The organism is Sphingomonas sp. 2SG (assembly GCF_005503285.1).
In the GTDB taxonomy this organism is placed as follows: Bacteria; Pseudomonadota; Alphaproteobacteria; order Sphingomonadales; family Sphingomonadaceae; genus Sphingomonas; species Sphingomonas taxi.
Genome location: NZ_SCMZ01000013.1, coordinates 1 through 89,974 on the forward strand (window position 1 = coordinate 1; position 89,974 = coordinate 89,974).

At 66.5% G+C, this 89,974-nt stretch carries 73 protein-coding genes, 2 tRNA genes and 3 pseudogenes; 33 read left to right on the top strand and 45 right to left on the bottom strand.

Features of this window, described 5'->3' with window-relative positions:
• The 3 genes and pseudogenes from FFS23_RS07440 to FFS23_RS20395 form a co-directional block, all read left to right on the top strand.
• A partial coding sequence (locus FFS23_RS07440; RefSeq protein ID WP_171009410.1) for a molybdopterin-dependent oxidoreductase occupies positions 1–562 on the top strand: 562 nt, incomplete at its 5' end.
• 12 nt (positions 563–574) lie between these two features.
• Positions 575–1,114: a c-type cytochrome gene (locus FFS23_RS07445; protein ID WP_249340578.1), complete on the top strand. Its 540-nt coding sequence runs from the start codon at positions 575–577 to the stop codon at positions 1,112–1,114.
• 269 nt (positions 1,115–1,383) lie between these two features.
• Positions 1,384–1,685, top strand: a pseudogene (locus FFS23_RS20395) (NADPH-dependent FMN reductase family protein); the annotation flags it as partial.
• On the opposite strand, the gene FFS23_RS07455 reads toward FFS23_RS20395, so the two are convergent.
• From FFS23_RS07455 to FFS23_RS07465, 3 genes are all read right to left on the bottom strand, one after another.
• Positions 1,682–4,339 carry an AAA family ATPase gene (locus FFS23_RS07455; protein WP_137898096.1) on the bottom strand — a complete coding sequence of 886 codons (2,658 nt, stop codon included), beginning with the start codon at positions 4,337–4,339 and terminating at the stop codon, positions 1,682–1,684. The pseudogene FFS23_RS20395 and the gene FFS23_RS07455 overlap by 4 nt on opposite strands.
• 30 nt (positions 4,340–4,369) lie before the next feature.
• Positions 4,370–7,255, bottom strand: coding sequence for a class I SAM-dependent DNA methyltransferase (locus FFS23_RS07460; RefSeq protein WP_137898145.1), 2,886 nt, complete (start codon positions 7,253–7,255; stop codon positions 4,370–4,372).
• Between the two features lie 1,036 nt (positions 7,256–8,291).
• Positions 8,292–8,897 carry a histidine phosphatase family protein gene (locus FFS23_RS07465; RefSeq protein WP_137898097.1) on the bottom strand — a complete coding sequence of 202 codons (606 nt, stop codon included), beginning with the start codon at positions 8,895–8,897 and terminating at the stop codon, positions 8,292–8,294.
• 276 nt (positions 8,898–9,173) lie between these two features.
• Between FFS23_RS07465 and FFS23_RS07470 the strand changes: the two genes are divergently transcribed.
• Positions 9,174–9,434, top strand: a complete 261-nt coding sequence (locus FFS23_RS07470; protein WP_137898098.1) for a hypothetical protein — start codon at positions 9,174–9,176, stop codon at positions 9,432–9,434.
• A 6-nt stretch (positions 9,435–9,440) separates the two neighbouring features.
• Here the strand turns inward: FFS23_RS07470 and FFS23_RS07475 are convergent, their stop codons facing one another.
• From FFS23_RS07475 to FFS23_RS07485, 3 genes are read right to left on the bottom strand one after another with little or no spacing between them, the layout of a single operon-like run.
• Positions 9,441–10,424, bottom strand: a complete 984-nt coding sequence (locus tag FFS23_RS07475; protein ID WP_137898099.1) for a TniQ family protein — start codon at positions 10,422–10,424, stop codon at positions 9,441–9,443.
• Positions 10,421–11,332, bottom strand: coding sequence for a TniB family NTP-binding protein (locus tag FFS23_RS07480; protein WP_137898100.1), 912 nt, complete (start codon positions 11,330–11,332; stop codon positions 10,421–10,423). The genes FFS23_RS07475 and FFS23_RS07480 overlap by 4 nt, the downstream gene beginning before the upstream one ends.
• Positions 11,329–13,077, bottom strand: a complete 1,749-nt coding sequence (locus tag FFS23_RS07485; protein WP_171009411.1) for a TnsB C-terminal domain-containing protein — start codon at positions 13,075–13,077, stop codon at positions 11,329–11,331. Before FFS23_RS07485 ends, FFS23_RS07480 begins: the two co-directional genes overlap by 4 nt.
• Before the next feature lie 106 nt (positions 13,078–13,183).
• On the opposite strand from FFS23_RS07485, the pseudogene FFS23_RS07490 reads away from it, so the two are divergent.
• Positions 13,184–13,885 (top strand): annotated as a pseudogene (locus FFS23_RS07490) (ATP-binding protein); the annotation flags it as partial.
• Here the strand turns inward: FFS23_RS07490 and FFS23_RS20045 are convergent.
• Positions 13,878–14,036 (bottom strand): hypothetical protein, encoded by a 159-nt coding sequence (locus FFS23_RS20045; RefSeq protein WP_171009412.1) that lies wholly within the window; start codon positions 14,034–14,036, stop codon positions 13,878–13,880. The pseudogene FFS23_RS07490 and the gene FFS23_RS20045 overlap by 8 nt on opposite strands.
• 264 nt (positions 14,037–14,300) lie before the next feature.
• On the opposite strand from FFS23_RS20045, the gene FFS23_RS07495 reads away from it, so the two are divergent.
• Positions 14,301–14,385 (top strand) — tRNA-Leu (locus tag FFS23_RS07495).
• Between the two features lie 105 nt (positions 14,386–14,490).
• Here the strand turns inward: FFS23_RS07495 and FFS23_RS07500 are convergent.
• Together FFS23_RS07500 and FFS23_RS07505 are read right to left on the bottom strand one after the other, a co-directional pair.
• The gene (locus FFS23_RS07500; protein ID WP_137898102.1) at positions 14,491–16,803 is read right to left on the bottom strand and encodes a TonB-dependent receptor; all 2,313 of its coding nucleotides are present in this window, start codon (positions 16,801–16,803) and stop codon (positions 14,491–14,493) included.
• 84 nt (positions 16,804–16,887) lie between these two features.
• Positions 16,888–18,144, bottom strand: coding sequence for an MFS transporter (locus tag FFS23_RS07505; protein WP_137898103.1), 1,257 nt, complete (start codon positions 18,142–18,144; stop codon positions 16,888–16,890).
• Between the two features lie 298 nt (positions 18,145–18,442).
• Between FFS23_RS07505 and FFS23_RS07510 the strand changes: the two genes are divergently transcribed.
• The 7 genes from FFS23_RS07510 (at position 18,443) to FFS23_RS07535 (ending at position 24,045) form a co-directional block, all read left to right on the top strand.
• Positions 18,443–20,236, top strand: a complete 1,794-nt coding sequence (locus tag FFS23_RS07510; RefSeq protein WP_171009413.1) for a methyl-accepting chemotaxis protein — start codon at positions 18,443–18,445, stop codon at positions 20,234–20,236.
• Between the two features lie 122 nt (positions 20,237–20,358).
• Positions 20,359–20,751, top strand: a complete 393-nt coding sequence (locus tag FFS23_RS07515; protein ID WP_137898105.1) for a MerC domain-containing protein — start codon at positions 20,359–20,361, stop codon at positions 20,749–20,751.
• 41 nt (positions 20,752–20,792) lie between these two features.
• Positions 20,793–21,260, top strand: a complete 468-nt coding sequence (locus FFS23_RS07520) for a Fur family transcriptional regulator (protein ID WP_038658829.1) — start codon at positions 20,793–20,795, stop codon at positions 21,258–21,260.
• A gap of 53 nt (positions 21,261–21,313) precedes the next feature.
• Positions 21,314–23,239 carry a 1-deoxy-D-xylulose-5-phosphate synthase gene (gene dxs / locus FFS23_RS07525; protein ID WP_137898106.1) on the top strand — a complete coding sequence of 642 codons (1,926 nt, stop codon included), beginning with the start codon at positions 21,314–21,316 and terminating at the stop codon, positions 23,237–23,239.
• Positions 23,236–23,370, top strand: a complete 135-nt coding sequence (locus FFS23_RS20580; protein ID WP_283214447.1) for a hypothetical protein — start codon at positions 23,236–23,238, stop codon at positions 23,368–23,370. The genes dxs and FFS23_RS20580 overlap by 4 nt, the downstream gene beginning before the upstream one ends.
• Before the next feature lie 46 nt (positions 23,371–23,416).
• On the top strand, positions 23,417–23,647 hold the full coding sequence (locus FFS23_RS07530; protein ID WP_137898107.1) for a hypothetical protein: 231 nt from the start codon (positions 23,417–23,419) through the stop codon (positions 23,645–23,647).
• Positions 23,644–24,045 (top strand): PIN domain-containing protein, encoded by a 402-nt coding sequence (locus FFS23_RS07535; RefSeq protein ID WP_137898108.1) that lies wholly within the window; start codon positions 23,644–23,646, stop codon positions 24,043–24,045. The genes FFS23_RS07530 and FFS23_RS07535 overlap by 4 nt, the downstream gene beginning before the upstream one ends.
• 9 nt (positions 24,046–24,054) lie before the next feature.
• Here FFS23_RS07535 and FFS23_RS07540 read toward each other — a convergent pair whose 3' ends face one another.
• Positions 24,055–24,726, bottom strand: coding sequence for an RBBP9/YdeN family alpha/beta hydrolase (locus tag FFS23_RS07540; protein ID WP_038658841.1), 672 nt, complete (start codon positions 24,724–24,726; stop codon positions 24,055–24,057).
• A gap of 203 nt (positions 24,727–24,929) precedes the next feature.
• On the opposite strand from FFS23_RS07540, the gene FFS23_RS07545 reads away from it, so the two are divergent.
• From FFS23_RS07545 to FFS23_RS07565, 5 genes are all read left to right on the top strand, one after another.
• The gene (locus FFS23_RS07545; protein WP_137898109.1) at positions 24,930–25,664 is read left to right on the top strand and encodes a TlyA family RNA methyltransferase; all 735 of its coding nucleotides are present in this window, start codon (positions 24,930–24,932) and stop codon (positions 25,662–25,664) included.
• Positions 25,665–25,753: 89 nt separating this feature from the next.
• Positions 25,754–26,305, top strand: a complete 552-nt coding sequence (locus FFS23_RS07550; protein ID WP_171009414.1) for a TspO/MBR family protein — start codon at positions 25,754–25,756, stop codon at positions 26,303–26,305.
• Between the two features lie 32 nt (positions 26,306–26,337).
• Entirely contained in the window at positions 26,338–26,622 is a 285-nt protein-coding gene (locus FFS23_RS07555; protein ID WP_038658846.1) for an accessory factor UbiK family protein, read from the top strand.
• 96 nt (positions 26,623–26,718) lie between these two features.
• Entirely contained in the window at positions 26,719–27,222 is a 504-nt protein-coding gene (locus FFS23_RS07560; RefSeq protein ID WP_038658848.1) for a type III secretion system chaperone family protein, read from the top strand.
• On the top strand, positions 27,222–28,016 hold the full coding sequence (locus FFS23_RS07565; RefSeq protein ID WP_137898110.1) for a pyrroline-5-carboxylate reductase family protein: 795 nt from the start codon (positions 27,222–27,224) through the stop codon (positions 28,014–28,016). Before FFS23_RS07560 ends, FFS23_RS07565 begins: the two co-directional genes overlap by 1 nt.
• Positions 28,017–28,057: 41 nt before the next feature.
• Here the strand turns inward: FFS23_RS07565 and FFS23_RS07570 are convergent.
• Both FFS23_RS07570 and FFS23_RS07575 read right to left on the bottom strand, forming a co-directional pair.
• Positions 28,058–28,132, bottom strand: a tRNA-Gln gene (locus FFS23_RS07570).
• 79 nt (positions 28,133–28,211) lie between these two features.
• A complete protein-coding gene (locus FFS23_RS07575; RefSeq protein WP_137898111.1) occupies positions 28,212–29,318 on the bottom strand; it encodes a branched-chain amino acid aminotransferase in 1,107 nt (368 codons plus the stop codon).
• A 60-nt stretch (positions 29,319–29,378) separates the two neighbouring features.
• On the opposite strand from FFS23_RS07575, the gene FFS23_RS07580 reads away from it, so the two are divergent.
• Positions 29,379–29,867: a MarR family transcriptional regulator gene (locus FFS23_RS07580; protein ID WP_038658858.1), complete on the top strand. Its 489-nt coding sequence runs from the start codon at positions 29,379–29,381 to the stop codon at positions 29,865–29,867.
• 49 nt (positions 29,868–29,916) lie between these two features.
• On the opposite strand, the gene FFS23_RS20585 is transcribed toward FFS23_RS07580, so the two are convergent.
• Together FFS23_RS20585 and FFS23_RS07585 are read right to left on the bottom strand one after the other, a co-directional pair.
• On the bottom strand, positions 29,917–30,048 hold the full coding sequence (locus FFS23_RS20585) for a hypothetical protein (RefSeq protein ID WP_283214448.1): 132 nt from the start codon (positions 30,046–30,048) through the stop codon (positions 29,917–29,919).
• A gap of 30 nt (positions 30,049–30,078) precedes the next feature.
• Positions 30,079–30,489 carry a GntR family transcriptional regulator gene (locus tag FFS23_RS07585; RefSeq protein WP_137898112.1) on the bottom strand — a complete coding sequence of 137 codons (411 nt, stop codon included), beginning with the start codon at positions 30,487–30,489 and terminating at the stop codon, positions 30,079–30,081.
• A gap of 128 nt (positions 30,490–30,617) precedes the next feature.
• Between FFS23_RS07585 and FFS23_RS07590 the strand changes: the two genes are divergently transcribed.
• The 3 genes from FFS23_RS07590 (at position 30,618) to FFS23_RS07600 (ending at position 35,942) form a co-directional block, all read left to right on the top strand.
• Positions 30,618–31,289, top strand: a complete 672-nt coding sequence (locus FFS23_RS07590) for a DUF6445 family protein (RefSeq protein WP_137898113.1) — start codon at positions 30,618–30,620, stop codon at positions 31,287–31,289.
• A 166-nt stretch (positions 31,290–31,455) separates the two neighbouring features.
• Complete coding sequence (locus FFS23_RS07595; protein ID WP_137898114.1) at positions 31,456–34,368, top strand: TonB-dependent receptor; 2,913 nt, start codon at positions 31,456–31,458, stop codon at positions 34,366–34,368.
• Between the two features lie 77 nt (positions 34,369–34,445).
• Entirely contained in the window at positions 34,446–35,942 is a 1,497-nt protein-coding gene (locus FFS23_RS07600; RefSeq protein WP_137898115.1) for a tryptophan halogenase family protein, read from the top strand.
• 288 nt (positions 35,943–36,230) lie between these two features.
• Here FFS23_RS07600 and FFS23_RS07605 read toward each other — a convergent pair whose 3' ends face one another.
• Complete coding sequence (locus FFS23_RS07605) at positions 36,231–37,283, bottom strand: LacI family DNA-binding transcriptional regulator (RefSeq protein ID WP_137898116.1); 1,053 nt, start codon at positions 37,281–37,283, stop codon at positions 36,231–36,233.
• Positions 37,284–37,427: 144 nt separating this feature from the next.
• Between FFS23_RS07605 and FFS23_RS07610 the strand changes: the two genes are divergently transcribed.
• From FFS23_RS07610 to FFS23_RS07625, 4 genes are all read left to right on the top strand, one after another.
• Positions 37,428–39,251, top strand: a complete 1,824-nt coding sequence (locus FFS23_RS07610; RefSeq protein WP_137898117.1) for an alpha-amylase family glycosyl hydrolase — start codon at positions 37,428–37,430, stop codon at positions 39,249–39,251.
• Positions 39,248–40,855, top strand: coding sequence for an alpha-glucosidase (locus FFS23_RS07615; protein ID WP_137898118.1), 1,608 nt, complete (start codon positions 39,248–39,250; stop codon positions 40,853–40,855). Before FFS23_RS07610 ends, FFS23_RS07615 begins: the two co-directional genes overlap by 4 nt.
• Before the next feature lie 11 nt (positions 40,856–40,866).
• The gene (locus FFS23_RS07620; RefSeq protein WP_249340579.1) at positions 40,867–42,945 is read left to right on the top strand and encodes a glycoside hydrolase family 97 protein; all 2,079 of its coding nucleotides are present in this window, start codon (positions 40,867–40,869) and stop codon (positions 42,943–42,945) included.
• Between the two features lie 355 nt (positions 42,946–43,300).
• Positions 43,301–44,806 (top strand): MFS transporter, encoded by a 1,506-nt coding sequence (locus FFS23_RS07625; RefSeq protein ID WP_137898120.1) that lies wholly within the window; start codon positions 43,301–43,303, stop codon positions 44,804–44,806.
• Positions 44,807–44,842: 36 nt separating this feature from the next.
• On the opposite strand, the gene FFS23_RS07630 is transcribed toward FFS23_RS07625, so the two are convergent.
• The 7 genes from FFS23_RS07630 to FFS23_RS07655 form a co-directional block, all read right to left on the bottom strand.
• Positions 44,843–47,662: a TonB-dependent receptor gene (locus FFS23_RS07630; protein ID WP_249340580.1), complete on the bottom strand. Its 2,820-nt coding sequence runs from the start codon at positions 47,660–47,662 to the stop codon at positions 44,843–44,845.
• 389 nt (positions 47,663–48,051) lie between these two features.
• Positions 48,052–48,834 carry an energy transducer TonB gene (locus FFS23_RS07635; RefSeq protein WP_137898121.1) on the bottom strand — a complete coding sequence of 261 codons (783 nt, stop codon included), beginning with the start codon at positions 48,832–48,834 and terminating at the stop codon, positions 48,052–48,054.
• Positions 48,824–50,317, bottom strand: coding sequence for a surface lipoprotein assembly modifier (locus FFS23_RS07640; RefSeq protein ID WP_137898122.1), 1,494 nt, complete (start codon positions 50,315–50,317; stop codon positions 48,824–48,826). Before FFS23_RS07640 ends, FFS23_RS07635 begins: the two co-directional genes overlap by 11 nt.
• A 28-nt stretch (positions 50,318–50,345) precedes the next feature.
• Positions 50,346–51,125 carry a Slam-dependent surface lipoprotein gene (locus FFS23_RS07645; protein WP_137898123.1) on the bottom strand — a complete coding sequence of 260 codons (780 nt, stop codon included), beginning with the start codon at positions 51,123–51,125 and terminating at the stop codon, positions 50,346–50,348.
• Positions 51,126–51,239: 114 nt separating this feature from the next.
• Positions 51,240–52,586 (bottom strand): TonB-dependent receptor domain-containing protein, encoded by a 1,347-nt coding sequence (locus FFS23_RS20410; protein ID WP_249340581.1) that lies wholly within the window; start codon positions 52,584–52,586, stop codon positions 51,240–51,242.
• The gene (locus tag FFS23_RS20415) at positions 52,583–54,343 is read right to left on the bottom strand and encodes a TonB-dependent receptor plug domain-containing protein (protein WP_249340582.1); all 1,761 of its coding nucleotides are present in this window, start codon (positions 54,341–54,343) and stop codon (positions 52,583–52,585) included. Before FFS23_RS20415 ends, FFS23_RS20410 begins: the two co-directional genes overlap by 4 nt.
• Positions 54,344–54,518: 175 nt before the next feature.
• Positions 54,519–55,061 (bottom strand): sigma-70 family RNA polymerase sigma factor, encoded by a 543-nt coding sequence (locus FFS23_RS07655; RefSeq protein WP_137898124.1) that lies wholly within the window; start codon positions 55,059–55,061, stop codon positions 54,519–54,521.
• Between the two features lie 72 nt (positions 55,062–55,133).
• On the opposite strand from FFS23_RS07655, the gene FFS23_RS07660 reads away from it, so the two are divergent.
• The 3 genes from FFS23_RS07660 (at position 55,134) to FFS23_RS07670 (ending at position 60,586) form a co-directional block, all read left to right on the top strand.
• Complete coding sequence (locus tag FFS23_RS07660) at positions 55,134–58,292, top strand: TonB-dependent receptor domain-containing protein (RefSeq protein WP_349303953.1); 3,159 nt, start codon at positions 55,134–55,136, stop codon at positions 58,290–58,292.
• 218 nt (positions 58,293–58,510) lie between these two features.
• Positions 58,511–60,265 (top strand): tryptophan-rich sensory protein, encoded by a 1,755-nt coding sequence (locus tag FFS23_RS07665; protein ID WP_249340583.1) that lies wholly within the window; start codon positions 58,511–58,513, stop codon positions 60,263–60,265.
• A 54-nt stretch (positions 60,266–60,319) separates the two neighbouring features.
• Positions 60,320–60,586 (top strand): hypothetical protein, encoded by a 267-nt coding sequence (locus tag FFS23_RS07670; RefSeq protein ID WP_137898125.1) that lies wholly within the window; start codon positions 60,320–60,322, stop codon positions 60,584–60,586.
• Positions 60,587–60,599: 13 nt separating this feature from the next.
• Here the strand turns inward: FFS23_RS07670 and FFS23_RS20050 are convergent, their stop codons facing one another.
• Genes FFS23_RS20050 through FFS23_RS07685 form a run of 4 tightly spaced genes read right to left on the bottom strand, consistent with a single transcriptional unit; the run spans position 60,600 to position 61,920 of the window.
• Complete coding sequence (locus FFS23_RS20050; protein ID WP_171009415.1) at positions 60,600–60,758, bottom strand: hypothetical protein; 159 nt, start codon at positions 60,756–60,758, stop codon at positions 60,600–60,602.
• Positions 60,755–60,937: a hypothetical protein gene (locus FFS23_RS07675; RefSeq protein WP_137898126.1), complete on the bottom strand. Its 183-nt coding sequence runs from the start codon at positions 60,935–60,937 to the stop codon at positions 60,755–60,757. The genes FFS23_RS20050 and FFS23_RS07675 overlap by 4 nt, the downstream gene beginning before the upstream one ends.
• A 26-nt stretch (positions 60,938–60,963) precedes the next feature.
• Positions 60,964–61,467 (bottom strand): metallophosphoesterase family protein, encoded by a 504-nt coding sequence (locus FFS23_RS07680; RefSeq protein WP_137898127.1) that lies wholly within the window; start codon positions 61,465–61,467, stop codon positions 60,964–60,966.
• A gap of 6 nt (positions 61,468–61,473) precedes the next feature.
• Positions 61,474–61,920, bottom strand: a complete 447-nt coding sequence (locus FFS23_RS07685; protein ID WP_137898128.1) for a winged helix-turn-helix transcriptional regulator — start codon at positions 61,918–61,920, stop codon at positions 61,474–61,476.
• Between the two features lie 51 nt (positions 61,921–61,971).
• Here FFS23_RS07685 and FFS23_RS07690 point away from each other — a divergent pair, with 51 nt between their 5' ends.
• Entirely contained in the window at positions 61,972–62,580 is a 609-nt protein-coding gene (locus FFS23_RS07690) for an NAD(P)-dependent oxidoreductase (protein WP_137898129.1), read from the top strand.
• On the opposite strand, the gene FFS23_RS07695 is transcribed toward FFS23_RS07690, so the two are convergent.
• The 16 genes and pseudogenes from FFS23_RS07695 to glpK form a co-directional block, all read right to left on the bottom strand.
• The gene (locus FFS23_RS07695; RefSeq protein ID WP_137898130.1) at positions 62,574–63,767 is read right to left on the bottom strand and encodes a histidine-type phosphatase; all 1,194 of its coding nucleotides are present in this window, start codon (positions 63,765–63,767) and stop codon (positions 62,574–62,576) included. The genes FFS23_RS07690 and FFS23_RS07695 overlap by 7 nt on opposite strands.
• A gap of 57 nt (positions 63,768–63,824) precedes the next feature.
• Positions 63,825–65,495 carry a hypothetical protein gene (locus FFS23_RS07700; protein WP_137898131.1) on the bottom strand — a complete coding sequence of 557 codons (1,671 nt, stop codon included), beginning with the start codon at positions 65,493–65,495 and terminating at the stop codon, positions 63,825–63,827.
• A gap of 13 nt (positions 65,496–65,508) precedes the next feature.
• The gene (locus tag FFS23_RS07705) at positions 65,509–66,585 is read right to left on the bottom strand and encodes a protein-glutamate methylesterase/protein-glutamine glutaminase (protein WP_038658913.1); all 1,077 of its coding nucleotides are present in this window, start codon (positions 66,583–66,585) and stop codon (positions 65,509–65,511) included.
• A 1-nt stretch (position 66,586) separates the two neighbouring features.
• Entirely contained in the window at positions 66,587–67,438 is an 852-nt protein-coding gene (locus FFS23_RS07710; RefSeq protein WP_283214449.1) for a CheR family methyltransferase, read from the bottom strand.
• Entirely contained in the window at positions 67,435–67,938 is a 504-nt protein-coding gene (locus tag FFS23_RS07715; protein WP_038658916.1) for a chemotaxis protein CheW, read from the bottom strand. The genes FFS23_RS07710 and FFS23_RS07715 overlap by 4 nt, the downstream gene beginning before the upstream one ends.
• Positions 67,935–69,752 (bottom strand): methyl-accepting chemotaxis protein, encoded by a 1,818-nt coding sequence (locus tag FFS23_RS07720; protein ID WP_137898132.1) that lies wholly within the window; start codon positions 69,750–69,752, stop codon positions 67,935–67,937. Before FFS23_RS07720 ends, FFS23_RS07715 begins: the two co-directional genes overlap by 4 nt.
• A 103-nt stretch (positions 69,753–69,855) precedes the next feature.
• A pseudogene (locus FFS23_RS07725) lies at positions 69,856–70,923 on the bottom strand (methyl-accepting chemotaxis protein); the annotation flags it as partial.
• 248 nt (positions 70,924–71,171) lie between these two features.
• Positions 71,172–71,798 (bottom strand): CHASE3 domain-containing protein, encoded by a 627-nt coding sequence (locus tag FFS23_RS07730; RefSeq protein WP_171009416.1) that lies wholly within the window; start codon positions 71,796–71,798, stop codon positions 71,172–71,174.
• Positions 71,799–71,847: 49 nt separating this feature from the next.
• Complete coding sequence (locus FFS23_RS07735) at positions 71,848–72,324, bottom strand: chemotaxis protein CheW (protein WP_137898135.1); 477 nt, start codon at positions 72,322–72,324, stop codon at positions 71,848–71,850.
• A 4-nt stretch (positions 72,325–72,328) separates the two neighbouring features.
• The gene (locus FFS23_RS07740) at positions 72,329–74,272 is read right to left on the bottom strand and encodes a chemotaxis protein CheA (RefSeq protein WP_137898136.1); all 1,944 of its coding nucleotides are present in this window, start codon (positions 74,270–74,272) and stop codon (positions 72,329–72,331) included.
• Positions 74,269–74,637, bottom strand: coding sequence for a response regulator (locus FFS23_RS07745; protein ID WP_038658930.1), 369 nt, complete (start codon positions 74,635–74,637; stop codon positions 74,269–74,271). Before FFS23_RS07745 ends, FFS23_RS07740 begins: the two co-directional genes overlap by 4 nt.
• On the bottom strand, positions 74,634–74,948 hold the full coding sequence (locus tag FFS23_RS07750; RefSeq protein WP_249340584.1) for an STAS domain-containing protein: 315 nt from the start codon (positions 74,946–74,948) through the stop codon (positions 74,634–74,636). Before FFS23_RS07750 ends, FFS23_RS07745 begins: the two co-directional genes overlap by 4 nt.
• Positions 74,949–75,239: 291 nt before the next feature.
• Positions 75,240–75,716 (bottom strand): cupin domain-containing protein, encoded by a 477-nt coding sequence (locus FFS23_RS07755; protein WP_171009417.1) that lies wholly within the window; start codon positions 75,714–75,716, stop codon positions 75,240–75,242.
• Positions 75,713–76,819, bottom strand: a complete 1,107-nt coding sequence (locus FFS23_RS07760) for a Gfo/Idh/MocA family protein (protein WP_137898137.1) — start codon at positions 76,817–76,819, stop codon at positions 75,713–75,715. The genes FFS23_RS07755 and FFS23_RS07760 overlap by 4 nt, the downstream gene beginning before the upstream one ends.
• Before the next feature lie 270 nt (positions 76,820–77,089).
• Positions 77,090–79,375, bottom strand: coding sequence for a TonB-dependent receptor (locus FFS23_RS07765; RefSeq protein ID WP_137898138.1), 2,286 nt, complete (start codon positions 79,373–79,375; stop codon positions 77,090–77,092).
• 253 nt (positions 79,376–79,628) lie between these two features.
• Positions 79,629–81,119, bottom strand: coding sequence for a glycerol kinase GlpK (gene glpK / locus FFS23_RS07770; protein WP_137898139.1), 1,491 nt, complete (start codon positions 81,117–81,119; stop codon positions 79,629–79,631).
• 75 nt (positions 81,120–81,194) lie between these two features.
• Here glpK and FFS23_RS07775 point away from each other — a divergent pair, with 75 nt between their 5' ends.
• The 3 genes from FFS23_RS07775 to FFS23_RS07785 all read left to right on the top strand — a co-directional run bounded on the left by FFS23_RS07775 (position 81,195) and on the right by FFS23_RS07785 (position 85,159).
• A complete protein-coding gene (locus FFS23_RS07775) occupies positions 81,195–82,676 on the top strand; it encodes a glycerol-3-phosphate dehydrogenase (protein ID WP_137898140.1) in 1,482 nt (493 codons plus the stop codon).
• A gap of 117 nt (positions 82,677–82,793) precedes the next feature.
• On the top strand, positions 82,794–84,149 hold the full coding sequence (locus FFS23_RS07780; protein ID WP_137898141.1) for a carboxylesterase/lipase family protein: 1,356 nt from the start codon (positions 82,794–82,796) through the stop codon (positions 84,147–84,149).
• Positions 84,146–85,159 (top strand): SMP-30/gluconolactonase/LRE family protein, encoded by a 1,014-nt coding sequence (locus FFS23_RS07785; RefSeq protein ID WP_137898142.1) that lies wholly within the window; start codon positions 84,146–84,148, stop codon positions 85,157–85,159. The genes FFS23_RS07780 and FFS23_RS07785 overlap by 4 nt, the downstream gene beginning before the upstream one ends.
• 13 nt (positions 85,160–85,172) lie before the next feature.
• Here FFS23_RS07785 and FFS23_RS07790 read toward each other — a convergent pair whose 3' ends face one another.
• From FFS23_RS07790 to FFS23_RS07800, 3 genes are all read right to left on the bottom strand, one after another.
• A complete protein-coding gene (locus FFS23_RS07790; RefSeq protein WP_137898143.1) occupies positions 85,173–85,598 on the bottom strand; it encodes a bactofilin family protein in 426 nt (141 codons plus the stop codon).
• Positions 85,599–85,602: 4 nt separating this feature from the next.
• Positions 85,603–86,811 (bottom strand): M23 family metallopeptidase, encoded by a 1,209-nt coding sequence (locus tag FFS23_RS07795; protein ID WP_249340585.1) that lies wholly within the window; start codon positions 86,809–86,811, stop codon positions 85,603–85,605.
• Positions 86,812–87,021: 210 nt separating this feature from the next.
• Positions 87,022–89,974 (bottom strand): ligand-binding sensor domain-containing diguanylate cyclase (locus FFS23_RS07800; RefSeq protein WP_137898144.1); only part of this gene is annotated, 2,953 nt, incomplete at its 5' end.

Below are 89,974 nucleotides of genomic sequence, written 5' to 3' on the forward strand. Positions count from 1 at the left end.
GAACGGCGAGCAGCTGCCGCTCCTCAACGGCTTTCCCTGCCGGCTGATCGTCCCGGGCTGGTATTCGACCTACTGGGTCAAGATGCTGAACGCGATCGAGGTACTGCCCGGCCTTGACGACCAGTATTGGATGGCCAAGGCCTACAAGATACCGGCGACACCCGGCGCGAATGTCGCGCCCGGTGCCAAGGACTTCCCGACCGTGCCGATCAATCGCATGATCCCGCGCAGCTGGATGACCAGCCTGCCCGATGGCCAGGCGATCGCCTATGAGGCGTCGATCCCGGTCGGCGGCATCGCGATGGGCGGCGATTGCGGCGTCGCCAAGGTCGATGTCTCGTCGGATGGTGGGCGCACTTGGTACAAGACGACGCTCGGAGTGGACGAGGGCAGGTACAGCTTCCGTCGGTGGGATGGTCGCGTGCCGCTGAGACGCGGTCCCAACCCGATCATGGTGCGCTGCTGGAACACCAATGGGGTCGCCCAGCCGATGAAGCCGATCTGGAACCCGGGCGGGTTCATGCGCGGCAACATCGAAACCACCACCATCATCGCGGCCTGAGGAGCGAGTAGCATGAAGACCCCGTCTACCGGCATCATGGCCGCTGGCCTGATCGGCCTGACCGGTATTATCCTCGTCTCGATCGGGGCGCCGAGCAGCCGCAAGGCGCCTGCCCCGATCTCCGAGACATCCGAGCCGGCACCGCCCACCAGCGTCTCAGCCCGCGGCTTTTCGCTCGCCTCGACCAGCGTCGACCTGCCGGTCGATGACGTTACCTACCCCGATGGTCCGCACGCCGACGTCATCAACGCCAACTGCACTTCGTGCCACTCGGCCAGCATGGCGCTGACCCAGCCTGCGCTATCGGCGGATCAGTGGAAGGCGACCGTCACCAAGATGCGCGAAGTGTACAAGGCTCCGGTGGCCGAGAAGGACGTCAACGCGATCGTCGCCTATCTCATCGCTATGCCGAGCCACAACCGGCACCCGCGACAGGCAAGGCACAGGATCCCGACCCCAAGGCGGCTCCCGATGCCTCAGGTGGAACAGGCTAACCGATCTCCTTCCATAATCCCGAAATACCATCGTTTGTGGGACGGTCGCCAGCAGTGAACTGCAACGCGCCGACACTGCCTTGCGAGCGGACAGAAGGAAGAGCTTCAACCCTCAATGAAGCTTCATCGGTGCCGTTTGGTAGGGTGCAGTTTGGTCCTCCTTGGTTAGGACTCCAGGCGGACCAAAGGGCCAATCCGAGCTAAATTCTTAATGTCCCTTTTTGGCGGAAATCGGACCGGCCAGAGTAGGAACGCAGAGGGTATACCCAAAAGACACCAATTGAATCGATCGACGTTGATGGCCGAAAGGCGAGGGGGCTCCGGCGGTCGATGGGGTCGCAGTCGTTCAACAGCGTCAACATGCTGCGCGTTTTGGAACGCTGGATGCGTATGGTGACGATTCCCAACCAGTCGTCGGTCGCCAAGGCGTTCGATGAGTTCGATGCGGCCGGCCGCATGAGGCCGTCGAGTTATTACGATCGGATCGTGGACGTGATGGAAGAGCTTGCGCGCTTCACGGTGCTGCTACGTCCACATACCGCTCAAACGGCGATCGCTATTCCGAGCGAAAGGAGGCGGGAGTGCCCATCAATGCTGCAACCGATTTGTCCAGCATCGAGCAGCGTTAAGCGACACTCGCCTTTGGAGCACGTTCTAGATCCTTCCGTCGCTCTCCGGCTGCCAACGTCTTTTTACGATGAGCCGCGATGAACCGTCGCAGCTCCATCAAATCCGTTTCCATTTGCGTTCGGTCTGGCGCATCGATTTGCTTCCCCGCCGCTTGGTCGTGACCAGAACGCTCTGACGCTCGCTTCATAGCAAAATAGATAACCCGATAGTCCTCGTCATCGATATCGACCATCTTCAAACTCTGTGTCTTAACGTCCGTCCCAAACCGTTCTACGACCCCGCCGAGGACAATCTCCTCAACCGCTCGTTCCCAGGTTTCACGCAAATCGGTGTAGAACTGTTTGGCGATCTTTCGAAGCTCGTCACTATCCGGCGCCAGGTTATCGGGAACAGCTTTGAGCTGCGCATCTAGTGCACGCTCACGCTCTTTAACCTTTTTCGCAATCCAAGGTTGGTCGTCGACTGAAACAAGGCCGAAACCTTGCTCCGACTGCTGAATCAGACAAGGTAGCGCAGGCACCTGAGGATACCTGTCGGCACATGCACGAAGCACTTCCTGATAAAACAAAAGATTGTGCGTGAAGATGATGACCTGCCGGCCGCGTGCAGCCTCGGCCACGAAACGATTTGCGACGCGTCGCATCCGCTGGTGATCGAGGCTGGTGACCGGATCGTCGACAATGATCGCGCCCTTACTCTCGCTGACGTGTGCATCGGCGAGGAAACACGCAATTGCTAGCGCTCGTTGTTCGCCTTCGCTGAGCACGCTCGACTTCTTGGCCCGGCCACCGCTGTCGAGCGCCACCTCAAAAAAGCTTTTTCCGGATGCGCTCTGTTCGGTGAAGCGCAACGGCACATGCTCGATGCCAAGAGACGCAATCTCACGCTTGATACGAGCGCTAAGCTCAGGAGTAACAAGTTCGCCCCGAAGTGCCGAGGCAAGCTTCGACACAGGGCGCGTATTCAGGGCAGATACGCACGACAGATAGCGTTGCCGGTCGGCGAGTCCGTCCCGCCTAGCGATTAAATGATCGACGCATCCCGCCAGCGTTTCGCGGTCCCGCAACTCGAGTTCTAACGTAACCGACGCATCATCGACACCGCCGCCCTTTTCGAGTGCATCGGCCCGTTCGATCATGCTCTCCCCCGCTCTCTGAAGCGCGAAGATCGGCGCGATCACCGGCAAAGCATCCATGGCAGCTCCGCCACCAAGATGTTCTAACAACCTATCGCGGTGCTGGAGCAGTGCTTGGCTCGCTACGGCAGCAGCGTCGGCCGTTATTCGAGATTCATCATCATGATCGCGGAACTCCGCAAGCGCTTGGCGAACTTGTTCCTCGGTATCGATTCGCAGCCCGCGCAGCTCCGTCACGCGAGCAGCTACAGCTTTCTTGGCTACTTCGACCGCAGCAGCTGCCTCGCCCGCGATGAAAGCATCGAAGGCGTTCATGCGTTCGCTTGCAGCTTCATCCAATGGCCTTTGGCAGAGCATGCAAGGATCGCCGACGGCAAACGCACCGTCGTCTGGAACGATGTTGGCTTCGGCAGCAAACCGGCGTGCAAATTGGAAAAGGGTCTGCCAGGTTTCGCTACCAGTGACGGCTATAGGAAAGCGACCGGCCTGCTCCGCTGCGAAGGCATCCGCTGCGATTCGCGCCTGCCCTAGAGACTGGAGCAGATCCGCGTCGCGCACGATAGCAGGTCGCCCTAGCGGTACGATCGTCGCGACGAGACGGTCAGTGACGGCTTTTACGGCATGCCCAAGGCGCCGCAAGGTGCGCGCCTGCGCGGCCGGGCCAGAAACAAGCTGGCGGCGTACCTCAGAGAGTTGCACCGCTGCTACGTCATCCCACGAGGCAGCAGCACGCAGTTGATCGGCTGTCGGAAGCTTAGCGAGCGTGGTCGACGTCGTCAGCAATCCAACTAGTGCGCCAGCCACTGTGCTTGGTGCGAGCTGGACGGGGATCGCGCCACCATGCGTTACGTTCAATCGGTCAGCTGCTGTCTGGCAGCGCTCGGCAGCAAGGCCATACAGCTGGCCCATGACCGTGAGGCACCGCACTTCGGGCGGCAAGAAGAGTATCTCTGCCTTGTCCTCGACATAGAGCCGCGCGTTCGCCGTATCGAGGAAGGTCATCTGGACGCATGCGTCAGGAAGCTCCGAACCCTCGGCCCAGTTGTGCGAAACAGGCTCCGCGTCGCCGGTCTTTGTGGAGAAGGTGACCTCTGCGGGGCCGCTGGTCACCGAGTCAAAAACGTTGCCTTGAAGAACGATCGGAACACGAGACGTACAGAGCCGTCTTGCCGCCCTGGCGTAGCCGCTTTTGCCAGATCCATTCTCGCCGAAGACGATGGTCAGGCCATCAAGCGCGAATTTTAGCTCTTGGCCCGTTGCAAGCCGATCAACATGCGCCAGTGGCCCGATCGAACATAGCAGGGGAGTCTCCATGGCTTTTCCGACTGCTGCGACGCACCCTTCTTCGAAAACCATGCACTCTGGTTCGCCAGCGGATGCAATTCCGTTGGCAGCCTGAACGCGGATCGCGATCGCGTCGGCGTCCTCAGCGGTTGCCACGCCGGCGATGGCGGCGCGATGCAAGGCATCAGCGATCCACGCCTCCTGCCCGGCGACCCACTCCTGCAGCTTCCCCAATTTACCTCTCCCTCGGACTCTGAGGCATATTTACCCGCCGGTTCGTGACCTATTTAGCTTAAAAAGGCGGCCCAGTATTTCGTCCTCGCCTAGCCGACCGCCACACCAATCGTCTCCCCAACCGTAGGCGTCGGCAACAGCGGCATCGAGCGCCGCATGCGCATCGAGCAGCCACTGGCGCGGTTGGTTGTAGAGGTTGGTGAGTGTCCGCTCACCCAGCTCTGCAGCCGCACTCTCGCTACGGGGCACAATGCAATCGGGGAAACCGCCGACCACCTCGGGCCGCGAGACAGCAAGGTCGCCGGGATTTAACCAAGCTCTTCTGAGTTCATCCAGACGGATAGCGGCCGTAGTGATGGCGGCCGCGTGCGGATGATCGGCTTGCTGAGCGACTGAGACGTCCGGGGTGAGTCCGTTCGGAAACGGAAAGGTCTCGAATCCAAGAGACGGCGTATATTGGGGATCGTTCCCGACGCCGTGCCACCCGCCAAGTGCAAGTGACCATAACTCGTGGAACTTCGAATGGAGGATGCCGAAGGTAACGTCGTCGTCCCGACAAACGATGACCACTCGGCTGTCAGGTATGACCGAGGGCGGCGCCCAGACAAACAGCCTGTGCTTGGCGACGCGGGGAGTGAAAATAGCACGTGTCAGCCCGGCTACGGCCTTTCTTATGCCCGGCACGGTCTCGCCATGCTGCCACCAGAACGTCCTCCGCCGCTCGCGGCGGTTGCCATCACGAAAAGGTTTCACAACGGCGCGAACGTGTTCGAAGGGAGCCTCGTAGAGTGCGGCATCGCCCTGCGACATCGTCCCGAAGTCGATGATCCACCGGTCGGAGGGCCTGCGGGTGATATCCCTGCCGTTCATTAGCGGGCGCACGACGTCGGCGTTGGGGCGCCCATTGGGATTGATCGGCATCTGCAGCCAACGCCTCGCCTCAACGCCCTCAACGTCGAAGCTGCCAACCTTCACAGGACCTTGAAATGCGACATCCCGATTTTCCGCGAGTGGCCGCGCCGTCGTCAGGTCGACGCCGCCACGCTCGCCTGAAAGGTCCGCGAATATGGATGAAACCGGTAGCCCGTCGAGCATGACCGCGCTGTCGGCCCTTCCCTCGAAACAGACGAGCGAGACGCGGACCGCTGCCCCCTCTACGGTCCACTCTTCGTCACCCCAGGCTTCGAAGATACGTCCGCGCTCCACCACCGGCTTGAGAACTTCTCGGTTCTTGCCGCCACGGATGCTGTTTGTGGCCACGAACCCCACTCGGGAGGCGACGCCTTCGTCGACCATCAACCAGGCTTTGGCGAACCAGTAGCATACTAGGTCCACCCCACCGGGAACGGTCGGCCAAGCGCGTCGCAACGCGACTGTGTAATCCTCTCCCAGCTCGCCGATCATCTTTTTGTTGCCGAGGAAGGGCGGATTTCCGACCACCGCGTTCGCTAGGGGCCATTCTGCGGCAGAGCCATCATCAGCAAGAACGGCATCGCGGCACTCGATAGTCTCGAGAGGCCTTAGAATAGGATTGCGTGACGCAGCGAAGCCATTGCGGCGCATCCATTGGATCTCGCCGATCCACACCGAAACACGTGCAAGCTCGGCAGCATAAGGATTTAGCTCGATCCCAAGGACGCACTCAGGGCCGACCCGAGGGAAGCCCCGCGACAGGCCTAAAGTTTCGGCATCTAGATTAGCCTTGTGCTCTATGTCCTTCAGCGCTCTAAGGGCGACGTAGAGGAAATTGCCTGATCCACAGGCGGGATCCAGCACACGAAAGGCGGCAAGCCGCTGAACGAAGCGCTCATGAACAGCCTGTGCTTCCGTGAACGCACGCGTGCGCCTGCCGAGATCGGCCCCGCGGAGCAGCTTGTCACTAGTCTGGCGAGGCGCGGTTTTCACCAGCTTGGTCATGTGAGCGAGCGCGTCCGCCCATTCGGCCTCTAGCGGCTCAATAACGACCGGGCGGACGATCATCATGATCTTGTCGCGATCAGTGTAGTGAGCGCCAAGCTGGCTGCGTTTCTCAGGATCCAAACCGCGCTCAAACAGTGTGCCGAGGATCGACGGATCGATCTGTGACCAGTCTTTTCGCGCCGCGCGAAGGAGCTGCTCAATATCCTCGCCATCGACAGGCAGCGCGGCTTCGTCGGAGAATAATCCGCCGTTGAACCATTCGATTGACGTGAATCCTACGGTGCCGCCGGGTCGGGCCATCGCGCCAAAGAGCATGGACGCGTGGTCTACAAACCTGCCGGGATCGCTTCTGCTGACCTCTAGCATCTTTGTGAACAGATTGTCCGGCAGAAGTCCGACGTCCTCGGCGAACATGCAGAAGACTAGCTGATTTACGAAATGCGCGACCTGGCGTGGATCGAAACCGCGGTCACGCAACCGCTGCGCTATGCCGGCGAACTCCTTGGCGGTCTCTTCGGTCAGCTCCTGCCGCGACTTCGCGGGCTTGAACTGGTCGGAATCGATGAAAGCAGCTCTGAGTCTATCACGGATTGCTCCGTCGGTGAGGTCGTCGAGAGAGAACTCGTGCGTTTCTTGGACGCTGTTAGTCCAATTTGTCCGGATAATAATCCGATCCATGTCCGACACGATCAGCAGCGGTGGGTTCTCAAGCGCCACTGAATATTGAAGGAGTTGGCCATAAGCCCGGTCTAGGTTGGCGTGCCGCCCCTTGTATTCCCACCCGAAGCAGCCGCGCCGCCAAACGTCAGCCCAGCCATTACCACCGTTGGTCTTGTTCGCCCCCTTTTCGAACGTGAACCATTCGCCCCTTGGATCGGCGGATACTGGGTCCTCGATTCCGAGTAGGGCACACAGATCGTTAAAGTGACTCTGTGATGCCGATCGCTCCTTCAACTCGACATTGCGCCACTTCTTGAGAAACTCCTGTGGTGTCATTTTGCCCCATAACCGGCCAAGGACGCTCGAAACCCCTGCCTCTGCCTCCATGTCTAATGCGTCGGGCTGTCTCGGCAACCGAAGAGCGCGAAGACGTGACCTTTGCGGGAGCGTCTCGAATGAACGAGGGCCTTTCGAGCAGCGTGCGGGCCGCCGGAAGGGCTGGGGCTGGGGGGCATTCTCGGCATCGGTGAACACGCGCGCGTCGCAGCCGCTTGGCACGTTGAAGCTGCATCCTAGCGCATCGAGCTCACCCCAAAAAGCAGATCTTCACCCCTCAATCGAGCTTCTGCGGTGCCGTTTGATAGGGTCGGTATGGTCTTCCTTGGCTAGGGCTCCAGGAAGACCGACGGGCTATTTGGGTCCAAATTTTAGACGTTTGTTTTCGGCGCAAATCGGACCGGCCAGCGCAGGAACGCTGAGGGTATGCTCAAAACGCACCGCCGCGAAATCAATCAATGGTGCGGTTCAGGCCACGTTGGAAACAGGGGGAGGGGTGAGCTGCTGCCGGTTCCGCGGACACGAGGTTACCCCTGGAGCTTCGAGACGGAGATCCTTGATGGCGGCTATGTCGAAGAGGTGTTCAATCTGGATCCGGGCGGCGGTTGGCGCAGTGAACTGGTTCACCGGCTCCCTGGCGAAACCTACCACGTCGACGCCGCGCACATTCACCGCATCGTCGAACTGCCAACCGGCGAGTGCTGGACTCTCGTTCGGGCTGGTCCCCACACTCGGGAAACCCGGTTCTGGCGGTTCAGAGATATCATCCAGTCTCGGGCCTGGCATGAGCGACGGTGGACGCGCTTCGGATAAGCCGTCACGGGCCGTCGAACCGCAATGTTCAAGTCGGTATTCGCCGCGGAAGCACATCGCTTGAGAGCCGCGACTCTCGGATACGGCTCCCGGGGACGAAGCCGTTCTTCAGACTCGGCTTGTTTGAGCGCTGACGAATTTTAGCGGCTAAAAACTGAGTTCGGCAGAGTCCGCGGTCGCAACGGCATTAGCGGATTGTATCGGTTAGATAATCGATGCGAATTTACCGTTCATTCCATCCCTCTGATCCAAAACTAAACGAAAGTCTTTGTACGTTACTTATTGGGGGCGGAGCGCCCTTTTTCCAAAAAAATTTCATCTTCTGTTTGTCGTCCAAATGGTTGTCATTGATGACAGCGCGGACGGCTTGGATAAATTGACCATGACTAAAAACGTATACCAGCGCGTTGGGCGGTAAGGTCGAAAGCCTTCCAAGCGCCGTTTCGGCGCGGCGAAGCAGCGTTGCGAAACTTTCTGCGCCTTCTCCATCGCAATACGTCGGGTCGGCGGCGCTCCAGAAGCGCTCCAAATAAGGCATCCTCGTAGAGCTGAGGGTTCCGTTCCATTGAGAAGGCTGAAGGTAAGTGAATTCTTCGATCGGCCAAACTTCTACTGGAACGCTGTGGAACCGCTCGATCGTAGGTGCTGCCGTCTGCTGAGTGCGAAGGTATGGCGAAGTGACTATCAGCGACGGTGTTTCATCCCACACCGCGGCAACATCACGGGCCTGCTGCCAACCAAGGTCGGTGAGCTCGATCAAGGAAAGGTCGTCGCTTGGCATTCCGGCATTTCCGGTGCTCTGACCATGCCGCACAAATGTCGCTCGCACGTGAAAATATGCCCTCTGCAGATGAAGTCATATTCATACAGGGCATCGGGCCGTTGCCCATAGTGTCTGTTTCTGCGATCTACGATGTGCGGCACGGTCAATCCCGTCCGTGGGGCGTCGTAACCCCGTTGAAGGCGTAGTCCGGTCGAGTTTCTCGGCCGGGTGGCTGCCGCGTATGTCCAAGGCTCCGCTCAAAGGCGGCAGCGCCTTGTGCTACGCGCGGGGTTACGAACACCCGGCTTCGGACCGGGGCCCCTGTATGTGCAGGAGGCGCGTTTGTTGAGATTGCCAGATAGCGAAGTTGACTTCGATGCTGTCGCGAGCCGCCTGTCGGCGATGCTTGGAGTGCTAGAAGTGGAGTTCGGCCTCAATCGATTTGAGGGCGCCATGGCTGCCATGCTCGTAGGAGCGAGCGACGTCGGACTTGCTGAGGTCAAGATCATGCAGAAGGTTCTTCGGGATTATGCGGCTATTGCTTCAGCCGCCGAACGAGATGCAAAAAAGCGAGGACGGGAGACCGTGTCTTGCGGCGCGTAAAGCTGGCTAAGGTAGAGTCGGGGCAAGATAAGTAGCGACGGGGTCGGCATATCTGAAAGGGATATGCCTTTGATCGCCGCGCATAGCCCAGCTTTTCCACATCCCAGCCTCGGCGCAAAGGCCTATGAAGTTGAACGGCCACCCCTCTAACAAACACGCTCCGATTGCGATCATTCGATGCCTGTCGGACGTTGAAAGATTCTCGAATGCCGAACTTTTGGTCGAACGAGTCGGGGGCGAGGGGTCGCCGCCCGAGTGGCGGGTTACAGTTTCCCTTAGCCGCGCTGACCGTGGATTCGATGACACGATACTGAAGACCTGCCTTAGCAAATCGAAATACGCCAAGGGATGTAGGTCGCGAAGCGGCGGCGGTAGCGTTCCGGTGCCATAAGCCACGGCACGCATAGTATGTTCGAGCTGGAGCGCTCTCGAATCTCCGAAAGTGACCGGCGATTTCCGGCGATCAAACCCGCACTGGTGACACTCAGGATCAACGCCGCGATGGGGCACGGCAGGCTCCCCGCAATAAGTGCATCGATCGTGAAGCATTATACCGTGTTTCGAACAAGAGGTTGAAAATGCCAGGCGCCAGTCTAGCCGATAGTATGGGTGGGCATCCTCCCTCAGGCAGACAGGGCACCATTGCTGACCGCCCAATCGACGGGTTCGATGATATACCCCAAGTGGCAACACCCAACGGGTCGCGACCTTGACGCGCACGTGCTCAAACACGATGCCTTCGAATGCACGAAGCGTCGTTTTTTCCAGAAGGGCTATATTCCGTCCTGTTCGCGAGGCGAGCGACAAGAGCACCTCGGCAGGGGCGATGGCATCGGTGTCTCTGTTCCAAAGTTGCCGACCCGGCCACAGCAAATGGCAAAATGTCTGAATCTTCCCGCTGTTTCCTAGCGCTAAGCGCCGTAACCACGACGAGAATAGCTCGTTTGGCTTCGGGCTTGGTCGCCAGGGAAGGAGCTCGGTTGCGGTCAACCGCGATGCCCTAAAACAGCTTCAGCCGCTCGCCGTCTGTTCTCGGGGGCAACCCATCCCAGACCATCCAACAGATTAGTGTCGATACGCTCCGCTCCTGACCGTATCGCTGTCTCAGCGGCTTCTCTAATTAGGCGAACGATCTCGCCGATCGTTCCCCCGGAAAGGCCTACGATACGCTCTATCATCTCTGTTTCCGACAAGCTCGATTGTCGTCGGAGTGGTAATGTGGACTCGATCGTGTTCAGGAGCACTTTACAGGCTTTGTCGTTTTTCCATATCGGAAGTGGCCAGTGTTCAAAGCGGTTGGTGAGTTGTTCGTCGGATTGCAGTGCTCTCAAGGCGGATGCTAGGCCACATCCTATAATGTGTATTTCAAGTTCGTTTGAGATATAGCGAAGAAGATTTAGGAAATATCTTTGCTGTTCAATCCTTCCGCCATGTATATTATGTAGCTCGTCTATAATTAGGACTTTAAGTCCGACAATCTTGCATATTTTTAGTGTTTGAGCCTGAACGTGGCTAAGGACCGCTGTCCGTTGTATCGGGACATGAAGTTTCTCGAGAATGGCGAGGTAGAATTGTCGAGCGTCGGGGGTCGGCGGCATCTGAATGTAAATTACGGGGCAGATCACCGCATCCGCATCTTCGTCATGGACTGGCAAATTTGCGTCGGTGAACCGGCGCACGAGCATGGTCTTTCCATTGTTTGTAGCGCCTGCGATAAGCATACTTGCAGGCCGATGCGATCTCGGGCTGTGCAGAAGGGCATTCATGCGGATCAAGATGCGCTTCGCTGTCCCATAGGACACGAACGGCTCTCGAGATAGCGAGCCGACCCGCTCATCGTCAGAACTGTTTAAAAGCTCCTTAGCGGTCGCAGTGAGTTCGCGGACCCGATTGGTCATTCATCGACCTCGTAAAATTCGTCGCCTTTTAGATCATCGTCAATGATGCGACGCCAAGGGGATGCCGAAGCAGGCTCATGACTGTCGAGACGGGTTTCCGAGTATTTTTGACTGATTCTCGCGCCTGTCTGGCGCTCTTTCGCCAGCCGGTTTTTTCGCGAGGCTTTGCGAGCCTCTAACGATTTCGCAACAATTTCTCGTTGAAGCTCTGCGGCTTGAAACAACGCTGTTTCGTCATAGCCGCGTTGGCCACTAGCGCGCAGGTGCTTGCGAGCATTTTCCAATTCCCATGCCGAAATACTCGGGCGGGATATATCGCGCGAGCGTACCGGATAATAAACATTATCGTCGGGACAAAGAAACCAGATACGCGAGACATCACGGGGATCACGCCGAACAACAAATTTGGTCTGGCATTGATCGTCCAGATAAGGCCTAAGGATATCATCCATGTAGTGGATGCCACCCCACCGGATGCCCCGGCGGTTCACTGATCGGCGCTCTATCGGCAGGAAGTCTATCAATAGCCTTGCGGGATCGTTGATTGGCGTTGGGATGCCTCTACCGGCTCGCTGCTGATCTCCAAAAATACCAGCCTGCCAACGCGCGTTCGGCGTCATTCCGTGATGGCTATGGATTTTGCAATGATAATGACCCGCGATGAAGGTCGCGAGCAGTAGCTCCAACTCTTGCATCGTCAGCGATGCGCCTTTGGCGGGATCAACGTCACCGCGTTCAGCTATCGAGCCGCCGGTCGCACCGGGCAAGGTTCTCAGCGATCGCATTGCCGTACCGATCACTCGCTCTACGATCCCGCCAAAGTGGGGCATCCCGCCGGGACGGAAGTTGATCACCATGCCCCAAGATCGACAACCCAGCTCCACGGCTTCGGATCGAAAATCCGATCCATTGTCAGTGTAGATTTCGTCGGGCCGGCCATACGGAAGCCATTTGGGGACGAGCCCGATCCGTGCTGCCCACCCGTCTTTCGGTAGAATGCTATGGACTAGGCACAGCCCGACCGACGTGGACGATGGCGCTTCTAGTGAAAGATAAAAGCCCAGCACGGCTCGGGAATATTCGTCAATCGCAACTGTCACCCAAGGCCGCTCAAGAGGCTGACGCAGCGCTTCATCCACGACAATAAGATCGACGCGTGTGTGATCGATTTGGATTCGTTGCAGGGGGAACTCGGTTTCGGGCGTTGAGCCTGACACCAAACCAAACTGTTCGCGCGCTCGCTTCGCACCTTCACGCGATCGTACAATTTGCACCGCTGGGATGGCTGCTATGCGCTTTCTCACAGTCTTTTGGTTGGGCAGCGCAAGGCCGAGTTGTTGAGCGCGCCGACGTATTTCCAGAATCGTCTGAGTGATAGTGGGTCTCATACGACTGAGGTGATAAGAAGCGATCACCTCGGCCATAATAGCCTCGACACGTGCATCGACCATGCTCCTGCCGAGCAATGAGGAGCGTCTACGCGGAGCCAAGTCTGCGAGCCGCCGCGACGCACCGTATCTTTTCAGTAAGGTAAATACGGTTCGAATTGAACAGTTTAGCTCTTCAGCCGCAATGCGTACCTCCCGATTCGTTCGCTTGGGGAGTGCGAGCAGCCGATCCAACACTGGTTTTCTAAGCGTCGCGATCCTGAGCCGTTCGGGCGATGCCATAATGTCGTCGCCGTCTACGGTTCCAGAGATCATCGCTTGTCCCAGCGGTATTACCTGTTTCGTCAAGTCTGTCACGGTACTGGCTCCGATGACGTCTGGAGAGGGCAGAAGCGGCGCCAGTGCAAGCTATCGTTCCCCATAGTGTAGTCAATCGGCGGTAAGATCCGGTCAGAAACTTGCGCACAGTGCATCGAACCGATGGCGATCCACAGGCGGCCTCAAGGTGAAGCCGGGCGAGGTCAGTCTCGCGCATCTCGGCGTGCTGTTTCTCGATGAGCTGCCCGAATTCCAGCGCGCGGTGCTCGATTCGCTGCGTCAACCGCTGGAAGCCGGCGTGGTCAGCGTGGCGCGCGCCAATGCGCACGTCACCTTTCCGGCGCGCGTGCAACTCATCGCGGCGATGAACCCGTGCCGCTGCGGCCATCTCGGCGATGCGAGCCTCGCCTGCGCACGCGCGCCGCGCTGCGCCGCCGATTATCAGGCTAGGGTGTCGGGACCGCTGCTCGACCGGATCGACCTGCACGTCGAGGTCGCCGCCGTGACCGCGACCGATCTGATCCTGCCGCCCCCGGTGGAAGGCTCGGCGGAGGTCGCCAAACGGGTCGCCGCCGCCCGCGCGATCCAGAGCGAACGCTATGCGCACGAAGCGATCCGCACCAACGCCGAAGCCGACGGGGCGCTGCTCGACCGCGTCGCCACGTCGGAGGAGGCCGGTCGCCGCCTGCTCGCCCAAGCGGCGGAGGCGATGCGCCTGTCGGCGCGCGGCTATACGCGCATCCTGCGTGTCGCGCGGACGATCGCCGATCTCGCCGGCGCGGAAACCGTCAGTCGCGTCCACATCGCCGAGGCGCTGAGCTATCGCCGGCGTGCCCCGATCAATTGACGGCGGCGATCCGTTCGGAAGACGCGGTGCGATGGTGCATCAGGTCGAGGCACTGGCTGAGCAGCGCGGCGATGAGGCAATCCCCCGTGGCGTCGGCCTCTTGCAGCGCGCGCATCAGCTGCTGCTCCAAATTATCCTGCTCGACCATCATACTGCCAGCACCATCTTGAAGCGGAGCGGCAATCCAGCACGGCTGGCGACCTGTCCGCAACGACATGGATTAGCATAACGGACTCGTGGTGCTAATCCAAGACGCTTGCGATCCCTTCGCCAATTGGCTACCGGCCTTTGCCTCGTCACCGGGGTCCGGTTCGCGGACGCTGTCCGGTGATCGCTCCGGGTGACGAGCAGGGCCGTTCCGGTTACTTGCGGTGCCTTCAGGCGCTGCGAATGCGGGTTGAGTAAGCGGCTCCGTGCGGGTGTGGTGAAATTGGTAGACGCGCGGGACTCAAAATCCCGTTCCGCAAGGAGTGTCGGTTCGAGCCCGACCACCCGCACCATTCATGTCAGCCTGGATGCCGAGAGGCGGGGGTGGCAACGTTGATCCCTTGTCCCGGATCTCCGGCCCGCCGCGGGGCGAGGGGCCGTGATCGCTATCCCCTCGCTCAGAAATCCTTGCGCAGCAGCAGTCCGCCGTAACGGCGGTCGTCGCGGGGGACGAAGCGGACCGTTCCGGCGAACGTCCCCGGCGCGAGGAAGCTGGCGTAGGACGTATCGGTGATGTTCTTGACATAGGCCCGCAGCTGCCAGCCGTCGGCAGGGCGGACCAGCGCGACGCTGGCGTTCCAGATCGCATAGGCCGGCTGGATCGTGTTGGCGGTCTCGCTCAGCGAATATTGCACCTTGCTGCTGAACGTCACGTCGCTCTGCAGTTCGAACGCCAGGGCGTCCGACAGCGCGAAGCGATAGGCGGCATTCTCGTACAATTTGACGCGCGGCGCATAGGGCAGCGGCTGTCCGTCGACGTTGCAGCTCACCGGCGCACCCGGCGGGCAGAGGAAGTCGCGCACCTTGGCATCGGTATAAGCGCCCGACAGATCGACGGTGAAGCCCTTGGCCGGTCGCAGCGTCACGTCCGCCTCGACGCCGCGCGAGCGGACCGAACCGGCGTTGATCAGCCGCGTCACCTGCGCGCCGTTGACCACGTCGGCGAAATTCGCCTGATAGCCGTCGAACGTCGTCGTATAGGCGGCGAGGCTGTAGCTCAGCGCGCGATCGGCGGTGCTGCCCTTCAATCCGATCTCGAACGAGTTGGACGTTTCCGGGCTCAGCGGCAGTTCGTCGAGCGGGGTGGTCGCGTTGAGCGAGCGCATGTTGAAATAGACGTTGTAGGCCGGCCCCTTATAGCCCCGCGAATAGGTGAAATAGGTCTGCGCACGAGCGCCGAGGTCGAGTTGCAGGCCGAGACGATAGCTGTCGCCGCGCCGGTCGGTGCTGCCCTGCGCCCGGTGATAGGCGCGGATGCCGGGGCGATCGAGCGCCGGCGCGCCGCTGTTGGTCGGATCGGCCGACGAGGTGCGCAGATGGTAGAAGGACAGGTCGTCCCAGGTCGAGCGATAGCCGGCGATCCCGCGAAACGCCGTGGTGAAGTTGATGTTGGCCTCGCCGAACAGCGCATAATTGTCGTCGGTGATGCCATAGTCGGCGACGCCGTTGGTCGTCGTCTGCACCGTGCCGGCAAGGCTCGTCAGCGTCCGCGCGTAGACCTCGTCGGTCCTGGCGTGGAGGTAATAAGCGCCGACGACATAGTCGATCAGTCCACCGCGCGGCGAGGCGAGGCGCAGCTCCTGCGAGAATTGCTTGCTGTCGACGCGGCCGTCGTCGATCCCCTGCGGAAAGGCGGCGGTGAGCGTCGGCAGGCCGTCGTAATCCTGCTGCTGGTGGTTGAGCCACTGCCGCCACGCGGTGATCGCGGTGACGCGATACTCGCCGATCGCCAGTTCGGCGGTCAGCGAGCCGCCGTAATTTTCGTCGCGGACGTTGGTGTCGATATTGGTCGCCGCGACCCGATTGTCGGCCGATGGCCGCACCCCGGCATTGGCGAGCACCGCGGCGAGCGGCGCCGAGACGCTGACGATCCCGGTGGGGTAGGCGACCTGGCGCGTCGAGGCATAGACCGGGGCGACCGTCTCATAGGTGTTGAGGTAATCGCCGATCAGCGTCAGCTTGAGTGCATCGACCGGGGTCGCGACCAATTTGCCGCGCACGCCGTAACGGCGCGAGCCGTTGGTGTCGTTGCCGGTGGTCGCATTGCGGGTGTTGCCGTCGAAATCGCTGTAGAGCCCGCCGATCAGCGCCTGGAGCTTGCCCGGCACGATCGCGCCCGACACGCCCGCCTTGATGCGATAGTCCCGATCGGTGGTCGCGCCCGCTTCGCCGAAAGCGTGGAAGTCGTCGGTGGGATTGCGCGTGACGATGTTGACGACGCCCGCCGAAGCGTTCTTGCCGAACAACGTCCCCTGCGGCCCGCGCAGCACCTCGATCCGCTCGACCTCGCCGAGATCGAGCGTCGACTGGCCCGGCCGGGTCAGCACGACGCCGTCGAGCACGGTCGACACCGATGGCTCGACGCCGGGGGACGTGGTGATCGTGCCGATGCCGCGGATGAAGATCGTCCGGTCCTTGTTCGACGCGCCGCTGCGGAAACCGACCGAGGGGATTGCCGCGCTGATCGTCTCGACCGTGTTCAACTGCCGCTCGGCGAGCGAACTGCCGCTGATCGCGGTGATCGCGATCGGCACCTGCTGGAGGCTTTCGTTGCGGAAACGCGCGGTGACGACGATCTCGCCGTCCTGCGTGTCGCCCGGCGCGTCGGCCACTGGCACGGGCACGGGCGGGGGCGCGTCCTGGGCGAAGGCCGGCATGGCGGCGGACAGGCAGGTGGTGGCGAGCAGCGCGAACAAACGGTTGGCGTTCATCGAAATCCCCTTTGATCGCGCGACCTTATTATCCCTCTGCGCGCTGGGGTATAAAGAAGCATCGTGGCCCCCGACAGCGCGCCTTTATACCGCGTCCTCGTCCGTACCCTCCGCCAGCGGCTGCAGATGCGGCAGCAGCAACTGGATCCAGCCGAGCGCGGCGAGATAGGCGACGCTCGCGAACAGCAGCAGCGGCAGATAGCCGAGCCCGGCCGCCAGCGTCAGTCCGGCGACCTTAGCGATGCCGATGCCGCCGACGTTGCCGCAGAACGATCCGAAGGCGGTCACCCGCCCGACCCGGCGCTGCGGCACGATGTCGGCGATCAGTGCAAACAAATTGGTCGAGAAGGCCTGATGCCCGGCGAGCGCCAGCGCCATCAGCGCGATCGCCAGCGGATAATCGTGGATGAGCAGCGCGAAGGGGATCGGCACCACCGCCAGCGCCGCGACCAGCATGATGCCCTTGCGCACGCGGTTCACCGCAACCCCCTTGCCGAGCAGCCGCGTCGACACGCTGCCGCCGACCAGCGACCCCACCGCCGCGCCGCCATAAGCGATGGCGAGCGGCACGCCGAGCGCGACCCCCGACAGGCCGAACTGGCGATGAAAGAAATCGGGTAGCCAGAATAGCAGCAGCCACCAGGTCGCGTCCGACAGGATCTTGGCGCCCGCCACCGCCCAGGTCCGGGAATCGCGCAGGATCGGGCCGTCGAGCGCCGCCAGCGGCGTCGCCGTGGCGGGCTGGTGCGGCGTGAAGCGCACGCCGCGCGCCGCGATCAGCCAGCCGCCCGCCCATATCAGCCCGAACAGCCCGGCGGCGACGAAGGTCCCGCGCCAGCCGAACGCCAGCGCCACCGCGGGGATCGCCAGCGGGGCGAGGATCGCGCCGAGGCTGCTCGCCGCGTTGGTCGCGCCGAAGCCGGTCGACCGCCAGCGCGGCGACAGCACCGCGGCGACCGTCTTTGCGCCGGTCGGCGTCCCCATCGCCTCGGTCGCGCCGAGCGCGATCCGCACCGCGGTGAACTGCCCGATCGTCATCGCCCAGCCGTGCAGCAGCGCCGCGACGCTCCACGCCGCCACGCCCGCCGGATTGGCCCATTTGACGCCGAGCCGGTCCGCGATCCAGCCGCTGAACAGGAAGCCGATCGCCGCGCCGGTCTGGAACCAGGCGGCGAGCGTGCCGTAATCGTCGTCGCTCCAGCCGAGTTCGGTGGCGATCGTCGGCTTGAGCACCGCGATGATCTGACGATCGACGAGGTTGAGCACCCCCGCGGTGATCACCAGCGCGAACAGCAACCCACGATGGCGCGCGCTCAGCTCGCCTACCGTCCTCAATGCCATGGTCCATTCATACGCCCGACCATGAGCGGCCCGCGCCGGGGTGGCGAGGGAGTTTTTCTAAAGGACGCTGCGCCGTGCCGCATTGCGCCGCCGCGCCCGCTCCACCCGCTCAAGTAGTTGAGACAATTCCGATGATCGATGACGAACGCTTCCGCTCCTCCTGATCGAGATTTGGCCCCGCGATCGTCGATATTCGCGCAATGCGATTTGTCGACGCGCCGAGGCTTCGGCCCAACTATACTAGCAATAGGACGAAGTGATGCCGAGTGAAGTACGTCGGGGTGAGCGGATCAATCGTATGACTATTCAGGAAAAATGTCGGATTGCAGGGCTATCGGCGATCGCGCTGGTGCTATTCTGCGGCATCGTCGCCGGCTTCGGCATCGATACGATCCGGGTCGGCGGCCCGATCGCGCGTCAAAATCAGGAGATCAGCGACCTCGACGCGGACATCCTGCCGCCCCCCGCCTATGTCATCGAACCCTTTCTCGACGCGACGCTGCTCGCGCGTGATCCGGCGTCGCTGCCCCGCCGGCGCGCGTCGCTCGCCCGGGCCGAACAGGCCTTTCGCGCCAGCGTCGCCCGCTGGAAGGCGTCGTCGCTGTCGGAGCCGTCGATCCGCCAGCCGCTCGATCGCGCGGTACATGACGCCGAGCTGTTCTGGAGCGAGCTCGACCACGTCCTGATGCCCGCGGTCGAACGCGGTGACGCCGCGGCGATGCAGGCCAGCTACGCGCGGCTCGCGACGCTCTATGCGACCCACCGGCGGCATATCGACCAGCTCGTGATCGCCACCGCCAAGGTCCAGCAGGCGCTCGCCGAACACGGCCAGCGTCAGCTCGCCAGGACGATCGCATTGCTGGCGCTGATCGGCCTCATTCTGATCGCGCTGACCGCAGCGGCGCTCGCCTATCTGCTCCGTCGCGTGCTGAGGCCGGTGGGCGATACCGCCAACGCGATGCGCCGCATGGCGGATGGCGACCTTACGCTGCGTCTTGCCGGCGGCGATCGGGCCGACGAGATCGGCACGATGGTCGCCGCGGTCGAGGTGTTCCGGGTGGCGGCGCAGGCGCAGGTCACCAACGCGCGCAAACAGGACGCCGTCGTCCGCGAACTGACCAAGGCGCTGGGTGAACTCGGTAGCGGTGATCTGCGCTACCGGATCGGCGACGCGCTGCCCGACGAGTATCGCGAACTGGCGCGTTCGTTCGATGCCGCGATGGAGCGCCTGTCGCAGACGCTCAGCCGGGTCGCCGAGTCCGCCACGCGGGTGAAGGTCGCGACGGTCGAGCTGCGCAGCGCCTCGGACGACCTGTCGCTGCGCACCGAGCAGCAGGCGGCGGCGCTCGAACAGACCGCGGCGGCGATCCACGAGATCACCTCGGCGGTGAGCGAGGCGGCGAGCGGCGCCAACCGGACCGACACAATCGTCGGAAACGTCCGTCGCGAGACCGAGGAATCAGGGGGAATCGTGCGTCGCGCCGTCGAGGCGATGGGCGCGATCGAGCGTTCGTCGAACGAGATATCGGAGATCATCTCGGTGATCGACGGCATCGCCTTCCAGACCAATCTGCTGGCGCTCAACGCCGGCGTGGAGGCGGCGCGCGCGGGCGACGCGGGACGCGGCTTCGCCGTCGTCGCCTCCGAGGTGCGGGCGCTGGCGCAGCGGTCCGCGGATGCGGCGCGCGACGTGAAGGGCCGCATCCTAGCCTCGGGGGCGCTGGTGCAGGACGGCGTCGGCCTCGTCACCGATACCGGGCGCACGCTCGACAGCATCTTCGTGCGGATCGGCGAGGTCAGCGATCTCGTCTCCGGCATCGCCCGCTCGTCGGAGCAGCAGGCGAGGGGGCTTAGTCAGGTCAACGTCGCGGTCGGCGAGATGGACGGCATGACCCAGCAGAATGCGGCAATGGTCGAACAGGCGACCGCGGCGGCGCGCGAACTCGCCGCCGAGGCGGATGCGCTGGCGCAGGATGTCGACGGGTTCAAGCTCGACGCCAAGCCCACCGCCGGCCCGATCCGCGACGCGCGAGCCGCGCAGCTCGCGCTGGTTCATCCCGGCAACGACACGCCGTCGCTCGCCGCCAGCTGACCGCGGCCCTCCGGCGGCCGCGGGGCTGCCGGCTTGTCAATGAAAGACCGCAAGAAAATCGCTGCCGAATACGCCATGTGATATTGTAACCTTGCAGCAACCGGCCTAGATGGACGGCAGCAATGACGCACGGGACGCATATTGTACGCCGCTTCGGCTGGGCCTGGCTCGATCGCGCCGCGATCGCGCTGTCCGGCCTGTGCGTCGTCCATTGTCTCGCGAGCGCGGTGCTGCTGGCGATGCTGTCGGCGGCGGGCGGGCTGCTGCTCAACCCGATCTTCCACGAGATCGGCCTGACGATCGCCATCTTCCTCGGTGCGGTCGCGCTCGGCCGCGGCGTTCTGGAGCACGGCTATGTCATGCCCGCGTCGATGGGCGCCTTCGGCCTCGGGATCATGGCGGGTGCGATGACCCTGCCGCACGAAGGTGGCGGCGGTGCCGAAACCTTGTGGACGGTGATCGGCGTCGGGTTGCTGGCGTTCGGCCACGATCTCAACCGTCGCGCCGTCATCTGACGCCGCTTGTGATCACGGTCGACGCCACCTAAGTCCCCGTTATGGCAGCGCACGCGCATCACGATCACCACGAGCCGCAGGGCGCAGACCTCACCAAGGCCGCGCGCGCGACGCTGGAGAAGTCCGGCGAGCAATGGACGCAGATGCGCGCCAACGTCTTCGCCGCGCTCGTCGGTTTCACCAAGCCGGCCAGCGCCTATGATATCGCGGAGGCGATGTCGAAGAGCGAGGGCCGCCGCGTCGCCGCGAACAGCATCTACCGCATCCTCGACGTCTTCGTGGCGTCCAATCTCGCGCGGAAGGTCGAAAGCTCAAACGCTTACGTGGCCAATGCGCATCCCGATTGCCTGCACGATTGTATCTTTCTGGTATGCGATTCGTGTGGACAAACGGTGCATCTCGACGACGACACGGTCACGCGTGGTGTCAGGAGTGCCGCGCAAGCTGTTGGTTTTGCACCAATTCGTCCGGTGATCGAGGTGCGCGGCAAATGCGCGGACTGCGCCTGACGTTGCGCGCGCCGACAATCGACACCCATCGTACAAGCGCGTAGACGGGTCCGATGGCCGAATTACCCGAAACGCCGCTGCTCGATACCGTCAACACACCGGAAGAGCTGCGAAAACTCCCTCCCGAGCAGTTGCGCCAGCTGGCCGACGAACTGCGGCAGGAGACGATCTCGGCGGTCGGATCGACCGGCGGCCACCTCGGTTCGGGGCTCGGCGTCGTCGAGCTGACCACCGCGATCCATTACGTCTTCGACACGCCGCGCGACCGCCTGGTGTGGGACGTCGGCCACCAATGCTATCCGCACAAGATCCTGACCGGCCGTCGCGACCGGATCCGCACGCTGCGTCAGGGCGGCGGGCTCAGCGGCTTCACCAAGCGCAGCGAGAGCGAGTACGACCCGTTCGGCGCAGCGCACAGCTCGACCTCGATCTCGGCGGCGCTCGGCTTCGCCGTGGCGAACAAGCTTGCCGGCACGCCGGGCCGCGGCATTGCGGTGATCGGCGACGGCTCGATGTCCGCGGGCATGGCCTATGAGGCGATGAACAACGCCGAACAGGCGGGCAACCGGCTGGTCGTCATCCTCAACGACAATGACATGTCGATCGCGCCGCCGGTCGGCGGCCTGTCGGCCTATCTCTCCCGCATCGTGTCGAGCCGCGAATTTCTCGGCGTCCGCGACATCCTGCGCAAGTTCGCGCGCCGCCTGCCGCGGCCCTTCTACGCCGCGGCGCGCAAGACCGACGAATTTGCCCGCGGCATGACGATGGGCGGCACCCTGTTCGAGGAGCTCGGCTTCTACTACGTCGGCCCGATCGACGGCCACAATCTCGACCATCTGATCCCGGTGCTCGAGAATGTCCGCGACGCCGAAGAAGGGCCGATCCTCGTCCATGTCGTCACCAAGAAGGGCAAGGGCTATGGCCCGGCCGAGGCGGCGGCGGACAAATATCACGGCGTCCAGAAATTCGACGTCATCACCGGCGCGCAGGCCAAGGCGCCACCGGGACCGCCGCAATATCAGAACGTCTTCGGCGATGCCTTGATCAAGGAAGGCGAGCGCGACCCGACGATCGTGGCGATCACCGCGGCGATGCCCTCGGGCACCGGCGTCGATCGTTTCGCCAAGGCGTTCCCCGATCGCGCCTTCGACGTCGGCATCGCCGAACAGCATGCGGTGACCTTCGCCGCGGGTCTCGCCGCGCAGGGAATGCGGCCGTTCTGCGCCATCTATTCGACCTTCCTCCAGCGCGCCTATGACCAGGTCGTCCACGACGTCGCGATCCAGAACCTGCCGGTGCGCTTCGCGATCGACCGCGCCGGGCTGGTCGGCGCCGACGGCGCGACGCATGCCGGGTCGTTCGACGTCACCTATCTGGCGACACTGCCCAATTTCGTCGTGATGGCGGCGGCGGACGAGGCCGAGCTGGTTCATATGACGCATACCGCCGCGTTGCACGACAGCGGTCCGATCGCGCTCCGCTACCCACGCGGCAACGGCGTCGGCGTCGACTTGCCCGCGGTGCCGCAGCGGCTCGAGATCGGCAAGGGCCGCATCGTCCGTGAGGGCAAGACCGTTGCGATCCTGTCGCTCGGCACCCGGCTGGAGGAAGCGCTCAAGGCTGCCGAAGTGCTCGAGGCCAAGGGGCTGTCGACCACCGTCGCCGACCTGCGCTTCGCCAAGCCGCTCGATGAGGCGCTGATCCGCCGCCTGCTGACCACGCATGAGGTGGCGGTGACGATCGAGGAGAATGCGGTCGGCGGCTTCGGCGCGCACGTGCTGACGCTGGCGAGCGACGAGGGGCTGATCGACGGCGGGCTCAAGCTGCGCACGATGCGCCTGCCCGACGTCTTCCAGGATCAGGACAAGCCCGAGAAGCAATATGCCGAAGCGGGCCTCGACGCCGACCATATCGTCCAGACCGTGCTCAGGACGTTGCGCCACAACAGCACCGAGGTGACCGAGGGCGCGCGCGCATGAAGGGGTGGACCGCGGTCGTCGTCATCACCGGCCTCGCGCTGGTGGTGCTGATCGGCCTCAACGTCCGCCTCTACCGCGCGATGAAGGCGGCGACGGCCAAGGGGCGCGAGCAGGAGCTGGAGGGGGGCTGAACGCCCCCGTCTCGCCCCTGTCACGATATTATGGTATGAGCGGGTCATGAAGCTGACCAAGACATCGGATGGCTATATCGTGAAGGTCCCCGACGAGGTCGTTGCCTCTTTGGGGCTCCACGACGGTGACGATGTGAGCCTGACCGTGCCGGGGGTGATAACCATCCCCGTATCCGACGCGGCACGGGATTCCGCGATCGACCGGATGAAGAAGCTCGCCAGCCCATTGCCCCCCGATTACAAATTCGACCGGGAAGAAGCCAACGCGCGCCGATGAGCGTCTTCTTCGATTCCAATGTTCTCGTCTATGCCTTCACGGGCGATCCGCGAAGCTTGGTCGCCTATCGGTTGCTGCAGCAAGGCGGCGTCGTGAGCGCACAATCGTTGAACGAACTGGCGAACGTCCTGCGCCGCAAGCAGGGTTGGGACTGGCGGAAGATCGGATTGGCGATCGAGACCGTTGTCGATCGGTGTCCTAGGCTCGTGGTGCTGGACCTCGCACTCCACCAACTCGGCGTGCGTCTGGCTGAACGCTATACCCTCTCGATCTACGACGGGATGATCGCGGCGGCAGCCGTCATTGCCGGGTGCGACATCCTCTATTCGGAAGACATGCACCACGGCCTCGTCATCAACGGGCGCGTCAGGATCGTGAACCCCTTCGCGCCCGCCTGACGCGGCAGGTCACCGGCCGAGGTAATGCGCCTGCGCCGCCTCGGTGGCGTTGATCGCGAGGATCGAACGTGCGTCGCTCGCCGGGCGCGCGCGGCCACGACTGTCGGTGCCCGCGGCGATCACCCGGTTGAGCAACTCCTGCCCCTCCTCCCACCAGCCGATGCCGCTGGCGGCGTTGAGGTGCCCCTGCGGCCCGGCATCGATGAAATGACTGCCCCATTGCGCGGCGAGGCTGTGCGCGCGGTCGATGCCGATCCACGGATCGTCGCTCGACGCGACGAGGATCGACGGGAAGGGCAGGGGAGTGCGCGGCGTCGGCGCGAAGCCGCGCAATTCGTCGGGCGCTCCGGGTCGATCGACATCGGCGGGTGCCACCAGCAATGCCCCGGCGACCGGCCAGCCATAGGGCTGCGGGCTCAGCTCCGCCCACCACGCCACCGCGAGGCAGCCGAGGCTATGTGCGGCTAGGATCACCGGCGCCTCGGCGCGGGAAATCGCCTGGTCGAGCTTGGTCACCCAGGCGTTGCGATGCGGTGTGTTCCACATGCCGAGCTCGACGCGCAGCGTGTCGGGCCGCGAATCCTCCCACAAGGTCTGCCAGTGCGACGGCCCGGAGCCGCCGAGGCCCGGCACGGTCAGGATGGTCGGTTGCACGCTTTCGAAACTGGAAAATCCGGTCATGGCTGCATCTCCCTCCGTGTGAAAGGGCGTGTCGGGCCGGGGTTCGGATCCTCCGTCCTTCCACACCAGCACTACCGAGAAGATAATCCTACTGTTCCACTAGGCAATTGCCGATGCGCCCAATCGAAGGCGGCGAGCGCCGGAGCGAAGGACCGGCGCATGCGGGGTGACGCGCGCGCCATTTCCGCGCTAGGGCGCGCGTCATGGCAAAGACCCGTGCTGACCAGATGCTCGTCGATCGCGGCCTTGCGGAATCGCGGACGCGTGCGCAGGCGCTGATCATGGCGGGGCTCGTGTTCGCCGGCACGCGCAAGGTCGACAAGCCGGGACAGGCGTTCCCCGACGACGTCGCGCTCGACGTGCGTGGGCGCGATCATCCCTGGGTATCGCGCGGCGGCATCAAGCTGGCGCACGGACTGGACCATTTCGGTTGGGCCGTCACCGATGCGGTGGCGATCGACGTCGGATCCTCGACCGGCGGCTTCACCGACGTGCTGCTCAGCCGCGGCGCGGCGCGCGTCTATGCCGTCGACAGCGGCACCAACCAGCTCGCGTGGAAGCTGCGTCAGGATCCGCGCGTCATCGTCCACGAACAGACCAGCGCCCGCATCCTCACCGACGCGCATATCCCGGAGCCCGTCGACCTGATCGTCTGCGACGCCAGTTTCATCGGTCTTGCCAAGGTGTTGGAGCGGCCGATGGGCTTCGCCCGGCCGGGCGCGCGACTGCTCGCGCTGATCAAGCCACAGTTCGAGGCGGGGCGGGCCGAGGTCGGCAAGGGCGGGGTGGTACGCGATCCGGCAGTCCGAACCCGTGTCTGCGACGAGGTCGTCGCATGGCTGTCGGCGGAAGGCTGGCCTGCGGTCGGTGTCGTCGAGAGCCCGATCACCGGGCCGGAGGGCAATGTGGAATATTTGGTCGCCGCGATACGCGATTGATCTACAATGGGAACGATCACCGATACGGGTGCTTTACGAAGGCTGCGCGGCGCGGCAAAGCAGGCGTGAACGCTGTTGAGGAGCATCGGGTGGGGGGCATCGCTTCCAAGGGACAGTTGCGGGTGTCTTTCCTGCGCTGGGCCATCTTTACCGTACCGCTGATCCTGTTGCTCGGCTTCGCCTCCGGACGAGCGGTGCCGGCGGGTGCCGACAACGGCTGGTACGTCGCGTTGCAGAAGCCGGCGCTGACCCCGCCGGGCTGGGTCTTCCCGGTCGCCTGGACCTCGCTTTACATCCTGCTCGGCCTCGCGGTGGCGATGATCCTCCATGCGCGTGGCGCACGCGGGCGGGGACTGGCTTTGACGGCCTTCGCCGTCCAGTTCGTCCTCAACCTCGCATGGACGCCGCTGTTCTTCGGGATGCATCAGGTTGGCGTCGCATTGCTGGTCATCGTCGCGATCCTGATCGTCGCGACGATCGCCACCGTGCTGTTCGGTCGCATCCGCCCGCTCGCCGCGTGGCTGATGGTGCCTTATCTGATCTGGATCAGCTTCGCCGGCGTCCTGACCTGGCGGATCGGCCAGCTCAACCCCGATGCCGAAACCCTTGTGCCGGCGGCGCATACGTCCCAGATGCTCTGACACATAGCATCGCTTTTCCGGGACCCTTCGATATGCAATCCGACAACCGCCTGTTCGACGATCTGGTGAAGCTGGTGAACGGCGCCGCCGGCACTCTGGCCGGCGTCGGCCGCGAGGCCGAATCGGGCGCGCGGGCACGGGCGCGCGAGTGGATCGGCGGTCTCGACTTCGTCAGCCGCGACGAGTTCGAGGTGGTGAAGGCGATGGCCGTCGCCGCGCGCGACGAAAACGATGCGCTCAAGGCGCGGCTCGATGCGCTGGAAGCGCGGCTCGGCGCCACCCCGACGCCGTCTGCCGATCCGGTCCCCACCGCCTGATCGACTTTTCCACAGCTTTATCGACAGTGTTGTCCACGATGGGGTTGCCTGGGCGTTTTTGCCTCGGCAGCCTTGTCGTGCGATAGAGGCGTAACGATGCTCGACCACGCTGAACACGAATCCGAACCCGACGCCCCCATCGACATGCTCGAGGCCTATTATGCCGCGCATGGCTGGGAGCACGAGCGTCACGACGACGAGATCGTCGCAACGGTGAAGGGCAGCTGGACCAGCTACGAATTGCGCGCGCTCTGGCGCGAGGACGACAGCGTCCTGCAATTCCTCGCCTTTCCCGACATCAAGGTCACCGACGATCGCCGCGCCGCGGTCTATGAGGCGATCGGCCTGGTCAACGAGCAATTGTGGATCGGCCATTTCGAGCTCTGGTCGTCCTCGGGCGTGCTGCTCTACCGCCATGCCGCGATGATCGACGGCGAGGAGGAGGGGACGATGTCGCTCGGCGCCACCGAATTGCTCGTCGAATCGGCGATCGAGGAGTGCGAGCGCTTCTATCCGGTGTTCCAGTTCGTGCTGTGGGGCGGCAAGACCCCCAAGGAGGCGCTCGCCGCCGCGCTGATCGAGACGCAGGGCGAGGCCTGATGCGGCTGCTCATGGTCGGTGCCGGCAACATGGGCGGCGCCATGCTCCGCCGCTGGCTCGCCGCCGGCCTGTCGCCCGCCGACGTCACCGTCGTCAGCCCCAGCGGTCGCGCGATGCCCGATGGCGTCCGCGTCGTCCCGGCGATCCCCGACGCGGGGGAGGGGGCGTTCGACGTCATCCTGCTCGGTCTCAAGCCGCAGCAGCTGGGCCTGTTGCGTGACGGGCCGCTCGCTCGTCATGCGCCGCGCGTGCTGGTGTCGATCCTCGCCGGTGTGGAGGAGGCGACGCTCGCCACGCTCTGCAAGGCGGGCGCGGTGGTGCGTGCGATGCCGAACCTGCCGGTCGCGATCGGCCAGGGCGTCGTCGCGCTCTTCTCCACCGCCGCGGACGATGCGACACGTGCCGAGCTGACCGAATGGATGCGGCCACTCGGCCTCGTCGAGTGGATAGCCGGCGAAGCGCAGTTCGACGACGTCACCGCGCTCGCTGGTTGCGGCCCCGGCTTCGTCTTCCGTTTCGCCGATGCGCTCGCGCAGGCGGGTGCGGCTTTGGGCCTGTCGCAGGATCAGGCGGCCCGGCTCGCGCTGGCGACGCTCGAGGGATCGGCGGCGATGGCCGCAGAGGCCGACGTCAGCCCCGCGACACTCGCCGATCGTGTCGCCAGTCCGGGCGGCTCGACCCGCGAAGGCTTGAACGTTCTCGACCGCGACGATCGCCTCGTCACGCTGCTGACCGAGACGTTGGCGGCGTCCGCGGCGCGCAACCGGGCCATGGCGGCGGCAGCGCGGGACTAGGCCGCCGCGACCGGCGCATCGAGGTCGATGTGTCTGGATCCTGGCTGGGGCGGCAGGATTCGAACCTGCGGATGGCGGCACCAAAAGCCGCTGCCTTACCACTTGGCGACGCCCCAACGAGGAGGCGGCCTTATAGCCGGGTCGGCGGGGTTGGAAAGCCCCGCCGGTACGACTTTTCGGGCCGCCCCGACGAAATTAGTCGAGCCGCTGCAACCAGCCGTGCGGGTCGGCCGCGCGACCGCGCTGGATCGCCGACAGCGCGTCGAGCATCCGCTGCGTGAGCTGACCGGTGCCGCCGCCGCCGATCGTGAACCGACCGTCGACACCGGCGACCTCGCCGATCGGCGTCACCACCGCGGCGGTCCCGCAGGCGAACGCCTCGGTCAGGCGACCGCTCGCCGCATCGGCACGCCACTGGTCGATGCCGTACAGCTCCTCGCGCACCTCGATCCCCTGGTCGCGCGCGATGCGGATGATCGAATCGCGGGTGATGCCGGGCAGGATCGTGCCGGTCAGCGGCGGCGTCACCATCGAACCGTCGTCGAACACGAAGAAGACGTTCATGCCGCCCAGTTCCTCGACCCAGCGGCGCTCGACCGCGTCGAGGAAGACGACCTGGTCGCAACCCTGACGGATCGCCTCGGACTGGGCGAGCAGGCTGGCGGCATAATTGCCGCCGCATTTCGCCTCGCCGGTGCCACCGGGCGCGGCGCGGGTATAATCCTGGCTGACCCAGATCGACACGGCGCGTGCGCCGCCCTTCCAATAGGCGCCGACCGACGAGGCGATCACCATATAGAGATAGTCGGACGACGGTTTGACGCCGAGGAACGCCTCGCTCGCGAACATGAAGGGACGCAGGTAAAGCGCGCCGCCCTCGATCTGCGGAAACCAGTCGCGCTCGGTGGCGACCAACTGCCGGCACGATTGCAGGAACAGCTCCTCGGGCAGTTCTGGCATCGCCAGCCGCCGTGCGCTGTTGTTGAAGCGGCGCGCATTGGCGTCGGGGCGGAACAGCGCGGTGCCGCCGTCGTCGAGCCGATAGGCCTTGAGCCCCTCGAAGATTTCCTGCGCATAATGGAGCACCGCAGTCGACGGGTCGACGGTGATCGGCGCGCGGGCGGTGATCGCGGCGTCGTGCCAGCCCTCCGCCTCAGTGTAGCGGATCACCGCCATATGATCGGTGAAGACGCGGCCGAAGCCCGGATCGACCAGCCGCGCGGCGCGCTCATTGGCCTCGACCGGGGTCGCGCTGCGATCGAAACGGAAGGTCGGCGCGGCGGCCGTGGAAACACGGGTCATCGATTTCTCTCAGGCATCAGGGGTTGCGGACGCGTACGGGCGAGGGCTAAACTGGTCAACATGGCTGCCACAGCTCCCTCCGCTTCCGCCCAGTTTCTCCGCGAGCCCGAATTGCGTCGCGGCATGGAACTGCTGTATTTTGGCCATAGCCATCTCACCCGCTCCGTCGATCAGGGGCTCGCAGCACAGGGATTGGGCCGCGCGCATCATCGTGCACTGTATTTCATCGCGCGCAAACCCGACCTGACGGTCAGCGAGTTGCTGGGATTGCTCGCGATCACCAAACAGTCCTTGGGCCGCGTACTCAACGAACTAACCGACCGCAAGTTGGTCGAGACCCGTCCGGGCGAACGCGACCGCCGCCAGCGTCTGCTGCGCCTGACCGAAGAGGGCGCACGGATGGAGAACGACCTGTTCGAGGCGGTGCGGATCAAGATGTCGCAGGCATACCAGACCGCCGGGCAGGATGCGGTGTCGGGCTATTGGGCGGTGCTGGAAGGCATGATCCCCGACGTCGACCTGACGCTGGTCGAGGGCCTGCGATCCTGACGGGCGGGGGGCGGCGCTCGCGCGGCGGCTTGGTCGCCGACTGCGCCAGCTACAGCGACGCCTTGACCGCGATCGCCATCATCCGGTCGAACGCCGCCTTGCGGATCGCCGCGATCGGCTCATAGGCGACCCAGCCGGCATTGTGGATCGGCATGTCGACCCGCCCGCTGACATCGACCATGATCCCTCACCCCGTCCGGCGGCGCTGCGCTCACACCCCGTCGGACGGCCTGCCGCCGGCCAGCAGGTGGCGCGCGAGCCGTTCGGCCTCGGCGGCCGTGGCGCGTACGGCCTGCGGCGTGCCGAACGCCTTGACGAGATTGGGGTACATCGCTTCCATCTCCGCCCGCCGCGCGGCATCGGGCTCGATCGCGATCACCGCGAGGCAGCGCTCGGCCAAGGCCGTCTTATTGTGTTTGAGCCACTGGCCACGAGCGACGCGGTCGGCATGTGCCTCCTCCTGGCGGCGCGGCGGATAGATCAGCACGAACCGCCCGCCATCGGCGAGCAACCGATCCATTTCCGCGCACCAGCGCGTCGCATAGCCTTCGGCCGCCTCGCCGACGAAGCGCACGATCGGGTAATCGCGAACGTCGTACAGGGTGTAGACCGGCTCCGTCATGGCATCGCCTCCGTTGATCCCGTCGCCTCTCCATCATAGATGTTGCGACGCAATGGCGGAAGTCTGGATATGAGCCCTTGCGGGTTCCGCAATTGCATTCTTCGTCGTCATGTCCGACATCGCCGGCGATGGACTGGACGGTTTCGATCACCCACCACGGCGCCGAGGCGCAGCCCGTCGTCGTCATCGACGGGTTCGCCGATGCCGCGCGCTTCCGCGACGATGCCGCCTTCCTGTCGTTCGCGCCGATCGGGCCGCATTATCCCGGCATCCGCGCCCCGGTCTCACCGCGAATGCTGCGCGATCTGCTCGCCCGGCTCGAGCCCGTCGCACAGGCGGCGTTCGGCGTCGGCGGGCTGGTGATCGCCGATGCCTTCTATTCGATCGTCACCACGCCGCCGGCGGCGCTCGCGCCGATCCAGCGCCTGCCGCATTTCGACGAAGTCTCGCCGACGCGGCTCGCGCTGCTCCACTATCTGTCGCCGGACGAGCGCAGCGGCACCGCCTTCTACCGGCATCGCAGCACCGGTTTCGAGTCGATCGACGCGACGCGGCTCGACCCGTATCGCGCCGCGCTCGACACCGACCTGCGGCGCGACGGCCTGCCCGCGGCCGGGTATATCGCGGGCGACACGCCGTTGTTCGAGCGGCTGGCGGTGCACGAGGGGCGGTTCAATCGCGCGATCCTCTATCGGTCGAACACGCTGCACTGCGCCGATTTGCCGGTGGACCTCGCCTTCGATCCCGATCCGGCGACCGGCCGGCTCACCGTCAACACCTTCCTCGACGCCACGCACTAGGGGCCTGACGTTGCACGAAAAGCACGGCGCGCTTGCCGCTCCGTGAATACGTATGTGGCCGACTTGGCTCCTAATCCCCCCGCGTTCACAAGCCGGGTAACCAGTCAGCTGATCATCCGCGATGGAGCGGGTGGGGGCATGACGCCACCAGGGGGAGGATTTCTTCGTGTCCCAGACCGAGTCTCTATACACGCGCCGCGCTCGTATCGCGCTGTGCTCCAGCACCGTCGCCATCGCCAGCGTGCTGCTGGTCACCGGCGGTGCCGCCTTCGCGCAGGAAGCGCCCAACCCGCAATCGCCCACCGCCAATCCGCCCGCCGCGGCGACGGTGCAGGCGCCGGCCCCCGCCGCCGAGCCGACCCCCAATCAGGAGGCGGCACAGACGCAGACCGTCGAGGACGCCGCCACCGACAGTGGCGAGATCGTCGTCACCGGCATTCGCGCCAGCCTCGCCAATTCGGCGAAGATCAAGCGCAACTCGACGCTGATCGTCGATAGCGTCTCGGCCGAGGACGTCGGCAAGCTGCCCGACGTCTCGATCGCCGATTCGCTCGCGCGTCTGCCCGGCGTAACTGCGCAGCGGCTCGAGGGGCGCGACCAACGCCTGTCGATCCGCGGCCTCGGCCCCGATTTCTCGACGACGCTGCTCAACGGCCGCGAACAGGTGACCGTCGGTGACAACCGCGGCGTCGAATACGATCAATATCCCTCGGAATTCTTCCGCAACGTCAACGTCTACAAGTCCGCCGACGCGTCGCTGATCGCGGCGGGCATCTCGGGCACCGTCGATTTGCGCATGCTGCGTCCGCTCGAACAATCGGGCCGCGTCTTCGCGATCAACGCCCGCGGCCAGATGAACGGCATCGACAATCTCAACCCGGATTCGTCGCGCTACGGCTATCGCGCCTCGGCGACCTATATCGACAAATTCGCGGGCGACACGCTTGGTATCGCGATCGGCGTGTCGGGGACGCAGACGCCGTCGCAGGACGAGCGCTACAATGCCTGGGGCTATCCGGGCACCGGCACCGCCGCCGACCCGTACATCCTCGGCGGCGCCAAGCCCTATGTCCAGTCGAACGAGCTGAAGCGCTACGGCGCGGTCGGCACGATCGAATGGCAGCCGTCCGAGGTGTTCCACTCGACCTTCGACGCGCTCTATTCCAATTTCGAGGAAACGCAGCGGCTGCGCGGCATCGAGTTCCCGCTCGGCTTCTCCGATCCGGTGCGCAGCGGCATCACCGTCAACAACGGCTTCGCGACGACGACGACGTTCAGCAACGTCTTCGCGGTGCAGCGCAACGACTATAACCAGCGCAAGGCGGAGAATCTGTCTCTGGGCTGGAACAACGACATCAAGCTCGGCGAGCGCCTCCACTTCAACGTCGATGCGAGCTGGAGCCGCGCGACGCGCACCGACTTCCTGCTCGAGACCAACACCGGCACCGGCTTCGCCAAGAGCGGCGTCGCCGACACGGTGACGGTCACGCAGAATGCCAACGGCACCTACCGGATCGTGCCGACGCTCGATTATACCAACACCAACATCCTGCGCCTCACCGATCCGCAGGGCTGGGGCAACAACGGCACGCAGGCGGTGGTCCAGTCGGGCTTCCTCAACCAGCCCAAGTTCAAGGACGATCTGAAGTCGCTGCGCGCCAGCCTCAACGGCGAGTTCGAGGGCAGCCTCGTGCGTAGCTGGGAGGTCGGCGGCAATTACAGCCGGCGCGAGAAGACCAGCGCCTATACCTCCTATTTCCTCTGCCCGCGGGGCGCCGGCACCGGCTGCACCGTCGCGAGCGGCACGCCGACCAGCGCCGCCGTGCCGACCGAGGCGTTGCTCGGCACCAACATTCCGCTCGACTATCTCGGCGTCCCGGCGATGCTGACCTACGACCCGCTCTACGTGTACAACAATGCGCTCAACGCCGCCTATGACAACCGGCCGTCGTCGCTGGTCCGCGACAATCGCGTCATCGAGGACGTCTATACCGGCTATGCCAAGCTGAGCCTCGACGGCGACGTCGGCGGCAAGGCGGTGAAGGGTGCGCTCGGCGTGCAGGTGGTCCGCTCCGAACAGCGTTCGGTCGGCCAGATCGCCAGCGTCGTCAACGGCGTGGTTACCGTCGCCCCGGCCGACCAGACCGAGAAATATACCAACGTCCTGCCCTCGGCGACCTTCTCGGTCGAGCTGGTCGACAATGGCTACGTCAAGCTCGGCGCGTCGCAGACGATGGTGCGTCCGCGCCTCGATCAGGAGCGCGTCACGCAGGACGTGGGGATCAACCTCACCAACATCGGTCGTACCCCGGCCGGGCTGTTCCCGGTGTTCAGCTCGACCGGCGGCAACGTCGCGCTGCGACCCTATCAGTCGACCAACATCGACCTGTCGCTAGAGAAATATTTCGACGCCGGCGGCTATGTCGCGCTGTCGGGCTATTTCAAGCACCTCACCGACTTCGTCGATCCGAACAACAGCTATGCCTATGACTTCTCGGCGCTGCTGCCGGCGCTGACCGCGGCGCAGCAGGCGCAGGTCATCGCCGCAGGCCAGACGATCGGCAACGTCAGCGCACCGGCCAACACCGGTCGCGGCGAGGTGCTCGGCGTCGAGGCGACCATCTCGCTGCCGTTCAAGGCGATCACCAGCGCGCTCGACGGCTTCGGCATCTTCGCAAGCGGCAACTACACCCAGTCGACGATCAAGTTCGCCAGCAACCCGACGCAGGCGATCACCTTGCCCGGCCTGTCCAAGTGGACCGGCAGCGGCACGATCTACTTCGAGAAATGGGGCTTCCAGGCGCGCGCCAACTATCGCTACCGCTCGGACTTCCTCGCCGAGGTCGCCGGCCTTTCGGCATCGCCGACCTACCGCACCGCCAAGTCGGAGGCGATCCTCGACGCGCAGATCGGCTATGAATTCCAGGAGGGCTTCCTCCGCGGCTTCTCGATCCTCGCGCAGGCGAAGAACCTCACCGATCGTCCGTTCATCACCTATCAGAACGACGATCCGCGCCAGGTGATCGATTACCAGCGCTATGGCCGCGATTATTATATCGGCGTCACCTACAAATTCTGACGCCGACCTCCATTCCTCCCCGGAACCTTGGGCTGTCGTCTTGTGACGGCAGCCCTTTTTGTCGATAGGCCAAGGGCATGACAGCATCCGTCACCACGATCGTGATCGCCGGCGGCGGCACCGCCGGCTGGATGGCGGCGGCGGCGCTGGGCGGGTTTCTCGAGACCGGCTATCGCATCCGCCTGATCGAATCCGACGACATCGGTACGGTTGGCGTCGGCGAGGCGACGATCCCGCAGATCCGCCTGTTCAATCAGGCGCTCGGCCTCGACGAAGATGCCTTCCTGCGCGCCACCGGCGGCACGTTCAAGCTCGGCATCGCCTTCGACGGCTGGCGCGAGCCCGGCCATAGCTACATGCACGCCTTCGGCGACGTCGGCCGCGACGTCGGGCTGATCGCCTTCCAGCATTACTGGCTGCGCGCGCGCCGGCTCGGCCTCGCCAAGCCGCTCGACGCTTATTGCCTCAACGAGGTGGCCGCGCGCGCCGGGCGGATGCATCGCGGCGGGCCGCTCACCGCGGCGACCATCCCGGCGATGCCTTATGCCTTCCATTTCGATGCGGGCCTCTATGCCGCCTACCTCCGCCGGTTCGCGGTCAATCGCGGCGTCGAGCGGACGGAGGGGAGGATCGCCGGCGTCGAACGCGATCCCCTGACCGGCGACGTCGCCGCGCTGACGCTCGACTCCGGCGAGCGTGTCGCCGGCGACCTGTTCCTCGATTGCACCGGTTTCCGCGGCCTGCTGATCGAGGGGGCGCTCGCAACCGGTTACGAGGACTGGCGCCATTGGCTGCCCTGCGACCGTGCGATCGCGGTGCCGAGCGCCACTGTCGGCGCGCCCTTGCCCTATACCCGTGCGATCGCGCGCGAGGCGGGCTGGCAATGGCGAATCCCGCTCCAGCATCGCACCGGCAACGGCCACGTCTATTGCAGCGCCTTCACCAGCGACGAGGCCGCGGCCGACACGTTGCTCGCCACTATCGAGGGCGAGGCGCAGGGCGATCCGCGCCAGCTCCGCTTCGTCACCGGCCGCCGCAAGCGCGCCTGGAGCCACAATGTCGTCGCGATGGGGCTGGCGAGCGGCTTCCTCGAACCGCTCGAATCGACCAGCATCCACCTCATCCAGTCGGCGATCGCGCGGCTCGTCAAGCTGCTGCCCGCGCTGCCCGTCGCCCCCGCCTTGCGCGACGAATACAATCGCCAGACCGGGGTGGAGATCGAGCGCATCCGCGACTTCCTGATCCTCCATTATTGGGCGAACGGCCGCGACGAACCCTTCTGGCAGGCGTGCCGGGCGATGGACCTGCCCGATACGCTGCGCGCCAAGATCGCGCTCTGGCAGGAGGCGGGGACGATCGTCCGCGAACAGGAGGAATTGTTCACCGAGGACGGCTGGTTGCAGGTGCTGGCCGGGCAGGGGGTGGCGGCACGCGCGCATCACCCGCTCGCCGACCAGATCGACGACGGCGACCTCGGCGAATATATGGAGACGCTGGAACTGCTCTACCGCCGCGAGGCGGGTGCGATGCCGACGCACGCGGCGTTCGTCGCCCAGCATTGCAAGGCGCGGTGACTGTAAGGAAGAAGGTTCTGGTTCGCGCAAAGACGCGAAGACGCAAAGGTGTCGCGCCCGGGGCAGTGCGTGGTCCTGTCTACCTCATGGCGTGAAAGGACGGGCCGCGGCCGCGGCAGGCGCTCCCCCTTTGCGTCTCTGCGTCTCTGCGCGAACTATTCTTTGCCGGGTTTGAAAAGGCACGAACGTCCGGGCGAGAACGCCCCTTTCTCCGTTCGCCCTGAGCCTGTCGAAGGGCAGGTGAGTCTCACGGTGCTTCGACGGGCTCAGCACCAACGGTATGGATGCTCACGTCGATCCCCGCACGATCAGCCGCGGCTGCAACAGCGCGGTATCGGTCGGTTCGTCGGCGATGCGGCGCAGCAAGGTGTCGACCAGCACCTCGCCCGCGCGGCGATAGTCCTGCGCGATCGTCGTCAGCGGCGGCTGCGTCGTCGCGGCGGCGGGGATGTCGTCGAAGCCGACGATCGCGACATCCTCGGGCACGCGCCGCCCGGCCTCGGTCAGCGCGCGCATCGCGCCGAGCGCGATGATGTCGGAGGCCGCGAACAGCGCGTCGAACGGAATGTCGCGCGCCAGCAACCGCTTCGTCGCCTCATAGCCCGAATGTTCGACGGTCAGCGCATCGGCGTGCAGGCCGGGATCGACCGGCAGGCCGTGCGCGCGCAACACGGCGCACAGCCCGCGATAGCGGTCGCGGAATTCGGGATAATGATCGTCGGCATGGCCGATGAAGCCGATCCGCCGGCGGCCGCGGTCGACCAGATGCTCGGCGGCGATCCGCCCGCCCGCGATATTGTCGCAGCCGATCGTCACGCCGAGATTGTGGCTGTCGACCGAGCCCCAGCGCACGAAATGCGTCCCCTGCGCGACCAGCGCCTCCAGCCGCGCCTTGTACAGTTCGTAATCGCCATAGCCGAGCAGGATGATCCCGTCCGCCTTGCGGCTGTCCTCGTAATCGGTGTGCCAGTCGGCGGAGAGCTGCTGGAACGAGCTGAGCAGATCATAGCCGCGCGCCGCGCAGGTGCGCAGGATCGATCCCAGCATCGACAGGAAGAAGGGGTTGATGAAGCTGCCGTCGTCGAGCGGGTCCTCGAAGAACAGCAGCGCCAGCGTCATGCTCTGCCCCCGCCGCAGCGACGAGGCGTTCTTGTCGACCTTGTAGTTAAGCTGGCGGGCGATCGCCTCGATCCGCATGCGCGTCGCCGCGCTCACCGTGCGGTCGCCGCGCAACGCGCGGCTGACGGTCGGTTGCGACACGCCGGCGCGTGCGGCGATGTCGAAGGAGGTCGGCTTGTCGCTCGCTCCGCCTGGTCCCCGTCCTTTGCTCTTCACGGCCATGAGGGCAATCTACATCAGTGCGACGGGGCGGGATAGCGTCAGTGAATACGTATGCCCTATACTTGGCTTGGCGCGTCCGCGTCCGCACAACGGCCCCGGATGCGGCCGGCGATGGATCGGGTGCACGACGATGCCGGGGGATGCATGCTGAAGCTCGCCACACGAACCGCGACCGCGCTCGCGCTGCTGTTCGCGGCCCCCGCCGTGTCCGCGCAGACCGCCGATTATCGCGCGCGGTTGCCGCAGGACGAGGTGATCTATTTCCTGCTCCCCGACCGGTTCGAGAATGGCGACACCGCCAACGATCGCGGCGGCCTGAAGGGCGGGCCGCTCGTCACCGGCTTCGATCCGACGGCGAAAGGCTTCTATCACGGCGGCGACCTCAAGGGGCTGACGCGGCGGCTCGACTATATCCAGTCGCTCGGCGCGACGGCCCTTTGGGTCGGGCCGATCTTCAAGAACAAGCCGGTACAGGGCGGCCCCGGCCAGCAATCGGCGGGCTATCACGGCTATTGGATCACCGACTTCACGCAGGTCGATCCGCATCTCGGCACCAACGCCGACTTCGCCGCTCTGGTCGCGGCGGCGCATGCGCGCGGGATGAAGGTCTATATGGACATCATCATCAACCACACCGCCGACGTGATCCAGTATCGCGAATGCCAGGCAAAGCGCGAATGCCCGTATCGCAGCCGCGCCGATTATCCCTATCAGCGCCGGCTCGGCATCACCGGCAAGCCGATCAATCCGGGTTTCGCCGGCGACGACGTCCGCACGCCGGAGAATTTCGCGCGCCTGACCGATCCGGCCTATGCCTATACGCCCTTCGTCCCCGCCGCCGAAAAGGCGGTGAAGGTGCCGGCATGGCTCAACGACGTCACGCTCTACCACAATCGCGGCGACACGACCTATCGCAACGAAAGTTCGACGGTGGGCGATTTCGTCGGCCTCGACGATCTGATGACCGAGAATCCGAAGGTCGTCGCGGGGATGATCGACATCTTCGGCGGCTGGATCGACCGGTTCGGGATCGACGGCTTCCGCATCGACACCGCCCGCCACGTCAACCCGGAATTCTGGACCGAATTCGTCCCCGCCATGCAGGCGCGCGCGAAGGCGAAGGGCATTCCCAATTTCCACATCTTCGGCGAGGTGTCGGATCACGAGGTGCGGCCGGCGGTGCTCGCGCAGCATACGATCGTCGACAAACTGCCCGCGGTGCTCGACTTCTCCTTCCGGCAGGCGGTGGTCGAGACGGTCGCCGGCACGCGTGGCACCGATGCGTTCGAGGCCCTATTCGACGGCGATGCGCTCTATGCCAAGGGCTTCGACACCGCGGTGCAATTGCCGACCTTCACCGGCAATCACGACGACGGCCGCTTCTCGACCTTCGTCCGCAAGGCCTTCCCGCAGGCGAGCGATGCCGAGGTGATGGCGCGCGTCATGCTGTCCAACGCGATGCTGCTGACGCTGCGCGGCGTACCGACGATCTATTCGGGCGACGAACAGGGGTTCGTCAGCGACGGCAACGATCAGGATGCGCGCGAGGACATGTTCGCAAGCAAGGTCGCGGTCTATAACGACAACCGCCTGCTCGGCACCGACACCACCAACGCGACGGCGCATTTCGGGCAGGACAATCCGCTGTTCCGGCAAACCGCCGCGCTGGCGAAGCTGCGTCTGACCACCCCGGCGCTCACCCGCGGTCGCCAGCAGCTGCGCGCACGAGAGGAGACGCCGGGCCTGCTCGCCATCTCGCGTTTCGATCCGGACAGCGGCGCGGAGGTGCTGCTCGCCTTCAACACCGCGACGACGCCGCTCACCCGTCAGGTCGAGGTCGGCATCGGCGCGACCGGCGCGACCACGCTCTCCGGCAGCGGCTGCGGTGCGGTCGCCGCGCCCGGCAGCCTGACGATCACGCTTCCTCCCCTCGGCTATGCCGTCTGTGCCCTGAAGGCGACCCAATGACCCTGACTGACCGCCCGTGGTGGCACGGCGCGACCATCTACCAGATCTATCCGCGCAGTTTCGCGGACTCCAACGGCGACGGTATCGGCGATCTGCCGGGCATCACCGCGCATCTCGATCACGTCGCCAGCCTTGGCGTCGAGGCGATCTGGCTCTCGCCCTTCTTCCGCTCGCCGATGGCCGATTTCGGCTATGACGTGTCGGACTATTGCGACGTCGATCCGATCTTCGGCACGATCGCCGATTTCGACGCATTGGTCGTGCGCGCGCATGCACTGGGTCTCAAGGTGATCGTCGATCAGGTCTGGGCGCATACCAGCGACCAGCATCCCTGGTTCGTCGAGAGCCGGTCGAGCCGCGACAATCCCAAGGCCGACTGGTACGTCTGGCGCGATCCGCAGCCCGAGGGGTCGCCTCCGAACAATTGGCAATCGGTGTTCGGCGGTCCGGCCTGGACCTGGGACGCGCGCCGCGGCCAATATTACATGCACAATTTCCTGAAGGAACAGCCGCAGGTCAACGGCCACCATCCGGCGGTGCAACAGGCGTTCCTCGACGTCGCCCGCTTCTGGCTGGAGCGCGGCGTCGACGGTTTCCGCATCGACGCGATCAACTTCATGATGTTCGATCCCGATCTGCGCGATAATCCGCCCGCGCCGCTCGACGACGGCATTCCGCGCACGCGTCCGTTCGATTTCCAGCTGCACCAATACAATCAGAGCCACGACGCCATTCCCGGCTTTCTGGAGCGCGTGCGGGCTTTGTTCGACAGCTATGACGCGCGCTTCACCGTCGCCGAGGTCGGCGGTGCGGACAGCGATCGCGAGATGAAGCTGTTCACCGCGGAAGGGCGCCGCCTGCACAGCGCTTATGGCTTCGACTTCCTCTATGCGCCGACGCTGACGCCGGGGATCGTCGCGGAGGCGATCGACAAATGGCCCGAGCAGGACGGCGTCGGCTGGCCGAGCTGGGCGTTCGAGAATCACGACGCGCCGCGCGCGATCTCGCGCTGGGCGGGGCAGGGCGATCCTCGCGCCTTTGCGCGGATGAAGATGCTGCTGCTGGCCAGCCTGCGCGGCAATATCTTCCTCTACTACGGCGAGGAATTGGGACTGACTCAGGTCGCGGTGCCGTTCGAGGATCTTCAGGACCCCGAGGCGATCGCCAATTGGCCGCAGACGCTGTCGCGCGACGGCGCGCGCACGCCGATGGCGTGGCGCAGCGATGCCGCCAATCTGGGCTTCTCGACCGCCCGGCCGTGGCTGCCGGTCGGTGCCGATCATGCCGCGCTGGCGGTCGACCGGCAGGAGCGCGATCCGCATGCCCTGCTGCACTGGACGCGCGAAACGCTGGCGCTGCGCAAGCGGCATCCCGCGCTGCTGACCGGCGACATTCGCGTCGTCGCGGCGGACGCGGCGATGCTCGCGATCGAACGCCGCGCATCGGACGAGACGATGCTCTGCGTCTTCAACCTGTCGCCCGAGCCGCAGCGCTGGTCGCCCGAGCAGCCAGATGCGTGGCGGCCGGTCGTCGAAAACGCGACGCAGGGCTGGCATTTCGACGGATATGGCGCACTGATCGCCACCAAAATGGGAGAGGCATGATGAAGCATTACATGATCGGGGGCGCCCTCGCGCTGGCGCTGCTCAGCAGCACGGCGATCGCGCAGACCGACGCCAATGGCGTTGCCCAGATCCCGACCGTCGCTGCCCAGCCGGCGGCGACCGCGACCTCGCCCGACAAATCATTGGTGGTGACGATCGCGCTCGATAACGACGGCCGTCCGACCTATGCGGTCACGCGCAAGGGCAAGCCGGTGCTCAACCCAGGCAAGCTCGGCGTCATGTTCACCGACGCGCCCAAGATCGAGCGCAACCTCGAACTGATCGGCAAGACGGCGTCGTCGGCGGACAGCAGCTGGACGCAGCCGTTCGGCGAATGGAAGACGATCCGTGATCGCCATAACGAGCTTGCCCTCCGCTTCCGCGAGAAGACCGGGCTGAAGCGCGAGATGGACGTCACCTTCCGCATCTTCGACGACGGCATCGGTTTCCGCTACAGTTTCCCCGACCAGCCCAATCTGCATCAGGCGAATATCGCCGACGAGCTGACCGAATTCGCCTTTGCGCAGAACGGCACGGCGTGGTGGAAGCCCGCGCTCCAGTGGAACCGCGAGGAATATCTCTATGAGAAGACCCCGCTCGACGCGGTCGGCACCGCGCAGACGGTGATGACGGTCAAGCTGGCCGACGGCACGCATGCCGCGGTGCATGAGGCGGCGCTGATCGACTATGCCGCAATGAATCTGGCGCGCAGCGAGGGCAATACGTTCAAGGCGGCGCTGACCCCCGGCGCCGGCGCGCCCAAGGTCGTGCGGACCGCACCCTTCGCCTCGCCGTGGCGGACGGTGATCCTGTCCGACGATGCGCCCGGCCTGTACATGAGCCACCTCGAACTCAACCTCAACGAGCCGAACAAGCTCGGCGACGTCAGCTGGATCAAGCCCGGCAAGTTCGTCGGCGTGTGGTGGAACATGATCAAGGGCGACTGGACCTGGGCAACCGGCCCGAAGCACGGCGCGACCACCGCCAACGTCAAGACATATATCGACTTCGCCGCCGCCAACCGCATCCCCGGCGTGCTCGTCGAGGGCTGGAACGTCGGCTGGAACGGCGACTGGTTCGGCAATGGCAACGAGATGCAGTTCGACCAGCCGACCCCCGATTTCGACGCGGCGGAACTGTACCGCTACGCCAGGGCGAAGGGCGTCTATCTTGTCGGCCATAACGAGACCGGCGGCTCGGCGAGCCATTATGACGCGCAGCTCGACCGCGCCTTCTCCTACGCGCGCGATCACGGCATTCCGGTGATCAAGACCGGCTATGTCACCGACGCCGGCCAGATCGAGCGCGTCGACGCCGACGGCACGAAGAAGCGCGAATGGCACGAGGGCCAGTGGATGGCGAACCACTATCTGCGCGTCGTCCAGACCGCCGCCAAATACAAGGTCGGCATCGACAGCCACGAGCCGATCAAGGATACCGGCCTGCGCCGCACCTATCCCAACTGGCTGAGCCGCGAGGGTGGCCGCGGGATGGAATATAACGCCTGGCCGGGCAAGAACCCGCCGAACCACGAAGCCAATATGTTCTTCACGCAATGGCTCGGCGGCCCGATGGACTTCACCCCCGGCGTGCTGAGCCTCGAAGGATCGGGCGGCAGCCCGTTGCTGTCGACCGAGGCGAAGCAGCTCGCGCTGTACGTCGTGATCTATTCGCCGGTGACGATGGCGGCGGATACGCCCGAGAATTACGCCAAGCATATGGACGCCTTCCAGTTCATCCGCGACGTGCCGGTCGACTGGTCGGAGACGCGCGTGCTCAACGGCGAGGTCGGCGAGTACGTGACGGTGGCGCGCAAGGACCGCGCCGGCGAAGATTGGTATCTCGGCAGCATCACCAACGAGGCGCCGCGCACGCTGACCGTCGCCCTCAACTTCCTTGATTCCGGGCGTAGCTATACCGCAGAGGTGTATCGCGACGGCGCGGGCGCCGATTACCGGACGTCGGCGCGCCATGCGATCGCGATCGAGAAGCGCAGCGTGAAGAAGGGCGACACGCTGTCGCTCGCGCTGGCGCCGGGCGGCGGACAGGCGATCCGCTTCGTCGCCGCCGGCAAGGCGCGGCGGCGGTGATCCGCCGGGGGCGGGCGCGCGCGACGGTTGCCGAACCCACGCCGTCATGCCGGACTTGTTCCGGCATCCACCGGTCCGCAGGCGCGGAAAGTGTTGCTCACTGGGGTGACGGAGGGTTTGGCGAGGCCGGTTGCCCGGCCCCGTATAGCCGCGGCATCGCCTATGGCCGATCGGGTGTCGCAGCGGTTCCCACATCGTTCGTCATGCCGGACTTGATCCGGCATCCCGCTTCTTATTTGCGTCGTGTAGCAAGAAGCGGGACCCCGGCGCAGGGCCGGGGTGATGGCGGGGTGCGGGAGCGTGCGAGGCCAGCATCGACCCTATCCCATGTCCGCGCGATCCACCGGCGCACGCCATGACCGCCGTCGCACGGCCGCGGCAGAGCTGGGCGGGTCTCTGGAACATCTCGTTCGGCTTCTTCGGCATCCAGATCGGCTTCGCGCTCCAGAACGCGAACATGAGCCGCATCTTCCAGTCGCTCGGCACCAGCCTCGACGATCTGCCGGCGCTGTGGGTCGCGGCACCGCTCACCGGACTGCTGGTTCAGCCGGTGATCGGCCACCTCAGCGACCGCACCTGGCTCGGCCGTCTCGGCCGGCGGCGGCCCTATTTCCTCGCCGGCGCGATCCTCGCCGCGATCGCGCTGCTGCTGATGCCCGAGAGTCCGGGGCTGCTGATGGCGGCCTTGCTGCTCTGGCTGCTCGACGCGTCGCTCAACGTCTCGATGGAGCCGTTCCGCGCCTTCGTCGGGGACATGCTCGACAAGGACCAGCATGCCGCCGGCTATGCGGTGCAGACCGCCTTCATCGGTGCGGGCGCGGTGTTCGGGTCGATTTTCCCGTGGCTGCTCGAACACCTCGGCGTATCGAACGTCGCGGCGGGCGGCGGCATCCCGGATACGGTGCGCTTCGCCTTCTGGTTCGGAGGCGCCGCGCTGTTCCTCGCGGTGCTGTGGACGGTGCTGACCACGCGCGAATATTCGCCCGCGGAGATGGCGGCATTCCACGGCGAGGCCGATGCCGGGGATCAGGAGCAGGTGACGCGCACGCTAGCCGCGCGCCGGCTGACCGGCAGCGGCGTGTGGATCGCCGCCGGGGCGATCGTCGTCGCCGGCGTCGCAATGCTGGGCCTTGAAAAGGAAGTGTATCTGCTCGGCGGCCTGCTGATCGCTTATGGATTGGCGAGCATCCTCGCCATCCTGCGCGCGCGCGACGGACGGCCGGTCGACATGCTCGGCCATATCGTCGGCGATTTCGGCGGCATGCCGGTGCTGATGAAGCGGCTGGCGGTCGCCCAATTCTTCAGCTGGTCGGCATTATTCATCATGTGGATCAACACCACGCCGATCGTCGCCGGCGCCTTTTACGGCGCGCCCGACGCGCGCAGCCCGCTCTATCAGGCCGGGGCCAACTGGGTCGATGTGCTGTTCGCCGCCTATAACGGCATCGCCGCGGTGGCGGCGCTGACGCTGCTGCCGCTGCTGGCGCGGCGGATCGGGCAGGCGCGCACGCATATCGTCGGGCTGCTGTGCGGCGCGGCGGGCTTTGCGAGCTTCTTCGTCGTCACCGATCCCAGATGGCTGCTGGCGAGCGAGATCGGCATCGGCATCGCCTGGGCGTCGATCCTCGCCATGCCCTATGCGATCCTCGCCTCCAGCCTGCCGCAGCGCAAGCTTGGTATCTATATGGGATTGTTCAACGTCTTCGTCGTCGTGCCGCAATTACTGGTGGCGACGGTGATGGGGTCGATCACCAAGCATTTCTTCCCGACCGCGCCGATCTGGACGCTCGCCTTCGCGGCGGGGGCGCTGTTGCTCGCGGCGCTGGCGATGACGCGCGTGACGGCAGGCGCGACGCGATGAACGGCGCCGGACACGACGGTCCGGCGCCGTCGACCGTCAGAAGGTGATGCGCGCGACGCCGGCGATCTGCCGGTCGCTCATGATCGCATCGCGCGGTCGGGTGGTGATGCCGTAATAGGTCGACCGCACCGTATTGGTGAGATTGGTGCCGTTGAGTGTCAGCGACAGATGCGGCGTCACGTTGGCGGTGATCGACGCGTCGAGCTGCCCGGACGATTTCTGGAAGATGGGCAGATTGCCCGTGCCGTTGGCCGAGGTCGTCACCAGGAACTTGTTGCGCCAATTGTAGGCGACGCGCGCCGAGATCAGGCCATGTTCGTAGATGCCGACCAGATTGTAATTGTACTTTGACAGGCCCTCCAGCGGCAATTGTGTCACCGGCCCCTGGCTCGCCGGGCTCGGCGCCTCGGAGTCGACGTAGGTGAAGTTCGCCTGCATGCCGAGGCCGCTCAGCGCGCCGGGGAGGAAGTCGAAGAACTGCTGATAGGCGATCTCCGCGCCCTTCACCTTGGCCTTGCTGGCATTGTCGTAGGTCGTCACGTCGTAGAGCGCAGTGACGCCGTCGGTGAAGGTGACGCTACGCGGCACGATCACCGTCTGGATGTAGTTGGAGATGTTCTTGTAGAAACCGGCGACGCTCACCGACCCGGTCCGCGCGAAATACCATTCGAGCGAGGCGTCGAGGTTGCTCGACCGCATTGGCTTGAGGAAGGGATTGCCGGTCGAGGTGGTATGCTGCTGGTCGATCTGTGCGGTGCCGGGCTCGGTGATCGTCAGCGTCGGGTTGAGCTGGTTGAAGTTCGGGCGCGAGATGTTTTTCGATGCGGCGAACCGCAATTGCAGCCGCTCGGTGAGATGCGCGCGCAGGTTGAGGCTCGGCAGCACCGACGTGTAATCGTTGCTCTGGTCGTTTGCCGTGAAGGTCGGCGCGGCGGTCTGCTGCGTGCCGTCCGGCGCGGTGATCAGGTCGATCTGCTGGTAGAAGCCGGTCACCGCCACCTTGGTGCGGACGACGCGCACGCCGACGTTGCCGTCGATCGGCACGGGCAGCGCGTCCGCCTTGAAGAAGGCGGCGAGATAGCCCGTATAGGTCTTCTGCGCCTGCGTATTGGTGCCGCTGGGCTGGAAGGTCGGCGTCGAGGTGATACCGAGCGTCGCCCGCGTCGCATCGTAGTTCAGCACCGTCGGCAGCGAGAAGGCCTGGATGTCGCCGAACAGATTGGCGTCGCCACGGAAGAAGTCGCCGAGGTCGACATAGCGGAGATTGCCCGCCGGTCCGGTCAGCCCGGTGTAGCGATAGCCGGTATCGTTGGTGCGGTTACGGCGATCGGCGTAGCGGACGCCGGCCTTGATCGAGCTGAGGATGCCGCCGTCGAAGCGATATTCGCCGTCGAACCGGCCGACCTTGTCGGTGCCCTTCGAATTGTTGAGATTGTCGAGGTAGAAGCCGTTGCTGTAGGTCGCCGGGCTGGCGAGCCCCGCCGCCGAGGTGATCTGAAACGACGGAATGTCGCCGCGGATATCCTGGGTCAGCGTCGTCGCGGTGCCGCTCAGGCCGACGATCGAATTGAGATTGTTCGTCTTCGAGTCGACGTACTGGCCGTCGGCGGTGATCGTCAGATTGGGTGTCGGCCGCCATTTGGCGTTGAGCGAATAATCGGTGGTCACCGAATGGCGCGCGCCGATCGAGGTGTTGTTGCCGATCGGCACGTCGACGAAGGTGCCGCTCTGGAAATCGCCGTTGGGCGCATAGGTGAAGGGCGCACCCGCCTGCGGCGTGATCGCGACGCCGCTGGTATAGGCGAAATAGCTGTAGCCGTAGGAGCGCAGCTTGTAATCGTTGCGGAAATATTCGCCCGTGAATTCCAGCGTGTCGGACGGCCGCCATTGCAGCGAGACGTCGACGCCGAAGCGGCGGCGGTCGCCGGGCACTTCGCCGATGCCGGTGCCGTGCGGCAGCGTCGTCGTCTGGCCGGTGCGGCCGAGCGTCGCCAGCGTCGCGGCATCGCCGGCGTTGGTCGGATCGAGCGTATAGAACGGCTCGGTCGAGATCGTGTCCTGGCGGAAGGCGGTCTTCTGATAGGAGGCGCTGGCGAGGATGCCGATCTCGCCGATGCCGGTCGACCAGCGATCGCTGAGCAGCAGCGACGCCGCCGGTTTGCTCCGGCGTGCGAGGTCGTAATAGGTGTTGGTCACCGACGCGGACGCCTTGGCACCGTCGAAGTCGAACGGCTTGCGGGTTCGGAAGTTGATTGTGCCGCTGAGCTGGTCCTCGATCAGGTCCGCCGACGGGTTCTTGTAGACGTCGATGCCGGCGAGCAGCTCGGACGGCACGTCCTCCAGGCTGAGCGAGTTGCTCGATCCGCTGGCGGTAAAGATGTCGCGGCCGTTGAGCTCGGTGCGGACCTGGGTCAGGCCGCGGATCGCGACCGAACTGCCCTCGCCGAACGCGCGCTGGATCTGGACGCCGGAGATGCGCTGCAAGGCCTCGGCGATATTGCGGTCGGGCAGCTTGCCGATGTCTTCCGCGACGATCGAATCGACGATTTGCGCCGCGTTGCGCTTGATGTTCTGCGCCGACTGAAGGCTGGCGCGGACACCCGTGACAACGATGTCATCGCCGGCCGAAGGCGTGGTGGGGCTGGGGTCGACGGCCTGTCCCTGATCGCCGCTCGGGGCGGCGGTGCCGCTGTTCTGCTGCGCTTCGGCCGCTGCGACGGGCGCGGGAGCGTCCTGCGGTGGCGCCGTCTGCGCCTGTGCGGCCGAGCCGGCCAGAGCGATCGCCAGCAGCGATACCGTCGCGTGGAAGCCCTTGTCGCGACCCAAGCGCGTGCGCACCATCGAACCCGTCATCATTCTCTCTCCAGCCGATCCGGCCGCGGCGATACCGCCGCGCCTGACTTGCAGACGTCGTGCTCGGCCCGTCGCGAACGTCTCGGGGCGCCGCCTAATCCACTGGAAAACGCATTTATACGACAAATACGAATTTACAGGCGAATGTTGGAGCGCATTGGTAAAAATGTCGCAGAAGGGCCCGTTCGGGCTGATCCATGTGAAGCGAGCGGCCTATGCGAGCTAACGTACGGAGATCGGGCGGTCATGTCCCGCGCGGAACAGCTAGGTTGGGCTCGTCATGCCGCTGGGGCGGCTGCTGTCCGGCCTCACCATCGGCGGCGTGGCGCGTGGATGACCGCACTTGGAGCTATGGCTAATTCAGACAAATCTATCGCACGTGAACGATGGGGTCAGCCCCGCAGGCTGAACTGGATCGGCAGCTCGACCGAGACCGGATCGCCCGGAATATCGGGCGTCGGCGCGGGCAGGGGCGAGCCGCGCCTGATGGTCGCCAGCGCTTCGCCATCGAGCAACGGATAGCCGCTGCCGCGCACGATCCGCGCCGAACGGACGATGCCCTGACGATCGACGCCGATCGCAACCAGCGCCACGCCCTGCTGCCCGTCGCGTTCGGCGACGCGGGGATAGCGCAGCAGCGGCCGGAGATGCGCGAGGATATCGCCCTGCCAATTGGCCCGCGCCGCGCGCTCCGCCGCGGCGGTTCGCCCCGACGTGGGTTGCGCGGCGGCAGGAGCGGCACTGGCCGGCGTAGTGGCCTCGGCGGGCTGGTCGCTGTGCCCCTGCGGGTGCGGCGGCGCGGGCGTCGCGGGTTCGGCCGGCGCGGCATGCGGGGCGGGGAGCTGGACGAGCGGCACCGGCACCGGCGGTGTCGGCGGCGGCGTCTCGGTCCGGCGCGGCATCTCCTGCGCCGGGGTGGTCGCCTGCGCGGTCGCGGACGCGTCTTGCGCGGCAGGGGGGACGTCGAAGACGGCCAGTGCGGGCGCCGGCCGACTGCTCGATGCCGTGGAAGGGGCCGTCCAGTGCCGGAGCGCGATCGCCGCCAACACGACATAGACCAGCGCCGTGCCGCCGAGCCCGAGCAGGTTTTCGCCATGCCGGCGCCGCGCGGCATAGGAGGCGGTGGGCCAGCCGGTCGCCATCGGCGCCCGCGCGAACGCTAGGTCAGAAGACATGATCCATCCTCAGGCTGACGCTGGTGCGTCGGTAGGAATAGAGCCAGTCGACATTGCTGCCGACGCGGCTGTGCTGAACGAGCAGGCTGGGGCTGAGACCCGCGACCTTCGCGCCGGGGAGTCGCGCGAGCATCGTGTAATTCCGCTCGACGTCGCGGCGTCTGGCGTCGAGCAGCGGGCTGAAGCCACCATAGTCGCGGCGGCGGAGCGAGGCGGTCAGCAGCAGGTCGACCGCCGCGCCGATCGTCCGGTCGAGCCCGAGCCGCGCGCCATATTGGCGATAGGCGTTGACCCGATCGCCGGCGCGCTTGTCGAGCAGATCCGGCCCGCCGAACACCGTCCAGCCGTGCGGCAGCGTGTGGAAGCCGGTCAGCCACGCATCCGCCTGCCGCCCGTCGTAATCGCGATAGCCGTCGCGCCGGTAGCGATAGTCGCGCCAATTGCCCTCGACCCGGACGAGCGTGCGCGACCCGAACCCGCGGCTATATTCGCCGTGCAGCCCCCAGGCATCGTAGAGCCGCTGCCCCCCCAGCGTGCCGAGATCGAACGAGGGGGCGAGGACCAGTCCGGTGGCGGCGGTGCGGCGGTCGTAGCCCGCGTACAGCGACAGCGCGGTCTGGCTGTAGCGGCCGTGGCCGGGGAAGAGGTCGCCGAAGGCGAGCACCCGGCCGCCGATCCCGTCATGGCCGACGAGCGGCAGGCGCAGCGTGGCATTGCCCTCGATATTGATCCCGCGCGCGGCGATCGGATCGGGCACCTTGCGGTCGAACAGGCAATCGCCCGAGGCGCCGGGGATCAGGCAGGTGTAGCTCGCCGACGACTGGTTGAGGTTGGAGCTGTATTCGGGGCCGAACGACACCATGCCCTGCACGCCGCGCCGTTTGCGCAGGGCGGCGAGAAAGGTGTCGACCGTCCGCACCACGCCCGCCGCCTTGTCGCCCTGCGCGAGCAGCGCGCCGCGCACGCCGGCGAAGGCCTGCGCCGCCTCGCGATCGCGGCGATCGAGGAACAGCACGCGGGCCAGTTCGAGCCGGCCGGGCAGGAAATCGGGCTGCGCCGCGACGAGCGCGCGATAGGCGCGCTCCGCGCCCGCCATGTCGCCCGCCTCGCGCGCGAGGCCGCCTTCGGCGTACAGGATCAGCCCGTCCTCGTGACCGGGGAGGGCGCGATAGGTGGCGAGGAAGCGACGCACGTCGGGCCAGCGTCGCCGCACGATCGAGACGTAGAGCGCCGCGCCCGTGTCGCTGGCGTTGCGGCCGACGGCATAGGTGGTGCCGTCGATCTCGACGCTGGTCGGATCGAGCCGCTCGGTCTTGTCGCGCACCCGCGTTTCGGCCTCGGCCTTGCGCTGCTCGACGGTCTGGTCGAGGCGCAGTCGCGTGTCGCCGCTGCTGGCCTGCTGGGCAAGCGCGGGCGAGGGGCAGGCGGCGGCCAACAGGGCGCCGGCGATGCCGACGCCTCGCGGGCCAAGGACGGAGGCCATGACGGCCCCCGTCCCCCGACGCATCGGATCAGTTCTTCGTGCCACCGAAGGCCGTGTCATACTGGCGCGCCGAACCGAAGGTGGCGATACCAGCCAGCGCAGCGGCGTTGGCGCCGTAGAATTGGCCTTTGACCGCACCGCCCGAAGCAACCGTGGTCCCGGACTGGGTTGCTGACGCACTGGAACCGGAGAAGGTCACGCCGTTGATCGCGGCGGTGCCGATGTTCACCCCATACCCCGAAGCGCTGTTGGCGATGCCGCCGGTCAGCGTGCCCGACGAGCCCGACGCGAAGTTGGCGGTGAAGGTGCCGGTCAGCAGACCCTTGTTGGCATAGTCGCTGATGCCCCGGACCGCATAGGTCGCCGAGCCGCTGGTCGGCACGGTCGTGCCGGTCGTGGTGCCGGCATAATAGACCGTATGATCGGTGCTGCCCGAGCTGGCATTGCTGCTCCACTCGCCGAACCAGACGTCATCGTTGCCGACTTGCGCGAAGTGGAACAGGCCGAGGTTGCGATGATCGTCGGGGCCGGTAGTCGGATTGTTGATCGTCGTCACGCCGTTCAGGTCGGTCGAGCCGTTGCCCTTCAAGTCCTGGAAGGCGACGAAATTGTTGATGCCCGTCGCCTTGGCGCTCAATCCGGCCTTGCCGGCGGTTGGGTGCGACGGGCCGAACGCGGAGCTTACCCCAACGCGATTGTTGTCGCGATCGCTGGTGCCGCCGTCAACGTCCTGGGCATGAGCGGTGCCGGCGAATGCCATCGCCAATGCGGCGGAGGCGGCGAAGAGCTTGAGGTTGGTCATTTTCATGATACGTCTCCTGCTTGGTAACGCATCCGGCCATTCCGGATGCGGGTATCCGGCAGTCGCTGCCCGGCCATGGGTTTGCATGTCAGGCGCGGCGGCGGCTGCCGAATTCGGGTGTCACAGCCTCCCCGTCAGGCTGAGACGCAGCGTCCGTCCCGGCGAGGGATTGAGCGTGCGGCTGAGCGGGTCACTGTAGTAATGATCGGTCAGATTGGTGCCGTTGATCTCGGCGGTGAAGCGATCGTCGACGCGGAAGCGGACATAGGCGTCCACCGTCAGGTTCCTGCCCCATGCATAGGGAACGTTGAGCGCATAGCCCTGGACCGGATCGGGGGAGTTTAGCAGCGTGTCGAGCAGCGGGTTGTTATACTGGCTGTACCAGACGAAGCGGGGGCCGAATTCCAGTCGACGATCGAGCAGCCGCGCACCCAGCGTCAGGTTGAGCGAGTCGTCCGGCGCGGCCTGCGTCAGCAAATAACCTTGATAAAAGCCATATTTGACGCAGGCTGGAATCTTGCCGAGCCAAGTAGAACCGGAGTCCGTTACCAATGCTCTGGTTTCGTCGCAGACGCGATTGGTGAAGACGTGGGCATAACCGATGTCGCCGAACACGCTGCCGTTATCGTATCGCGCCTGCGCCTCGATGCCCGACAGGATTTGCTTGTCGAGATTGGAGGACTGAAGGTTGGTGTTGCGATCGATCACGTCGGTCGTGACGTTGCGATACCAGGTCAGGCGAAAGTCCGCCTTCCGGCCGTCGCCGAGCCGGAACAGCGGACGCAAGTCCTGAATATAGGCGGCCTCGAGCGAATGCAGATGCTCCGGCCTTAATGGATAGTCGGCATTGAGCGATTGTGAAAAGCCCGACGTGCTTTCGAATAGGCTGGGATACCGGAAATATTCGGCATAGCGGACATAAGCGCGTGCCGAATGGCTCAGATAGGCTGTCGCTGATGCTGTCGGCGCCCAGTCATGGCCGGAAAGCCGCGTATCGGCCATCGTAAGGTTCCGAAAGGCGAAGATCTCATCGATCCCGCAAACGCTGCGACCAGAATAACGCGGTCTATAGCGCGAACTGTCGCTATATGCCCCGTTCAGACAGTCGATCTGCGATCGTGTGATCTTGCCTCGCGCATCTGGATAGAATGGATCGAGGTAGGAATAAAGGGTCCACTGATTAAGCTTTGGACTGTAGCTGGCAGCTGCGGTGTCGGCCAGCAGGGTGGCGTCGGCGATCGATTTTCCCCGATAGATGGCGTTGCCATATGTATCGCGTCGGTAATCGTCTTTGCTCTGGATCTTGAACGATCCCACCTTGTTCACATATCCCGCTACGCCTCTGACCAACAGCTTGTCGCCCGCCGCGATCGCTGCGCGAAGCTTGTCGTCGATGGCGTGGAATCCGGCATAGGTGACGCCGGCATCGAGCTTGAGGAAGCTGGCCGGGCGCCATTCGGCCTTCACGTCGATGCGATATTCGCCGCGCCGCCCGAACGGTTGTTGCCGCAGAAGAAGCCGCAATAGCTCGCCCCGCGCGCGACCGCGGACTCGCCGGTCGGGCGCAGCACCTCGCGCTGCCAGTTGCCCTGCAGCAGCAGGTCGAAGCGCGAACCGAATTTGAACTGGTTGCTGGCGATCGCGCCGAAGCGGTCGTTGCGCTGGTGCAGGATCGCGGTGTCGCGCAGGATCGGGTCGCTATAGGATGCGGCCTGCGGATAGCCGCCGTTGCTGTTGGTGTCGCTGAGCGTGTGCGTGTCCCAGAAGCTCGCCTTGAAGTCGAGCCACCAGAGGTTCGGCTGCAATTTATAGTCGAGGTTATAGGCCTGGGAATGGATGTGTCCGAGCGTCCACTGAAGCGATCCGATGCCCGGGCTGCCGTAGCCGACCACGCGCGACGGCAGGATGTCGCCATAGGTCGAGCGTGTGTCGCGGAAACCCGCCTTCAGGTAAGAGGTGTCGTCGAGGTGCCAGACCGCCTTGGCCAGCCATGACGACGTCCGCGACGAGGTGTTGGTCACCTCGTAGCCGGGCCGGTAGTTGAACGCCATGCGCTGGATGAACGTGCCTTGCTTCTTGGGATCGGCATCGACCTGCGAATAATAGCCGGCGTCATGCTCACCGGCGAAATAATTGCCGCGGGTGCGATAGGCATAGGCGCCTAACAGATCGATTGCGCCCAGCCGGCCCGCCACGGCGATGCGCGCCGCCTTGTCGCCGAACGAGATGAGATGATTGTCGTTGGGACCGCGTGCCTTGACCCGCACCGCCGGGTCGCCCCCCGGATAATTGACGAGCCCCGGGGTTATCCCATTGCCGGGGAACAGGGGGAGGTCGCGATAGCTCTGCCCGAGGCTGAGCCGGGGGAGCTGCGGCGCGGTGGAATTGTTGCCGCCTTCCACCTTGGCCTCGATGCCGAACGTCTGCCCCTTGCGCAGGATATCGGTGGCGTCGAGCGTGTGGACGACAACCGCGCCGCCGCTCGATCCGTCGACGCCGCGCTCGGACACCGGCCCCTTCGCGACCTGGATGCCCGCGATCAGATTGGGATCGATATAGGCGCGGTTGCTCGCGCCGTTATAGCCGCGCCAGACGGTCAGCGCCTGTTCGGTGCCGTCGATGATCACCGGCACGCGGCCGGGGCCGGAAATGCCGCGGATGCTCGGGTCGATGCCGCCGCCGTTGCGCGCGTCGCCGCTATAGACGCCGAGCATGCCCTTGAGCACGTCCGCCGGGGTCACGCCCTTGTACCGCTCGACCTCGTCCTTGCCCATATAGGTGGTGGTCGTGTCGCGGTCGTAGATGTCGTCATAGCCGCGCGCGTCGCGCGCGCTGCCGCCTTCGGCGGTCTGCTGGCCCTCGACGCGCAACGCATCGGTGGTGATCGTGTCCGCCGTCGCGGGCGCGGGCAGCCGCTCGATCGTCACCCGGTCGCCGTGCAGCCGCCCGGTGAAGCCGGTCCCCGCCAGCAGCCGGGCGAGCGCCGCCTCCGCCGTTCGCCGCCCGCTGACGCCCGGCGATGCCGCCGCCCGGACTGCGTCGTCCGGCGCGTCGATCTGCACGCCCGCCTGCTGTCCGAACGCGATCAGCGCCTCGCCCAGCGGCCCCGCGGCGATGGCGAAATCCCGCGCCCGTGCCTGCTCGGCCTGCTGTGCCGCGGCCACGCCCGGCGCCACCACGCCCGCGAGCGCGGTCGCGCCCAGCCATGTCGCACGCCACACCACGATCGCCGCGCACCGCCCCCGCAGCCCGCCACTGGTCCGTCCCGTCCTTCGCACTTGCTTACCCCCATTTCACGTTCCGGCCTTTGATGCGAACGCGTCGCATTAGCCTATTAAATGAAACGCAGTGGCGGTCGGGATTTTCGGAGAATAATGCGCGACGAACATCGCGCGGCAGTCATTTCGGCTGACGCAGCGCGCTGCGGCAGCGGGCAACGCCCTCGGCGACGAGGCCGTGTGCGGTCGTCACCGACACGCCGAGCCGTTCGGCGATCTGGGTCAGCGTCGCGCCTTCGATCCGGTGCATCTCGACCGCCCGCCGCATCCGTGCCGGCATCGTCTCGAACAAAGCGGCCAACGTGCGCAGTTCGTCACGGGCGATGGCCTGGCTTTCCGGCGATGGATCGAGGCTCGGCACGTCGACGGGCGGCGTGTCGGCGCCCTCGGCGAACAGCGACGACTGGACGATACGCCGCCGCCGCCAATCGCGGCTGAGATTGTCGACGACGGTGCGTAGATAGGGCAGGGTCTCACGCTGCGCCTGACCGGCCGCGGCGGCGTCGAAGCGCAGCCAGGCGTCCTGCAGCAGATCCTCCGCGATACTCCCGTCACCGGTGAGCCGGACGGCGCGCCCGAGCAGCTTGGCGCGCGACACCAGATACAGCCGCAGCCGCCGCTCGGCGGCGGTCATGCCCTGCTCCATGTCGACGTAGCGGGCCATACCGCAGTGGACCTAGTCCATATGCTAACGCCTCGCAATATCCTGTCGGCTTCGGGCAGGCACTCGTTGGTCGTGGTTACGGCCGGCGACATCGCGAGAGTCGGAGAAGCCTCTATTTTTCCAGCCAGCCCGTTTCCCGGCGGTCCGCTCCTAAAATGGATCGCGAGAGCGTCAAAAGGGGTAGGCTTGGTGACATTGGTGAATTCCGCGTTTTACGCCGTGCGACATGGCGTATCGGCTGCCGCCCTCGTGACGGCGATCGCCGCACCGGCTTATGCGCAACAGGCGCCGACGACGGATGCGGCTTCCGCCGATCCCACCGGTGCGCAGGATGCGCCCGATCAGCAAACCGCGACCGGGGCCGCGCCGTCCGATCCGGGGCAGGGCACGGAGATCGTCGTCACCGGCACGCTGTTCCGCGATTCGAACGCGACCTCGATCTCGCCGGTCACCGTGCTCAGCGCGGAAACGCTCCAGCGTGCGAACATCACCACCGCGCAGGACGCGATCCGCTCGGTATCGGCCGACAGCGCGGGATCGATCTCGACCGGCTTCCGCAACGGTTTCTCGGCCGGCGGCGCCGCGGTGTCGCTGCGCGGCCTCGGCGTCTCGTCGACCGTGGTGCTGATCGACGGATTGCGCTCGGCAAACTTCCCGCTCAACGACGATGGCCACAACGCCTATGTCGATCTGAATTCGATCCCGTTCAGCATCGTCGACCGCATCGAGGTGTTGAAGGACGGCGCATCCTCCACCTACGGCGCGGATGCGATCGGCGGCGTGGTCAATCTGATCAGCAAGAAGCATTTCGAGGGGGTCGAAGGATCGGTGCAGGGCGGCGCGACCGAACGCGCCGACGGGTCGCACTATTGCGCGACGCTGACCGCCGGCTATGGCGACTATGAGGCGCAGGGCTTCAACGTCTATCTGAACGGTGAATATACCTATGACGGGTACATCACCAACCATTCGCGCGGCTATCCATTCAACACGCTCGACCTGCGGCCGAGCGGGCTGGAGGACCGCAACCGCAACGACGACTCGCTGGTGGTGGAGAACCCGCAGGCGGTGGTCACCCGCGTCAGGCAGACCGACCTCAACAACCCGCTGGCGGGGCAGGTCGGGGCGCCACCCACCAACCAATATCAGCTGCTCAATCCGAACGCCTGCCCCTATGGCACGTTCACAGTGAACACGGCCAAGGAACAGGGGGTCGGCTGCGCTCACAATATCCCCGACGAATATAACATCATCCAGCCCCGTCAGCAGCGCTATTCGACGACTGCCCACCTCACCGCACGCCTGAGCGACAGTCTGGAAGCCTTCGCCACCGGCAGCTACTCGCATTCCGAAGTCAGCATCACCGGTGGACCTGCATCGATCCTCCAGAACCAGCCGTTCGGCGCGCCCGCTGCGCTCTCGTCCAAGAATCCCGGCATCGTCTTGCCGGTCTACGTCTGCTCCGCGGGGGTGAATTGCGCTAGCGCAGCCGACAAAAGGCTGAACCCGAACAATCCCTATGCTGCCGCTTATGCTGAAAATCCTGCAGAGGGTGCCGCGCGCGTCTATTATCTGTTCGGAGACATTCCCAACAACAGCGATCGCTATGTCGAGGTGTTTCGCACCACTGCCGGCATCTCGGGCAATCTAGGCGATGGCTTCAGGTTTCGCCTGAACGGCGTCTACGCCCGCGACGAATTTAGCGTCACGCAACGCGGCTTCATCAAGGTCCAAGGTCTGTTGAACGCGATCAACACCGGCGCCTATGATTTCGTCAATCCGGAACGCAACAGCGCGGCGGTGCGCAATCAAATCTCGCCGGACCGCACTACACGATCCTATTCGACCGTCGCAACGATCGGCGGCTCGATCATCAAGGCCGTGACGACGCTGCCCGGTGGAAACCTCAACATGGGTGCGGGTTTTCAGATCCGCCGCGAAACGCTGATGAACCGCAACCAGAATGCGGATCTGAGCTACTATACGCTGAACACCTCCTCCGCACAGGGGCGTCAGACGGTGACTGCCGGCTTCTTCGAGATTGATGCGCCGTTCGCCAACGAACTCGACCTCAACGTGTCGGGCCGCTACGATCATTATTCGCAGGGCTACAGCCATTTCTCGCCCAAGATCGGCGTCAAATTTACGCCGGTCGAGCAGATCGCGCTTCGGGCGACCTACTCGCAAGGCTTTCGTGCGCCGACCTTCGCGGAGTACAATCCCGCAAGCAGCTACGCTGGCTTCTCGTCTTATACGCCGCCGTCGAGCTTCGTGGCCGCGCATAAGGACAATCTGGCATATTCCAGCACCTATCAACTTGGCGCAGGCTCAGCGGGTAATCCAGACATTCTGCCGGAAGTGTCGCGCAGTATCACGCTTGGCACGATCATCAAGCCAGCACGCTGGTTCAGCCTGACCGCCGATTATTATAACATCAAGAAGTCCAATCTCATCGTCAGCGGGCCGTTACGGGGTGAGGCTGTCAAAGCCTATTACGACCAAACCACCGCCGCCGCGGGCTGTGCTGCGCTCGCCGCAGTGGGTCAAGGCTACAAATGTAACGTTATTGATGCGCCCGATCCCGTCAACCCAAACGCACTGCCTCATTTGCTGGTGTTCGACGTGCCTTATGTCAACGCCAACTATGAAGTGAGCTCCGGCATAGACGTGCAAGCGAGCGCGAATATCCCGTTATCCGATGACGTGCGGCTTATCAGTCGCCTTGACGTAACCCGCGTGCTCCGTCTTGATCTGGTCACCCCTGCGGGCGTGGTGCAGAAATATGCGGGCACGCTGGGACCGTACGAGCTTTCGTCGGGTGGGGGCACGCCGCGCATGCGCGGCAACTGGCAAAATGCGCTGGAAGTCGGCAAATTCTCGCTCACAGCGACCACCTATTATGTGGGCCGGATCAAGCAGGTCGCGGCCGACGAGATTGCCCCCGTCAACGGCGTGATCGATCTCTCCTGCAAGAACACGCTGGCGCCGGTGCCGTCGGGTGGCGACAAGGCCAATCAATGCTACGTTCGTCCGTTCATCTACGTCGACCTCAACGCCGGTGTGCAGGTGAACGACCAGTTCCGGTTTTTCTTCAACGTGCAGAACCTGACCAATGCCCGCGCGCCGCTGGCATCGGGAGCGTATACCAGCAATCCGAACTATCTCAGCAGCTGGCATTATGCAGGCCTCGTCGGCCGGAACTTCAGTGCCGGGGCCAGTTTCAATTTCTGATGGCAGATGCCAACCGCGGCGCATGGGGGCGGCCTTCGCCGTCCCGATGCGTAAGCGGACTCGCACCCCGGGTATGACGTCGGGCAATTAATCAGCTTGTGGCCGACGTGGCGGCCCGATGCGAACGCCACGATCGGGATCGACGCCGTCCGACGGAGTACGAACGAACGCGACCTTCCGTCACCTCGACCGTTGTGCGGGGCAGAGGAGAATCTGCCATGTCCCGCCGTGTCCTGATCACCGGTGCCAGCGTCGCCGGCAATACCGCTGCGTGGTGGCTCGGCCGCGCCGGCTTCGATGTGGAGGTGGTCGAACGCGCGCCGGCGTTTCGCGACGGCGGCCAGAATATCGACGTGCGTGGCGTCGGCCGCGAGGTGCTGCGGCGGATGGGACTGGAACAGGCGGCGCTCGATCGTGGCACCGGCGAGGAAGGCACCGCCTGGGTCAAAAGCGACGGCAGCGTCGCCGCGCAGTTCATCACCGCCGAGCTCGGAGCCGACGGACCCACTGCCGAGATGGAGATCCTGCGCGGCGATCTCGCCCGCTTGGTCTACGAACCCGCCGCGGCGCGCGCCACCTATCGCTTCGGCGACAGCGTCGCGGCGATCGACGAGGATGACGCGGCGGCGGTGGTCACCTTCGCCAGCGGACGGACCGCGCGATACGACGCGGTCATCGTCGCCGAGGGCGTCGGATCGGCGACCCGCTCACACGTCTTCGCGAACGAAAATGCGCCGCGCTGGATGGATCTGACGATCGCCTATTTCACGATACCGCGGACGTCGGACGACGGGCAATTGTGGCGGTGGTACAATGCGACCGGCGGGCGCAGCGTGTCGCTGCGGCCCGATCGTTACGGCACCACCCGCGCGATGCTGTCGGTGCAGCAGCAGCCGGGCGGCGAGCAGGATTGGAGCACGGACCGCCAGAAGGCGTGGCTGCGCGAGCGGTTCGCCGACGCCGGCTGGCAGACCGACCGCGTGCTCGACGGCATGGCGACGACCGACGATTTCTATTTCGACGTGCTGCGTCAGGTGCGGATGAAGCGCTGGTCGAAGGGCAGGGTGGTGCTGACTGGCGACGCTGCATGGTGCGCGACGCCGATCGCCGGGATCGGCACGACGCTGGCGATCACCGGCGCCTATGTGCTGGCGGCGGAGCTGGCGCGGCACGACGATGTCGCCGCGGCGTTCGACTCCTATGAGCAGGCGATGCGCCCGATGGTCGAGGACGCGCAGGGCGTTCCCAAGATCGCACCGCGGCTGATGAACCCGCAGAGCCGGCTCGCCATCCGCCTGCTGCATGGCGCGCTCGCGGCGGCAAGCCGGCCCATCGTCCAAAAGGCGATGGGCAAAATGTTCGGGGGCGGCCCGAAGGAGCCCGATCTGTCCCGCTACGATGACGCCATCCCGACCGATGTGACGATCGTCGCCCCGGAACCGGCGCCATCCGGCGTCGCGGCGCCGGCGGCGGGCGGGCTGTCGCCGCTGCTCGCGATCGGCGCGGTCGGCGTCGTCCTGGGGGCGAGTGCGGTGCTCGGGCGGCGCAACGCGCCCGATCCGTCGCATCCCGGCATCCGGCGCTGGTATCGCCGGCTCGACAAGCCTGGCTTCACCCCGCCCGACGCGGCCTTCGGCGCGGTCTGGCCGGTGCTGGAGACCGGCCTGGCGGTCGGCGGCTATCGCCTGTTGCGCCGACCGGCGGGGCCGGCGCGCAATGCCGCGGTCGGGCTCTGGCTGCTCAACACCGCGATGGTCGGCGGCTGGACGCAGTTGTTCTTCCGCGAGAAGAAGCTCGGCGCGAGTGCGGCGGCGTCGGGTGCGATGGTCGCATCGGGCGCCGCCTATGTCGCGACCGCCGCACGCGTGGACAGGCCGGCGGCGGCGGTCGGCGTGCCGTTCGTCGCGTGGCTCGGCTTCGCCACGCTGCTCGCCGAGCGGATCTGGCGTGACAATCCGGCGGAGGAAGGATGAGCCGCGACCCTTGCGGGCTTGCCGCCGGCTGATCCACCGCTAGGAGGCTCGGCGATGGACCTCGACGACCAGATGCGCCGCTATTTCGGCACCGACCAACTGGCGACGGTGCCGCCGGAGGCGATCGCCGCGGGGATCGAGCATATGAGGGTCGATCTCGGCCTCGAGCGCGACCGGGCGCGGCGGTTCGCGTTGTGGACCTTGCTCTACATGCTGGACGCAGCGCCGGCGCTCGACGCGGTCTTCGAGGAGGAGGCCGATCGCGACGCGGCGCGCAACCTGATGGACATGTCCGCCCGGATGATGCCCGACGCGGACTGATCCGCGACGGCGGTCAACTCCGGTAAAGCGCGATGCCGAGCGCCAGCATGCCGGCCATCGATACGGCGAGGAAGGCGATCATCACGATGATCACCCGCCGGATAAACGGGCGGTTGCCGGCAGCGCCGTCGCGCCGGCCGGCATCCTGTCCGAACGTGTCGCGATCCGTCATTGTTCGAGGGGGTCCTTGACGAAGCCCTTCAGGTCGTCCGCGTCGAGATCCTCTTGCGCCTTGCCGACGTGCTTATCGTCGGTGCCGCTGCTGCCCGATTCCTCGACGGCGCGGGTCGTCTTGCCGGCGGTGTCGTCGGCATCGGGGCGGTCGGTGGCGTCGTCCGGTTGGTCGGTCATGATGATATCCTTGGCGTTGCTACTGCTCAACGAGCGGCCGGCGGCATCGGGGCCAGCAATTCGGCGAGCGTGACCGGCGCGAAATCGCGGGCGTCGACGCCGACGTCGAACTGGCGCGGCATCGGTTTCAGCCGGCCGTGGCTATGGCCGTGCAGGTTGATCGCGCGGCGATGCTGGCCGTTCCAGCTGCGGAAGGGATAATGGCAGAGGACGAGCGCGTGGCCGTCTAGCGACAGCTCGGCGTAATCGCCGACGCTCGCCCAGCCGGCGGCGACGCGGGTGCCGTCGGGATCGTTGTTGCCGGCGAGCAGATGCTTGCTGCCGTGCAGCCGGTCGAGCAGCCCGGCGACATCGCCGGCCCGGCGGGCGACGTCGCCGAGGTGCCAGACGATATCGTCCGGCGCGACGCGCGCGTTCCAACGCGCGATCAGCGTCGCGTCCATCGTCGCGGTGTCCGCGAACGGCCGGTGCTGGATGTTGATCGTGCGATGGTCACCGAAATGCGTATCGGCGGTGAAGAAGACGGCCATCGCAGATCAACGCGCCGGGAGGACGGACGATGCGGGATCGGCCGCGGCGCGCGTGTCGTAGCGACCCTGCGCCGCCGCCACCTCTGGCATGCGCGTCTCCGCCCAGTCGATCATCAGCCGCAGCGCGGCGAGCAGGTCGCGGCCGAGCGGGGTGACGCGATAGCTGACGCTGACCGGCACCGTCGCGACGGCATGACGCGTCACCAGTCCGTCGCGTTCGAGCGCGCGCAGCGTCTGGCTCAGCATCTTCTGCGAGATACCGCCGATCCGCTGCTTGAGCTGGCCGAAGCGCAATTCGCGGTCGCCGAGCAGCAGCAGGATCAGCACGCTCCATTTGTCGCCGATCCGGTCGAGCAACTGGCGCGTCGGGCAGTCGCGCGCATAGGCGTCGCCGCGTCCGGTGGCGGTTTCACCAAGGTGACCAAGGGAGGTGAAAGTGCCGTCTTGCCTCATGGGTCACCTCTAGCGATGTTGGTCACCGATGGAAACCAATGGAGGTGCGACATGCAGATAGCGGTATTGGGTGCGAGCGGTCACGCCGGGTCGGAGATCGCCAGGGAGCTTGCCGCACGCGGCCACAAAGTGCGGGGCATCGCCCGCAACCCGGCGGCGATCCCGCAGGCGGAGGGGATCGAGGCGGTGGCGGGCGACGCGTCCGACCCGGCGGCGCTCGCCGAGCTGATCCGCGGCAGCGATGCGGTGATCAGCGCGCTGCATTTCGACGTCACGGCGGACACGTTGCTGGCGGCGGTCAAGCGGGCGGGCGTGCCGCGATTGCTGGTCACCGGTGGTGCCGCGAGCCTTGAGGTCGCACCGGGTCAGCGGCTGTTCGACACACCGGACTTTCCGGAGGAATGGAAGCCGTTCGCTGCCGGCGGGATCGCCTTCCTCGACGCGTTGCGGGACGAGCAAGAGGTCGACTGGACCTTCTTCTCGCCGGCGGCGCAGATCTTCGAAGGGCCGCGGACCGGCCGGTATCGCACCGGCGGCGATCAGCTCGTTGTCGATGCGAATGGCGAGAGCAGGATCAGCTTTGCGGATTTCGCGATCGCGATGGTCGATGAGCTCGAACGGCCGCAGCACAGCCGCGGCCGCTTCACCGCGGCTTATTGAGTCGCCGCGAGACGGCGACGGATCATCCGGTCGAAGGTCGCGAGTTCGCATAGACCGGTCACGCCGCAGCCGGGGATCGGCAGCGGCGTGACCGTCACCCTCGGCGACAGGCGGCGCAGATCATCGGGTGATTGCGTCCGGTAGGAGGCGCGGACGTATCGCCGCTTGCGCGAGGGATCGTACAACCGTTCGAGCCAGATCGCGCCGCCGGGGGCGACATCGCCCTCGGCATAGCCCGGCGCGCGCAGCGGGACGTGCAGGACGGCGGCAAGCGAGGTGACGTTGGTGTCGTGGCCGACCAATATGTCGACCGGAGGGGCATCGGCGCCGGTCAGCCCTGCGAGCATGCGACGGCCGAAGACCGCGGCCTGATGCGCGGCCATGTAGGGCGGGCGGGTGAAGACGTCGAACAGCGCGGCGTGGAGCGCGCCGACCCGACGGAGCGCGGCCGCGTCGATCCGCGGCCAGCCGGGTGGGTCGAGCCCCTCGGCATATTGCAGCAGGAGCACCTGCGCCGTGCCCGAGGTGGTGCGGATCGGCCCGCTCAGCTCGATGCCCCGGCCGTCGGCCGACGCAACGATGCGCGAGGGCGTGACGGGGCTGCACCCCGGCGGCGCGCCGCAGCCCAGCAGCACGTCGAGCCGCGCGATCACTGCGGCATGGCGGCGGGCAAGCGCGTCGACGCCGCCGGTATAATGCTGGATGTCGGCGATCGCGGTCGCCGGGTCGAACCGGGTCGCACCGGCGCGCAGCGGCTCGAACAGCGGATCGGCGCGATCGGGCGCGAGGTGATCCACCGGGATCGTGCAGCCCGGCGCGAGGCCAGCGGCGAAGGCGGTTCCGCTGGCGATCGTGCGCTCGGCGGTGTTGGCGTGGATGCGCACCGTGCGCGGGGCAGGACAGCCGACGCGCGGCAACAGCCCGGCGGCAATCAATGCGCGGCGATCTTCCGCGCCGAGGATCGTCATCGCCCGCGCGCCATGCGGCGTCAGATGCTCGGCCGGCACGGGCCAATGCGGCCATGGCGCCGCAGTGCGCGTCCCCTCCGGCGCCTCGCCGTCGATCGGCGCACGCACGCCGTGCCGCATCAGTACGACGACGCGCTCGACCGTAAGCGCCGGCTGCGCGGCGTGCGGTGCGGGTGTGGCGAAGAGGAACAGGGCGGGCAGCAGGCGGAGGAGCGTCATCCGCGGCGGGCTAACCGTGGATTGGGTCAGGCCGGTGACGGTCCGCGCCGAGGCGGCTCAGAACAGTCCGTCGTCGTCGTCATCGTCGTTGGCCGCATGCGCCGTCGGCGCCATGCCGGGCAGCAGGAAGCGGGCGTGGACGTCGCGCTCCGCGGCCATCGTGTAGAGCTTGGCGATGGCGGGCAGGACGGCGTGCAACGCGCCTTCGTCGTCTTCCGTCAGCGTGGGCAGGTCGCCGGCGCGTTCCGCCAGGATCGCCGACGCCTCTTCCATCGTGCCGGCCAGCGCCAGCTCCTGCGCGAGGTCGACCGCGGTCGCCTCGACGAGCTCGACCAGCCGCTGCGCATCGTCGCCACCCTGCAGCACGACCTGATCGGTCCGGCGGCACGCCTCGCGGATGACGAGGAGCGCGCGGGCGAGCATCGTCGCGACATCCGGCTCGTCATTGCTCAGCGCCAGCGACACCTCGGCATCGCCGAGCCGCCCGATCGTATGGCCGACGTCGATCGTCGTCGCGCCGAGGTCGCGCGCATAGGCATCCACCTCCTGCGCGACGACCGCGACGGCCCGACCGACGGTGCCATGCCGGCGGCAGAGCAGGCGGGTGTTGGTGGCGATATCCTGTACGTCGGTGCGGATCGCGCTCAGCCGGCCGACGCGCTGCGTCAGCTCGGTGACGGTCGCATCGATCAGCCCGGTCATCCCCTCCGCCTGCCGATGTGCCGATTGCAGCTGGACGATGATCCGGTCCATGCCGGTGACGCTCTCCTCCAGCCGGGTGAGGAAGCCGCGATTGTCCTCGCCGGCCTGTTCGGCGATCAGGTCGAGCAAGGCGCGGCCATCGGGGATCAGCGCGTCCAGCGAATCGACCAGCGCGCCGGTCTCGCGGCCGAAATCATGGACGACGGCATCGAGCTGCGCGGCGAGCAGGCGATCGACATGCGCCGCCGCCCCCGGGCCGCAGCCGTGCGATTCGACCAGTTGCAGCGCGGCGACGACGTGTTCCAGCCGTTGACGGGTGCTGTCGCCGACCTGCAGCGCGCCGAGCAGCACCGCCACCTTGGTCTGGATGCTGCGTGCGATCGCGGCGACGCGGCGGGCGAGCTGCGCGGCGCCCTGGAGGTGGACGCCGAGCGCGGCAGCATCGGCGGCGAGACGCTGCGGCACCGCCGGCACCGCCTTGACGCATTCGGCGGTGAGCAGGCGATCGACCTGCTGGACGCTGGCGAGCCCCGTCTCCAGCTCCTTGAGCTTGCTGATCACCTCGGTCAGCAGCGTCTCGCCGGCGGCGAGCTTGCCGTTCATGCCGTTGACGAAGCCGACGAACTGCGGCTCGCCCGAGGCGGCGATCTTGATGTTCATGCCGTAGATGCCGAGCACGCGCAGCGAGCGATGCATGTCGAGCACATGCTGGCGCAGCAGCGCGGCGATCGCCGCGATCGTCTTGACCCGGCCGGTGCGCCCGGCGAGCGCGGCGGGCAAGGCGGTGATGCGCGCGGCGACCTCGGCGAGATTGGCGGCGGCGGCGCCGGCGTTGCTGGCGTCGAGCGCATCGACGATCGTGTCGAGCCCGCCGACGATCCGGTCGATCATCCCGATCGCGTCGGCCAGCGTCGTGCCCGCACGCAGGAAGCGCGTGTCGAGATTGGCGGCGAGCTGCGCCAGCCCCCGCCGCATCGGGCATTCCTCCGGTTCGACCACGACCAACGCGTTGCTGTCCTGAAGCATCGTCTTTTCCTATCTATCGCGCGGCGGCGAGCAGCAGTTCGCGGGCGATCGCGCCGAGCGGCACGACGCGATCCGCCGCGCCACGGGCGATCGCTTCCTTGGGCATGCCGAAGACGATCGAGGTCGCCTCGTCCTGCGCCAGCGTGCGGGCGCCCGCCTGTTTCATCTCGAGCAGCCCGCGCGCCCCGTCGTCGCCCATGCCGGTCATGATGATGCCGACCGCGTTCGATCCGGCGTTACGTGCGGCGGAGCGGAACAGCACGTCGACCGACGGCCGGTGCCGCGACACCAGAGGCCCTTCGCGCACCGCGGCGACGTAGCGGGCGCCCTGGCGTTCGAGCATCATGTGGCGCAGGCCGCCCGGCGCGATCAGCACCCGGCCGCGCATCACCGTGTCGCCATCCTCGGCCTCCTTGACGTCGACCTCGCACATGCCGTCGAGCCGCTTGGCGAAGGCGCGGGTGAAGCTTTCCGGCATGTGCTGGACGACGACGATGCCCGGCGAATTGGCGGGCAGCGCGGTCAGCACCTCGCGCAGCGCCTCGGTCCCGCCGGTCGAGGCGCCGATGCACACCACCATCTCGGTGGTGCGGCTCATCGCGCGGCCGCTGGGCGGCGGCAGCACCGCGTCGGCGGTCAGCCGCTGCTGCGGCGCCGCGCTGGCCGGCTGGCGGCGGCCGAGCCGTGCCTTGGCGGCGCCCTTCACCGTCTCGCAGATATGCAGATGCGCCTCGACCAGATGATCGGCGACGCCGACGCGCGGCTTGAGGATGACGTCGACCGCACCCGCCTCGAGCGCCTGCAGCAACGTCTCCGAGCCTTCCTCGACCAGCGACGAGCACATGACGACCGGCGTCGGGCATTGCGCCATCATCCGGCGCAGGAAGGTGATGCCGTCCATCCGCGGCATCTCGACGTCGAGGGTGATGACGTCGGGCACCTCGGCCTGGATGTAGCGCGCCGCGGCGAAGGGATCGGCGGCGGCGGCGATCACCTCGATCTGGGGATCGGCGGAGAGGATCTGGGTCATCGCCTGGCGCACGCTGGCGCTGTCGTCGATGATCAGGACGCGGACGGGCTTGGCCGGCATGTCAGTGGCGCCTGAAGATGGTGTTGCCCACCAAAGTGAGCGGAAGGTCGAGGTCGGCGATCGATTCCGAATGGCCGAGGAACAGATGGCCGCCGGAGCGCAGATTGGCGAGCAGCCGCCGCACGACCTTCTCCTGCGTCTCGCGATCGAAATAGATCAGCACGTTGCGGCAGAAGATCATGTCCATCGGCGCGCCGACGGGATAATGATCGTCCATCAGGTTGAGCGCTGCGAAGCCGATCGCCGAGCGCAGCGCCGGGGCGATGCGCACCTCGTCGCGGCCCGGCGCGGTCGGGCGCAGTACGTAGCGCTGCTGGAGCAATGGCGGCACCGGCTCGACCGCGGCGCGCGGGAAGATGCCGCGCCGCGCGACTGCCAGCACGTCGGTATCGAGGTCGGTGGCGAGGATGCCGAAATCCGGCCCGCCGCGCTCCTGCGCGAAGGCGTCGAGCAGCATCGCCAACGTATAGGGTTCCGCCCCGGTCGAGCAGCCGGCGCTCCACACGCGCAGACGGCTGCGTCCCTCCGCCACCAGCGCCGGCAGCAGCGTGCCGGTAAGATAGTCGAAATGGCCGGGCTCGCGGAAGAAATCGGTCTTGTTGGTGGTCACCGCGTTGATCAGATGCTCGGCTTCCACCGCCATGCCGCCGTCTTCGAACAGCCAGTTGCAATAATCGGCGAGCGTCTCGTGGCCGGTCGCCCGCACCCGGCGGCGCAGCCGGCCGCTGAGCATCGAGGATTTGTTCGACGGCATCTTGATGCCCGACACCTCCGTCACATAAGCGGAGATGCGGGCGAAATCGCGCGCCGACAGCAGATCCTCGACGATCCGGTCATAGCTTAAATCGCTCACGAGACCGCCGCGACCGGGGGCGCCGCGCCCGATTGGGCGAGGATCTGCGCCATACCGGCCAGGACGCCGTCGAGTTCGAGCAGGCCGACGAAGCCGCCGTCGCGGCGCAGCACGCTGACGACATGGCGCGAATGCCAGGCGGTGCCGGTGTCGGGCAGCGGCTCGATCGCCTCGCGCGACCAGGTGCTGACGTCGAGCACCCGGTCGACGACCAGCCCGATGACGAGCGGGCGCTCGCCGCCGGTGTCCGATTCGACCACCAGCACGCGCGTCGCCGGCGTCACCGCGACGCTGGGCAGACCGAGGCAGATGCGGAAATCGACCATCGGCACCGACAGGCCGCGCACGTCGCACAGGCCGATCAGCCAGTCGGGTGCGTTGGGGACGCGGAACGCCGGGCCGTGATCGAGGATTTCGCGGACGACGCCGATCGGCAAGGCGAACAGTTCGTCGCCGATGCCGAAGACGATCGTCTGCAGCGTGCCGTCACCGCCGCTCATGCCGCGCGTCCGAAATCGGCGTCTTCCGCATCCGGACCGCCGTTGGCCAGATCGAGCGCGAAGCCGCGCACGCGGGTCTGCTGATCGGTGATCGTCCCGAGCTTGGGCTTCGACAATCTGGCCATCTTGGTTCCCTTGACGTCGGCCCGGCGTACCACGGCGGTCGTCGCGACGCGTCGCGCCTGCGGGGCGCTGTCCCGCCGATCGTCGGCGAGCCGGAAGAAGGCGATGCTGTGCTCCAGTTCCTCCGCCTGATCGGACAGCGCTTCCGAGGTCGACGAGATCTGCTCGGATGCCGAGGCGTTCTGCTGCGTGACCTGATCGAGCTGCTGGATCGCCTGATTGATCTGCGATGCGCCGATGTCCTGTTCGCGGCAGGCGGCGCTGATCTCGGCGACCAGCTCCGCGGTGCGGCGGATGTCCGGAACCAGCCGGATCAGCATGTCGCCCGCTTCGGTGGCGGCACCGACCGTGTCCGAGGACATCGCGCTGATTTCGGTTGCGGCCGCCTGGCTGCGCTCGGCGAGCTTGCGCACCTCGGCGGCGACGACCGCGAAGCCCTTGCCGTGATCGCCGGCCCGCGCCGCCTCGACTGCCGCGTTGAGCGCGAGCAGATCGGTCTGACGGGCGATTTCCTGCACGAAGCCGATCTTCTCGGCGATCGTCCGCATCGCGCCGACCGCGCGCTGCACGGCGGCACCGCTGCGCTCCGCCTCGGTCGAGGACTGACGCGCGATCTTCTCGGTCTGCGCGGCATTGTCGGCATTCTGTTTGATGTTCGCGGCCATCTGTTCCATCGATGCCGAGGCTTCCTCGGCGGCGGCGGCCTGTTCGGTCGCGCCCTGGCTGACCTGTTCGGAGGCCGAGGACAATTGCTGGCTGCCCGCGGCGACGCTGGCCGAGGCCTGCGTCGCATCGCCGACGACGGAGCGTAGCTTTTCGATCATCGTGACCAAGGCATGGCCGAGCGTATCCTTGTCGGACAGTGGCTTGTGATCGATGGTGAGATCGCCGGTCGACACCGACTGGGCGAGCTGCGCGCTCTGCCGCAGGTTGATCGTCATGCGATTGACGGTGTCGACCAGATCCTTGATCTCGTCGTTGTTGGTCGCGGCGATATCATGGTTGAGATCGCCGATCGCCACCGCGTCGATCGCCGCGCCGATCCGCTTCAGGCCGCGCGACACCAGGGTCGAAATCCAGACCGCGCAGGCCGCCGCCAGCAGCGTCGCGGCGACGCCGACGCCGATCAGCAGATTGCGCGCGTCGGCATAGAGCACGTTGGTCTCTTCGTCTGCCTCGTGCATGTGCGCGCTCTGCCGATCGACGATGGCGCTGACATCGCGTGTGATCGCCTCGACCATCTTCTTCTGTTCGGTTTCGGTGAGTTCACCCGCCTTGGCGTTATCGTTGGCGGTGCCGAGGGCGCTGATCCGCTCGTAGACGGGCTTCAGGGCTTCCCAATCCTGCCGCACCTGGCGCCACAACGGTTTGTCGTCCGCCGCCGCCCGGCTTTCGCCATCGGCAAGCAAGGTCTCGAACTGACGCACCCGGCGAGCGGTGTCGATATTGTAGCCGGCCATGATCTGCTGATCGGTGTTGAGTGCGAGCGCCTTCTGGTTCGACAGCATGTAACCGAGATGGGTCTCGACCTGCTGCGCCGTCTGGAGCTGCTTGGCCGGACCGGCGATGACGTCGGTGATCGCGTCGTTGAGGGTGTTCGACTTTGCGATGCCGAGGCCGATGACCATCAGCAACATCGCGGTCAGGATCGCAAAGGCGATCCCCAGCTTCATCTTGATCGTGGCTCGCATGGAAAAATCCTAGAGATCGGAGGCGCTACGTCGCGCGTCGAATGGGGGGCGTCGTGACGCCGGTGGTGGATCGGATGGCGATCGAAATGCCATCCGATCCCGGTCAGGCCGCGCGGCCGAAGTCGACATCCTCGGCATCCGGGCCGCCGGTGTTGAGGTCGAGCGCATAGCCGCGCACGCGCGACTGCTGGTCGGCGATCGTCCCCGGCTTCGCCTTGGTCAGGCTGGCGCTCTTGGTGCCTTTGATCGGCGCGCGGCGACGCGTCGAAGCGGTGGCGGCGATGGCCTTGCGCGCCGGTTGTGCGGGACCGGCGCGATCCGCGTCGGCAAGACGGAAGAAGGCGATGCTCTGCTGCAATTCCTCCGCCTGATCGGCGAGCGAATCGGAGGTCGACGAGATCTGCTCGGACGCCGAGGCGTTCTGCTGCGTGACCTGATCGAGCTGCTGGATCGCCTGATTGATCTGCGCGGCGCCGATGTCCTGCTCGCGGCAGGCGGCGCTGATCTCTGCGACCAGCTCGGCGGTGCGGCGGATGTCCGGAACCAGTCGGATCAGCATGTCGCCCGCTTCGGTCGCCGCGCCGACCGTGTCCGAGGACATCGCGCTGATCTCGGTCGCGGCAGCCTGGCTGCGCTCGGCGAGCTTGCGCACCTCGGCAGCGACGACTGCGAAGCCCTTGCCGTGATCGCCGGCCCTCGCCGCCTCGACCGCCGCGTTGAGCGCGAGCAAATCGGTTTGACGGGCGATTTCCTGAACGAAGCCGATCTTCTCGGCGATCGTCCGCATCGCTCCGACCGCGCGCTGCACGGCGGCACCACTGCGCTCCGCCTCGGTCGAGGACTGGCGCGCGATCTTCTCGGTCTGCGCGGCGTTGTCGGCATTCTGTTTGATGTTCGCGGCCATCTGTTCCATCGATGCCGAGGCTTCCTCTGCGGCGGCGGCCTGTTCGGTCGCGCCCTGGCTGACCTGTTCGGAGGCCGAGGACAATTGCTGGCTGCCCGCGCCGACGCTCGCGGCGGCGGCGGTCGCATCGCCGACGACGGTGCTCAGGCGCGCGATCATCGTGACCAGCGCACGGCCGAGGACATCCTTGGCGGACAATGGCGTGTGATCGACGGTGAGGTCGCCGTTGGCGATGCGGTCGGCAAGCGTCGCCATCGCGTTGAGATTGACGGTCATCGTCGTCAACAACCGGCCGACCTCGCTGCTCAGACCGCCGTAATCGCGGTCGAGCCGCTGCGAGAGATCGCCGATCGACACCGCGGCAACGACGTTCGAAATGTCGCGGAACGCCGCCTCGACCGCCTGTGCGCTGCCCAACATCCGCCCGACCTCGTCGCGGCGATCGGTCGCGAGCGGGGTGGCGAGCGTGCCGAGCAGCTCGGCGACGCGGCCGACGGGGCGCGCGATCGTCACCGTCATGCTGAAATGGCGACGAGCAGTACCAGCGTCAGCGCGGTGCCGATGAAGATCGCGCGTTCGATGGTGGCGAACGCGACCGTCTGATTGGCCTGACGCTCGGTCATCAGCCGGTTTTCCTCGTCGGTCACCGCCGCGATCTCGGCGCGCAGGCTGTCGAACACCTGCTTGCCGGCGCCGCTGATCTCGATCTGGCGTGCGTCGCCGACGGTCTGCGGATTGCCCATCAGGTGGATGGCGCGCTCGGCGACGCGGTCGTGCCAGTCGTCGACCAGTGTCTTGATCTTCTGCAACCGCTCCTGCTGGCGCGGATTGTCCGCGGTCAGTTTGCGCGCCTCGTCCCAGGCGGCGGCGAGATCGGTCGCGCCCTTGCGATAGGGTTCGAGGAATTTGGCGTCGCCCGACAGCAGATAGCCGCGATAGCCCGTCTCCTGATTGACCGCATTCTCCTGAATCCGATTGGCAGCGCCGATCACCGCGAACGTGTGCTGGTTCATCTCGGTCGCCGCCCTCAAGTCGTTGGACTTGTTGTAGATGACCGTATTGGCGCCGATCGCGAAGAGCAGCAGGATCGTGAAGCAGACGATCAACTTCTTCGGTATCGACAGATTGGTGAATGCGTTCATGGCGGTTTCTCCCCCCCGGGTGATTATCGTGCGGCTGTCGGCCGGCAGGTCAGTGGACGACGGTCGCGAAGATGGCGTCGAGGTCGGGCAGGACGACGATCTCGCCATGGTGCTGGATGAGCCCGCGGATGTGGTCGCGGCGCCAGCGCATGCCGATCGCCGGTGCCGCTTCGCAATCGGTCGACGACAGGGTCGTCACCTCGTTGACCCGGTCGGCGCGCAGGCCGATCAGTTCGAGCGTCTCGCCGACCGGCCGCTCGATCACGACGATGCGATTGTCGCGGGTGGTGTCCGCCGGCGTCATGTCGAACGCCCGGCGCAGATCGGCGAGGGGAATGACGCGGCCACGGAAGTTGATGACGTGGCCGACCAGCGGATCGGCGCCCGGCACCGCGGTCTCGGGCATCAGGTCGAGGATCTCCTGCACCAGCACGGCCTCGATCGCGAAGGTCTCGCCGCCGACGCCGAAGGACAGGACCTCGAGCGTGCCGTCGGCGGTCCAGGGGAGGGGAGTGGAATCGGTCATGGGCTTATCCCGCGGCCTGCAGCCGCTCCTCCCGGGGCTGGGCGAGATCGACCAGATGGCCGATGTCGAGGATGAGGGCGACGTTGCCGTCGCCGAGGATGGTGGCGCCCGAGAAGGAGCCGATGTCGCGATGCAGCGCCGACATCGACTTGATGACGGTCTGGTGGTTGCCGATGATCTGGTCGACGACCAGCCCGACGCGTTCCGCGCCGATCGAGACGACGACGATCTTCTGATAGGGGTCGGGCGCCGTACCGGTGGCGAACAGGTCGCGCAGCCGGACGAACGGCACCAGCCGGTCGCGCAGGCTGATCAGGCTGCGCCCGCGCGAGCGGATATCCTCCCCGGGACTGAGTTCGAGGCATTCCTCGACCGCGGCGAGCGGCAGCACGTAGCGGCCTTCGCCGACGCGGACGAGCAGCCCGTCGATGATCGCCAGCGTCAGCGGGATGCGCAATGTGATCGTCGAACCCTCGCCGTCGACCGAGGCGACGTCGATCGTGCCGCGCAGCGTCTCGATCGTGCGCTTGACGACGTCCATGCCGACGCCGCGGCCCGACAGGTTCGTAACTTGCGCGGCGGTCGAGAAGCCGGGTGCGAAGATCAAACCCAGCAATTCCCCGTCGGTCAGCACCTGGCCGGGCTGGACGAGACCGTTCGCCTCCGCCTTGGCGCGGACGCGGGCGCGGTCGATGCCGCGACCATCGTCGCGGATCGTGATGACCACCTCGCCGCCGGCCTGATGCGCCGCCAGCCGGACCGTGCCGGTGGCGGGCTTGCCCGCGGCGGCGCGGACATCCGCCGTCTCCAGGCCATGGTCGCAGCTGTTGCGGACGATATGGACGAGCGGATCGAACAGGCGTTCGACGACGGTCTTGTCGATCTCGGTCGCCTCGCCGTCGGTGACCAGCTCGATCGCCTTGCCGGTGTCGCGCGCCAGATCGTGGACGAGGCGGCGGAAGCGGCCGAACAGCGTGCCGACCGGCACCATGCGCAGCCCCATCATCGTGTCGCGCAATTCGCCCGACAGCCGCTCGATCTCCTCGGACACCGAGCGTAGCGCGACGCCGCCGTCCTGATGCGCGAGCTGCGACAGCCGGCTCTGCGCGATGACCAGCTCGCCGACGCGATCCATCAGCAGGTCGAGCCGCTCGGCGGGCACGCGGACGCTTTCCGCCGCCGGCTTGACGGGCAGCTTCGCCTCGTGCTGGCCTTCGTCCTCGACCGGCGCGGCGGCGACCGCCTCCGCAGCCGCGGCATCCGGCGCGTCTGGCTCGATCGCTTCGATCTCGAGCGTCATGTCGTCCATCACGAAGATGAACACGTCCTCGATCGCCTCGCGGCTGATGTCGCCGGTCAGCGTCACGTCCCAGCCAAGATGGCAGTCGGTCGGCACCAGCACCGGCAGCGGCGGTACCGCGTCGGTCCGCACCGCGATCGTGCACGCGCCCAGCTCGCGCAGTTCGTCGAGCAGGGTCAGCGGGTTGGTGCCGTTGCGCATTGCATCGACGGGCAAGCGGAAGAACAATTTCCAGCCGCGCTGCGCCGCGGCGGGCGCCGCGACAGCGACGCCATCGGTCTGCGCGGCGGCGACCGCATCCGCCAGCCGTGCGAGGATCGCCTCGCCTTCGCCGGTATCGGGATCGCCGTCGACCAGCGCGCGCATATGATCGCCCGCCGAAAGGATCACCGCGACGAGCTCCTCGGTCGCGGGCACCTCGCCCTTGCGGACTTTGTCGAAGGCGCTCTCGCAATGATGGGTGAAGGCGGCGAGCGCGTCGAAGCCGAACATTGCGCCCGAGCCCTTGAGCGTGTGCAACCCGCGGAACACGGCGTTGACCAACGCGGTGTCGCCGAGATGATGGCCGAGGTCGAGCAGCCCCTGCTCGACCTGGTCGAGCAGTTCGGCGGCTTCGACCCGGAAGGCGGCGGCGGGATCCTCGGTCATCTGCCGAGCACCTTGCGCGCGGTCTTGACGAGCTGTTCGGGGACGAACGGCTTGACCAGCCAGCCGGTAGCGCCCGCCGCCTTCGCCTGCGCCTTGATGTCGCCGTCCGATTCCGTCGTCAGGAACAGGATCGGCACGCCGGCCTGTTCGGGTTGCTTGCGCAACTCGCGAATCATCGTCAGCCCGTCCATGTTGGGCATGTTGAGATCCGTGACGATCAGATCGAACCGCGTTTCCGCGGCCTTGGCGAGCCCCTCGACGCCATCGCCCGCCTCGGTCACGGCATAGCCCGCGCCCGTCAGCGCGATGCGGATCGCCATGCGCAAACTGGCGCTGTCGTCGACGGTCAGGATGGAAGCGGTCATTGCGGCAATTCTCCGTGGAACCAGAAGGTGATGTCGGCAGGCGACGCCGCCGCCAGGAAGCCGGCGCGATCGAGCAGCGCGGCGAGCGCCGGCGAAGCGGGCTGGGCGAGCGTCACCGCCGCGCCGCCATCCGCAGCATTTCGCCGGGCGGACTCAATAAGTTGCAAGATACTAAGGTCGATATTGCCGGCCGTGGCGAGATCGAGGCAAATGCTGTCATGCTCGGACGCAGCATCCCGTAGACGATCGGCAATATCCCCGACCGTCTTCAGGCATGCGTCATCATTGAGCACCAACGTCATGGTGGTCATGTCTCGATCGCCTCATTGAATTATAGCACCGCAACGCCGTTTGCCGGCAGGCCGATGCTAAAGCGGGCGAGACAGCTAACGACTGCCTTTTGGTCAGTAATGGATTTAAAAGCCGTTAATGCGATAAGTGCGCCGCCGCGAAATCATCGCGTGCGTGCAATTCGGCCGTGTGCGATTGCGCCGGCGTCAGTCGCGGACGGTTCTTCGATTATAGCACGAGTGCGGTGCAACCGATCCGCATGTGCGGCGGATCGGCTGCGACCGCGAGGCAGGATCAGCGCGTGCCGATCGTCATCGGGCGGTGGACAACTTGGTGCCGAGCAGTACCAGCCGCTCGCCGGTGATGCCGAACCAATGCGGCACGCCGGCGGGCACGAGGAAGACGTCGCCGGGCTTCAGCGTCCGCGTCGTTCCGCCGACGATGCGGCTGCCCTCGGTGAGATCCGGGCGGGTTACCTTGGCGTCGGCGAGCGTTCCGCCCGAGATCATTGTACCGGCGCCGTCGACGACCATGACATATTCCGCCTGCGCGGGATGGACCGCGGGACGACCGGGCGACTTCCAGATCTCGAGCGCGGCGACATGACCGTCGGCCTGCACCAACGGCTGCCACGCGAACCCCTGGCCCGGCTTCATCGCCTTGGCCATTGCGGCGATCTGCGTCCGCACGTCCGCGGCGGCGGCGAAGCGGGCGGGGTCGCTGGTCTGCGCCGCCAGCGGCGCCGCGACCAGCATTGCCAGCGCGGTGCAGAGACGCAGGCCGGTCATGCGCGGCCGTCCAGCCGGATCGTCCGGCCCCCGCGTGCCGAGCGGTAGATCGCCTCGACGATGCGCATGTCACGCAGCCCTTCCTCGCCGGAGACGATCGGTTCGCGTCCGCTGCGCACGCATTGTGCGAGGTGGTCGAGCTGGCCGGCGAATTGCGTCTTCGCAGGGCCGGCGGGCGGCGTCACCTCGCGCTCGCGGCCGTCGCGCCCCAGCCACATGTGATTGCCGTCATAGCGCGTCGCCGGCTCCAGCTCGATCCGGCCCTTGTCGCCCATCAGCAGGATATGGTTCTGGTTGGCGCTGTACATCGACTGGCAGCCGGCGATCGCGCCGGACGGGAATTCCAGCGTCCATTCGATCATGTCCTCCACCTCGGTGAAGCGCGGATCGCGCCGGTCGGTGGATTCGCGCGCGGTCACCGCGATCGGCTCCTCGCCGGTCATGTAGCGCGCCGCCTGCAGGCTGTAGACGCCCATGTCCATCAGCGAGCCGCCGCCCGCCAGCGCACGCTTGAGCCGCCACGCCGACGGGCTGCCTTGGGTGAAGCCATGCTCGGTACGGACGTAGCGGATCTTGCCGGCGGCGCCGGTGCGGGCGAGCCGCATCGCCTCGAGGTTGAATGGCTCGAAATGGCAGCGATAGCCGATCATCAGCTTGCGGTTGGCCTTCTTGCAGGCGGCGATCATCGCCTCGCATTCGGCGACCGACACCGCCATCGGCTTCTCGCACATGACGTGCTTGCCGGCCTTGGCGGCGCGGATGGTATATTCGGCGTGCATCGAATTGGGCAGGCAGACGTAGACGATGTCGACGTCGGGATTGTCGCGGATCGCGTCGAAATTGGCGTAGGAATAGACCGATCGCGCCGGCAGGCCGTGTTCCGCCGCGACGCGCTGCGCCTTGGCGGCATCGCCGCTGACCACCGCGGCGAGGCGGCTGTGCGTGCAATTGGCGAATTGCGGGATGATGACGCCGAGGCCGTAGCTGCCGAGGCCGACGATGGCATAGCCGAGCGGCCGGTCCGGGGCCGCCCGCCCGATCGCGCTGGAGCCGACGGTCAGCGCCGCCGCCGAGAGTAGGAGGTCACGACGTCCGATGTCCATGTCAGGCTCCGTTGTGCAGGATAAGCGGCGCGCCGGGTGATGCGCCTGCCGCGGGCCGCGACGGATCGAACGCCCGGGTCATGCCGCACCGGGGGTGGCATCCGATCGCCATCATGCACCTCCTCCCGACCGGGGCGCGCCCGGCCTGTTGCGCCGCTTCGACGAGCGATCTGTCTGCCGCCGCGACTCACGGCTCGCCACCTTGGTAGTCGAGGCGGTCAGACAGATACAAGCGGGATTGTCGTCTCTTATCCGAGACTTATACTCAGGTTAGAAGTTGAGCCCGACGCGGAGGCCGCCGTAGCGGCGATAGTCGCGCGGCAGCATCGCGACGGTGGCGACGCGATTGTCGAAGTTGCTCGCGACGTTGACCATCGCGCTATAGTGGCGCTGGTCGAACACATTGTCGAGGAAGGCGACCGCTTCCCAGCGATGCGCCTGATCGCGCACGCCGAGATTAACGTTGACGATGTGATAGGCGTTCTGCAGCACCTGCGGGTCGCGCGGCGCGTAATAGAGCGCGCCCTGATATTGCCACGCGACCTGAATCACGCCGCGCCGCTTGTCGTCGAGCGCCGGCGAATAGTCGGCGATCGCATTGATCCGCCACGTCGGGGCCTGCGGCAGCCGTTCGCCGCTGAGATTCTGGCGACGGGGATTGCCGGTGCAGCCCTGCGCCTCGGTCTGCAACGCATAGCAGGGCGCGGAGGGGAAGGAGACGTAGTTGGCGCGCAAATAGGTCGCATTGCCGGTCAGCGTGACATCGTCCGTCGGCCGTACCGAGCTTTCGACCTCGATGCCGCGGGTCACCAGCCGGCCGACGTTGGTCAGCCGGTTGATGAACGTGCCGTCGGGGAAGGTCTCGATCGTCTGTGCCTGCAGATCGCGATAATGGGTGTTGAAGAAGGTGAGGTTGAACGTCACGTGACGATCGAACCACTGGCTGCGCACGCCGATCTCCTTGTCGCGCGAGCGTTCGGGCCGGATCGGGCCACTTTCGGCGCGCTTCTGGTCGAACCCGGTCGACAGGTCATAGGCCTGCCCCTTGTAGCCGGTCGCATAGCTGCCGAAGAGCATCAGGTCGCGGGTCGCCTGATAGTCGAGGCCGAGACGATAGGTGAAGACGTTGTCGCTGTCGTGACCGGCGAAATAGCTCTTCGCGGTCGGATCGCGCCGGGCGAGCAGGCGATTGGCATAAGTGTAATCGACGCGCTCGTTCTGGATGCGGCCGCCGGCCGTCGCGGTGAGGTGCGGCACGAACTCCCAGTCGATCTGGCCGAAGCCGGCGATCTGCCGCGAGCCCGCCGTGGCGTACAGGTTGGACAAGGCGAAGCCGGGGCCGCGGTCGAACGGGCGTTCAAAGCCGGTGTTGGCGTAATAGACGCCGAGCGCATAGCGGAACGCCGCATCGTCGGGCGACAGCAGCCGCACCTCCTGACTGAACAGCCGCGACCGGAAGGTGCCGATCTCGCGCGCATTGCCGACGCGTTTCCTGGCGGCGGTATCGTCATAGTCGAAATAGTCGTCGAGCTTGAACCGGTCGTAGTTCGTCAGGCTGAGCAGGTTCAGCGTTCCCAGACTGAGTTCGGTCCGCAGCAGTCCGCCGCCGCCGTGATATTGCGTGCCCGAGCGGGCGTTGTAGGCGACGTTCTGATTGTTCGGACCGATCACGACCCCCGGCAGCGCGACCGCGCTGGTGAGGGCGGGGTCGCCGCGCAACCGCGCGTCGGGCGACATCGCAACGAACGGTCGCGCGGCGGTGGAATTGCCGGTCAGATAATTGCCCGACAGGGTGAAGGTGAGCCCGGGGCTGGCCTTCCAGCGCAGCTTGGCGCGCGAGTTGAGCGTCTCGCGGCCATTGGCGCGCTTGCCGTTGTCGAGGTTGCGGGCGTTGCCGTCCCAATGCGTGTAGCCGCCCGAGAAAACGAAGCCGAGTGTATCGGTCAGCGGCCCGGTGACGCTCAGCTGCTCGGCGAATTCGTGATCGCCGGTGATGCGCGCGTTGGCGCGGATATGCAGCTGGTCGGTCGGCTGCGTTGTCATGATCTTGATGAGGCCGGCCGAGGCCGACTTGCCGTACAGCGTGCTTTGCGGCCCGCGCAGCACCTCGATCATCGCGACGTCGGGCAGGTCGGTGATCGCGCGCGCCAGAAACGCCACCGGCGCGCCGTCGACGGTCACCGCGACGCTCGATTCCACCCCGATCGCATAAGCGAAGGTGCCGATGCCGCGCATCGCCACGTTGTAGTTCACCGGATGGTTCGCCGGCCGGATGACGAGCGACGGCATCACCTTGTCGAGATCCTGGAAATGATGCGCGCCCTGCGCGTCGAGCTGCGAAGGCAGCACCACCTGGACGGGCATCGGCACGTTCTGGAGGTTCTCGAACCGCTTCTGCGCGGTCGTGGTGACGATGATCGCGCCATCGGCGTCCTCGGTGACGGTCCCCGGTCTGGGCGCAGGCGCCTGCGTCTGGGCGGCGGCCGGCGCTGCCGCGAGTGCGGCAGCGGAGGCGGCGATCAGGCATCGCGCCTGACGCGAACGACGATAGTGCATCAAAGTCCCCCTGGTTCGTGATATTTGTCCAGGTCTTGTAGAGACTCCGCGAAGCCCGCCGGCGCGGCGGGGTTGCTTTTTACCGATTACGGGTTTCTTTTCAAGCTACCGTATCTTTACGGACACTGGGAGCGCGGGCGATCGGAAATAGAATTTAGCGTTTGTTCCGATACGTTTGGCCATCGACTTCGCCATCGAAGGCGTCGCTTGACTTGCCATGCATGCTCCGGATTCCCGATCGCTGCGCCTTTACTTAGTGCGTACTCAACGTCCGCCGTACGGCATCATGCCAGCCCGCGGCGAGCGGCGCGCGTTCCTCCGCGCGCATCGTCGGCGCGAAGCAGCGGTCGCGCGACCAGAGCCGGGCGAGATGATCGAGCCCCGACCAGACGCCGGTGGCGAGGCCGGCGTGGAAGGCGGCCCCGCGTGCGGTCGTCTCGAGGTCGGTCGGGCGTTCGACCGGCGTGTCGATCATGTCGGCGAGGAAGCCGCACAGCCAGTCGTTCGCCGCCATGCCGCCATCGACGCGCAGGATCGCCGGATGGCCGCCGCCGTCGGCCGCCATCGCTTCGGCGAGATCCATCGTCTGGAACGCCACCGCCTCCAGCGCGGCGCGGGCGAGATGCGCCGCGCCGGCGCCGAGCGTCAGCCCGAAGATCGCACCGCGCGCGTCCGGGTCCCAATGCGGCGCGCCGAGCCCGGTGAAGGCGGGGACCATGTAAACGCCGTGATTGTCGGGAACGCGGGTGGCGAGATCGTCGGTCTGGCTGGCGTGGGTGATGACGCCGATGCCGTCGCGCAGCCATTTGACCGCGGCGCCGGCGATGAAGATCGATCCTTCCAGCGCGTAGACGGTGCGTCCGTCGAGCCGATAGGCGGGGGTGGTGAGCAGCCGATGCTGCGAGGCGACCGCCTCCGTTCCCGTGTTGAGCAGCATGAAACAGCCGGTGCCATAGGTCGATTTGGCCATGCCGGGCTCGAAGCACGCCTGCCCGAACAAGGCGGCCTGCTGGTCGCCGGCGATCCCCGCCACCGGCACCGCGGCGCCGAGCAGGTCGGGACGGGTGATGCCGTAGACATAAGCGTTGTCATGCACCTGCGGCAGCATCGCCGCGGGCACGCGCAGCAGTCGGCACAGCTCGGCGTCCCAGTCCTGACGGAGGATGTCGTAGAGCATCGTCCGCGACGCGTTGGTGATGTCGGTGGCATGCACCGCGCCGCCGGTCAGCCGCCACAGCAGGAAGCTGTCGATCGTGCCGAAGGCGAGCTCGCCACGCTCCGCGCGGCCACGTGCGCCCGCGACGTTGTCGAGCAGCCAGGCGATCTTGGTCGCCGAGAAATAGGGATCGATCAGCAGCCCGGTGCGCGTGCGAACCAGATCCTCGGCACCGTCGGCCTTCAGCTCCTGACAGCGTGCCGCACCGCGCCGGTCCTGCCAGACGATCGCCCGATGGATCGGTTCGCCGGTGGCGCGATCCCAGATTACTGCCGTCTCGCGCTGGTTGGTGATGCCGATCGCGGCGAGATCGGCGGCGGCGAGGCCGCTGTTCGCGAGTGCCGTTCGTGCGGTGGCGAGCGCGTCGCGCCAGATGTCCTCCGGATCGTGCTCGACCCAGCCGGGTGCCGGATAATGTTGCGCGAATTCGGCCTGGGCGATGGCGACGCGGCGGGCGGCGCCGTCGAAGACGATCGCGCGCGTCGAGGTCGTGCCCTGATCGATGACCAGAATGTGCGTCTTGGCCATCCGTCTCTCCTGTGCTTCGTTTCGCTCCGGGATGCGGTATTGCTCGCAGCGCGACGAAAGCGAAGGATTTTGACGATGGAACGGGGGCCGGACGAGAGTGTCGACGTGCTGGTCGTCGGCGGTGGCATCAACGGGACCGGCATCGCACGCGACGCGGCGGGGCGGGGGCTGTCGGTGCTGCTGGTCGAGCAGGACGATCTCGCCAGCCATACCTCGTCCGCCTCGACCAAGCTGATCCACGGCGGCGTGCGCTACCTCGAATATGGTGAGTTCCGGCTGGTCCGCGAGGCGCTGATCGAGCGCGAGCGCCTGTGGGGGATGGCGCCGCACATCATCTGGCCGTTGCGCTTCGTGCTGCCGCAGACGCATTCGCCGCGGCCGGCGTGGATGGTGCGGGCAGGGCTGTTCCTCTACGATCATCTCGGCGGCCGCCGCAAACTGCCGGGGACGCAGAGCGTCGCGCTGGCGCGGTCGCCGTTCGGGCAGGGCCTGTCCGAACGGGCCGGCAAGGCATTCGTCTATTCGGACTGCTGGGTCGAGGACAGCCGGCTCGTCGTGCTCAACGCGCGCGACGCGGCGGAGCGTGGCGCGCGTATCGCGACCCGGACGCGGCTGGTGCGCGCGCAGCGCGGCGCGGACGGCTGGACCGCGGAGATCGCCGACAAGGACGGTCACGTCCGGATGGTCCGTGCACGGGCGCTGGTCAATGCGGCGGGGCCATGGGTCGCCGACGTGCTCGGCCGGACTGCGGGAGCGCGCAACGATCGCGGCGTGCGGCTGGTCAAGGGCAGCCATATCGTCGTGCCGCAGCTCTACGAAGGCGATCATGCCTTCATGCTCCAGAACGACGACCGGCGGATCGTCTTCGCTATCCCCTACGAAGGGCGGTTCACCCTCGTCGGGACGACCGACGCCGCGTGGGACGCGCCGCCCGGTCGCGCGGCGATCGATGCGGCCGAGACGCACTATCTGCTCGACACGATCGCCCGCTATTTCGAGCACAGAGTCGAAGCGGACGACATCGTCTGGAGCTATGCGGGCATCCGGCCGCTCTACGACGACAAGGCAGCGAATGCCTCGGCGGTGACGCGCGACTATGTGCTCGATCTCGACGCGGGCGAGGGGCGGGCGCCGATACTGAGCGTCTACGGCGGCAAGATCACCACCTATCGCAAGCTCGCCGAACATGCGCTGCGCGATCTCGCGCCGCTGCTCGGGTCGCAGGCGGCGGCGTGGACGGCGGGGGCGGTGCTGCCCGGCGGCGATCTGCCGGATGCGGATTTCGGGCGCTTCCTGACCGGCTTGCAGGCGCGCTATCCCGAGGTGTCGCGCGATCTGCTGCGGCGGCTGGCACACGCGTACGGTACGCGCACGACCGCGATCCTCGACCGCGATCCGGGGCAGGACCTTGGCGGCGGACTGTTCACCGCCGAGGTTGACTATCTCGTCGCGCAGGAATGGGCGCAGACAGCCGAGGACGTGCTGTGGCGGCGCAGCAAGCTCGGCCTGCACGTGCCCGGGGGCACGGCGGAGCGGCTTGCCGCCTATCTCGGGTGACGTTGCGGCGGCCCTCGACTTTGGTCAGGGTGGCCGCGTCGGATCAATCCAGTCGTTGCCCAAGGGGGCACCGGCGTGTCATCGAGGGGCGGACGAGAAACGACCGGAGAGCGGTGGATGATATCCAAATTTGTTCGGCTGGCGCTGCTGCTCGCGGCGGTGCCGGGCGCGGTGGCGGCGCAGGACGCGCCGGTGGTGCGCACCGTCGACGGCCCGGTGCGCGGCGCGCGTGCGGACGGGGTCGTCGCCTTCAAGGGCATCCCCTTCGCCGCGCCGCCGGTCGGCTCGCTGCGCTGGCGGGCGCCGCAGCCGGTGGCGCGCTGGACCGCGGTGCGCGACGCGACCGCTTATGCCGCCGATTGCATGCAATTGCCCTTCCCGAGCGACGCCGCGCCGCTCGGCACCGCGCCGGCGGAGGATTGCCTCTACGCTAACGTCTGGCGGCCGGCGGGCGACGCCAAGAAGCTGCCGGTGATGGTGTGGATCTACGGCGGCGGCTTCGTCAACGGCGGGTCGTCGCCGCCGACCTATAGCGGCGCGGCGCTGGCGCGGTCGGGCATCGTAGTGACGAGCTTCAACTATCGGCTCGGCCGGTTCGGCAGCTTCGCCCATCCCGGCCTCAAGCCCGCCGACGCGGATTACGGGTTGCTCGACCAGCTCGCCGCGCTGCGCTGGGTGAAGGCCAATATCGCGCGCTTCGGCGGCGACCCCGACAACGTCACGATCATCGGCGAGAGCGCCGGCGGCATGTCGGTCCATGCGATGCTCAGCTCGCCGGCGGCGGCGGGATTGTTCCAGCGCGCGGTGATCCAGTCGGGCGGCGACGGGTCGAACCACGGCAGTTCGCTGGCGACCGCGGAGGCGGCGGGCGTCGCCTTCGCCAGCGGCAAGGGCATCGCCGCCGACGATCCGCAGGCCGCCGCCAAGCTGCGCGCGCTGCCTGCCGAGCAGGTGGTCAATGGCCTCAATCTCGCGTCGATGGGGCAGGGCGGCTATAGCGGGCCGGTGCCCGACGGGCGCACCTTCGTCGATCCACGCACCGCCTACGACGCCGGCCGCTTCGCCAAGGTGCCGGTGATGATCGGCGCGACCAGCGCCGACATCGGTGGTCCGACCGGCGCAATGATCGCCGGCGCGCGCGACGTCGCCGTGCTGCTCGCGAGCAAGAATGTGCCGGTCTATCATTATCGCTTCGACTATGTCGCGACCTCCGCGGTGACGCCGCAGACCAAGGGGGCGGGGCATGCCACCGATATCCCGTTTTTCTTCGACACCGCCGCGATCAAATATGGCGCCGCGACCAGCGATGCCGACCGCACCGCGGCGCGGACGATCAGCCGCTATCTGGTCAATTTCGTCAAGACCGGCGATCCGAACGGATCCGGCCTGCCTGCCTGGGGCCGCGTCACCGCGACCGCGCGACCGATCCTGACGCTGACCCGCGCCGGCACCGCGCAGGTGGCACCGGAATGATCCCGCTCGATCGCCGCACGGTGTTGGCCGGCGGGCTGGCGCTCCTCGCGACGCGCGCCGGTGCCCAGACGCCGGAGGCGCCGCGCGTCCGCCGCATCGCCCCCGGCCTCGACCGGATGATCGTGCCCGGCACGCAGCCCGAGGTGATCGCGACCGGCATCCGCTGGGCAGAAGGGCCGGTATGGGTGCCGGCCGGGGGCTATCTGCTGTTCTCCGATCCGCCCGCCAACCTCATCCGGCGCTGGCAGCGCGGGCGCGGCGCGACGCCGTTCCTCAGCCCGTCGGGCGCCGCGGGCACCGACCCCAAATTGGTCCGCGAAGCGGGGTCGAACGGGCTTGCGCTCGATCGCGGCGGCGGGCTGCTGATCGCCAACAGCGGCGGGCGCAGCATCGACCGCGTCGATCTCGCCACCCGCCGACGGACGGTGCTGGCGGATCGCTACGACGGCAAGCGCTTCAACAGCTGCAACGACCTGCACGTCGCGCGCGACGGCAGCATCTGGTTCACCGATCCGCCCTATGGCTTCGCCGACGGCGATGCCTCGCCGCTCAAGGAGCAATCGGTCAACGGCGTCTACCGGCGCCACCCCGACGGCAAGGTGACGCTGATCGAGGGCGGCCTGACCCGCCCCAATGGCATCGCCTTGTCGCCCGACGAGCGGCGGCTCTACGTCTCGGTCTCCGACGAGGCGGCACCGCGGATCATGGTCTACGACCTCGATGCCGCCGGCAGGCCGGGGGCAGGGCGGGTGCTGCTCGACGCGAAGGCGATGAAGGCGGCCGGCGGGCCGGGCCTGCCCGACGGGATGAAGGTCGCACGCGACGGGACCCTGGTCTGTTCGGTACCGGGCGGCATGATGCTCATGACGCCCGAGGCCGAGCCGCTCGGCCTGATCGAAAGCGGCGCGCCGATCGCCAATTGCGCCTTCGGCGAGAAGGGCCGCGCGCTCTACCTGACCGCGAACGACCGCGTCCTGCGGCTGGCGCTGCGGCCCGGCTGGCAGGGGTAGCCGGGCCGGCGGATCACTCCGCCGTCCCGTCGGGGTCGTCGCCCTGCCATGTCAGCGGCGGGTTCTCATAGGGTTCGCGGGCGGCCGGCTCGACAGGGATCGTCGTCCCCGGGGCCTCGGCGCCGCCTTTGGCGAACGTGCCTTCGACGCGCGCGCCCTGTTCGATCGTCAGCGTCTCGTAATGCACGTCGCCGACGATATGCGCGCTGCGTTGGATGACGAGGTCGACGACGACGATGCTGCCGCGCACCGTGCCGGCCAGATGCGCCGACTGGGCGGTGATCGTGCCGATCATCTCGCTGGCCGCGCCCTGCACCAGCGCGAGGCAGTTGACGTCGCCGTGGATCCGGCCGTCGATATGCACGTCGGCCGAGGCGGAGAGGTCGCCGGTGATGACGACGTCGGCGCCGATCATCGAGAATGTGGCATTCTTGCTCATGGCTTCAGTCGCTACCCTTGTCTGGACCGGAATCTTCGGCGGGGCCGGCGGCCGGGGCTGGGCCGGCAGATTGGCGGACGATCTTCGATGAAACATGGCTGCGCGCCTCTAGGAAGGGACGGGGGTTGGTGGGGCGGTTGTTGATCCGCACCTCGAAATGCAGATGCGGCCCGGTCGAGCGCCCGGTGGAGCCGATCGCGCCGATCGTCTGGCCCGCGACCACCTGTTGGCCGACATGGCTGCGGAACGCGGACATATGCGCGTAGCGCGTGACGAGGCCGCTGCCATGCGTCACTTCGACGCAATTGCCGTAGCCCGATCGCTGGCCGACGAAGCTCACCACGCCGCGCGCCGCGGCGTAGATCGGCGCGCCGAGCGGGCCGCGGAAATCGAGGCCGGGGTGGAACGATCCGTGCCGGGTGAACGGGTCGGAGCGATAGCCGAAGCCGCTGGAGATCGAATCGATGCTCGCGGGCAGCACCTGCGGCATGCGGGAGCGTGCCTGATCCAGCGCGCTCATCCGCGCCAGGCTGGCGCCGAGCCGGGCGAAGCGCGGATCGATCGAGCCATCGGCGTTGGTCGACAGCGCGAACAGCGGCCCGCCCATCGCCTCGCCATCGTCGCGCGCTGCCAGCAGCATCTGCGGGTTGACGCCGAGCTTGCGCATCGTCGCGGCATCGGTCGCGGCGCGGCGGTCGGCATAGCGCGTCAGGCTCTCGACGAAGGCGATCTGACGCGCCTCAGCCCGCGCGAGATTGCCGGCCTCGGGCACGGCGGCGCTGACCTTGTCGATCACCCTGCGCGCTTCGCCGCTGCTGTTGGTGACGGTCTCGTCGCGCTTGGCGTCGCGCGGCAGCTTGCCGAGATGCGCCTGCGTCACCTTCTCGATGAAATCCTGCCGCCGCTGCAGGTCGGACGCGACGCCGTCGAGGTTTTTGCGATAGGCGGAAACGCGATTATCAGCCTTTTCGACGCGCGCCTGGCGGGTGAGCAGGGCATCGATGTCGTAGGAGTCGCGCCAGCGGATCACCGCGAGCGTGGCGATCGAGCCGACATAGGCCAGCACCAGCACCGCCACACCCATCGCCGCGCGCTTCTGCGTGCGCGTGGAAATGCGGAGGAACCGCACCTGACCCTGCGAGCGCATGATGAACTCGCGGTCGGGGAACCATCCGTCGATCCGCCCCCGCGCATGGGCAAGCCTGTGACGCAAGCGAGCGCGAGCGAAGCGCTGCCCCGCCTGCCGCGGTTTCGGCTTGTTCAAAGCGATCCCGCTTCCCTTACCCCTGACCCTAGGACGCTTTATAGCGGGCGCGCCGATCCCGGACCGGCGGCGCAGACATGACGCGCCGCCATCCACGTCGAGGCGCTCCGTACGCACGATGAAGCGAGCGCGTCGGGCGACCCAGACGCATGTGTGCCGTCAGACGTCCGGGTCGATCGGCGAGAGGCGCCAGGTGCCGCGGCCGGCGCGTTTGGCGTCGTAGAGCGCGAGATCGGCGAGCTTGTAGACCGCCTCGGTCGACATCCCCTCCGCCCGCGCGACGACCGCGCCGATGCTCAGCGCGACCTGCAGGCGGTGGTTGCCCGCCGCGACCGGCGCGGTGAAGGCGGCGTAGAGGCGGCGGCACAATTCGTCGATCGCAGGCGCGCCGTCGAGGCCGGCGAGGATGATCGCGAATTCGTCGCCGCCGAGGCGGAAGATGCTGTCGTGCTGGCGGATCGTCGCGCTCAGCCGGTCGGCGACCTCGATCAGCAGTGCGTCGCCGACATCGTGGCCGAGCGCGTCGTTGACCTGTTTGAACCGGTCGAGATCGATAAGCAGCAATCCGAACGGCGCATGCCGCGCGTCGCCGAGGTGGCGGGCGAGCATCTCGCCGTACAATCGGCGGTTGCCGAGCCCGGTCAGCGTGTCGGTGTAGGCCAGCTTCTCCAGCTCGGACCGGCTGACGAGCAGCTCGGCGGTACGCCGCTCGACCAGCGATTCGAGCTGCCGCTCGCGCTTGCGCGCCGCGCGCAGCCGCAGGTTGAGCAAAGCGAGCAGCGCCGCGACGATCGCCGCGGCGGCGGCGATGCGGAACGCGCTCGTCTCGAACCAGCGTGTCTCGACGTCGATCTCCAGCGTCAGCGGCGCGCCGACGACGTGCAGGCTGCCGCGATCGCCCGCGCCCAGCGCGCGGACGACCAATGTCGACCGGCCCGGCGGCAGATTGGTGTAGCGCGCGCTGCGGTGCATCGCATCGACCCGCGTCCAGTCGGTCTCCTGCGGGAACAGACGGTAGACGTAGACCTGATCGCGCGCGGCGGCATAGTCGAGCCGCGCGAAGTCGGCGGTGAGGCTGCGTTCGCCGGCACCGATGGTCAGCATCCGCCCCGGCGCCGGCACGAAGGCCTTGTCGTTGCCGCGTACCGTGGTGAAGCGCAACGGTGCGTCCGCCGCCTCGCGCGGCGGCACGGCGGGATCGATCATCGTCAATCCGCCGAACCCGGCGAACACCAGCCGGCCATCGGGCAGCGTGGCGCCGGCGCCGGTCCAATAAGCGGTGAAGGGGACGCCGTCGGACGCGTGGAGCGGCGTGATCGTCAGGCTGGCGGGGTCGATCCGCGCGATGCCGCCATCGGTGCTCGCCCAGACGTCGCCGTCGCTACCGAGCAGCAATTTGTCGACGGTATCGTGCGGCAATCCCTCGCGGCGGCCGAGATGCGCCACCGGCCGCCATGCACCGGCGCTGCGGGCGAAGACGGTGATGCCGCCGCCGATCGTCCCCGCCCATAACCGCCCGTCGCTATCGCACAGCAAGGTGCCGACGAAATTGGCGCGCAGCCCGTTGGCACCGTCGTCGCCGGGGCGGATGCCGACGACGCGACCATTGGCGGGATCGACGCGGTTGAGCCCGCGCGCCGTTCCCACCCACAGCATGCCGTCGGGCGTGAAGGCGAGCGAACGGACGCGCAGGTCGGTGAGCGCCTTCGACCAGGGCAGGGCGCGCGGCGGTCCCGGGTGGCGCGGATCGACCAGCGCGACGCCGAGGCCGTTGCCGACGTAGAGCCGATCGCCGTGCAGCAGCACCCGCGACCAGGCCTGCGCCGACAGCCGCTGCGCGCGCCGCCCGTCGAGCGACAGGCGGAACAGCCCGGCCTCGCCGGCGGTGAAGGCGGCGTCTGGGGCGAAAGCGATCGACTGGACGTTGCGCACGGCCGCCGGCAGCCGCTGCGGCGGCGCGAGGCCGCCACCGGCGGCGGGAGCGAGGCGCGATCCCGGAATGTCCGGGGAGCCGTACCAGAGCGCGCCGTCCGGCGCGACGCCGAGCGACCAGGCGCTGTCGGGCTGTTGTCGCGGACCGGTGCGCAGCGCGTTCACGAGGCCGAGCACGCGGCGCGGGGCGGGATCGACATAGGAGAGCGTCGCGTCGCCGACGATCCACACCAGTCCCGACCGGTCGCGGATCAGATGGTTGAGCCCGTCTTCGGCGAGGCTGGCGGGCAGTTGCGGGTCATGCGCGAGGCGCCGCATCCGCATCGTCGCAGGGTGGACCGCGATGATCCCCGCTCGCGACGAGGTCCACAGTTCGCCGTTGCCGGCGTCGACCATCGTGCCGAGCGGCACCGCATGCCCGTCGACCGTGACCGGCAGGTGGCGGACGCCGCCGTCGGGCGCGAGGACGTGGAAGCCCGATCCGGCGGTGGCGATCCACAGCCGGCCGTCGCCATCGGCATGTAGCGCGGTGATCGTCCCGACCACACCGGGTACCGGCACCGCGACGAAGCCGCCGGTGACGTCGCGGCGGAACAACCGCGATTCGTCGCCGACCCACAATTGCCCCTTGCGGTCGCGATGCACCGCGCCGATCCGGCCCGGCGGCAGACCCTTGACGAGCGTCGCGCGATGGTCGGAGCCGCGGATGTGGCTCAGCCCGGCCTCGCTGCCGACCCACAGGCCGCCGGCGTCGTCGTCGATGATCGCCATGACATGGGCACGATCCAGCGGCGTGCGGTTGGGCGGGCGATGGAAGCTGTCGGTGAGCGGATCACGCCACAGCAGCCCCTCGGCGCTCATGCCCAGCCACAGCCGGCCGCCGCGATCCGTGAACAGCGTGTTGACCATCAGCTCCGGCAGCGACCCGGCGCCGTCGGCGGGTTCGGTCGAATAGGTCTTGAAGCCGGTGCCGTCCCAGCGGGCGAGGCCGCCGTCGGTCGCCAGCCAGATGAAACCGTCGCCGTCCTGCGCGACCGCGCGGGGGAGGCCGGCGTCGGGAATGGCGTCGTCGCGCGCGGCGACCTTGAAGAACAGATCGGCGGCGGCAGCCCAGGGGTCCGCGATGCGTGGCGCAACGATGGCGACGGGGCGGGCGACGACGCCATTCCCGACGCCGGCC

What these genes read in the sequence shown, in the direction of transcription:
- FFS23_RS07445 (WP_249340578.1), top strand. Translation starts at nt 575, where the DNA reads ATGAAGACCCCGTCTACCGGCATCATGGCCGCTGGCCTGATCGGCCTG.
- FFS23_RS07460 (WP_137898145.1), bottom strand. Translation starts at nt 7,255, where the DNA reads ATGACACCACAGGAGTTTCTCAAGAAGTGGCGCAATGTCGAGTTGAAG.
- FFS23_RS07480 (WP_137898100.1), bottom strand. Translation starts at nt 11,332, where the DNA reads ATGACCAATCGGGTCCGCGAACTCACTGCGACCGCTAAGGAGCTTTTA.
- FFS23_RS20045 (WP_171009412.1), bottom strand. Translation starts at nt 14,036, where the DNA reads ATGATGGTCGAGCAGGATAATTTGGAGCAGCAGCTGATGCGCGCGCTG.
- FFS23_RS07500 (WP_137898102.1), bottom strand. Translation starts at nt 16,803, where the DNA reads ATGAACGCCAACCGTTTGTTCGCGCTGCTCGCCACCACCTGCCTGTCC.
- FFS23_RS07505 (WP_137898103.1), bottom strand. Translation starts at nt 18,144, where the DNA reads ATGGCATTGAGGACGGTAGGCGAGCTGAGCGCGCGCCATCGTGGGTTG.
- FFS23_RS07510 (WP_171009413.1), top strand. Translation starts at nt 18,443, where the DNA reads ATGACTATTCAGGAAAAATGTCGGATTGCAGGGCTATCGGCGATCGCG.
- FFS23_RS07515 (WP_137898105.1), top strand. Translation starts at nt 20,359, where the DNA reads ATGACGCACGGGACGCATATTGTACGCCGCTTCGGCTGGGCCTGGCTC.
- FFS23_RS07520 (WP_038658829.1), top strand. Translation starts at nt 20,793, where the DNA reads ATGGCAGCGCACGCGCATCACGATCACCACGAGCCGCAGGGCGCAGAC.
- dxs (WP_137898106.1), top strand. Translation starts at nt 21,314, where the DNA reads ATGGCCGAATTACCCGAAACGCCGCTGCTCGATACCGTCAACACACCG.
- FFS23_RS20580 (WP_283214447.1), top strand. Translation starts at nt 23,236, where the DNA reads ATGAAGGGGTGGACCGCGGTCGTCGTCATCACCGGCCTCGCGCTGGTG.
- FFS23_RS07530 (WP_137898107.1), top strand. Translation starts at nt 23,417, where the DNA reads ATGAAGCTGACCAAGACATCGGATGGCTATATCGTGAAGGTCCCCGAC.
- FFS23_RS07535 (WP_137898108.1), top strand. Translation starts at nt 23,644, where the DNA reads ATGAGCGTCTTCTTCGATTCCAATGTTCTCGTCTATGCCTTCACGGGC.
- FFS23_RS07540 (WP_038658841.1), bottom strand. Translation starts at nt 24,726, where the DNA reads ATGACCGGATTTTCCAGTTTCGAAAGCGTGCAACCGACCATCCTGACC.
- FFS23_RS07545 (WP_137898109.1), top strand. Translation starts at nt 24,930, where the DNA reads ATGGCAAAGACCCGTGCTGACCAGATGCTCGTCGATCGCGGCCTTGCG.
- FFS23_RS07555 (WP_038658846.1), top strand. Translation starts at nt 26,338, where the DNA reads ATGCAATCCGACAACCGCCTGTTCGACGATCTGGTGAAGCTGGTGAAC.
- FFS23_RS07560 (WP_038658848.1), top strand. Translation starts at nt 26,719, where the DNA reads ATGCTCGACCACGCTGAACACGAATCCGAACCCGACGCCCCCATCGAC.
- FFS23_RS07565 (WP_137898110.1), top strand. Translation starts at nt 27,222, where the DNA reads ATGCGGCTGCTCATGGTCGGTGCCGGCAACATGGGCGGCGCCATGCTC.
- FFS23_RS07575 (WP_137898111.1), bottom strand. Translation starts at nt 29,318, where the DNA reads ATGACCCGTGTTTCCACGGCCGCCGCGCCGACCTTCCGTTTCGATCGC.
- FFS23_RS07580 (WP_038658858.1), top strand. Translation starts at nt 29,379, where the DNA reads ATGGCTGCCACAGCTCCCTCCGCTTCCGCCCAGTTTCTCCGCGAGCCC.
- FFS23_RS20585 (WP_283214448.1), bottom strand. Translation starts at nt 30,048, where the DNA reads ATGGTCGATGTCAGCGGGCGGGTCGACATGCCGATCCACAATGCCGGC.
- FFS23_RS07585 (WP_137898112.1), bottom strand. Translation starts at nt 30,489, where the DNA reads ATGACGGAGCCGGTCTACACCCTGTACGACGTTCGCGATTACCCGATC.
- FFS23_RS07590 (WP_137898113.1), top strand. Translation starts at nt 30,618, where the DNA reads ATGGACTGGACGGTTTCGATCACCCACCACGGCGCCGAGGCGCAGCCC.
- FFS23_RS07600 (WP_137898115.1), top strand. Translation starts at nt 34,446, where the DNA reads ATGACAGCATCCGTCACCACGATCGTGATCGCCGGCGGCGGCACCGCC.
- FFS23_RS07605 (WP_137898116.1), bottom strand. Translation starts at nt 37,283, where the DNA reads ATGGCCGTGAAGAGCAAAGGACGGGGACCAGGCGGAGCGAGCGACAAG.
- FFS23_RS07610 (WP_137898117.1), top strand. Translation starts at nt 37,428, where the DNA reads ATGCTGAAGCTCGCCACACGAACCGCGACCGCGCTCGCGCTGCTGTTC.
- FFS23_RS07615 (WP_137898118.1), top strand. Translation starts at nt 39,248, where the DNA reads ATGACCCTGACTGACCGCCCGTGGTGGCACGGCGCGACCATCTACCAG.
- FFS23_RS07620 (WP_249340579.1), top strand. Translation starts at nt 40,867, where the DNA reads ATGATCGGGGGCGCCCTCGCGCTGGCGCTGCTCAGCAGCACGGCGATC.
- FFS23_RS07625 (WP_137898120.1), top strand. Translation starts at nt 43,301, where the DNA reads ATGACCGCCGTCGCACGGCCGCGGCAGAGCTGGGCGGGTCTCTGGAAC.
- FFS23_RS07630 (WP_249340580.1), bottom strand. Translation starts at nt 47,662, where the DNA reads ATGATGACGGGTTCGATGGTGCGCACGCGCTTGGGTCGCGACAAGGGC.
- FFS23_RS07635 (WP_137898121.1), bottom strand. Translation starts at nt 48,834, where the DNA reads ATGTCTTCTGACCTAGCGTTCGCGCGGGCGCCGATGGCGACCGGCTGG.
- FFS23_RS07640 (WP_137898122.1), bottom strand. Translation starts at nt 50,317, where the DNA reads ATGGCCTCCGTCCTTGGCCCGCGAGGCGTCGGCATCGCCGGCGCCCTG.
- FFS23_RS07645 (WP_137898123.1), bottom strand. Translation starts at nt 51,125, where the DNA reads ATGAAAATGACCAACCTCAAGCTCTTCGCCGCCTCCGCCGCATTGGCG.
- FFS23_RS07655 (WP_137898124.1), bottom strand. Translation starts at nt 55,061, where the DNA reads ATGGCCCGCTACGTCGACATGGAGCAGGGCATGACCGCCGCCGAGCGG.
- FFS23_RS07665 (WP_249340583.1), top strand. Translation starts at nt 58,511, where the DNA reads ATGTCCCGCCGTGTCCTGATCACCGGTGCCAGCGTCGCCGGCAATACC.
- FFS23_RS07670 (WP_137898125.1), top strand. Translation starts at nt 60,320, where the DNA reads ATGGACCTCGACGACCAGATGCGCCGCTATTTCGGCACCGACCAACTG.
- FFS23_RS20050 (WP_171009415.1), bottom strand. Translation starts at nt 60,758, where the DNA reads ATGACGGATCGCGACACGTTCGGACAGGATGCCGGCCGGCGCGACGGC.
- FFS23_RS07675 (WP_137898126.1), bottom strand. Translation starts at nt 60,937, where the DNA reads ATGACCGACCAACCGGACGACGCCACCGACCGCCCCGATGCCGACGAC.
- FFS23_RS07680 (WP_137898127.1), bottom strand. Translation starts at nt 61,467, where the DNA reads ATGGCCGTCTTCTTCACCGCCGATACGCATTTCGGTGACCATCGCACG.
- FFS23_RS07685 (WP_137898128.1), bottom strand. Translation starts at nt 61,920, where the DNA reads ATGAGGCAAGACGGCACTTTCACCTCCCTTGGTCACCTTGGTGAAACC.
- FFS23_RS07690 (WP_137898129.1), top strand. Translation starts at nt 61,972, where the DNA reads ATGCAGATAGCGGTATTGGGTGCGAGCGGTCACGCCGGGTCGGAGATC.
- FFS23_RS07695 (WP_137898130.1), bottom strand. Translation starts at nt 63,767, where the DNA reads ATGACGCTCCTCCGCCTGCTGCCCGCCCTGTTCCTCTTCGCCACACCC.
- FFS23_RS07700 (WP_137898131.1), bottom strand. Translation starts at nt 65,495, where the DNA reads ATGCTTCAGGACAGCAACGCGTTGGTCGTGGTCGAACCGGAGGAATGC.
- FFS23_RS07705 (WP_038658913.1), bottom strand. Translation starts at nt 66,585, where the DNA reads ATGCCGGCCAAGCCCGTCCGCGTCCTGATCATCGACGACAGCGCCAGC.
- FFS23_RS07715 (WP_038658916.1), bottom strand. Translation starts at nt 67,938, where the DNA reads ATGAGCGGCGGTGACGGCACGCTGCAGACGATCGTCTTCGGCATCGGC.
- FFS23_RS07720 (WP_137898132.1), bottom strand. Translation starts at nt 69,752, where the DNA reads ATGCGAGCCACGATCAAGATGAAGCTGGGGATCGCCTTTGCGATCCTG.
- FFS23_RS07730 (WP_171009416.1), bottom strand. Translation starts at nt 71,798, where the DNA reads ATGAACGCATTCACCAATCTGTCGATACCGAAGAAGTTGATCGTCTGC.
- FFS23_RS07735 (WP_137898135.1), bottom strand. Translation starts at nt 72,324, where the DNA reads ATGACCGATTCCACTCCCCTCCCCTGGACCGCCGACGGCACGCTCGAG.
- FFS23_RS07740 (WP_137898136.1), bottom strand. Translation starts at nt 74,272, where the DNA reads ATGACCGAGGATCCCGCCGCCGCCTTCCGGGTCGAAGCCGCCGAACTG.
- FFS23_RS07745 (WP_038658930.1), bottom strand. Translation starts at nt 74,637, where the DNA reads ATGACCGCTTCCATCCTGACCGTCGACGACAGCGCCAGTTTGCGCATG.
- FFS23_RS07750 (WP_249340584.1), bottom strand. Translation starts at nt 74,948, where the DNA reads ATGACCACCATGACGTTGGTGCTCAATGATGACGCATGCCTGAAGACG.
- FFS23_RS07755 (WP_171009417.1), bottom strand. Translation starts at nt 75,716, where the DNA reads ATGACCGGCCTGCGTCTCTGCACCGCGCTGGCAATGCTGGTCGCGGCG.
- FFS23_RS07760 (WP_137898137.1), bottom strand. Translation starts at nt 76,819, where the DNA reads ATGGACATCGGACGTCGTGACCTCCTACTCTCGGCGGCGGCGCTGACC.
- FFS23_RS07765 (WP_137898138.1), bottom strand. Translation starts at nt 79,375, where the DNA reads ATGCACTATCGTCGTTCGCGTCAGGCGCGATGCCTGATCGCCGCCTCC.
- glpK (WP_137898139.1), bottom strand. Translation starts at nt 81,119, where the DNA reads ATGGCCAAGACGCACATTCTGGTCATCGATCAGGGCACGACCTCGACG.
- FFS23_RS07775 (WP_137898140.1), top strand. Translation starts at nt 81,195, where the DNA reads ATGGAACGGGGGCCGGACGAGAGTGTCGACGTGCTGGTCGTCGGCGGT.
- FFS23_RS07780 (WP_137898141.1), top strand. Translation starts at nt 82,794, where the DNA reads ATGATATCCAAATTTGTTCGGCTGGCGCTGCTGCTCGCGGCGGTGCCG.
- FFS23_RS07785 (WP_137898142.1), top strand. Translation starts at nt 84,146, where the DNA reads ATGATCCCGCTCGATCGCCGCACGGTGTTGGCCGGCGGGCTGGCGCTC.
- FFS23_RS07790 (WP_137898143.1), bottom strand. Translation starts at nt 85,598, where the DNA reads ATGAGCAAGAATGCCACATTCTCGATGATCGGCGCCGACGTCGTCATC.